Raw genomic sequence first — 113055 nt, 5'->3', positions numbered from 1 at the left:
CCCAGCGACGACAGCTCCACGATGCGCTGCATGTCCTGCAGCAGCGCGCGATCGTGGCTGATCACCAGCAACCCGTGCGGCCAGCGCTGCAGTTGCTGCTGCAGTTGCCGGCGCTGGTCGCGGTCGAGATGGTTGCTCGGCTCGTCCAGGATCAGCACGTCCGCCGCGGACAGCCAGGCGCCGAGCAGCGCCACGCGCATCGCCTCGCCGCCGCTGAGTTCGGCGGCCGGACGCTGCGGGGACAGGTGGCCGAGCCCGCACAGCTGCAGTTCGCTGCGCAGGCGCTGGGCGATGTCCCAGCGCTCGCCGAGCGCGTCGAAGTCGGCCGGATCGGTGCTGCCGGCCTCGATCCGCGCCAGCGCGTCCAGCGCCGGGCGCACGCCGGCCAGCGACGCCACCGTGGCGTCGGCGCCGCGCACGATCTGCTGCGGCAGGTAGTGCACGCGGCCGTGCCGGCGGCAGTGGCCGCCGCTCGGCGCCAGCTGGCCGGCGAGCAGGCGCGCCAACACGCTCTTGCCGACGCCGTTGCGGCCGACCAGGCCGGTGCGCCGCGCATCGAGCGCGAAATCGAGATCGGAAAACAGGATCCTGCCATCGGCCAGGACATAGGACGCGCTGTCCAGCGCGAGCAAGGGATGCGTCATGAAACCTCCAGGGATGCCGGTCACGCCCGCCGCATTCGGCAGGAACGGACAAGGCCGTCGAAGACGGCGGCATCACTGGCGCATCGGAGGAAGCCTCAAGACGTGGATCGGGACGCCGATGGTAACCCGCGTTTCGCCGCGCCCGGCAGCGGCGCGGCGGCGGCGCTCAGCCGCCGGCCAGGAACGCGTCGTGGTATTCGGCCTCGGCCACCGGCGGCAGGCGGTCGCCGAAACCGATCGCCTGGAAGTACCCGGCCGGCACCCCGGGCAGCACCAGCCCCGGTTCGGGCGCGAAGCCGAAGCGCGCGTAGAACGCGGGCTCGCCGAGCACCACGCAGCCGGCCGCACCCAGCGCCTGCAGCTGCGCCAGCGCCTCGCGCACCAGCCGCGTGCCCAGTCCCTGGCGCTGGTGGCCCGGCCCCACCGACAGCGGCCCCAGCGCGTACCAGCCGCGGCTGCCGTCGGTCAGTTGCACCGGCGACACCGCCACATGGCCGACGATGTAGCCGTCGTGTTCGACCACCAGCGACAGGGTCAAGGCACCGTCCGCGCGCAGCCGTTCGATGATCTGCTGCTCGTCATGGCGGCTGTGCGCGACGCGGAAGAACGCGACCAGGGTCAGCGCCTCGATCGCGGCGTGGTCGGCTTGCGTTTCGGCGCGAATCTTCAGCTCCATCCGACCCTCCGGTTGCCGCGGCATGCCTGGCCTGGCGCCGCGCTCACAGCGTTTCCAGCAGTTCGGCGAAGGCCCGCGCCGACGTCTCGACGTGGTCGCCCAGGCGGTGCATGTCGTCGACCAGCAGCAGCCGCGCCGCGCGCGCCTGCGCCCAGGCGATCACCTCGGCGGCGGGAATCAGTTCGTCGTGCCAGGCATGCACGATCGAGATCGGCACCGGCGCCGCGTCCAGCGCCGGCATCCAGCCCATCCGCGTCGGCGGCACCATCAGGAACAGGCCGCGCACCGGCACCTGCAGCGATACCTGCGCGGCGATGTACGCGCCCAGGCTGGAGCCGGCCAGCACCAGCGGTCCACGCTGCGCGGCGTCCTGCGCCAGCTGCAGCAGGCGCTGCAGCCGCGCCGGCACGTCGCCGAGCTGGCTGACCTCGCGGCGCGCGTCCAGGTCGGTGAAGTCCGGACGCGCGTGGCTCCAGCCCAGGCGCTGCGCGACCTCGGCCAGCGCCGCGACCTTGATCGCGTCCGGACCGCTCTCGAACCCGTGCGCGAGGATGCAGTGGCCGCGGCTCACAGCGCCACCACCGCATCGCCCAGCCGCAGCGTGCCGCCATGCAGGATCCGCGCGCACAGGCCGCCATGGCCGCGCATCGCGTTGTAGCCGCCGGGGCCCAGCGCATCCTCCATGCGCGAGCACGGATCGCACGGCGCGACGCCTTCCAGCTCGACCTCGCCGATGCGGAAGCGGCGCCCCTTCAGCGCGATCAGCGGGATGCCGGACACGACCACGTTGCGCCGCAACGTCGCCGGCGCCACCTGCGCATGGCCGGCCAGTGCGGCGATCGCCGGCAGGTGCTCGGCCTGGATCAGGGTCAGCCCGCGCGCGCCGTTGCGGCCGGCGTAGCGATCGCCGAACAGGCCGCCGTCGGCGTGCGCCAGCGCGTGCTGCACCTCGAGCATCGGCACGTCGCGCGCCGGGCGCAGGCCTATCCAGTCCACGCGTCCGGCGCGCGGCAACGTGGCGAGCAGCGTCGCCAGCGGGCTATCGGGATTCAGAGTCATCGGCGAATGCTAGCATCCGCGCATGCCGCAGACCCCGCCGTTGCCGATCCACGATGCCCCCCTGCCCTACGTCGAACGGCTGCAGGCGCGCACGCTGGACGCGATCGAGCTGGCGGTGATCCATTGCACCGAACTGCCCGACCTGGCCAGCGCGCGCGCCTACGGCGAACGCGTGCTGTATCCGTCGGGCACCGGCAACAGCGGCCACTTCTACATCGACCGCGACGGCAGCGTGCACCGCTACGTGCCGCTGGAGCGGGTGGCGCACCACGTGCGCGGCTACAACCCGCAGTCGCTGGGCATCGAACTGGTCAATCGCGGGCGCTATCCGCACTGGCTGGATTCGCGCCACCAGGCGATGCAGGAAGCCTATCCGCCGGCGCAGATCCAGGCGCTGATCGCGCTGCTGCGGCAGCTGCAGGCGCAGCTGCCGCGGCTGCGCCACATCGCCGGGCACGACGCGCTGGACCGCAGCCGCGAACCCGCCAGCGACGATCCGGCGCTGCAGGTGCAGCGCAAGCTCGATCCCGGTCCGCGCTTTCCGTGGACGCAGGTGCTGGACGCGGTGACGCTGCTGCCTTATGCGCCTTCGGCGGATGCGCATTCCGGCCACTGACACCGCTCCCTGTAGGAGCGGCTTCAGCCGCGACACACGCCATCAGCTTGCCGGTCGCGGCTGAAGCTGCTCCTATACGCTGCCGGGCATTCCTGCCACGGCGCCGCACCGCTCAGCGCGGCCCCACGTAGTTCTTCTCGCCCGCGGTCACCGCCAGCTCCAGGCGATTGCCGACCGGCGCCAGCGGGCACACCACGTGCGCGGTGAACGCGCACGGCGGGTTCTGCGCCAGGTTGAAGTCCAGCACGATGCGCTCGCCCTGCGCCGGCTCGACGAACAGATAGCGCGCGCCGCCATAGCTCTCGCGGCCGCTGGTGCGGTCGGTGAACGGAAAGAACAGGCGCTTGCCGTCGTCGTCGCGCAGCGCCTGCAGGCGATGGCGGCGGCCGCCGAGGGTGAACTCGGCGCTGCCCGCCAGCGCCAGCGGCTGCGGCGTGCCGATCGAGGTGAGCAGCACGATCGCGCGCGGCGCCGGCGCCGGATGCCAGTCGGCGACCACGCGCCAGCGCGGATCGATCGGGAAATAGTCGATGCCGCGGAAGCTGCTGCGCGCGGCCGCGTGCGGATCGCGGAAGCGCCAACCGAACAGGTTGCCGGTGCGCACCACGTAGAACTCCTGCTCGCCCAGCGCCAGCCGCGTCTCGGTGCCGTGCGCCGCGTCGGTGCCGAGGCGACCGGCGCGGAACGGCTGTCCATGCACGGTCGGAGCGGCATCCGCGGCGGCCTCGAAGAACACGCCGGCATCGGCGTCGACGCGCACGCTGCCCAGGTGCGCCGGACCGCCGGGCAGTTGCACGTCGTTGTCCGCCGCGCTGCCCACCTGGTGCACGCCGCCGCGCAACCGGCCGGAACCGGTATAGCTGAGCCAGCCGGCCGGCGCGCGCAGCCGCGCCACGCGCTGCGCGCGGCGCTGCTCCACCGCCATCCGGTAGTGCGCGCCGGACTGCGAGCGCGGCGAGGCATCGGCGCCCGCGGCACGCGGCCGCTCGCCGCAGCCCGCCAGGCTCAGCGCCGCCGTCAGCATCCACATTCCACGCCAGCGCATCGCCCTGCCCCCTCTGCTCGCCACCCCATGCCCCTTTCGCGCCACGCCGCCGCGCCCGCCGCGGCGGCTAGCCGCTGGCGCGCGGCCGCGCCGGATCGGCGATCCAGCCGCTCCACGATCCGGCATAGACCCGCGCGCCGTGCAGGCCGGCGTGTTCCAACGCCAGCAGCAGATGGCAGGCGGTCACGCCGGAGCCGCACATCAGCACCACCTCGCGCGGATTGCGCCCCTGCAGCAGCGGCTCCAGCTCGGCGCGCAATTCCTGCGGCGGACGCAGGCGCCCGTCGCGCAGGTTCTCGCCCAGCGGGCGGTTGAGCGCGCCAGGCACGTGCCCGGCGAGCGGATCGATCGGTTCGACCTCGCCGCGGAAACGCTCGCCGGCACGCGCATCCAGCAGCCAGCCCGGCGCCTCGTGCAGGCGCGCGGCGACCTCTTCGGCAGCGGCGATGCGGGTGGTATCGAAGCGTTGCGGATACGCCGGCAGCGGCGCCGGCGTGGCGACGGCATCGGTCTCCGGCAGGCCGCGCCGGCGCCATTCGGCCAGGCCGCCGTCGAGCACGGCGACGCGGCGGTGCCCGAGCAGGGTCAGCATCCACCACAGCCGCGCCGCGGCCATGCTGCCGTCGCCGGCGTCGTAGACCACCACCTGGGTCTGCGGCGCGATGCCCCACTGTCCCAGCGTCCGCGCGAATGCATCGGCCTCGGGCAGCGGATGCCGGCCCAGGCCAGCACGGCCCAGGTCGGACAGATCGGTGTTGAGATCGGCATAGACCGCACCGGGCAGATGCGACTGCGCGTAGCCCTGGCGCCCGGCCTGCGGATCGGCCAGCGCGAAGCGCGCATCCACCACCCGCAGCTGCGGATGGCCGAGTGCGGCGGCCAGGGTCGGCGCATCGACCAGCCGTTGCCAGTCGGGTGACGGTTCGCTCATGCGGCGTGCTCCAGTCGTTGGCGCAGGTTGAGCAGGATCGCCGCGGTCGCGCCCCAGATCCGCTGCCCCGGCCAGCCGTATTCCAGCACCACCCGCGGCCGGCCGCGGTAGTCGGTCTCGATGCTGCGCAGGTTGTCCGGCGCCATCAGGTAGGCCAGCGGGACTTCGAACACGTCCGCCACTTCGCCCGGATGCGGCTGCGCCACGAACCCCGGATCGATCGCCGCCACCACCGGCATCACCCGGAAGCCGCTGATGGTCACGAACGGATCCAGATAGCCCAGCGCTTCCACCTGCGCGGCGGACAGCGCGATTTCCTCGCCGCTCTCGCGGATCGCCGCGGCCACCGCGTCGGCGTCGTCGGCCTCGATGCGGCCGCCCGGGAAGCTGACCTGGCCGCCATGGTGGCGCAGGCTGTCGGTGCGCCGGGTCAGCAGCACGTGGGTGCCTTCGGCGCGCGGCAGCAGCCCGACCAGCACCGCCGCCTCGGCCAGTGCGCCGTCGGGCAGCAGATCGTGCAGTTCGTGGTGGTTCCAGCCCGGGCCGCCCGGCGGCAGCTGCAGCGGATGCAGCGCGCGCAGCAGCCGCGCGCGCTCGGCCAGGCGCTGGCCCGGCGTCGGCGACCAGCCGCGCGCCGGCAATATTTCCTGCATGTAGCGCTGGCGCTCGGCCTCGCTCATGCCGCGCCAACGCGCGATCTCGTCGCCGCTGCGCAGGCAGCCCGCGCAATAGCCCTGCGCGTCGAGGGCGCAGATGCCGATGCAGGGCGTGAGCAATGCATGGGGGACGGGATCCATCGGATTCGACACCTGATCAGCCTAGCGCGATTCGCCGGCGGCGGCACTTTCCCTGCCGCAAAAAAATTGCGCCGGCGTCGCCGCCGGCGCAATGGGTCATGCACTGTGCAGCGCGCTTACTTGACGCTGACCAGCTTGATCTCGAACTGCACCGCCACGTTCGGCGGGAACGGCGTGCGCGGGTCGGCGCCATAGGCCTTGTCCGGCGGCAGGGTCACTTCCCACTTGGAACCGGCCGGCATCTGCAGCAGCGTGTCGCGCATGGCCTGCATCTCGACTTCGCTGACCTTGATCGACGGGATCTGCTGCGCCGGACGCGCCTGCGCCGGGCGCTGGCCGAACGGGTACGGACCGGCCACTTCCAGCTGCACGGTGCTGGCCTGGGTCGGCTTGGCGCCCTTGCCGGCTTCGATCACGCGGTACTGCACGCCGCTGGGCAGCGTCTGCACGCCGGCCTTGGCCTTGTTCTGCGCGATGAACTGGTCGCTCTTGGTCTTGTTCTCGGCAGCGGCCTTCTCGTAGTCGGCCTTGGCCTGCTGGGCACGGGCCTGCTCGCGCTTCTGGAACGCTTCCACGGCCGGCTTCAGCTGGTCGGCGGCAACCGCCGGCTGCTTCTTGGCGTAGGCATCCTGCAAGCCCTTCACCACCGCATTGATATCGAGCTGCTCGCCGCGGCCGGACAGTTCGGCAAGGTTGTTGCCGTAGTCGTAACCGAAGTAATAGCTCAGCTTGCCCTTCTCGGACGAGGTGTCCTGGGCGAACGCATTGCCGCTCAGGGCTAGGGCCGCCACGGCGACCGCAATAGAACGCAACTTCATCAAACAATTCTCCAGGGTGGTGGCACAGGACGGCCTGTGCCGCCTGAGATGACGCGTTAGGATAGCCGCCGCGGCGCGTAACCGCTACCGACGACGCAACTCTGACAAACAAGCGTCGCCGGAGTTCCCTTCACTCTTTTTTTACATCTCAGGAATGGCCATGTCCGGCACGCCGGTCGTCACCGCTACCCAGGATGCGATCCGCATCGTCACCGTGAACCGCGTCGACAAGCTCAACGCGTTGAATCGGCAAACATTACAGGCACTGGACGCGGCCTTCGCCGAGGCCGAGGCCGACCCGGCAATCCGCGTGGTGGTGCTGACCGGCGCCGGCGAAAAGGCCTTCGTGGCCGGCGCCGACATCGCCGAGATGAACGAACTCACACCGGTTCAGGGCCGCGACTTCTCGCAACTGGGCCAGCGCCTGATGCGCCGCATCGAGCGCATGCCCAAGCCGGTGCTGGCGATGGTCAACGGTTTCGCGCTCGGCGGCGGGCTGGAGCTGGCCATGGCCTGCCACCTGCGCATCGCCGCCGACGGCGCCCGGCTCGGCCAGCCGGAGATCAACCTCGGGCTGATCCCCGGCTTCGGCGGCACCCAGCGCCTGGCGCGCCTGGCCGGCCGCGCCGCGGCGCTGGAGCTGTGCCTGCTCGGCACGCCGATCGACGCGGCGCGCGCGCTGCAACTGGGCCTGGTCAACCGCGTGGTGCCGGCGGCCGAACTGCGCGAGGCCACGCTGCAACTGGCGCGGCAACTGGCCGGCGCCGCGCCGCTGGCCTTGCGCGGCATCCTCGACGCGATCCAGGTCGGCGGTGAATCGGCGATCGAGCAAGGCCTCGAATACGAGACCGCGCAGTTCGGCCTGCTGTTCTCCAGCGAAGACATGCGCGAAGGCACCCGCGCGTTCCTGGAGCGGCGCCCGCCGCTGTTCCGCAATCGCTGAGCCGCGCGCACCGATGCCCGCCTCGCCCTCCCCTGCACCGCCGCTGCAACTGCTGCGCTGGGTGCTCGACGACGATCTCGACGCGGCGATCGACGGCGGCCTGATGGACTATGCCGGCGACGCCGACGACGACCGGCTGGATCCGGCGCATCCGCAGTTGCGCGCGCAGCTGCTGGCCGCGCAGCAACGCCTGCGCGAGGCCTGGGCCGCACGCGAACGCCACCGCGCGCGCAGCGCACGCCTGGCGCGCCGCGCCGCCGCGCGCGAGGCCCGGCGCGCGCCGCCCGCGACCGTCGCCGTCGCGGTCCCGTCGCTGCCGCCGGCGGCGGCGGCGATCCTGGCGCGGGCCAAGGCCAAGGCCGCCGCGCGGGGGCCGCAATGAGCGCAGCTGTCGCCACGCCACGGCGCGGCCCCACCTTGAGCAAGGCCGAGATCCACGAACTGTTCTCGCGCCTGTCCGAACTCAATCCCACGCCGACCACCGAACTGGACTACAGCACGCCGTTCGAGCTGCTGATCGCGGTGATCCTGTCGGCGCAGGCCACCGACGTCGGCGTCAACAAGGCCACGCGCCGCCTGTATCCGGTGGCGAACACCCCGGCGGCGATCCTGGCGCTGGGCGAGGACGGACTGAAGCGCTACATCTCCACCATCGGCCTGTTCAACGCGAAAGCCAAGAACGTGATCGCCACCTGCCGCATCCTGGTCGAGCAGTACGCCGGCGAGGTGCCGCGCGAGCGCGCCGCACTGGAAGCCTTGCCCGGGGTCGGCCGCAAGACCGCCAACGTGGTGCTCAACACCGCCTTCGGCGAGCCGACCATCGCCGTGGACACGCACATCTTCCGCGTCGCCAACCGCACCGGCCTGGCCCCGGGCAAGGACGTGCGCGCCGTCGAGGACGGCCTGCTCAAGCGGGTGCCGGCGCAGTTCATGCACGACGCGCACCACTGGCTGATCCTGCACGGCCGCTACGTGTGCAAGGCGCGCAAGCCGGACTGCCCGCGCTGCGTGATCCGCGACCTGTGCCGGTTCAAGGACAAGACGCCGGGCTGACCGCCATCGGATCGCAGGCCACGCCCCTGTAGGAGCGGCTTCAGCCGCGACACTATGCCGAAATCGGAAAGTCCACCGCTGCGCTCGTCGCGGTTGAAACCGCTCCTACAAAAAACGTCGGATCGCCGGCTGGGTGCACTGTGGGAGGGGCTTCAGCCCCGACAGCGTCCGAAGCCGGAACACCCGCCGCTGCGCTCGTCGCGACTGAAGTCGCTCCCACAACAGCACTCGGATGGTCGCCGGGTGCACCGTAGGAGCGGCTTCAGCCGCGACACCTTCCGAAATCGGAAACTCCGCCGCCGCGCTCGTCGCGGTTGAAACCGCTCCTACAACGCCTCCGGCCAGCCACCCGGATGGCCGCACTGCAGACAACGCGACCCGCCTAGGCCGCGCGCTGGCCCTCCACGCGCCGGTCCAGTTCCTTCCAGTCCACCACCAGCGCGCAGCCGCGCGCGGCGGCGTTGCGGCTCCAGTCGCGCAGCAGTTCCAGGCAGGCATGGTCGACGTGATGCAGCCGCGCCACGTCCAGGTGCAGTTCGGTGTTGGGCGGCAGCCGCTCCAGGGTGCGCGCCATGGTCGGCACGCGCAGGAAGGTGGCCGAGCCCTCCAGCGACAGGCGCAGCTTGCCCGCATTCGCGGCGGCGCCGCCGGCGGCGTCCTCGTGCGCATGCACGCCAACCTTCAGCCGCGACTGCTGCAGCGCCAGCCGCAGCAGCGACAGCGCGAAACCGACCAGCACGCCGGTGAGCAGGTCGGTGGCGACGATGGCGAAGGTGGTCGCCAGGTAGATCGCCGCGGTGCCGCGGCCGTAGGCGGCCAGGTCGCGCACCTGCCCCAGCTTGACCATCTTCAGCCCGGTATAGACCAGGATGCCGGCCAGGCACGCCACCGGGGTCATCCGCAGCAGCCACGGCAGCAGCAGCGCGAACACCAGCAGCCAGCCACCGTGCAGGATGGTCGAGGCGCGCGTGGCGGCGCCGGCCTGCACGTTGGCCGCGCTGCGCACGATCACCCCGGTCATCGGCAACGCGCCGAGGAAGCCGCACAGCATGTTGCCCACGCCCTGCGCGGCGAGCTCGCGGTCGTACCGGGTGCGCGGGCCTTCGTGCATGCGGTCCACCGCCGCCGCCGACAGCAAGGTCTCGGCGCTGGCGATGAAGGCGAAGGTGAAGGCCGACAGCAGCAGCGTCGCGTCGAACACGCCGAGCATCTGCGCCAGGGTCGGGGTCTGGATCGCCGAGAACAGGTTGGCCGGCACGTCGACCTTGCGCACGTCCACGCCCTGCAGTTGCACCAGCGCGGTCACCGCCACCACCGCCAGCAGCGCGCCGGGCACGAAGCGCAGCCGCTGCGGACGCAGCCGCTCCCAGGCCAGCATGATCGCGATGGTGCCGAGCCCGACCAGCAGCGCGGCGCGGCCCACGCCTTGGTCCAGCGCACGCCACAGCGTCGCCGGCAACGCGGCGAAGTTCTCCAGGCCGCGCGCCTTGGGCGCCGCGTCCATCAGCACGTGCGCCTGCGAGGCCACGATCAGGATGCCGATGCCCGAGAGCATGCCGGCGACCACCGCCGGCGAGGTCATGCGGAACCACACCCCGGCCCGGCACAGCCCGGCGATCAGCTGGATCGCGCCGGCCAGCAGGATCACCGGCCCCAGCGCGGCCACGCCGTGCTGGCGCACCAGTTCGAACACCAGCACCGCCAGGCCGGCGGCCGGGCCGCTGACCTGCAGCGGCGAACCGGCGATCAGCCCGACCACCAGGCCGCCGACGATGCCGGTGATCAGCCCGGCCGCCGGCGGCATGCCCGAGGCGATGGCGATGCCCATGCACAGCGGCAGCGCGACCAGGAACACCACCACCGAGGCCAGCAGGTCGCGGCCGAACAGGCCGTTGCGCAGATAGCCGGCAAGCGCGGAAGCGCCGGCGAAGGAGGGTTGTGTCATGGTTCGCATGCTCGTCTCCTTCAGACCGCGACGTTGCGCAGGACCGGCGCCAGCCGCGGCCGCGGGGTGGCTTCGGGAGGACGCCTGCCGTCTTCCGGCAGCAGCGGCACGAAGCGCCCGTGCTCGGCGTCGAAGGCGCGGATCTCGCCATGGGCGATGTCGTAGATCCAGCCGTGCAGGCGCAGCGCGCCGCGCGCCAGCCGCGCCGCCACCACCGGCTGGGTGCGCAGGTGGTCCAGTTGCGCCACCACGTTCTCCTCGGTCAGGCAGTGCAGCGCGTCCTCGCCGTGCCCGGCATGGCCGTGCTGCGCGGCGACCTGGCGCGCGCTGTCGGTGTGCTTGAGCCAGGCGGCCACGTTCGGCACGTCCTGCAGCGATTCGGGATTGAGCACCGCCTTCATCGCGCCGCAGTCGGTATGCCCGCAGACCACGATGTGCTTCACCTGCAGCACCGCCACCGCGTATTCGATCGCCGCGACCACGCCGCTGACGTGCTGCGAGTAAGGCGGCACCACGTTGCCGATATTGCGGTAGACGAACAATTCGCCGGGCTGCGCGGCGAACATCAGCTCCGGCATCACCCGCGAATCGGCGCAGGTGATGAACAGCGTGTGCGGGGTCTGGCCGCCGGCCAGTTGCCGGAACAGGCCGCGCTGGCGCGGATAGACCTCTTGGCGGAAGTGGCGGAAACCATCGAGCAGACTTTGCATGGGGGAAACCTCGGGACAAGGGAAAGGCATCGCCGCGGCGGATGCCGCAGAACGGGGACGAACAGCGAAGGCAGCGCCGGCACGGCGATCGCGACACGCGATCGCAGATGGGCGGCGGATGGGATCGACAGCGCGGCGGCCATGCGCCGGGCGCGGCCGGATCCAGCGGCTAGGCGCTGGGAGGTCGCAACCGCGGTTGCGGATGGGTGCCGGCGCCACGCCGCGGCGCCGGCGCCGGCCAGATCGGCGCAACGCGCGCCGACCGCCACGGCGGCGCCGGCAGCACCGGCGTGTCGTCGTACGCCGCCTGATCGGCGAGGCTGCGCGCTTCGGCCTGCGCGTCCGCCGCCTGCATGTCCGGCGCGGCCATCGCACCGGTCTCGGACACCGCCAGCGGCAGCGCCGTCGCAGCCGGGCGCGACGGCGCGAGCAGCGCCAGCAGCGCGAGCAACCACAGCGCGGCGAGCATCGGCATCCGCTTGCGGGCATGCGAGTTCATGCCGCCACGCTACCCAGCGTGTCCGGCAGCGACAAGTGGTGCAGCGCACAAAAGAGCCAATCGACGGTGCGATGGCGAGACGATGCCGCGCTTTGTGATGCTCGTCGTATGCGGCGAGCGCATGCGGCGTTTCATCTGCGCGCCATCGGAACGCAACATGGCGCGCGTCCAATGGCGCAGATGACGCGGTGGCGTGCACCGGCGTGCACGCCCGGTGTACGTTAAGTGTCACATTTACGCAATCTTCACATATTAGCCTGCGCGCATCTTCCACCGCCCAGGCAACCCATGAAACTGTCCCGCACCCTTCTCTCGGCAGCCGTGCTCGCTGCGATGTTCGCGCCTGCCGCCCACGCCGAAATCGCCATCGACGTGATCGGCGGCTCGGAAATCTCCTTCGAAGGCCTGGTCCAGGCCGACGGCAACTGGTACGACAACGACGTCCAGGACCTCAACGGCACCACCGGCAACAACGGCAAGAACGCCGAGTTCGGCATCCGCCGCGCCGAGCTGGTCGCCAAGGGCAAGGGCCCGGGCAACTTCGAGTGGGTCCTGGGCTACGACGCCAGCACCCTGCGCGAGTCGTCCAACAACGGCACCACCGTGCGCAGCACCGGCAAGTTCCTGGACACCAACATCAAGTACAAGTTCGGCGGCAACGCCAACAACTTCCTGCAGATCGGCCAGTACAAGCAGCCCAACAGCCTGGAAGAACTGTCCAGCACCAAGAACAACGACTTCATCGCCAAGGCCTCGGTCACCAGCACCTACGCGGTGGCGCGCCGCCTCGGCGGCGCGGTCGGCTTCGGCGACAACAACTGGAGCGTGGTGGGCAGCGTGTTCGGCCGCGAGCTGAGCCGCAACCTGGCGCACGGCAGCGGCTACGGCGCGCGCGGCACCTTCGCGCCGATCAACGAGTCGGGCAACATCCTGCACTTCGGCCTGAGCTACGTGAACTACGACACCGATGCCGACACGCTGCGCCTGCGCGCGCGCCCGGACGCCGACCTGGCCTCGGTGCGCCTGGTCGACAGCGGCAACCTGACCAACACCGACCGCATCGGCGTGCTCGGCGGCGAAGCGATGTGGGTCACCGGCCCGTTCAAGGCCCAGGGCGAGTACTACAACGCCAAGGTCGAGCGCTACGGCGCCAGCGACAACTACAGCAGCGACGGCTGGTACCTGAGCGGCGTGTGGAACGTCACCGGCGAGACCTGGGGCTACAAGGCCGGCGTGCCGACCACCCCGCTGCCGAACGAGCCGGCCAGCGGCATGTGGCAGCTGGGCGTGCGCTACGACAGCATCGACCTCAACGACGGCAGCCTGATCGCGCGTCCGGTCGGCGCACCGCTGGTCGACGGCGTGCTCGGCGGCAAGATGAGCACCTGGACGGTCGGCGCCAACTGGTACTGGCGCTCCAACTTCAAGCTGGCGCTGAACTACGTGATGGTGGACAGCAGCAAGTACAGCAGCACCACCCGCGGCAACGTCAGCGACAAGCCGAACATCCTCGAGGCGCGCGCGCAGTTCTACTGGTAATCGCCGCGGCCCGGTGCAGCGCGCGGCACCTGCCGCGCCTGCACCGGCGCCATGCCCCATCGCAGCGTCATGTTTCCGTCATGTACCAGCCCCGGCGCCGTCATCGAACGGTTATGTAATGACCGCATGCGGTGCCCCGCATACCACCCTTCAGGAGCTTCCTCCGTGATCCTCTCGCTCAAGTCCCGCGTCGCGGCTGCCGCCGTCGCCGCGTCGTTCGTGTTCGCCGCCAACGCCGCCGATGTCACCGGCGCGGGCGCCTCGTTCATCTATCCGGTCATGTCCAAGTGGTCGGCCGACTACAACGCCGCCACCGGCAAGAAGGTCAACTACCAGTCGATCGGTTCCGGCGGCGGTATCGCCCAGATCAAGGCGGCCACGGTCGACTTCGGTTCCTCCGATGCGCCGCTCAAGCCGGACGACCTGGCCGCGTCCGGCCTGGCCCAGTTCCCGTCGGTGATCGGCGGCGTGGTGCCGGTGGTCAACGTGCAGGGCATCGCCCCGGGCGCGCTGAAGCTGGACGGCAAGACCCTGGCCGACATCTTCCTGGGCAAGGTCAAGACCTGGAACGATCCGGCGATCGTCGCCCTGAACCCGGGCGTGAAGCTGCCCGACGCCAAGATCACCGTGGTGCACCGCTCCGACGGTTCGGGCACCAGCTTCAACTTCACCAACTACCTGTCCAAGGTCAATGCGGACTGGAAGAGCAAGGTCGGCGAAGGCACCGCGGTGCAGTGGCCGGTCGGCATCGGCGGCAAGGGCAACGAAGGCGTCGCCGCCTACGTCAAGCAGATCAAGGGCGGCATCGGCTACGTCGAGCTGTCGTATGCGCTGCAGAACAAGATGTCCTACACCGCGATGAAGAACGCCGCCGGCAAGTTCGTGCAGCCCAGCGACGAGAGCTTCGCCGCCGCTGCCGCCAGCGCCGACTGGGCCAGCGCCAAGGACTTCTACCTGGTGATGACCAACGCCCCGGGCGAGGCGTCGTGGCCGATCACCGCGACCAACTTCATCCTGGTCCACAAGCAGCCGAAGAACCCGGCCAGCGCCAAGGCCACCAAGGATTTCTTCAAGTGGGTCTACGCCAACGGCGACGCCCAGGCCAAGCAGCTGGACTACGTGCCGCTGCCGGACGCGCTGGTCAAGCAGATCGACGCGTACTGGACGGCCAACCTGAAGTATTGATCGGCGTTCTCTCTCTCCGCCGATCGCTACCCGACGCGGGCCCCTCACGGGGTCCGCGTTTTTTGTTCCTCCTCCCACCGAGACCATGCCTCTCCCTTCTCCCCCTCGGGACCATGGCCCCCTGTTCGGGGGAAGGTGCCCGAAGGGCGGATGAGGGCAGGCGTGAAGCGGTGCCTGAGAACGCGAAGCGGTGCCTGATATCGCAGGACGCAAGCACGAGCGCAGCGATTTCGCCCATCCGCGCGTGGCTTCGCCCGTACACCTCACCCCCGACCCCTCTCCCAAGGGAGAAGGGGGCGAAGCCGCTGTTTTCCTTGACCAATTTCACGCGCAGGCGGCCGCGTCATGAGGCTGTAACAAAAACATCATTTCATAGCGAGCATCCGCCGGAGCTTCCGGCCCTCTTCGCTACGGAGTGACCCCCATGAAACTGCAGCCGGCACGCTTTGCCGTCCTGTCCCTGGCCCTCGCCTTCGCCGTCACTGCCTGCCAGCCGGGCAATGGCGACAAGCCGCAGGGTGCCGCCGATGCGGCAGGTGGCGCACCCGCGGCCGCTCCGGCCGACGGCGCCAAGACCGCCGCGGAAATCTCCGGCGCCGGCGCGTCCTTCATCTATCCGCTGGTGTCCAAGTGGTCGGCCGACTACCACACCGCCACCGGCAACAAGATCAACTACCAGTCGATCGGCTCCGGCGGCGGCATCGCCCAGATCAAGGCCGGCACGGTCGATTTCGGCTCCTCCGACAAGCCGCTGGACAGCGCCGAACTGGCCGCCGCCGGCCTCGGCCAGTTCCCCTCGGCGATTGGGGGGGTGGTGCCGGTGGTCAACCTGGACGGCATGGAAGCGGGCAAGCTGAAGCTGACCGGCGCGGTGCTGGCCGACATCTTCCTCGGCAAGGTCACCACCTGGAACGACCCGGCGATCGCCGCGCTGAACCCGGGCACCACCCTGCCCACCACCAAGATCAACCTGGTGCACCGCTCCGACGGCTCGGGTACCAGCTTCAACTTCACCAACTACCTGTCCAAGGTCAGCCCGGAGTGGAAGAGCAAGGTCGGCGAAGGCACCTCGGTGCAGTGGCCGGGCGGCGTCGGCGGCAAGGGCAACGAAGGCGTGGCCTCGTACGTGCAGCAGATCAAGGGCTCGATCGGCTACGTCGAGCTGGCCTACGCGCTGCAGAACAAGATGCCGTACGCCTCGCTGCAGAACGCCGCCGGCAACTGGGTGCAGCCCAACGCCGACAGCTTCGCCGCGGCCGCCGCGTCGGCCGACTGGGCCAACGCCAAGGACTTCAACCTGGTCATCACCAACGCCGCCGGCGCGCAGGCGTGGCCGATCACCGCCACCAACTTCATGCTGATGCACAAGCAGCCCAAGGATGCCGCGCGCAGCAAGGCGACCCTGGAGTTCTTCAAGTGGGCGTTCGAGAAGGGCCAGCCGCAGGCCAACGACCTGCACTACGTGCCGCTGCCGCCGGAACTGGTGCAGCAGATCGAGGCGTACTGGGCCAAGGAGTTCAAGTAAGCGCGACGCCGCTTGCGCCCTCGCCGGCGCAAGCGGATGCGCGGACGCGCCACGCGCCGCGCATGTGAACCAGGACCGGCGCTGCGCCACGCAGCGCCGGTCGCCGCATCGGCACCACGTATTTCCGGACTTTCGGGTTCCCGCCTGCGCGGGAGCGACGCAGCCACCCACCGCGTGCGGCCCACCCCCGCCGCGGCAACGATCGGACCGCGCCACTGCGCGCTCCGGCGACAACCGAGCCCATGAACGCCACTGTCATTCCCGAAGTGATCACAGCGCCCGGCGCGCGCGACCTGCGCGACGCCCGTGCCGACCGTCTGTTCCGCTGGACGCTCACCGCCACCGTCGTGTTCGTCCTCGTCGCCCTGGCCAGCGCGGCCCTGTCGATGCTGTGGGGCGGCCGCCATGCCCTGCAGATGCAGGGCCTGAGCTTCTTCTACTCCAGCGAATGGAACCCGGTCGAGAACAAGTACGGCGCGCTGGCGCCGATCTACGGCACCCTGGTCACCGCGCTGATCGCGATGCTGATCGCGGTGCCGGTGAGCTTCGGCATCGCCTTCTTCCTCACCGAAGTGGCGCCGCGCTGGCTGCGAGGCCCGGTCGGGACCGCGATCGAACTGCTGGCCGGCATCCCGTCGATCATCTACGGCATGTGGGGCCTGTTCGTGCTGGTGCCGGTGATGACCGAGTACGTCACCCCCTGGCTCAACGACCACCTGGGCACGCTGCCGCTGATCGGCCCGATGTTCCAGGGCCCGCCGCTGGGCATCGGCCTGCTCACCGCCGGCTTCGTGCTGGCGATCATGGTGATCCCGTTCATCTCCTCGGTGATGCGCGAGGTGTTCCTGACCGTGCCGACCCGGCTGAAGGAATCGGCCTACGCGCTGGGTTCGACCAAGTGGGAGGTGAGCTGGGACATCGTGCTGCCGTACACCCGCTCGGCGGTGATCGGCGGCATCTTCCTGGGCCTGGGCCGCGCGCTGGGCGAGACCATGGCGGTGGCGTTCGTGGTCGGCAACACGGTGCGGCTGTCGCCATCGCTGCTGGAGCCGGGCACCACCATCGCCGCGCTGATCGCCAACGACTTCGGCGAGGCCACCGAAACCTACCGCTCGGCGCTGCTGCTGCTGGGCTTCGTGCTGTTCATCGTCACCTTCGTCGTGCTGGCGATCGCCCGCCTCATGCTGCAGCAACTGTCGCGCCGGGAGGGCAACTGAGATGGCCGCCGACATCGCCGATCGCCTGTACAACCGCCGCCGCGTGGTCAACGTCTTCGCGCTGCTGCTGTCCTGCCTCACCGCGCTGTTCGGGCTGGTGTTCCTGGCCTGGATCCTGTGGACCCTGGTGTCCAAGGGCATCGCCGGCATCAGCGTCGACCTGTTCACCCGCATGACCCCGCCGCCGGGCGAAGAAGGCGGCCTGGCCAACGCGTTCTTCGGCAGCGCGGTGATGTGCGGCCTGGCGCTGCTGATCGGCACCCCGCTGGGCGTGGCCGCCGGCACCTGGCTGGCCGAGTACGGCAATGCGCGCAAGACCGGCCAGGTGGTGCGCTTCGTCAACGACATCCTGCTGTCGGCGCCGTCGATCGTGCTCGGCCTGTTCGTGTACACGCTGTACGTGATGCAGACCGGCGGGCGCTTCTCGGCGATGGCCGGCGCGTTGTCGCTGGCCTTCATCGTGCTGCCGGTGGTGGTGCGCACCACCGACGAGATGCTGCGCCTGGTGCCATCGCAGATGCGCGAGGCAGCGCTGTCGCTGGGCATCCCGCAATGGAAGGTGACGATGCAGGTGCTGTACCGCAGCGCCTCGGCCGGCATCGTCACCGGCGTGCTGCTGGCGCTGGCGCGCATCAGCGGCGAGACCGCGCCGCTACTGTTCACCGCGTTCGGCAACCAGTACTGGAACAACAACATCATGCAGCCGATGGCGAGCGTGCCGGTGGTGATGAACTCCTTCGCCGGCAGCCCCTACCCGACCTGGCAGCTGCTGGCCTGGTCCGGCGCGCTGGTGCTCACCGTGTTCGTGCTGCTGGTCAGCCTCGGCGCGCGCGGGCTGCTGCGCCGCTACAAGATTTCCAACGATTGAGTCTCCTATGGAACCGGCCATGAACGATCAGCACAACGCCGCACCGATGCATCGCATCGCCATGCCCACCGGGCACACCGCGCTGGCGCCATCGCCGGTGAAGGTGGCCGCGCGCGGCCTGGACTTCTACTACGACAAGTACCACGCGCTGAAGGGCATCAACATCGAGGTGCCGGAAAAGCGCGTCACCGCGCTGATCGGTCCGTCCGGCTGCGGCAAGTCGACCCTGCTGCGCATCTTCAACCGCATCTATGCGCTGTATCCGAAGCTGGAAGCGCGCGGCGAGGTGCTGCTGGACGGCGAGAACATCCTGTCGCCGAAGTACCCGATGAACCGCCTGCGCAGCAAGGTCGGCATGGTGTTCCAGAAGCCGGTGCCGTTCCCGATGACGATCTTCGAGAACGTCGCCTACGGCATCCGCCACCACGAGAAGCTGTCCAAGGCGGACATGGCCGACCGCGTCGAGCACGCGCTGCGCCAGGGCGCGCTGTGGGACGAGGTCAAGGACAAGCTCGGGCAGAGCGCGCTGGGCCTGTCCGGCGGCCAGCAGCAGCGCCTGTGCATCGCCCGCGCGGTGGCGCTGCGCCCGGACGTGCTGCTGCTCGACGAGCCGACCTCGGCGTTGGACCCGATCTCCACCAGCCGCATCGAGCAGCTGGTCGAAGAGCTGAAGACCGACTACACCATCGTCATCGTCACCCACAACATGCAGCAGGCCGCGCGCGTGTCCGACTACACCGCCTTCATGTACCTGGGCGACCTGATCGAGCACGACCGCACCGAGATCATCTTCTCGCAGCCCAGCAAGCAGCAGACCGAAGACTACATCACCGGCCGCTTCGGCTAAGACGCTCCGATGCCAGCCCCGCGATGCCAGGATGGCCGCGGCGACACTAACGAATCCTACGGACCCACGACATGAACACCCAGCCGAACGAGCACATCGTGAAGAGCTACGACGAAGAACAGCACCGCATCGCCGCCGAGATCGTGCGCATGGGCCAGACCGCGGTGGCGCAGCTGGAAGCGGCCCTGGACGTGGTCGAGCGTCGCGACGACAACGCCGCGCTGCGCATCGTCGTCAACGACGAGGCGATCGACGCGCTCGAGCACGCGATCAGCCACGACGTGATGCGGCTGGCGCTGCGTGGGCCGATGGCGCGCGACCTGCGCGAGATCCTCGCTGGCCTGCGCATCCCGGCCGACATCGAGCGCATCGGCGACTATGCCGCGAACGTGGCCAAGCGCTCGATCGCCTTGAACATGTCGCCGCCGATGCCGCAGACGCTGGGCCTGCGCCAGCTCGGCAAGCTGGCCGCGCAGCAGGTGCGCGAAGCGCTGCTCGCCTACCAGAGCAACGACGCCGACGCCGCGCTGCGGGTCCGCCAGGGCGATGCGCTGCTGGACGCGCAGTACACCGCGCTGTTCCGCGAGCTGCTGACCTACATGATGGAAGACCCGCGCAACATCACCCCGTGCACGCACCTGCTGTTCATGGCCAAGAACCTGGAGCGGATCGGCGACCACGCCACCAACATCGCCGAGAACGTGTGGTTCCTGGTGCATGGCGACCAACCGCTGCCGCCGCGCGACAAGCGCGACGAGACCAGCACCACCTCCGGCCTCTGAGCGGCGGTTCACGCGGTCTCCACGCGACCGATACGTGGCGACACATATCGACATATGCAAAGCACTGAATCTCCTGGAAATTTTATCGCCTATTCATCGGCCGGCGACTAGCGTGTGGGCAAGCGTGGAGCCGTTCTCCACGACCACCCAGGAGATACCATGAAGCGCATCATCGGTTCGGTCCTCGCACTGACGCTGCTGGCCTCCGGCGGCGCATTCGCCGCCGGCCAGGACGACCACGATCGCGACCGCGATCAGGACCGCAAGGACCATCGCGACGACCACCGCGGCCCGCAGCAGGCGCGCCAGGACGACCGTCGCGACGACCGCCACGACAACGGCCGCCACGAAGGCCCGCGCCACTACAAGCGCGGCGAACGCCTGGCCGCCGATCATCGCGGCGACCGCGTGCCCGACTACCGCAAGCGTGGCCTGAAGGCGCCGCCGCGTGGCCACGAATGGCGCCGGGTCGACAACCAGTACGTGCTGATCGCCGTGGCCACCGGCGTCATCAGCAGCGTCATCGCCAACAGCCGCTGATCCCAGCGCCTGCCGCGAACACAGGGCCCCGCTTCGGCGGGGCCTTTTTCGTTGCGCGCAGCGCAGCGCCGCATGCGGCGAGCGCCGGCAGCGGGTACGCTTGGCGGCCTCCGCCGGCGATGCCGGCATCGCGTCCGCCTGCCTGGAGAGTCCGCATGTCCGTCCCCTCGCGTCCATCCGCCGCCCTCGCCGGCGCCGTCCTGCTCGGCGGCCTGGGCCTGTCCGCTTCCGCGCTGGCGATGACCGACCTCGCCCAGGGCTATGCGCTCGGCGCACAGGCTGCGGCGCCGCCCAGCGCGGCCGCGACCACGCCGGCGCAAGCGCAAGCCAGGCCCGAGACCAGGCCGGCGGACGCCGGCAACGCCAAGAACGCCGAGGGCAGCTGCGGCGCGCATGCGCAGGACGCCGCCAAGGCCCAGGCGGACACGTCCGCCGGCACCGCAGCGCACGACGACAAGGCGATGGCCGAAGGCAAGTGCGGCGAGGGCAAGTGCGGTGGCGGCGGCTGAATCCACGCCGCGCGCGCTGGCCGCGGCGAGCGCCGGACTGGGGCTGCGCCGCGGCCTGTTGCCGGAGTTGCTGCAGGCGCCGCCGGCGGCGTTCGATTTCCTCGAGTGCGCGCCGGACAACTGGATCGGCGTCGGCGGCCGCCTGGGCGCGATGCTGGACACGCTGGCCGCGCGCCATCCGCTGAGCTGCCATGGGCTGTCGCTGTCGCTCGGCGGCATGGCGCCCCTGGATATGCAGCTGCTGCGGCAGACCCGGCAGTTCCTGGATCGGCACGGGGTCGCGCTGTACAGCGAACACCTCAGCTACAGCGCCGACGACGGCCAGCTCTACGAGCTGCTGCCGCTGCCGTTCACCGACGAAGCGGTGCGCCATGCCGGCGCGCGCATCGCCCAGGCGCAGGATGCGCTGGGCCGGCGCATCGCGGTGGAGAACGTGTCCTACTACGCCGCGCCGGGCCAGGCGCTGAGCGAAGCGCAGTTCGTCGCCGCGGTGCTGGCCGAAGCCGACTGCGACCTGCTGCTGGACGTCAACAACGTCTGCGTCAACGCCGCCAACCATGGCTACGACGCCCTCGCCTTCCTCGCCGCGATGCCGAGCGCACGCATCGCCTCGTACCACATCGCCGGGCATCGCGACGACGACGCCAGCGCGCTGAAGATCGACACCCATGGCGCGGCCGTGGCTGGCGAGGTCTGGGATCTGCTCGACGCCGCCTACCGCCTGCACGGCGTGCGCCCGACCCTGCTGGAACGCGACAGCCAGTTCCCGCCGCTGCCCGACCTGCTGCACGAGGTGCAGCGCATCCGCGACGCACAGGCGCAGGCCGTGCCGGTCCAGGCGGCGCGGGTGGCGCATGGCTGAGTCGCTGCACGCCCAGCAGTTCGCGCTGGCCCTGCACTTGCGCGATCCGCAGCGGCACGCGCCGCCGCCGGACATCGAGCCGCGGCGGCTGGCGGTGTACCGCGCCTTGTTCTTCGACAACATCGCGCAACTGCTCGCCTCGAACTTCCCGGTGCTGCACGCCACCCTCGACGAGGCTGCATGGCAGGCGCTGCTGCGCGCCTTCTGCGCCGAGCACCGCGCACGCACGCCGCTGTTCCCGCGCGTGGGCGGCGAGTTCGTGCGTTTCCTGGAGCAGCGCGCCGCCGATGCACAGCGGCCGTGGCTGGCCGAGCTGGCGCACTACGAGGCGGTCGAACTGGAACTGCAGATCGACGACGCCGCGGTGCCGCCGCACGATCCGCACGGCGACCTGCTCGACGGCATGGTGCAGTTGTCGCCCTGGCTGCGCCTGTTGCGCTATCGCTGGCCGGTGCAGCGCATCGGCCCGGCCTGGCAGCCGCAGCAAGCGCCGGCGCAGCCGACCTGCCTGCTGGCGCGGCGCGAGGCCGACGGCCAGGTCCGCTTCGCCGAACTGGCGCCGCTGGCCTACGACCTGGTGGCGCGGTTGCGCGCCGGCGAGCACAGCGGGCGCACGCTGCTGCTGCGCCTGGCCGCCGAGCACGGCCAGGACCCGGCCGCGCTGCTGCACGAGGGTGCCGCGCTGCTCGAGCGCCTGCGCCAGCAGGGCAGCGTGCTCGGCACCCGCCTGCCCGCCTGAGCCGCGCTGCGCGATCGGCGAACACCGTGGCATTTCGTCCACCGGATCATGGGCCACTCGTGGGAGCGACTTCGGTCGCGACAGGCATTCCCGGTAAAGCCTGTCGCGACTGAAGTCGCTCCCACACCACGTCGCCGACTGTCGCTGTGCGACTGAAATGCCGCCCCGTCGATCTGCGGACATCCGTACCGCCGTTCCGCAGCGCCCGTGTCGCCGCTGTGATTCGCCTTCGCCAGGCGTGCGCAAGCGCCACCGCGCTGGTCGTTTAGCCGCGCTCTGCTACCCTTGCCGGATGAACGATCACGTCGACAGCCCCTCCCAGCCCCTCGCCGTCACCCCGATGTCGCGGCGTTTCCGCGGCTATCTGCCGGTGGTGGTGGACGTGGAGACCGGCGGTTTCGACTGGAACCGGCATGCGCTGCTGGAGATCGCCGCGGTGCCGATCGAGATGGACGATTTCGGCCAGCTGTACCCCGGCGTCACCGCCAGCGCCCACGTGGTGCCGGCGCCCGGCACCGACATCGACCCCAAGTCGCTGGAAGTCACCGGCATCATCCTCGACCACCCGTTCCGCTTCGCCAAGCCCGAGCGCGAGGCGCTGGACCACGTGTTCGCGCCGGTACGCGCGGCGGTGAAGAAGTACGGCTGCCAGCGCGCGATCCTGGTCGGCCACAACGCCCATTTCGACCTGAACTTCCTCAACGCCACCGTGGCCCGCTGCGGCCACAAGCGCAACCCGTTCCACCCCTTCAGCGTGTTCGACACCGTGACCCTGGCCGGCATCGCCTACGGCCAGACCGTGCTGGCCCGCGCGGTGCAGGCGGCCGGCTTCGACTGGAACGCCGCCGACGCGCACAGCGCGGTCTACGACACCGAACAGACCGCCCGCCTGTTCTGCAAGATCGCCAACGCCTGGCCGGCGCCGCAGATCGGCTGAGGGCCTCGCACCGACCGACGCCGCACCGTACTGTCGGCCAGAGGGCCAACACTTCATCCAAGCCGACGTCGCCTCGCGGCTCGGCTCAATTCAGGCGTCAGTTCGCGATGGGAATACTCCGGCAACTGATCATCATGACCGCGCTCCTCTTGGCAGGCAGCGCGCATGCCGACGACTTTCTGCGCCGAAACGTCCTCTATTTCCTGCAACACTCGTCCATGACTGCCCATGTGCGCATCGATGGCACCCGCAGCATCAAGGAAGTTCGCGACCTCACGACCGGGCGGATCGGATACAAAACATTCGAGGTGACGGCTACCGTCATCGAGGGATTCAAAGGCGTTGGGCCAGGCGAGATCACGTTCGCCGTCACCCAGGAGCAGCCTTCCGACCCGCCCCGCGAAGGCCAATTCATCGTCAGCTTGAATCGCGACAAAGACGACCGCCTCTTCTTTGCGGATGACAGCGTCTTGTGGGTGGTCGCTAGCCCAGACCTGCTTGCTGCAGCCCGCACGGGCGGATAACAAACAATGCATTCGAGCAGATACAAATGTGTGGTCTTTGTGCAGCAACGGCCATAACCACCAGCAGACTCAACCGGAATTGTCGATGCTCGATTTCATCGGGGAACTGGGTACGCTCGATCCATGGCTCTGGCGAGGATGGGCGTATCTCTTCTCATCTTCCTACCGTGCGAAGCGCCATGCGCGATGGGCCGCGGAAGGATCGCTCTACGCCTTGGTGGATATCGCGTTCTCGCTGGCGGTCATGGCGCTCGAGGTCTATCTGGCTTTGGCTCTTTTCACACTCGCGCTTGAGACGCTCAGCGCCCGTCCCTGACCGTTCCAGTCCTCACGCTCCCGCGGCAACGGCAATTCGGCAACGCCCGCAGAATCGCGAATGTCATGAAGCGGCCGTTGCAACATCCGGTTCCCACGGCGCATGCCGGTTCCGCCCGCGAATGCCCTGCTCCAGCCCTCACCCCACGCACACCCGATCCCGCCCGCCGCTCTTCGCCCGGTACAACGCCACGTCCGCACGCTGCAGCAGCTGGCTCGGCGTCTCCTCCCCGCTCAGCGCGACCAGGCCGGCGCTGAAGGTCACCCGCAGCGCCGGCGCGTCGGCCCACTGCAGGCGCGCGTGGAACAGGTCGCGCAGCCGCGACGCCATGCGCTCGGCCTCGGCCAGCGAGGTGTCGCCGAGCAGCACCGCGAATTCCTCGCCGCCCAGCCGCGCCGGCAGGTCGGTGGCGCGGCAGGCCTCGGCGAGCAGATGCCCGACCTCGCGCAGCACCGCGTCGCCGGTGGCGTGCGAGTAGCCGTCGTTGATCTGCTTGAAGCGGTCGATGTCGATCACCAGCAGGCACAGCGGGTTGCCGCTGCGCTGCGCGCGGCGCACGTCGCGCAGCAGCACTTCGTCGAAATGGCGGCGGTTCGGCAGCCCGGTCAGTGCATCCTCGTGGGCCTGGCGCTCGAAGGCGTCGGCCTGGTGCCGCAGTTCGGCCAGCAGCTGGTTCTTGTCGGTGTCGGCCTGCAGCAGCCGTTCGGTCTGCAGCTGCAGGGCGGCGGTGCGCTGCTTGACCAGCCGCTCCAGGCGCAGGTTGCGGCGCTGGTAGCGCCCGATCAGGTAGCGGTACAGCGCCACCATGCCGAGCAGCAGCGCCAGCGCGGCGCCGGCCTGCACGCTGCGCCGCTGCCACCACAGCGGGGCCACGCTGAACCGCCACAGCGCCTCGCGCGTGCTCCAGGCGCCGTCCGGATGCGCCGCGGCCACATGCAGGGTGTAGTCGCCCGGCGGCAGGCCGATGAACTCGACGCTGCGCTGCTGGCCGCGTTCCACCCAGTCCCTGTCCAGGCCGTCGAGCCGGGTGCGGTAGCGGATGCGCTCGGGCAGCAGGTAGCTGAGCCCGACGTAGGACACCGCGATGCGGGTGGCGCCGGGCAGGCGCGGGTGGCGCCGCCAGTCGAACGCCTGCCCGTCCAGCAGCACGTTCTCGATCGCCGCCGGCGGCGGCAGGCGTTCGCGGAAGCGCTGCAGCCGGCGCGGATCGACGGTGCTGACGCCGCCGGCGGTGACCAGCCACACGCTGCCGTCGCCGCGCACGATCGCCGACGGGCCGGAGCTGCCGTTGCCCTGGGCATTGGCCATGCCGTCGATCTCGTTGTAGCGGGCCACCTGCAATTTGCCGGCGCGGCCGTCGGCCACGGCATCGAGCGCGTCGGCGCTGGTCCGCAGCACGCCGCGGTTGCTGGTGATCCAGACGTTGCCGAGCCGGTCGCTGACCAGTTGGAACACCGTGTCCACCGGCATGCCCTGCTCCAGGCCGACCCGCGCCAGCGTGCCGCCGCGGTCGCGGTGCAGGCCGCGATCGGTGGAAATCCACACGTCGCCGCCCAGCGCCTGGAAGCCGAACACGCTGCGCGCGCCACCCAGCGGCTCCAGCGGCAGCCGTTGCACGCGGCCGTCGCGCAGCACCGAGGCGCCTTCGACCGAGCCGATCCACAGCGCGCCGTCGATGCTGGCCAGCGCGGTGATCAGGCCCTGCGGCAGGCCCGGCACGTCGGCCATGCGCGCCTGCTCGCCGTCGATGCGCACCAGCCCGCGCTGGGTACCGAGCCAGACCGTGCCGGCGCGGTCCACGCTGATCGCGCGCACGTGGCCGCTGGGCAGGCCGTCGTCCTTGCCGTAGTGGCGGCGCACGCGGCCGTCGTGCAGCCGGTACACGCCGTCGGCATAGGTGCCGACCCACAGGTCGCCGTCCGCGCCGCGCGCCAGGCTCAGCACCGACGGCGCGCTGCCGTTGGCGTTGCGCAGCCCGGTCGGCGCGATGCTGCCGTCGGCCGCCATCCGGTCCAGGCCGGCGGCGCTGCCGATCCACAGCGCGCCGTCGGGCGCTTCCAGCAACGCGCGCACGTAGTCGCCGCTGAGTCCGTCGCGGCGCGTGTAGCTGGTGAACAGGGTCTCGCGCAGGCGGAACAGGCCGCCGTTGGCGCCGATCCAGACGCTGCCCTCGGCGTCCTCGAGCAGGCTCACCACGCGCCCGTTGGGCAGCACCTCGCCCGGCGCCATGTGCTCGATGCCGTGCCGGCCGATGCGCAGCAGGCCCTGGTTCTCGGTGCCCAGCCATACGGCGCCGTCGCGATCGCGCAGCATCGCGGTGAAGTGGCCGTAGCCCGGCAGATGGTGCACCAGCACCGCGCGCTCGCCCTGCAGCCGGTACACGTTCTCGCCGGCGACCAGCCAGATCGTGCCGTCCGCGGCGCGGTACGGCCAGGCCAGGCCGGGCGGCAGCCCGAACGCCGCCGGCGCGCGCTGCAGCGTGCCTTGCGCGTCGCGGTAGAGCAGGCCGTCGAGGCTGCCGATCCAGACCCGGTCGCGGTCGTCGACGGCGATCCGCGGGAAGCTGTTGGCCAGCGGCAGGCCCGGCGGCGCCGGCTGGTAGTCGAAGCGGCCGTCCGGCCACAGGCAGCCCAGGCCGTTGCCTTCGAACAGCAGCCACAGCCGCCCGTGGCGGTCCTGGGTCATGGCATGGATCAGCGCGCGCGGCCAGCCCGGCGGTTGCAGCCAGAAGCGCCAGTTGCCGGTGCGGTCGTAGCGGCCCAGGTTGCCGCGCGAGTCGCTGAGCCACAGCGCGCCGTCGCGATCGACGTACAGCGAGCCGACGCCGTTGTCGGGCAGGCCGGGACGGGTGCTGCGGTCGATCACCGCGAAGTCCAGCCCGTTGTAGCGCACCAGCCCTTCCCAGGTGGCGAACCACAGGCGCCCGTCCGCGGTCTGCGCCAGGTCGCGCAGCGAGTTGTGCGGCAGGCCGTTGCGCGAGGTCCAGGCGTCCACGGCGTAGTCGCGCAGCGGCGGCGGACCGGCATCGGCCGGGTCGGCCGCATTGGCGGCGATCGCCGCGGCGGGAGCCGCGCCGAGCAACAGCGCGAGCAGCGCCAGCAGCAGCGGCAACCATGCAGGCGCGGCGCGGCGGACGGCCGCCGCCTGGCCCGACGCCGCTCCGCTCACCGCTTAGATCCGGGACGCGAGGCGCCAGGACGCATCAACCGCCGCTTCCGCAGACGCGGCGCCGGGCTTGCGCCGCCATGCGGCGCGCAAGGCCGCAGCAGCGAACCGGCCTGCGCGACCGGACCACGGCGCAACGCCGGGCGCAGCGCAGCCAGGCCCTGCGGATCGGTCCCGCTCGGCAGTGGACGACACGCCCCGAGGCGCAGGCGCGGTGGCCGGCCAGGATCGGCGAGACGGGGGCGGCACAGGCTCATTGCCGGAACGGAACACGGAAAGTGCGCACATGGTAGGCAAAAATCCGCCGCCGCGGGAGCACGCGCGGCGGCGCGCGCGGGATGCCGGCCGCGCTCAGCCCCGGCGCGACGGCGCCGGCCACTCCACGCATGCCTCCAGGCCGCCCCCGGGCAGGTTGCGCAGGCGCAGCGTGGCGCCGTCCTTCTCGGCCAGCGCGCGGGCGATGGTCAGGCCCAGGCCGGCGCCGCCGGTCTCGCGCGAGCGCGAGGTCTCCAGCCGCACGAACGGGGCGAACACCGTCTCCAGTTCGTCCTCGGCGATGCCCGGGCCGCGGTCGCGCACGTACACGCCGAGCGCGCCGTCGGCATGGCGCTCGGCCGCCACCCGTACCGACCCGCCGTACTTCAGCGCGTTGTCGACGAGATTGGAGAACAGCCGGTGCATCGCCAGCGGGCGCAGCGGCAGCACCGCGCCGCAGCCGCGTTCGAACACCGCGTCGGCACCGGCCTCGGCGGCATCCTCGATCACGCTCTGCAGCAGCGAATCCAGGTCCAGCGCGGCGCGCTGCTCGGCGGTCTCGGCGCTGCGCGCCAGTTCCAGGCCTTCGCGGATCAGCGCCTGCATCGCCGCCAGGTCGCCGATCAGGCGCTCGCGCAGGGCGTCGTCCTGCACGTTCTCCAGGCGCAGCCGCAACCGCGTGGACGGGGTCTGCAGATCGTGGGTGATCGCCGCGAGCATCTGCGTGCGCTCGCCCAGGTGCCGCTGCAGGCGCTGCTGCATCGCATTGAAGGCCTGCGCGGCGCGGCGTACCTCCAGCGGTCCGCGCAGCGGCAACGGCGGGCGCTGCAGGTCCTGGCCCAGGTCGGCGGCGGCATCGGCCAGCTGCTGCAGCGGCGTGCTGGCGATGCGCGCGACCACATAGGACAGCAGCGCGATCGCCAGCGCCAGCAGCGACAGGAACAGCGGGTCCACCGCCAGCGCGGTCTGCCGCGCGATCGGCTGGGTCTGCAGGCCCAGCCGCAGCGGCGTGCCGTCGTCCAGGCGCACGCCGACCAGGCGGCAGGTCGGCGGTTCCAGCGAGGCGTCCTGGCGGTCGAGGTCGCGGCGCTGCGGCGGTGGCAGGAAGTCCGGACGCTGCGGCATGCAGGCGCGCATGTCCAGGCGCGCCACCTGCGCCTGCGCCAGCGCGCCGCCGCGCGCGCCGAGCACCGCGGCGAACACCGGGTCCGGCGCCTGCGCGCGCGCCGTGGCCGGCAGGATGCGGATGCCCGGCCCGCCCAGCGACAGCAGCCGCGCGCGCAATTCCGGGCCGGCGCTCTGCAACAGCTCGACGAAGCTCTGCAGGCGGTCGGCAGCGCGCTCCATGTTCTGCCGGTCGAACTCCTGGCGGCGCTTGGCGTTGGCCAGCAGCGTGGCGAAGCTGGCCGCGCAGGCCATGCCCAGCAGCAGGATCAGGAACAGGCGCCCGGCCATCGAGGCGAAGAACCGCCGCAGCCGCTTCATTCCAGCGCCACCGCCGCGGCCAGCACATAGCCTTCGTTGCGCACGGTCTTGATCAGGCCGTCGCCGCCGCTGTCGCCCAGCTTCTGCCGCAGGCGGCTGATCTGCAGGTCGATCGCGCGGTCCTGCGCCTCGTACTGGCGGCCGCTGCTCAGCGCCACCAGCTGTTCGCGCGACAGCACCTTGTTGGCATGGCCGACGAACACCCGCAGCAGGCGGAATTCGGCGCCGGACAGCACCACCACCCTGCCGCCCGGATCGACCAGGTGGCGTTGCTCCAGGTCGAACAGCCAGCCGCCGAAGCGCGCGCGGCGGATCGCCAGCGGCTCCAGGTTGGCCGGCAGCGCCTCGGTCCGGCGCAGCACGTTGCGGATCCGCGCCAGCAGTTCGCGCGGCTCGAACGGCTTGGCCAGGTAGTCGTCGGCGCCCATCTCCAGGCCGAGCACGCGGTCGATCGGTTCGCTGCGCGCGGTCAGCATGATCACCGGCGTGCTCGACTTGGCGCGCAGGTCGCGGCACAGGGTCAGCCCGTCCTCGCGCGGCAGGTTCAGGTCGAGCACGATCAGGTCCACGTGTTCGCGCTCCAGCACCTGGCGCATCTGCGCGCCATCGCTGGCGGTGCTGACCTGATAGCCGGCGCGGCCCAGCTGTTCGGCCAGGAGGGTGCGGATGTCGACGTCGTCGTCGACCACCAGCAGGCGATGCATGGTCGGTTCTTCCTTCATGCGGCGATGATCCATCCTAGCCGATCGGCGCGCGCGCCCGCCGCGTGTCGCCGCGTATCGCCGGCGCGGCAGGAAACACTGCGATACCGGCCACGCTGAACCCGATACACGCCGATACAGACCGTGCGTTGAGGCTGGACGGGCGCGACCGCCATGCTGCTGTCGACGCCGCAGCACGCGGCCCGGCCACAGGTCCCGCCTCAGTGAAACCCGCGCTTCCCAAGACACGGCGCCGCCGCATCGTCCTGCTCGTCCTCGCGCTGGCCATCCTGGCCGCGATCGCGGCCTGGTGGCTGCAGCCGCCGCCGGCGCCGACTTTGGCCACCTCGCCAGTGGTGCGCGGCGACATCGAGCAGACCGTCGAGGCCACCGGCACGATCAAGCCCTCGCAGCTGGTCAGCGTCGGCGCGCAGGCGTCCGGCCGCATCGAGTCGCTGAAGGTCAAGCTCGGCGACAACGTCAAGGCCGGCGACCTGATCGCCGAGATCGATTCGCGCACCCAGCTCAACACGCTCAAGAGCGCGCAGGCGGCGCTGCAGAACGCACGCGCCACGCGCCAGGTGCAGGTCGCCAACCTGCGCCAGTACGAACTGGCATTCAAGCGCCAGCAGCAGATGCTGGCCGCCGAAGCCACTTCGCAGGCCGACTACGACAGCGCGCGCGCCACGCTGGAAGGCACCCGCGCGCAGATCGCCGCGCTCGAGGCCACCATCGCCGAGCAGCAGACCACGGTGGACAGCGCGCAGACCACCCTGGGCTACACCAAGATCACCGCGCCGATCGACGGCACCGTGGTCGCGGTGGTGTCCAAGCAGGGTCAGACCGTCAACGCCAACCAGAGCACGCCGACCATCGTCATGCTCGGCAACCTCGCCACCATGACCGTGTACGCGGAGATCTCCGAGGCCGACGTGGTCAAGACCAGGGAGGGCCAGCCGGTGTACTTCAGCATCCTCGGCAATCCGGACAAGCGCTACACCAGCACCCTGCGCGACATCGCCCCGGCGCCGGAATCGGTGACCAGCGAGGACAGCACCTCCAGCACGACATCGTCCACCTCCACCTCCACTTCCAGCACGGCGATCTACTACTACGGCCTGTTCGACGTGGACAATGCCAGCCGCGAACTGCGCACCTACATGACCGCGCAGGTCAGCATCGTGCTCGGCAAGGCCAGCAAGGTGCTGAGCATTCCCTCGGCCGCGCTGGGCGAGAAGCGCAGCGACGGCAGCTATGCCGTGCAGGTGGTCGGCGCCGACGGACGCCCGCAGCCGCGCACCGTGACCATCGGCCTCAACAACAACGCGCAGGCCGAAGTGAAGAGCGGGCTGCGCGAGGGCGAACAGGTGGTGGTCGGCGAGGCCACCGCCGCGACCAAGCAGGCCGCCAGCGAGAAGAACACGCAGCGCCGCGGCGGTCCCGGCGGCGGCCCGCCGCCGATGGGCATGTGAGGCAGCGGCCATGAGCGAAGCACTGCTGCAGCTGCGCGACCTGCGCCGCGAATTCCCCGCCGGCGACGACACCCTGGTCGTGCTGCGCGACGTCAACCTGGACATCGCCGCCGGCGAGATGGTGGCCATCGTCGGCCAGTCCGGTTCCGGCAAGTCCACCCTGATGAACATCCTCGGCTGCCTGGACCGGCCCAGCGCCGGCAGCTACCGCGTGGCCGGCCGCGCCACCGGCGCGATGCAGCCCGACGAGCTGGCGCAGCTGCGCCGCGAGCACTTCGGCTTCATCTTCCAGCGCTACCACCTGCTCGGCGACCTCGACGCCACCGGCAACATCGAGGTGCCCGCGGTCTACGCCGGCATGCCCGGCACGGCGCGCAGCGCGCGCGCCGCCGAGCTGCTGCGCCGGCTCGGGCTGAGCGACCGCGCCGGGCACATACCCGGCAAGCTCTCCGGCGGACAACAACAGCGCGTATCGATCGCGCGCGCACTGATGAACGGCGGCCAGGTGATCCTGGCCGACGAGCCCACCGGCGCGCTGGACACGCGCTCGGGCGAGGAAGTGATGGCGATCCTCGGCGAGCTGCACGCCGAAGGCCACACCATCATCATCGTCACCCACGACATGTCGGTGGCGCGGCACGCGCAGCGCATCATCGAGATCCGCGACGGCGCGATCATCGCCGACCGCGCCAACCCGGCGATCGACGCGCGCCGCGCCGCGCGCCGCCTGGAATCGGCCGCGGCCGGCGGCAGCCGCTGGCAGGCCATGCGCGACCGCTTCACCGAAGCGTTCCGGATGGCGCTGCTGGCGATGAACGCGCATCGCCTGCGCACCTTCCTGACCATGCTCGGGATCATCATCGGCATCGCCTCGGTGGTGTCGGTGGTGGCGCTGGGCAACGGCTCGCAGCAGCAGATCCTGTCCAACATCTCCGCGCTCGGCACCAACACCATCGAGGTGTATCCGGGCAGCGGCTTCGGCGACATGCGCTCGGGCCGGGTGCAGACGCTCAAGGCGCGCGACGCCACCGCGCTGGCGCAGCAGAGCTACGTGGACAGCGCCACGCCCAACGTCTCCAGCTCGGTCACCGCGCGCTACGGCAACCAGTCGGCCACCGCCCAGGTCAGCGGCGTCGGCGAGCAGTACTTCCGGGTCAAGGGGCTGAAGCTGGCCGAGGGCGCGTTCTTCGGCGCCGAGGCGGTGTCGGGCATCCAGCAGGTGGCGGTGATCGACCAGAACACGCGCACGCAGTTCTTCGGCAAATCGCCGCGCAGCCCGATCGGCCAGGTGATCCTGCTCGGCAACGTGCCGGTGCGCGTGGTCGGCGTGGCGCAGAAGCAGACCACCGGCTTCGGCAGCAGTTCCACGCTGAGCGTCTGGGTGCCCTATACCACCGCGATGTCGCGCATGCTCGGGCAGAGCTACGTGTCCAGCATCACCGTGCGCGTGTCCGACGCCACCCCGATGGACGCGGCCGAACAGGCGGTGACGCGGCTGCTGAAGCTGCGCCACGGCAGCGAGGATTTCTTTCTCAGCAACAGCGCCGAGATCCGCGAGACCATCGAGAAGACCACGCAGACGCTGACCCTGATGATCGGCGCGATCGCCGCCATCGCGCTGGTGGTCGGCGGCATCGGGGTGATGAACATCATGCTGGTGTCGGTGACCGAGCGCACCCGCGAGATCGGCGTGCGCATGGCGGTCGGCGCGCGGCAGAGCGACATCATGCAGCAGTTCCTGATCGAGGCGGTGCTGGTATGCCTGCTCGGCGGCCTGCTCGGGGTCGGCCTGGCGCTAGCGCTGGGCCGGGTGTTCGCCGCGGCCGGCGGCAGCTTCAGCATGATCTTCTCGACCGGCTCGATCGTCGCCGCCTTCGCCTGCTCCAGCCTGATCGGCGTGGTGTTCGGCTTCCTGCCCGCGCGCAACGCCGCGCAACTCGATCCCGTGGAGGCCTTGGCCCGCGAATGAACATGCTCTCCTCGATGCGCCCGGCGCTGTTGCCGCTGGCCCTGCTCGCCACCCTGTCCGGCTGCGTCAGCACCGGCCAGTACCGCGCTGCGCCGATCGACGTGCCGCAGCGCTACGCCGCCGGGGCCGACGCCGCGAACGCCACGCGCCAGCCGTTGCAGGTACAGGCCACCTACCCCGCCCACGACCTCGCCGCCGACGCGTGGTGGCAAGGCTTCGGCGATGAGCGCCTGGACCGGCTGGTGGCGCGTGCGCTGGCGGTCAACGCCGACCTGGCCACGGCCGGACTGCGCCTGCGCAAGGCGCGGCTGCAGGCCGGCCTGAGCGAGACCGAGCTGTGGCCCAGTGCCAGCGGCAGCGTCAGTGCCTCCGGCAGCCGCGCCACCGACCATCACGACACGGTCGCGCGCAGCCAGTCCGCCAGCGTGTCGCTGAGCTGGGAGGTCGACCTGTGGGGCAAGCTGCGCGCGCAGCGCGACGCCGATCGCTGGGAGGCCGAGGCCACCGACGAGGACCGCGAGAACACCGCGCTGGCCCTGGTCGGCGAGGTCTGCGACCAGTACTGGCAATTCGGCTACCTCAACCAGAGCATCGCCGCGGGCGAGGAAGATCTCGCGCGCCTGGCCAAGACCCTGCAGCTGGTGCAGGTGCAGTTCCAGGCCGGCGACGTGTCGCGGCTGGAGGTGCGCGAAGCCGAGCAGAACCTGGAAAGCCAGCGCACCGCGCAGAGCAAGCTGCTGCAACAGCGGGTGGAAGCGCGCACCACGCTGACCGTGCTGCTGGACGGACAGCCGTGGCCGCAGGCCGAGGAACCGCAGGATCTGAACGCCTTCGCGCGCCCGCCGCTGGCACCCGGCCTGCCGGCGGAACTGCTGGCGCGCCGCCCGGACCTGCGCGCGGCCGAACTGCGGCTGCGCAGCGCACTGGCCGACATCAAGGTCACCGCGACCAGCTATTACCCGACACTGAGCCTGACCGGCTCGGTCGACGGCAGCAGCACCACGCTGGCCAACGTGCTGAAGAACCCGGTCGCCACGCTCGGCGCCGGGCTGACCCTGCCGTTCCTCAACCTGCACCAGGCCCAGCTCAATACGCGCATCACCGGCACCAGCTACGAGATCGCCGCCAGCACGTTCCGCACCACGCTGTACACCGCCCTGGGCGACGTCGACAACGCCTTGTCGGCGCGCACCCAGTTGGAGACGCAGGTGGCGGCGGCGCAGAAATCCTTCGATGCCGCGCGCGACGTGGAGCGCATGTACGAGGTCCGCTACCGCAGCGGCGCCACCGACCTGCGCACCTGGCTGGACGCGCAACAGACCCGGCGCAGCGCGGAACTGACCCTGGCCCAGGCCAGGCGCGACCAGCTCGACAACGACGTTACCCTGTACCAGGCGCTGGGCGGCAGCGGTGCGTCGGCATCGGATGAAGGTGCAACGTCGGCAACGGCCGTGGCGGCGACGAGCGCAGCAATCGACCAGCGCTGAAGCGGAACATCGCCGCGAACGGCTCCAGGCGGCTTGGGGACCATGGGCCAGACCGAAGGTCGGCCCGCACGGGCCCGGTCGGGGCTGAAGCCCCTCCTACAGTGCACCCAGCCGGCTCGCCGCAATCCCTCCAGGAACGGCTTCGAGTGGCCTTGTGTCATCCGCCGGACGCAGCCCCGACCTTCCGCCATCATGCAGTCGGGGCTGAAGCTCCTCCTACAGTGCACCCAGCCGGCACCTCCGCCGTCCCCGCACAAACTCCTGTAGGAGCGGCTTCAGCCGCGACAGGCAGCGTGGCGGGCCTTCGGCCTTCGGATACCGAAGCCCCTCCAAAGCGCATCCGGCCAAGCACGCGGCGCCCACTGTGGGAGCGACTTCAGTCGCGACGAGCGAAGTGGGGAGTCGAACGACTTTGGTCAGGTCGGGGCTGAAGCCCCTGCTACGAATGCACCACGCCGGCGCATGCGTCGCGTGCAGCAAAACCCTCCACGACGCGACGCGCGTGGACGGCGCCTCACCCCATGCGCTGCCGCACCGCCTCGAACAGGGTCACGCCGGTCGCCACCGACACGTTGAGGCTCTCGATGTCGCCCGGCATCGGGATCTTGACCAGGCCGTCGCAGTGCTCGCGGGTCAGCCGGCGCAGGCCGTCGGATTCGCCGCCCAGCACAAGCGCCACGTTGCCGCGCAGGTCCTGCGCGTACAGCGAGGTCTCGGCCTCGCCGACCAGGCCGTAGATCCACACACCCTGCTTCTGCAGGTCGCGCAGGCAGCGCGCCAGGTTGGTCACCGCCACGATCGGGATGCGGTCGGCGGCGCCGGCCGAGGTCTTGCGCACGGTGGCGTTGACCGGCGCCGACTTGTCCTTCGGGATCACCACCGCGGTGGCGCCGGCCGCCGCGGCGCTGCGCAGGCAGGCGCCGAGGTTGTGCGGATCCTGCACGCCGTCGAGCACCAGCAGCAGCGCGCGGCCCTCGGCGGCGGCGACCAGGCCTTCCAGTTCGTTCTCGCCCCAGGTACGCGCCGCCGCATAGCGCGCGGCCACGCCCTGATGCCGCACCGAGCCGCCGACGCCGTCCAGCGCCTGGGTATTGACCCGCCGCACCTCGATGCCCTTGCGCCGCGCGTTCTCCTCGATCTCCACCAGCCGCGGATTCTTGCTGCCCGCCTCGATCAGCACTTCGCGCACGTTGTCGGCATCGTTCTCGATCGACGAGGCCACGGCGTTGACGCCGACGATCCACTGGTTCTGCTTGCTCATGAGGCGGGGACTGCGAGGAAGGAAAGCGGGAATGGTAGGCGTTGCCGGCGCCCACGTCACATCGCCTGCGGCGCATGACCGCGCCGACCGGGCATCTGCGCCCTGCGCAGCAGGGCGACAGGACCCGACGGCACAGCAGCCGCGCCGCGGCGACGGGCAGCCGGGCGCGCACGGGACTCCCGCTTGCCCGGCACGCCCGGAAGCCGCCTGCCGCGACCGCGACGACACCGCGGCACGCCCGAACCCCTACGCGGCGGCACTGCCCCGTGCCACCCATGTCTTCGGCGGAAACCGCGGCGGGCAGGCCCTGGACCGGCGTCCGCGCTCCTGCGACGGCACGCTCAGCCCGGCCAACGCTCGGTGTCGTGGTCCGGATGCTGGTGCGACACCACCTGCGCCAGGAACGGCGCCGCGTCCAGATCGGCCTCGGTGCAGATCGACGGCAACCGGTGCAGGCCATCCACGAACGGCAGCTTGCCTTCCAGCCCGTACTGGATCCGCGGCGGCAGCGCCGCCGGGTCGTCGAACGCACCGGCGGCCACCGCGATGCCGTCCGGCGCTTCGTAGGTCAGCGGCGTGCCGCAGTCGGCGCAAAAGCCGCGCCGCACCAGATTGGAGGAGTGGAAATGCTTCGGCGCGCCACGCGTCCACAGCAGTTCCGCACCGCGCGTGGACACCAACGGCGCGTAATAGGCACCGAATGCCTTCTGGCACATCCGGCAATGGCAGATCGAGGCGTCGTCGAGCCGGCCGCGCACCCGGAAGCGCACCGCACCGCACTGGCAACCGCCGCTGTACTGGTCGTGATTCATGCATGCTCCCTGGTTGCGGTCCTGGCAGCCGTTCGGCCCAGCGTGTTTTACCAGAACACCGCGATAGGGGCAGTGGGCTGCGCGCACCTTGCTCAGGACAAGTCTCCTCGCCGCAGGGCGACCTATTCTGCGCCGCCGCGATCGTGGAGCTGCGTTTCGAATGCCACCTTGCCCAAGCGGCTCTTGACCCGATACGTCCCTTCGCCGAGTTCCGCAGATTTAAACAGCTCGCGCCTGTCGATGAATCCCGGCACTTCGTGCATCCAGATCCGTTCGACCTTTGCGCTTCCTTGGCGCGCGACTTCGCAATACCAGGCTTCGCCAACGTCGGAGTTCAACAGCTTGAACACAGTGACGTTCCGCTTGCCGTCCTTACTGCGTTTTGCAAGCCTTCCGATCGGAACCAGCAGTTGCAAACCGGCATTCAAGATCGCGTCAGCGGTGGAGTCCACGAGCTTGACGAGCACGTCGTTGCCGCCACGGCTTGTGGCAGTTGCAAGCAGCGCGCCACGCAGTGCTTCCAATAGCCTGATGTCCTGGCCCGGCCGGCCCAGCGACAAAAAATGTTCGAAATCAAAGTCTTCGACAAACACATGGGTCACACCCAACACGTTATCGAACGCATCCTCTTCGCCGCGCGGGCCCAGTGACACCACGATCTTGCTGGAGCCGTTGATCTCCACCGTCGGCAGCAGCGCCATGAACATCTGCGTGATGTGATGGCTCAACCGACGAATACCCATACCCTCCGGGAGAACGGCCGCGTCGCTTTCCTGCAGGACGAGTAGATTCAGATGCATTGCTGTTCGCAACCATGAACCACATCGCGCGAACGGTGTGCCCGCCGCGCGCCGCTTGCGCGATCGCGGCGGGCGCCGAGCGGCCCGCCGCGACGCCGCGCCGTCAGTACTTCTTTTTCTTGCGCTTGGCCGGCTGCTGCTGCCCACGTTCCGGCGGCGGCGGCATGTCGGTCATCGGCTCGCCTTCCACCACCAGGCGGAAATCGATCTTGCGCTCTTCCATGCTCGCCTTCAGCACCAGGATGCGGACCCGGTCGCCGAGCCGGAACTGCATGCCGCGGCGCTCGCCGGACAGGGTCTTGCGCACCGCGTCGAACTGGTAATAGTCCTGCGGCAACTGGGTCACGTGGATCAGGCCGTTGACCTTGGACTGGTCCAGCTCCACGAACAGGCCGAAGCTGGTGACGCCGCTGACCACGCCGTCGAACTGGCCGCCGACGTGCTTCTCCATCCATGCCGCGCGGTAGCGCTCGTCGACCTCGCGCTCGGCCTCGTCGGCACGGCGCTCGCGCTCGGAGCACTGCAGCGCCAGCGCCGCCATCTCGCGCGGCGAGTACAGGTACTTGTCCGGCGCGCCGCGGGTCAGCGCGTACTTGATCGCGCGGTGCACCAGCAGGTCCGGATAGCGGCGGATCGGCGAGGTGAAGTGCGCGTACGCCTCCAGCGCCAGGCCGAAGTGGCCGGCGTTGTCCGGCGAGTACACCGCCATGCTCTGGCTGCGCAGCAGCACCGACTCCAGCAAGGCCGCGTCGGGGCGCTCGCGCACCTTCTTCAGCAGCTTGGTGTAGTCGCCCGGCACCACCTTGTTCCACGGCGGCAGGCTCAACTTGAATTCCTTCAGGAACTCCAGCAGGTCGGCGTACTTGGACTCCGGCGGCCGCTCGTGCACGCGGTACGGCGCCGGGATGCGCGCCTCCAGCAGGTGCCGCGCCGCGGCCACGTTGGCGGCGATCATGCATTCCTCGATCAGCTTGTGCGCATCGTTGCGCACCAGCATGCCGGCCTGGGTCACCTCGCCGGTGTTGTCGAGCACGAAGCGCACTTCCGAGGTCTCGAACTCGATCGCGCCGCGGCGCGCACGCGCCTTGGCCAGCACGTGGTACAGCTGGTACAGGCGCTCGATGTGCGGCAGCACCGTGGCCACGTCCTTGCGCACCTGTTCGTCCTTCTCGCCCACCGCCTGCCACACCTGCTCGTAGGTGAGCCGCGCATGCGAGTTCATCACCGCCTCGTAGAAGCGCGCGCCGGTCACCTCGCCCTGGCGGTCGATCTGCATGTCGCAGACGAAGCACATGCGGTCGACCTTGGGGTTGAGCGAGCAGATGCCGTTGGACAGCGTCTCCGGCAGCATCGGCACCACGAAGCCGGGGAAATACACCGAGGTGGCGCGGCGGATCGCTTCCACGTCCAGCGGCGTGCCCGGACGCACGTAATGCGACACGTCGGCGATCGCCACCACCAGGCGGAAGCCCTCCGCGTTCGGTTCGCAGAACACCGCGTCGTCGAAGTCCTTGGCGTCGGCGCCGTCGATGGTCACCAACGGCGTCTGCCGCAGGTCCACGCGGCCCTTGATCGCCGCCGGCTCCACCGTCAGCGGCACCGCCGCGGCTTCGTCGAGCACCGCCTGCGGGAATTCGTAGGGCAGTTCGCGGCCGTGGATCGCGGTCTCCACCACCAGCGACGGGGTCAGCTTGTCGCCGAGCACCGCGATGATCTTGCCGATCGGCGGGCGCCGCCCGTCCGGGGTCGAGGTGAGTTCGCACACCACCAGCTGGCCGTCGCGCGCCTCGCCCGCCGCATCCGGCGGGATCTGCACGTTGCGCTGGATGCGCTTGTCGTCCGGCACCACGTAGGCGATGCCGCCTTCCATGCTGAAGCGGCCGATCAGCCGGCTCAGGCCGCGCTCGAGCACGCGCGCGATGCTGCCTTCGCGGCGGCCGCGGCGGTCGATGCCGGTGACGTTGGCCAGGGCGCGGTCGCCATGCAGCACCTTGCGCATTTCGTAGGGCGGCAGGAACAGGTCGTCGCCGCCCTCGTCCGGACGCAGGAAGCCGAAGCCGTCGGGATTGGCGATCACCACGCCGGGGATCAGGTTGGTCTGCTGCACCGGCGCGTAGCCGCCGCGGCGGTTCTGCACCAGCTGCGCCTCGCGCAGCATCGCGCCCAGGCGCTTGCTCAACGCCTCCATGCGCGAGGGTTCGGTCAGGCCGAGTTGCCCGGCCAGCTCTTCCAGGGTCTGCGGGCCGTCGCAGCGGTCGAGCAGTTGCAGGATCGCCTCGCGGCTGGCGATCGGCTCGGCATAGCGCTCGGCCTCGCGGGCGGCGAACGGGTCGGCGACCGCGGCCGGCGGCTTGCGCGACGGCGCGGACTTGGGTTCGGGCGGATGCAGCGGTTGCAGCGGCGGCTTGGGGCTGCGCCGCAGGAAGCTGGGCAGGCTGGGCATCCACGACGGCAGCTTGGATTTCTTCGGCGGCGGCGGAGCCGCCGGGGTGCCGGCCTTGCTGGCGGGCGTGTCGTGGGACGCAGACTTGCCGGGCTTGCCGGACTTGGCTTTTCGATTGGTCATCCGCCCATGGTACTCGCTGGGCCGGCAACGCAGGCGAACCGGCGGCCGCGACGGGCCGCGAGCGGCCTCCAGAAACGACGAGGCCCGCGTCAGCGGGCCGGTCGTTGCGGGAGCTTGGCGCTCCCGCGTCTTGCATGTGGTGCCCAGAAGAGGACTCGAACCTCCACGAAGTTGCCCCCGCTAGCACCTGAAGCTAGTGCGTCTACCAATTCCGCCATCTGGGCGATGGAGGCCGCGAATTCTGCGGACAGCGGACCCCCTTGTCAATGCCGGCGTGCGATGCCGTGTGCAATGCACGACAAATCGCGCATTCGACGTGCCGCTGCAATGCAGGGCGACGCGCCTGCGGCATTCGCCCGCGACCGCCTCGCCTGCAACCCGCGGTCGCGGCGCCGGAGCGCGGCCGGCCACATCGCCACGGCAGCGGCATGCGCGGGCGCGGGCGCGGCGCATTCGGCGCAAATCCGCATCCCTGGTGCGGATCCGGACACGACGGCGAGCCTGCGCGGCGCCGACCGGACCTGCTTCGAACAACCGCCGTGACGCAGCCAGGAGAACGCGATTTTGTCGGTTGATCGCGCAGCGCAAAGGGCTAGCGTGCGTGCGGCAATCCGCCCCTCCCCCACGCTCAGGAGTTCCCCATGAAGTCCCTGCCCGCCTCGCTGCTCGCCGCCTCGCTGCTCGCCTTCGCCCACCCTGCCGGCGCCGCCACGCCGCTCGATTCGCTCGCCGAGATCGAACGTTCGCTGGATACCGGCGCCTCGGTCGCCGTAGCCATCGACCTGAGCCAGTGCACGCCCAGTGCCGGCGGCGCCACGCCGACCCAGACCCGCGGCGGCCTGCGCATCGGCGCATACCGGGTGATCGCCGACGGCACCCTGTCCTTCGCCGACGAGCATTTCACCGTGGGCCGCGACGGCAAGCCGATCCAGCAATTCCTGCGCTACCAGGTGCATCCGGACAGCAGCATCGACTTCAGCATGGCCGTGTTCGCCCTGCCCGGCTACCAGCAGACCGGCACCACGCTCGGCTACCGCTGCGCGATCAACCAGGGCCTGCGCTTCACCGCCAGTCCCTGAGCCGGCGCGACGCGTGCGCCGCCGTCGCGGCGCACGCGTGGCCCGAGCACGCACGCGAAAGCGCCGCTTGACAGCGGCGCGCGCAACCGACAAAATTCTCGGCCTGTATCGCCCAGGTGGCGGAATTGGTAGACGCACTAGCTTCAGGTGCTAGCGGGGGCAACTTCGTGGAGGTTCGAGTCCTCTCCTGGGCACCATCGATACAGCAGTAAAGAAAAACCCGCTTCGGCGGGATTTTTTTTGCCTGGCGTTCGGCGCATCGGCCAGCGCGACGCCGTTGCTCGCCCGCCGTTGGACATGGCGTCCGCCTGGCGGCGCTGCGAACGCGGCGCAACTCCGCACGGCATTGCCTCTCGCCGCGCCCGATACGGATACGGCGACAGCAGAGACCACCCCTGGACGCCACGGCCCACCCTTGTGTCTGGCTTTTTGTGGGAGGGACTTCAGTCCCGACGCGCGTCGCCGGCAAAAGTGCCGCGGCTAAAGTCCCCCACGACGAACGCCCTCGAAACGCCCGATGGCGCCGCCCCTCGGCGATGATCGATGCCGCCGACGAATCAGCGATGGCCCGGCGCCACGATCGGCGCCTTGCCGCCTGGCGATCCCGGCATGCGCAAGCGACTGCAGAACCGTTGCGGCGCGCCACGCCGCCAGCGCATGGCGAGCGCGCCGCGGCGCACAAGCGCGCTTGACAGCACTGGGCACTGCCAGCAGAATTCCGCGCCTGAGTTGCCCAGGTGGCGGAATTGGTAGACGCACTAGTTTCAGGTACTAGCGGGTAAAACCGTGGAGGTTCGAGTCCTCTCCTGGGCACCACGACCGACAGGTCGGCAGTCATCGAAAAAGACCCGCTTCGGCGGGTTTTTTGTTGCCTGCGCCGCACGCGGCGCCCTGCGCCAGCCCGCGGCGCGAGGGCGGCGCCCGCCTCATGGCCGATGGCATGCTCAGTTCGATGCGACAGGCTCGGACAGGCACCGCCGCATCAGCGGCGCGCCCGCCACGCGCTCAGCGATCCGGCGGCCGGAACGCGCCGATGTCCACGCGCACGCCGTCCACCCATACCGCCACCATGTACGCCCGGTAGCCCGGATTGTGGCGCTCGGCCGCGCGCGCGGCCAGATACGCATTGGCGGCATGGACCAGCACGTACAGCGCCGGCTCCAGCTGCGCCACGCGCCTGAGCTTCACTTCGTAGGTGGCCATGCCCCACCCCGTGCCGCGGCCGCGCCGCGATCGCCGGCCGCGGCGGCGGCGGCCTGGCGCCACGCCACCGCGCCGCACTGCGCCGTCGCTGCGACGGCAATGGAAAACGCGCCAAACACCATGCACTCCTCGGTCGTCCCTGTCCGGCGTGCGCGCCCTCACGTGTCGGCGCGGCCCGCACCGCCAAAGTATCGAATTCCCGAACATCTAGAGTCAAGCATGGCTGTACGACAAGGTTACGGATGCTCCATATCTTGGTAGGCCCCGTCTCCGCAAGGCCCACCGCGATGAAAAGCTTCGGCGACCGTTTGCGCGAAGCCAGGAAAGCCGCCGGGCTCACCCAGGAACAACTGGGTTTCGCGCTGGGCGTGACCAAGTCGTCGGTGTCGGCGTGGGAGAACAATCGCGAGACCCCGAGCTTCCGCCTGCTGCCGAATCTGCGCAGCGTGCTCAAGCGCTCGCTGGACGAACTGATCTGCGGCCACGGCCAGAGCGGCCCGCGCCTGCACGACATCCCGGCCGATTACGCGCTGCAGGCGCACGACACCCATGAGCAGGCGCTGCTGACCCGCTACCGCAACCTGCCGGCACGGCGCCGCGAAGCGGTGCTGGAACTGCTCAAGCCGGACAAGGGCTGAGCGCGCCGCGGCGTGCGCCGACGGGCCTCCCCTGTAGGAGCGGCTTCAGCCGCGACAGGCACCTTCGGCAAGTTCCTGTCGCGGCTGAAGCCGCTCCTACCGAAGCTTCACGGCAGCGCGCCTCAACCGCCGACGCCGATCTCGCGCAGCGCCTCGCCCCAGATCCGGTAGCCCTCCTCGCTGGGATGGGTGCTGTCGGGCATCAGCGCCTGCGGCAGGCTGCCGTCGCGCTGCAGGAAGCGCGCGCCGATGTCCAGCCAGCGCACCGCCGGATCGTGGCCGAAACGCGCGGCCAGCAGGCGGTTGGTCTGCGCGATCGGGTCGCGCAGCGGCGCATCGGCGGCGAAGCCGCGCGGCAGGATGCCCATCAGCACGATCCTGCTGCGCGGCAGCCGCTGGCGCACCTCGGCGACCACCGCGGCCACGCCGTCGGCCGCTTCCTGCGGCGTGCTCGCCCGCGCGTTTGCGGTGCCGGTGAGGTTGTTGGTGCCGATGTTGATCACCACCCAGCGCGGCGCCAGGCCGTCCACTTCGCCCTGGCGCAGCCGCCACAGCACGTTCTGGGTGCGGTCCCAGCCGAAACCCAGGTTCAGCACCCGGGTCGTGCCGAAGGTGCGCTGCCAGGCTTGCGCGCCGCTGACCCGGGTGGCCTGCGGCGGCCCGGCCCAGAAGTGGGTGATCGAATCGCCGATCATCACCACTTCCGGCTGCAGGCGGCGCGCTGCGTCCAGCGCCGCATGGTGGCGCGCATACCAGTCGTAGGAATCCTGCTCCAGCCATGGCACCGGGATCAGCGCGGTGTTGGCCGCGGTCATCGCCGCCAGCGGCAGCCGCGGCGGTTCGCCGAGCAGCCGCGCCAGGGTCGGCTCGATCGCCTCGGCCATGCGCCGCTGGCCGCGCGTGTCCGGGTGCAGCGCGGTGCCGGGCGGGCGCAGCCGCGGGTCGTAGAACAGGCTTTGGTCGAGTACGCCGTCCTTGCGGAAGATCGCGCCGACATCGAGATAGGTCACGCGCGGATTGTCGCCGTAGCGCACCGCCAGGGCGCGGTTGACCTCGGCGTCGCGCGCGATCTTGTCCGCCGCTCCCGCGCTGGGCAGCAGGCCGAGCAGCAGGATGCGCGTGGCCGGCAGGCGTTGCTCCAGGGTCGCCACCACCGCGTCGATGCCCAGCACGGTGTCGGCGGCGCTGTGCCGCTCGTGGCCGGTGTTGTTGGTGCCGATCAGCAGCATCGCGACCTTGGGCTGCAGGCCGTCAACTTCGCCATGCTGCAGGCGCCACAGCACGTGTTCGGTGGCATCGCCGCTGAAGCCGAGGTTGAGCGCGCCGCGGCTGCCGTAGAAGGTCTGCCAGGTCGGCTGGAAATCCTCGTCCGGCGGGCTGGCCTTGTCGTAGTTGTGGGTGATCGAATCGCCGATCAGCAACAGCGGCGCGTCCGGGTGCGCGCGCACCTGCGCGAGCACCTGCGCGTGGCGCTGCGCCCACCAGGCTTCGTGCAGGCGATCGGTCGGCGTGATCGCCGCCACGCTCGCATCGGCCTGCGTGCCGGCGCTGACCAGCGCGGCAAGGCACAGCAGCAGCGCCGCAGGTCGCCGGATGCGCATACCGGCGCGGCGCGACCGCGAGGAGGCCGGGCGAGACCACAAGGCGCGCAGAAAACGCTGCATGTCCGAACCTGCCGATGCGTGCAAGGGAGCGGCATTCTGGTCCGCGGCGCGCCGCGGCGGCAAGCGCGGCGCACAAACGAAACCCCGCACCGGGCGGGGTTTCGTGGTTGCCGGCAGGCCGGGCTCAGTGACCGCCCGCGGCGGCCGCACCGCCGCCGCCCGCGAACGGCGGCTTGGCCAGCCACAGGAAGAAGATGATGCCCAGGAACGTCCAGCCCAGCAGGTAGAAGATGTCGTTGAAGCCCATCTGCGAGGCCTGGTGGTTGATGGTGTTGTTGAGGAAGGCCGCGCCGGTCTGCAGGTCGCCCTGCCCCATCGCCTGCACCTGCTCCTGCATGCCCGGGGTGTAGGTGGAGATGTGCTCGGTGAGGTGCGCATGGTGCATCTGCGTGCGCTTGGCCCACAGGTAGGTGGTCAGCGAGGCGGCGAAGCTGCCGCCCAGCGTGCGCAGGAACGTGGCCAGGCCGGAACCGGCCGCGATCTCGCGCCCGTCCAGGTCCGACAGCAGGATCTGCAGCACCGGCATGAAGAACAGCGCCACGCCCACGCCCATCAGCAACTGCACCCCGGCCACGTGCGCGAAATCGACCTGCAGGTTGAAGTCCGAGCGCATGAAGCTGGTCGCCGCCATGAAGATGAAGGCGATGCTGGCGAGCATGCGCAGGTCGAAGCGCGAGGCGTACTTGCCGACGAACGGGGTCATCAGCACCGGCAGGATGCCGATCGGCGCGGTGGCCAGGCCGGCCCAGATCGCGGTGTAGCCCATGTCGCGCTGCAGCCACTGCGGGATCAGCAGCGACACGCTGAAGAACGCGGCATAGGCCACGATCAAGGCCATGGTGCCGGCGCGGAAATTGCGGTGGCGGAACAGGCGCAGGTTGACGATCGGATCCTTGTCGGTCAGTTCCCAGATCAGGAACACCGCCAGCGCCACCGCCGAGATCGCGGCCAGCACCACGATCTTGTCCGAGCTGAACCAGTCCTCGTCGTTGCCCAGGTCCAGCACCAACTGCAGGCAGCCGACGCCGATGACCAGCGTGATCAGGCCGACGTAGTCCATGCGCGGGCGCTCGGTCGGTTCCGGGCGGCCGCGCAGCTGCGAGCCGACCACGATCGCGGCGATGATGCCCAGCGGCACGTTGATCAGGAAGATCCATTCCCAGCTGTAGTTGTCGGTGATCCAGCCGCCCAGGATCGGGCCGGCGATCGGCGCGACCACGGTGATCATCGCCAGCAGCGCCAGCGCCTGCCCGCGTTTCTCGCGCGGGTAGATCGACACCAGCAGGCTCTGCGTGATCGGGTACATCGGCCCGCACACGAAGCCCTGGATCGCGCGCGACACCACCAGCATGCCCATGCTCTGCGCCAGGCCGCACAGCAGCGAGGCGATGGTGAAGGACAGCGTGGCCCACACGAACAGCTTGGTCTCGCCGAAGCGCCGGCTCAGGAAGCCGGTCAGCGGCAGCGCGATCGCGTTGCTGACCGCGAACGAGGTGATGACCCAGGTCGCCTGCTGCGAACTGGCGCCGAGGTTGCCGGCGATGGTCGGCAGCGAGACGTTGGCGATGGTGGTGTCGAGCACCTGCATGAACGAGGCCATCGCCAGGCCCACCGTGCACAACGCCACGCTGGGCGGGCGGAACGCGGCGGCCGGTGCGCCCGGAGCCCCGGGCGCGGCAGGAGTGGCAGCTTGGTTGGACATGGCCGGGCTCAGTTCGCCTTGGCGGCGTCGGGCAGGTTGGCGTGGATGATCTGCGCGATGGCCTCGTCGGCCTGGCCCAGCTGCTGCGCGTAGACGTCGGTATCCAGCAGCGTGCCGGTGGCGAACTTGGTCGGCAGCACGCCGCCGTTCTGCTGGTGCAGGTTCACGTCCACCTTCATCGACAGGCCGATGCGCAGCGGGTTCTGCGCCAGCTGCTTGGCATCGATGGCGATGCGCACCGGCACGCGCTGCACGATCTTGATCCAGTTGCCGCTGGCGTTCTGCGCCGGCAGCAGCGAGAACGCGCTACCGGTGCCCAGGCCCAGGCTCTGCACCGCGCCCTGGTAGCGCACCGCGCCGCCGTACAGGTCCGACTCCAGCTCCACCGGCTGGCCCAGGCGCATGTGCTTGAGCTGGGTTTCCTTGAAGTTGGCTTCCACCCACACCTGCTCCAGCGGCACCACCGCCATCAGCGCGGTGCCGGGTTGCACGCGCTGCCCGACCTGCACCGAACGCCGCGCGACGTAGCCGGAGACCGGCGCGACGATCGCGCTGCGGGCGTTGTTGAGGAAGGCCTGGCGCACCTGCGCGGCGGCGGCCTGCACGTCGGGCTGGTGGGCCACGCCGTTGTCGTCGATCAGCGCGCGGTTGCGCTCCACGGTCTCGCGCGAACCGCTGACCGCGGCCTCGGCGGCGGCCAGCTGGTCGCGCGCATGCGCCAGTTCCTCGGCGGAGATCGCGCCGGTGGCGACCAGGCTGGCGCGGCGGGCGACGTCGGCGCGGGCGCGCTGCAGGGTCACCTGCTGCGACGACAGGTCGGCCTGCGCGCCTTCCACGCTGCGGAACAGGCCGCGCACCTGGCGCACGGTCCGCGCCAGATTGGCCTCGGCCTGCTGCAGCGCGACCTGGGTGTCGGCCGGGTCCAGCTTGACCAGCAGCTGGCCGCGCTCCACGCGCATGCCGTCGTCGGCGCCGATGCTGACCACGGTGCCGGCCACCATCGGCGTGATCTGCACCAGGTTGCCCTGCACGTAGGCGTCGTCGGTGTCCTCGTGCCAGCGGCCGGAGACGAAGTACCAGATCGCCAGCGCGATCAGCACCAGCACCACCACCACGGCCAGGCCGCGCAGCAGCTTGCCGCGCCGGCTGGGGGCGGAAGCGGAGGAATCGGGAGTCGTTGTCTGATTCATTGCGGCGGTCTCAGGAATGCGTGGAAGCGGAAGAGGTCAACGGCGCGTCGGCCGCGGGGGTGGCTTCGTAGCCGCCGCCCAGCGCCTGGTTCAGGCGCACCGAGACCAGGATCTGGTTGGACTGCAGCGAGGCCAGCCGCTGCTGCGCCTCGAGCAACTGCTGCTGCACGCTCAGCACGTCCAGGTAGTTGCCGATGCCGGCGCGGTAGCGCTGCTGCGCCAGGTCGAAGGCGGCCTGCGCGGTGCCCACCGCCTGCGCCTGCTGCTGCGCCTGCTGCGCCAGCGAACGCGCCGCGCTGACCTGGTCGGCCACCTCGCGCAGCGCCGCCACCAGCGCCTGGTTGTAGCTGGCCACGGCCAGGTCGTACTGCGCGTCGCGCTCGGCCAGCTGGCTGCGCAGGCGGCCGCTGTCGAACAGCGGCAGGCTCAGGCTCGGCGCGAACACGCCGAGCAGCGCGTCGCTCTTGAACAGGTCGCCGAGGTCGGTGGCGGCGACGCCGCCGAGCGCGAGCAGGTTGATGCTCGGATAGAACTGCGCCTTGGCCGCGCCGATGCTCTGCGACGACGCCTCGACCCGCCAGCGCGCGGCGACCACGTCGGGACGGCGCCCCAGCAGGTCGCTGGGCAGCACCGACGGCAACTGCACCGCCACCGGGTCGAGCGGGCGCGGGCGCTCGATCTGCAGGCCGCGGTCCGGGCCGCGGCCGAGCAAGGCCGCCAGCGCGGTGCGCGCCTCGTCGATCTGCTGCTGCGCCGCCTGTTGCTGCTGGCGCGCCGCCGGCACCCGCGCCTCGGCCTGGCGCAGCTGCAGGTTGCTGTCGATGCCGGCGTCGCGGCGCTGCCGCACCAGCTTCAGGCTGTTGTCCGAGCGCGCCAGCTCTTCGCCGGCCAGGTCGTACAGGCGCCAGGCGTAGCCGAGCTGCGCGTAGGCGCGGGCGACCGCGGCCGACAGGTCCAGGCGCGCGGCCTGCGCATCGACCTGCGCCGCATGCGCCTGGTCCACCGCCGCTTCCCAGGCGGCGCGCTTGCCGCCCCACAGGTCGAAGCCGTAGCTGAAGTCCAGCAGCGCCTGCTCGTTGTGGATGTACTTGCCGCCGATCTCGTCGCCGGCCAGGCCCTTGGGCAGCTGCAGCCCGGTATAGCCGGCAGACAGCGACAGCTTGGCGCCGCGGTCGGCGTTGGCCGCGCCGGCCTGCGCCTGCGCCAGGCGCAAGCGCGCATCGGCCGCCTCCAGGTCCGGGGTGCCCTGCAGCGCCTCGGCGATCAGCGCGTCGAGCTGCGGGTCGCCCAGCGCCTTCCACCAGTCCTGCTGCGGCCAGGCGGCCGGCGCCAGCTGGTCGGCGGCCAGGGTCTTGCCGGCCTGCAGCTGCTGGTCGGCGTCGAGCCGGCGGCCCTGCGGTTCCAGGCCGCGGCTGCTGGCGCAGGCGGCCAGCGCCAGGGTGAGTGCCGCGGCCGCGAACGGGCGCAGGCGATGGGACGAAGCGGAGAGATTCATAAGCGGATTCACGGCGAATTGAGGGAGTCGCGGACGCGGGTCAACAGCGAAGTGAGGTGCTCGCGCTCCTCGGCGGAAAGGTCGCGCAGCGCGCTGGCGATGGCCTCGTCGCCGCGTTGCTTGAGCTGCTGCCACAGCGCGCGGCCTTCGTCGGTCAGCACGATCTGCAGCGCGCGGCGGTCCTGCGCATGCGCTTCACGGCGCACCCAGCCCAGGTCCTGGAACTTGTCCAGCAGGCGGGTGACCGCGCTGGGGTTCTGGTCGATCGCCTGGGCCAACTCGTTGGCGGTGCACGGCGACATCGACGCCAGCGCCTTCATCCCGATGTAGTGGCTGAAGCCCAGGCCGAGCTGCAGTTCGGTCATGGAATCGTCCAGGCGGCGCATCAGCCCGTCGCGCACCTGCCGCAGCAGCAGGCCGAACGACGGCGGACCAGGGAAGGAGGGAGCGCAGTTCATGGGCGCCAATTATTTTCATTTGGAAATATATGTCAAGAAAATATCGCGGAAATAATTAAATGCTGCGTTGCAACAGCGGAACGCTGGCGCGCCGCCACTCTAGCGCCGCGGCGGCCTGGCCCAGTATTACAATCAGGACAATGGATATCGAAAACCGGCCATCTTCTCCGCCCCTGCCTTCGGCACGCCACGGCGAGCCGCTGGATCTGCTCGATCCGCGCGTGGAGGCCTGGTTCGAACGCGCCGACGGCCCGCCGCTGCAGGCGTTCCGGGCGCAGACGCCGCTGGCGCTGCGCCACGAGGTGGACTGGCACCGCCATGTCCGCGGCCAGATGATGTGCGTGGAGCAAGGCCTGCTGAGCGCCCGCACCGAGCACGGCCACTGGTCGCTGCCGCCCGGCTGCGCCGGCTGGATGCCGCCGCAGGCCATGCACACGGTGCAGATCTCCGGGCCGCTGCGCGGCTACATCCTGCTGGTCGGCCCGGCCGCCTGCGCCGAACTGCCCGACCGCCCGTGCGTGATCGGCATGAACGGCCTGTTGCGCGAACTGCTGCTGCGGGTGGCGGCATGGGGCGTGCCCGATGCGCTGGACGCGGACCAGCAGCGGATCTGCGCGGTGCTGCTGGACGAACTGCGCCAGGCGCCGCTGGAACGCCTGCATCTGCCGATGCCCAGCGACCGGCGCCTGCTGCGCATCGCCGCGCAGTTGCTGGCCGCGCCTGCCGATGGCCGCTCGCTGTCGCAGTGGGCGCAGTGGGCCGGGCTGTCGCCGCGCAGCCTGAGCCGGCACTTCCGCGAGGAAACCGGGCTCAGCTTCGCCGGCTGGCGGCAGCAGGCGCGGCTGGCCGAGGCGCTGCGCCAGCTCAGCGACGGCAGCAGCGTCGCCGATGCCGCGCACCGGCTCGGCTACAGCAGCCCCAGCGCCTTCGTCACCGCCTTCCGCGGCCATTTCGGCCATCCTCCGGCACGCTACCTGGCCAGTACCGGCCGCGCCGTCGCCACGCGCGGCTTGGCATCGCCGGCCGCATCCGGATAATCGACCGGCTGACCTGCGGCGCCCGCCGCCGCGTTCCCCTATAGGTATTTCCTGCGCATGACCGATCTCGCCCGCCCCGCCTTCCATGGTTTCGAACAGCTGCCGCTGCGCGAATACGCCGAACGCGCCTACCTCGACTACTCCATGTACGTGGTGCTGGACCGCGCCCTGCCGTTCCTCGGCGACGGCCTGAAACCGGTGCAGCGGCGCATCATCTACGCGATGAGCGAGCTGGGCCTGAACGCCACCGCCAAGCCGAAGAAGTCCGCGCGCACCGTCGGCGACGTGATCGGCAAGTACCACCCGCACGGCGACAGCGCCTGCTACGAAGCGCTGGTGCTGATGGCGCAGCCGTTCTCGTACCGCTACCCGCTGATCGAGGGCCAGGGCAACTTCGGCTCCACCGACGATCCGAAGTCGTTCGCGGCGATGCGCTACACCGAATCCAAGCTGACCCCGATCGCCGAAGTGCTGCTCGGCGAACTCGGCCAGGGCACGGTGGACTGGTCGCCGAACTTCGACGGCACCATGGACGAGCCGACCTGGATGCCGGCGCGGCTGCCGCACCTGCTGCTCAACGGCACCACCGGCATCGCCGTGGGCATGGCCACCGACGTGCCGCCGCACAACCTCAACGAGATCGTCAGCGCGCTGATCCGCCTGCTCGACGACCCCGACGCCAGCGTCGCCGACCTGTGCGAACACGTGCGCGGCCCGGACTACCCGACCACCGCCGAGATCATCACCCCGGCCGCCGACCTGCGCGCGATCTACGAGACCGGGCACGGCAGCGTGCGCGCGCGCGCCACGTTCCAGAAGGAACACGCCAACATCGTGGTCACCGCGCTGCCCTACCAGGTGTCGCCGTCGAAGGTGATCGAGCAGATCGCGCAGCAGATGCGCGCCAAGAAGCTGCCGTGGCTGGAAGACATCCGCGACGAGTCCGACCACGCCAACCCGGTGCGGGTGGTGCTGGTGCCGCGCTCCAACCGGGTCGACGCCGAGCAGCTGATGGGCCACCTGTTCGCCACCACCGACCTGGAGCGCAGCTACCGGGTCAACCTCAACGTGATCGGCCTGGACGGCCGCCCGCAGGTCAAGAACCTCAAGACCCTGCTGGAGGAGTGGCTGCGCTTCCGCAGCGACACCGTGGTGCGCCGGCTCAACCATCGCCTGGAGAAGGTCGAGCGGCGCCTGCACCTGTTGGAAGGCCTGCTGGTCGCGTTCCTCAACCTGGACGAAGTGATCCGCATCATCCGCAGCGAGGACGAGCCCAAGCCGGCGCTGATCGCGCGCTTCGCGCTCAGCGAGGAACAGGCCGACTACATCCTGGAGACCCGCCTGCGCCAGCTGGCGCGGCTGGAGGAGATGAAGATCCGCGGCGAGCAGGACGCGCTGGCCAAGGAGCGCGAACAGCTGCAGGCGGTGCTGGCCAGCAAGACCAAGCTGAAGAAGATGATCAAGGACGAGCTGGTCGCCGACGCCAAGAAGTTCGGCGACGCGCGGCGCTCGCCGCTGGTGCAGCGCGGCGCAGCGCAGGCGATCGACGAGACCGAGCTGGTGCCGAGCGAGCCGATGACCATCGTGATGTCGGAGAAGGGATGGATCCGCGCGGCCAAGGGCCACGACGTGGACCCTGCCGGCCTGTCCTACCGCGACGGCGACAGCCTGCTGGCCGCGGTGCGCGGGCGCAGCACGCAGCAGGTGGCGTTCCTGGATTCGGAAGGCCGCGCCTACTCCACCCTGGCGCATTCGCTGCCGTCGGCGCGCGGCAACGGCGAGCCGCTGACCGGGCGCTTCTCCCCGGCCTCCGGCGCGTCGTTCCAGGCCATGGCCAGCGGCGAGAACGACAGCCGGCTGGTGCTGGCGTCCTCGCACGGCTACGGCTTCGTCACCCGCTTCGAGAACCTGACCAGCCGCAACAAGGCCGGCAAGGCGATGCTCAACCTGACCCCGAACGCCAAGGTGCTGACGCCGGCCGCGGTCAGCAACGCCGAGACCGACCGCATCGTCGCGGTGACCAGCGCCGGCCACCTGCTGGCGTTCCCGGTCGCCGACCTGCCCGAGCTGGACAAGGGCAAGGGCAACAAGATCATCGACATCCCCAAGGCCAAGCTCGGCACCGAGCGGGTGGTGGCGATCGCCGCGGTCGCGCCGGGCAACACGCTGCTGGTGAAGAGCGGCCAGCGCACCATGTCGCTGTCGTTCAAGGACCTGGACGCCTACCTGGGCGTGCGCGCCAGCCGCGGCGGGCTGCTGCCGCGCGGGTGGCAGAAGGTGGATGGCCTGGCGGTGGAGTGACGCGGCCGGGATTGGGGATTGGGGATTGGGGATTGGGGATTCGCAACAGCGAGCAGCAAATCGGCCCTTTCGGGCCGATTTTTTTTGCCTGGCGCTACATCAGCGGTGAACGGTGGGCTCTTGCGAATCCCCAATCCCCAATCCCCAATCCCAGCCTACTCCCCGCCACGCAACTGCTCGACATGGCTGGCGATCATCGCCGCCACGGTGTCGGCCACCGCGCGCGCGCTCAGGCGCACGTCGAACAGCAGCTCCACCGTCGAATAGATCAGGTCGACCACGATCCGGCTGACCAGCCTGAGCTGGCGCGGATCGGCGCCCGGGAAGGCCTCGGCCAGGAACCGCACCTGGCCCTTGGTCACCTGCGCATGCGACTCCAGCCGCACCTGCTGCAGCGCCGGCACCGCGCGCAGCGCGCGCAGGATCCATACGCCGCCCTCGGTGGCCTTGGTCACCCGATAGGTGTCCAGCACCAGGCCGGTGAGCGCGCGCTGCAGGTCCTGTCTGGAACCGCTCATCGCCTGCAGCGTGATCCACTTGGGAATGAGCTGGTTCTGCCGCTCCATCAGGCGCTGGCCCAGTTCCGACAGCAGCGCGTACTTGTTGGGGAAATAACGGTACAGCGCCGGCGGGGTCAGCCCGGCGCGCGCGCACACCAGGTTGGTGGACAAGCGCTCCACACCGACGTCGCCGAGCAACTGCGCGGTCACCGCAAGGATCTGCTCGTAGGTTTCGGTGGCGCGATGCTGCGCCGGCACCTTGTTCCCGGTCAGGCGCGGGCGCGGCGGCGTGGTGCGGGATTTTGCAGGAGGCATGTGGTCGCGTAGGTCATAGGGAACGGAGCGTGACGGATCGGCGAAGCGCGCGCGGTGCCCTGCGTGCGTGCCGGCCGTGGCGGGCACGCGCGTGGATGCGGCGCTCGCGCCACCACCGAGGCGGAACAGCGTATCGATCCGCGCGCCAGGCCGGCGCTGCCGCCGCCCTCGCGCCATCGCCTCATCTTACCCGCTGGCATCCGCACGCTGCCGGGTCGCGCCTTCACTTGCGTGCCAGCCAGCCGCTCAAACCGGCCGCCAAGCGCCGCTGCAACGGCGTATAGGGCGGGAAGAACGCCTTCGCGGTCAGCAGGCGGCCGCCGTGCAGCAGCGCCCGTTCGTGCGAAAACGTCCTGAAACCATGCACGCCATGCGCGGCGCCGAAACCGGAGCCGCCGATCCCGCCGAACGGCAGGCCGGTATGCACGAACTGCTGCAGGCAATGGTTGACCACCGCGCTGCCGGAACTGGTGCGGCTCAACACCTGTTCGGTCAGTGCACGGTCGCGGCTCCACAGGTACAGCGCCAGCGGCTTCGGGGACGCGTCGAGCTGGGCGATCAGGTCGTCGATATGCCCGAATTCGTAGACCGGCAACACCGGGCCGAAGATCTCCTCCTGGGCGATGCGCGCATGCGCCGGCACCTGCGCCAGCAGCGTGGGCGCCACGAAGCGCCGCGCCAGATCGTAGTCGCCGCCGGCCAGCACCTGCGCGCCGCCGGCGCGCGCCTCGTCGATCAGCCCGGCCAGGCGCGCGGCATGGCGGTCGTGGATCATGCGCGCCAGGTCCGGGCTGGCGGCGACCGCCTGCGCGCTGTCGCCATAGCGCTGCGCCAGCAGTTCGCGGCAATGGCGCAACAGGGGCTCGCGCACGTCGCGATGCACGAACAGGCTGTCCGGGGCGATGCAGGTCTGGCCGGCATTGACCAGCTTGGCCCACACGATCACCTCGGCGGCGCGGCGCAGGTCCGCGCTGCGATCGACGATGACCGGCGACTTGCCGCCCAGTTCCAGCGTCACCGGCATCAGCTGGCGCGCGGCGGCGGCCATCACCTGCCGCCCCACCGCCGCCGAGCCGGTGAAGAACACATGGTCGAACGGGCATTCCAGCAGCGCCTGCGCGGTCGCCGCCGCGCCCTGCACCAGCGCCACCTCGCTGCGCGCGAACGCCTCCTCGAGCAACGCCTGCAGCACCGCATTGACGTGCGGGGTGAACTCGGACGGCTTGACGATGACAGTGTTGCCGGCCGCCAGCGCCGACACCAGCGGCCCCAGCACGGTGGCCACCGGATAGTTCCACGGGCCGACGATCAGACAGCGGCCCTTGGGCTGGAATGCGATGCGCGCGCGCATGCCCAGCGTCAGCAGGGTCGAGGCGACCTTGCGCGGCCGCATCCAGCGCGGCAGCTGCGCGATCGCGGTGGCGATCTCGTCCACCACCGGCAGCAGCTCGGTCAGTTCCACTTCCAGCGCGGGCTTGCCGAAGTCGGCCGCGAACGCGGCATACAGCGCCTGCCGTTGCGCCAGCAGCGCGCCGCGCAGCACGCGCAGCCGGGCGATGCGCTCGGCGGCCGTGGAGGTACGCCAGGCCAGCGCGGTCGGCTGCTGCGCCGCGAACAGCGCCGCGATCGCGGCCGGCGCCGCGTCGTGGAGCGGCGCGTCAGCCTGCACGCTGCAACTCGCGGCGCTGGATCCAATCGGTCAGCGCTCTGGGCAGCAACTGCGCCAGGCGCACCAGCGCGCTGGTCGAGGCGGGAAAGCGGTAGTCGCCGCGCCGCTGGCGGATCGCGCGCAGCATGTGCTCCACCGCGGCGTCCTCGCTGATCTGCAGCGGTGCCGGCATGCCGTCGCCGGCCGTGGCGGCGGTGGCCACGAAGCCGGGGTAGAGGCTGACGAAGCGGATGCCGTGGCCGCCGAACTCGATGCGGCAGGTATCGAACAGCAGCCGCAGCGCGCCCTTGGCGGCGGAGTACGGCCCTTGCAGCGGCACGCCCAGAAAACCGGCCAGCGAATTCGTATGCACCACCACCCCGCCCTGCTGCGCCGCCATCTGCCGCAGCACCGGGAACAGGTAGTGCACCACCGTGTCGTAGTTGCTGCGCATGTACGCGGTGACCTCGCGCGCCTGCATCCGCCGCAAGTGCAGCGCCGGCGCGCCGCCGACGTTGAGCACCGCCAAGTCGATGCGGCCGAAGCGGGCGATGCAGGCGTCGACCACCGCCTGCGCCGCATCCGCGTCCTCGGCATCGGCGGCCAGCGCCAGGCAGCGGCCGCCCGCGGCCTCGATCTGCTGCGCCAAGGCCTGCAGGCGCTCGGCACGGCGCGCGGTCAGCACCAGCAACGCGCCCTCCTCGGCCAGCCGCAACGCCAGCGCGCGGCCCATGCCCGAGGACGCCCCCGCGATCAGCACCACCTTGCCGGCATGCGATTCCGCCGGCATCGGCGCCGAGCGCCGCTGGCTGCGCCAGGCCCACACCGCCAGCAGCGTGGCGGCCAGCGCGAAACCCAGGCTGACCAGCGGCACCGGCGCCGGATCGTCGCCGCGCAACAGCAAGGAGGCCAGCAGCGGGCCGCAGGCCGAGCCGATCAGTTGCGCCGCCGGCACCAGCACCGCCACCCGGCCCTGGCCGTCGGCGCGGAACGCCAGGCCGACATGGAACGGCATCAGGAACATCCACACGAAACCGAACACCAGGTAGCTCAAGGCGAACGCCTGCGGGTTGCCCAGCGACAGCCGATGGATCACCACCGCCACCGCCGCCAGCAACAGGCCGCCGACCACCAGCGTCGCCGCGGTGCCGAGCCGGCGCACCCACCAGATCGCCGCCAGCCCGCCTGCCACCTGCAGGGCCAGCGACAGCGAGGTCTGCGTCTGCACCGCGTGCGCATCCAGGCCGGCGCGCAGGCCAAGCGGCTCCAGGTACGCCCACAGCGCGCCGATCGCCGCCATCTGCAGGAACGCCACCGCCAGCGGCAACAGCGTGGCCGCCGACCAGCGCAGTTTCGCCGTCGCCGTCGCCGTTGCCGCCGATTCCGATTCCAATGCCGGGTGCGCAGGCGCGGACAGCCAGCGCGACAGCGGCACCACCAGCAGGGCGAGCGCGGCCATGGCCGCGAAGCCGCCCTTCCACCCCGCGCGCGGCAGCACCAGCAGCGACAGCGCGGCCGCCAGCACGATCTGGCTCAGCGTCTGCATCACCATGAACACCGCGGTGGTCCGGTCCGGCTTGGCCGCGCGCACGATGCTCACCGTCGCCACCCACACCAGCATGCCTTCGGCCAGCCCCGCGGCGGCGCGCAGCGCGACGAAGGCGCCGTCGCCGACCGCGCGCACCGTGGCCAGGTTGAGCAGCGCGGCGGCGAGCGCGGCGCACACCGCGGCGCGGCGCTGCCACGCCACCGGCAACAGCGCATCGCCCAGCGCCACGCCCAGGCCCAGTGCGACGATCTCGCCCATCGCCACCATGCCCACGCCCGGCAGCGTGATCAGGTGCCGCTCGACCAGGTCGCCGAGCACGATCGGCTGCACGCCGAGGATCAGCAGCGCGATCGAACCGATCAGCAGCGCGGCGGCAAGCGGCGGCGCAGGCGGCGAGGACGGCGTGGCAAGCGATGCGGCATCGACGGTGTTCACGGGCAACCTCTCAGTAGGCGGTGCTTTCGCTCGGCAGTTCGCCGCGTTGGAAGGCCGCGGCGGCACGCGCCTGGTCCTTGCGCAGGCGCCCGTTGGCGATGCGCCGCACCCACCATGGCAACTGGCGGGTGCGGCCGCCAGTGGCGGCGGCGAGGACGTAGGCCTTGGCGCATTTCTCGAACAACTCGATGTTCAGCGCCAGCCGCCGCGCGCTGGTGCCCAGGCACAGCGGCTGCCCGGCGAGCAGCAGCGCATTGCCCGCCCCCGACAGCGCCGAGGCCAGCGCCGCCGGGGTCGCCACCGGCGCCGGCATCGGCCCGATGTGCCGCGCTTGCTCGTCGAACACCTGCGGCAGGCTGCCGCCGAACCCGGCCAGGCAGCGCCCGAACGCCCCGGCCGACCAGGCGATCGCACCGACATCGCCGCGCCGCGCGTAGATCCGGGCGTGCACGCGCGCGGCCGGCGGCAGCGCGTCGGCGTCGCGCCAGTCCAGCAGGACCGGCACCGGCGCCTGCGCCTCGCCGAGCCACATCAGCGACGTGCCCGGGCAGCGCAGCGACAGCGCCGCCGCGTCCGCGCCGAGCAGCTCCTTCGCCAGCAACCGATCGCGGGTCTGCAGCCAGGTGGATTCGAGCATGTCCGTCGCGCTCATGGCGTCATACCAGCTTGAACACGTCTTCGAAGCGGTTCAACGCCTCGTCCACCACCGCGTCGGTATCGGCCAGGCTGGTGTAGATGCGGCTGCCGGCCAGGGTGATCAGGCCGTGCGCCGAGTACGCCGCGCCCATCTCCTCCATCATGTGCTTGCGCTCCTTGGCCTGCTTGCGCACGCGCCACAGCTTGTACAGGTTGCCGGTGTCCAGCAGCAGCACGCCGGAGGTCTGCAGGTGCACGATCGAGCCCATGTTGTAGACCACGTAGGGCAGGCCGAGCCGCTGGATGATCGCGTCCAGGCCCTGCCGCAGGCGATCGCCGGCGCGGCCGGCGTGGCCGGCGGCATCGCTGCGCTGCGCCTCGAGCAAGGCGTAGTAGCCGGCCACGCACGACAGCGGATTGGCCGACAGCGTGCCGCCGACGAAGGCGCGCCGCGCGCTGGTGCCGATGCCGCCGACCAGGCTCATCATCACCTCGCGGCGGCCGCCGATCGCGCCGGCCATCGGATAGCCGCCGGCCAGGCACTTGCCGAGCACGGTGATGTCCGGCTTGACCCCGAAATAGCCCTGCGCGCCGCCGGGGCCGAGGCGGAAGCCGGTGACCACTTCGTCGAAGATCAGCAGCGCGCCGAACTCGTCGCACAGCGTGCGCACCTGCTGGTTGTAGTCGCGGTGCACCGGGCGGGTGCCGCTTTCCGGCCCCAGCGGTTCCAGCAGCACCGCGGCGGTGCCGCCGCGCAGCCGGTTGAGCTGCAAGGTGCGGCGCAGCGCATCCAGGTCGTTGGGATGGCATTCCTGGGTATGCGCGGTGGCGCCGCGCGGAATGCCGATCGCCTCCATGCGCCCGGTGCCGGGCAGGCGCATGCCGTACACCAGCTGGTCGCTCCAGCCGTGGTAGGCGCCGCCGATCTTGACGATCCATTTCTTGCGGGTGTGGGTGCGCGCCAGGCGCACCGCGCCCATCACCGCCTCGGTGCCCGAACCGAGCAGGCGCAGCATTTCCACCGCCGGCATGCTGGCGCAGACCAGCTCGGCCAGCTTGACCTCGTACTCGTGCAGCAGGCCGGTCACCGGACCGCAATGCTCCAGCACCTCGGCGACCTTGGTGCGCAGCTGCGGCGGGTTGGAGCCGAGCAGTGTGGGTCCGCCGGCCTGCAGGAAATCGATGTAGCGGTTGCCGTCGACATCGGTCAGGTGCGCGCCTTCGGCGCTGCGCATCGCCAGCGGGAACGGATGGTTGAACGCCAGGTTGTGCTGCACGCCGCCCGGGATCACCCGCTGCGCGGCCTCGCCCAGGCGCTTGGACCCCTGGCACTTCTCGTCGAAGTAGCGCATCACCTTGGCCATGCCGGCAGGCCGGATCGGCCGCATCGGCTGGTTGACCAGGGCATGGAAGCGCTGGTACAGCTGGCCCACGTCGGGCCATTGCGAAATTGCGGAAGTCGAGCTCATTGTCGGGGCCATGGTCGGTGTTCGGATCGGAAAGGGAAGCGAGGTGGCGGCGCGCTCAGCGCGACACCGGTTCGGGCGCCACGCCCATCGCCGCGAGCACGGCGCGCAGCGATTCGCCGGCGGCGGGCTCGTGCAGCGCGCGGTGCTGGATCCGGCGCAGCAGGTGCTGGCGCGCGACCCGCTCCAGCGCATCGACCGCGCCGACCGCCGCCTCCAGGCTGGCGCCGCAGCACAGCACGCCGTGGTTGCGCATCAGATAGGCATTGGTCGCAGGCTGCAGCGTGCGCGCCAGCATCCGCGCCAGCAGCCCGGTGCCGGAGGGCATGTAGCCGACGATCGGAATGCGCCTGCCGATCAGCGCGCGCAGCGCCGGCAGATCGACCTGCAGCGGCTCGCCGAGCAGGGTGCAGGCACTGGCGACCGGTTGGTGGGTGTGGATGCTGCAGGCCACGTCCGCGCGCCGCCGCAGCACCTGCGCATGCAGGCCGGTTTCCACCGACGGTGCGCTGTCGCCGTGCAGCTTGTGCAGGTCCGACAGGCGCACGACGCAGATGTCGGCGGCGCTCATGGTCAGGTAGTCGGTGGCCGACGGGGTCACCGCGAAACAGGCATCGTCGATGCGCAGCGCGACGTTGCCGCCGGTGCCGGCCAGGTAGCCGCGCCGCGACAGCTCCACGCACAGCGTGGCGACGCGCTGGCGTTGTTCATGGGCAAACATGCTGGGTGGCCTCCGCGACGCTGGGCTGCGGCACGCTCTCGTGCTCGGGATTCAGACGCCGGTAGATCGGCGCCAGGCTGCGATGCAATTGCTTGAACACCGCGTAGCGGTCGTCGTACAGCGCGCGCGTGGCGGTGGCCGGCTCGTACACGCGGCGCGCGCGCTGCAGGCTCGGCAGGTCGTCGAAGCGCAGGCGCCCCAGGCCCACCGCGGCGATGAAGCTGGCGCCGATCGCGTTGGCCTGGATCGGGTTGTGCAACTGCCGGATCGGCTGGCCGCTGACGTCGGCGATGATCTGGCACCACAGGTCCGACTGCGCGCCGCCGCCGACCGCGGCGATGGTGCCCGGATTGCAGCCGAGCAGGCGCGCGAACGGTTCCATCATCCAGCGCGTATTGAGCGCCACGCCTTCCATGAAGGCGCGGATGATGTCCTCGCGGGTGTGCATCAGCGACAGGTTGACCAGGCCCGCACGCAGGCTCGGATCCTCGACCGGCGCGCGCTCGCCGAACAGCCACGGCATGTAGATCAGGCCGTTGGCGCCAGCCGGCACCCGCGCCGCGATCGTGTTCAGCACCTCGTACACGTCCGGCCGCTCCTCGTCGCTGAGCAGCTCGTCGGGATGGAACAGGATGCGGTCGCGCAGGAACGACAGGTTGGCGCCGGCGGTGGTCTGCAGCGCGGTGACCAGGTAGCGGCCGCCGACCGCGCAGGGCACCGCGGCGATCTTGCTGAACACGTCGGTCTTCATGCTCGGCACGTGCGCGCCCAGCCACGACGAGGTGCCCAGGTACAGGTGCGAGGCGTAGTCCTTGACCGCCGCGGCCACCGCCACCGCCGAGTTGTCGATCGCCCCGGCGATCACCTGGGTGTTCGGCGACAACCCCAGCCGCTCGGCGATCTGCGGCAGCAACGGCCCCAGCACTTCGGTCGAGGGCACCAGATCGGGCAGTTTGTCGCGTTCGATGCCGACCATGCGCAGCAGGCCGGCGTCGTAGCGGATCCGCGCCGGGTCGCGGTTGTCGGTGACCCAGGTGGTCAGCATCGAATCGGGCGTGGCGCAGAAGCGGCCGGTCAGACGCAGGTTCAGGTAGTCCAGCACGTTGAGGAACTTGTGCGTGCGTTGGTAGCGCTCGGGTTGGTGGTCGCGCAGGTAGGCGATGTGGCCGGCGCAATCCTTGCCGCTGCGCGCCGGCGCGCCGCCGCTCAGGCGCAGCCAGCGCAGCAGTTTGGCCGGGCCGTAGCCGCGCACGCTGAGCCAGCGGCCGCGCAGGCGCTGCGCGATGGCGGCCTGGCCGCGCATGTCCAGCCACAGCATGGCGTTGCCCAGCGCGGCGCCGTCGCGATCGACGCAGACCGTGCCCTCGCCCTGGGTCGAACAGCACACCGCGACGATGCGCCGGCGCAACGCGGCGTCGCCCTGCCCGACCACCGCCGCGGCGGTGGCCAGGAACGCATTCCACCAATCGCGCGGATCCTGCTCCGCGCAGACGCCGTGCACATGCAGCGGCACCGGTTCGAAGGCCCAGGCCACCACCGTGCCGTCCACCGCGACCAGCGCGCACTTGCAGCCGGAGGTGCCCAGATCCACCGCCAGCACCAACGGCAGGTGCCCGGCCTCGCCGACGTCGTGCGATTGGCTGCGCATGGTCAGAACGTGTAGCCGATCGAGGCGACGAAGGTGTCGCGATCGGTTTTCCTGATCCGGTCGCCATCCTGGACCCAGTACAGTTCGTGCGCATTGACCCGCGTGCTCACCCAATCCAGGTTCCAGTCGAATCCCCAGCGCTTGTGGGTGATCCCGACCTGATAGTCGGCGAAGCTGCCTTCGCTGAAGTTGGCCAGCTTCTGGTAGCCGGCATGCAGGCGCACGCTGGTCGAGGGCAGCAGCGACGGCAGCAGCGGAATCTGGTAGTTGAGGTCGCCGAGCAGCGTGCCGCGCGAATCGTGCTCGCCGCGGGCGTAGCAGCGCAGCGCCACGCCCGGGTCGGCGGCGAACTGCAGGATCTGCGCGCACACGCCGCCGGTATCGGCGCCGCGGTAGGTCTTGGACAACACGTACAGCACACGGCCTTCGACTGCGCCGTAGCCCAGTTCCAGCACCGCGAAATCGCTGTCGTAGTCGGTGGTGCGGAAGTCCGCCGGGGTGCCGGTTTCCGGATCGAAGCTGTGCGGCGCGGTGAAGCGCGCGCCCGGGAAGCGCTCGGTGGCCAGGCCGACGCCGGCATGCCAGGCATCGGGATCGCCGAAGCGGTAGCCGGCGGCGGCGGTGATGCCCAGGCCGTCGCCGTCGAGGAACTGCTTCTTGCTGACCCCGGCGATCTCCACCAGCGCCACGAAGCCGCTGGCATGCACGAACTGGGTGCTCCACTTCAGCGACGGCCGCAGCAGCGAGTCGGACACGCCGCGCGTGCGCTGCTCGCTCATCAGCTTGATCTGGTTCTCGAACTGGTAGCTGGCGATGCCGTCGGCGCCGGCCTGCTGCGCGTAGGCGGACGTGCATGCGGCACAGGACAGCGACAGCGCGCCCGCGAGGGCCGCCATGGAGCGGACTGCATTCATCTGAGTTTCCCCTGGTTCGGTGGCGATGGGTGGGGGACGACGGGCCAGTGCGCGGCTGCGACCGAAGCGGTCGCGCAGCCGCGTGCGGCCGTTTACTTGGCGGCGCAGACCGGCGTGGCCGGCAACGCCTGGGCGCGGGTGAAGCGCTCGTTCTCGCCGAGCACTTCCACGCCGATGAAGGCGCGCATGTTCAAGGCATTGCCCTTGGCCCGCAGCGTCGCCTGGTAGCGCTTGCCGCTGCGCGGGTCGAACGCCCAGCCGTCGCGCCATACGCCGTCTTCGTAGCGGTCCAGCCGCGCCACCTGGACCCCGCAGGTGTCTTTCGCGGTGCCGGCATCCTTGTCCCACACGATCCGTCCGCACAACGATGCGGCCGCCTCCGCGCACGGCGCGAATTCGACCACCGCATCCCTGGCCGCGGTGAACCACAGGCCTTGCGCCGGCGCCGGCTCGGCGACGGCCAGCGGCGCCAGCAACACCGCGATGCAACCGAACAGGAAACGACAACGCTTCGACGGATGACGCATTTGCATGGACTGCCCCCTGGCGCTGGTCGCGCAAACAGTAGTTAAAACTACCGTATAGCGATCACTACTGTTTTGCAAGCGTATGACCCGCGAATTTCACGGCGCGGTCGAAACCGCTGCAAAAGCAAGACGTTACGCAGCCAGCTGACGCCCGCATCGGCTCGAAAACGGCCACAATTGACGCGCCGCAACAGCCTCCGGGCCGACGAACTCGGATCTTCGGGGTAGCCGCAGCCAGCGGCCGATCGCGTGCGCGTGCGGAGCGTTGCGCATGGCAATGGCGCGCCGCGTGCGTTGCGCGATGTCGGAGGAAGAGCGCGGGCTCTGCGCGCGCGGCGCGCGGTACGGGCCTGTCGGCGATGCGAGCAGGCGGTTCTTCGGATTGCGCGTGTCGCCACGCCGCGGCCGGCGTGGCAACCGGCGTCGATGCCTGCGGCAGCGTCTGCGTCCGTGCGCGTGGTCAAGCCGGAACAAACACGGCCTGCCTCTGCGCGATCCTGCGGCAAGACAGGCCGCCATCCGAGCGACGCCGCACTCTATCGGCGAGGTTCGGCCTGGCGCGTCACAACGCCGCGTCGGCCGGCCTCGCGCGCCGCCGCAGTGCCTGTCGCGCGGGGTTGCGCGCAGGCGGGATGCGGCGCCAGGGAATCAGGCGTCCTTGCCGGACACGCTGCCGTCGCCGATCTTCGAGGTCTGGTACAGCGCCATGCCCAGGCGCTTGATCAGGCCCAGTTGCTGCTCCAGCCACCAGGCGTGGTCTTCCTCGGTGTCCTTGAGCTGCGCCAGCAGCACGTCGCGGCTGACGTAGTCGCCATGCTGTTCGCACAGCTTCATGCCCGCGGCCAGGTTGGCGCGCACTTCGTATTCGACCTTCAGGTCCTTCTGCAGCATCTCTTCGACCGTGCGCCCGGGCTCGAACGCGTGCGGACGCATGTCCGGGTCGCCTTCCAGGAACAGGATGCGCCGCAGCAGCGCGTCGGCGTGTTCGGTCTCCTCTTCCATCTCGTGGTTGATGCGCGCGTACAGCACCTGCAGGCCCTGGTCCTCGTAGCGCCGCGAGTGGATGAAGTACTGGTCGCGGGCGGCGAGTTCGCCGCGCAGCAACTCGATGAGGCATTGCACAACTTCAGGATGTCCCTTCATGGGGCAGGCTCCGGATCAGCTAAGGCCGCCATAGTGCCCGAGCCGCGCGCGCGACGTTCCAATCGGAATCATTAGCATCCCGCTGCCAGCGGCCGCACGACCTGGCGCGAGGACATGCGCGGGCACACCCACCCGAAACTGACGCTGGCCCAACCGCGCGCGGGCGGCGGCCGCGATTGCGCAGGAACGACACGCAGTCGCGTCTAGAATCCGGGATCGGTCGGCGGAGATGCTTGGATGCGCAGCAGGTGGAAACGGGGAATGGCATGGCTGGCGCTGCTGGTGCTCGGCCTGGCGTTGCTGGCATGGCTGCTGCTGCGCGGCAGCCTGGCCACGCTCGACGGCCAGACCGACCTGGACGGGCTGGCGGCGCCGGTGCGGATCCAGCGCGATGCCCTGGGCACGGTCACCATCGACGCCGGCAGCGAGGCCGATGCGATGCGCGCGCTCGGTTACGTGCATGCGCAGGAGCGCTACTTCCAGATGGACCTGATGCGCCGCGCCGCCGCCGGCGAACTGTCCGCCCTGGTCGGCAACGCCACGCTCGGGGTGGACAAGCAGCGCCGCATGCACCGCCTGCGCGCGCGCGCCGCCGCGCAACTGGCCGGCTTCGGCGGCAGCCATGCCGCGGCGCTGCAGGCCTATAGCGCCGGCGTCAATCGCGGCCTGCACGCGCTGCGGGTGCGGCCGTGGCCCTACCTGCTGCTGTTCAAGGCTCCGCGCGACTGGCAGCCGGTGGACTCGGTGCTGGCCGGCGACGCGATGTATTTCGACCTGCAAGGCCGCCAGGCCGAGCGCGAACTGTCGCTGTACCGCCTGCAGCAGCACTTGCCGGCGCCGCTGTTCGCGCTGCTGCGCCACGACGGCAGCAGCTGGGACGCGCCCCTGGACGCCCCGGCGCGCGGCGACGCCCCCCTGCCCGACGCCAGCCAGGTCGATCTGCGCACCCTGCCCGGTGCCGCGGCCGACGGCGGCAGCGCGGAGCATGCCGCGCCCGGCAGCAACAACTGGGCCATCGCCGGCCGCCGCAGCGCCGACGGCCGCGCCATCGTCGCCAACGACATGCACCTGCAACTGGGTGCGCCCAGCCTGTGGTTCCGGGTGCGGCTGCGCTACGCCGACGCACAGGCGCCGGGCGGGCGCGTGGACGTCACCGGGTTTTCGCTGCCGGGCCTGCCGGCGGTGATCGTCGGCAGCAACGGCCACGTCGCCTGGGGCTTCACCAACAGCTACGCCGACACCAGCGACTGGTACCGGTTGACGCCGTGCGCGGCCCAGCCGCAGCCCGGCTGCACCGCGGTCGTCCATCACCACGAACGGATCGAGGTGGCCGGCGGCCTGGATGTCGCGCTGGACGTGGAAGACACCGCCTACGGCCCGATCCTGCAGCACGAGCCGGACGGCACCGCGCTGGCGCAACGCTGGGTGGCGCAGCTGCCCGGCGCGCTGAACCTGGGCCTGGCCGACCTGGCCCGCGCCGATTCGCTGGACAGCGCCTTCGCCAGCGCGCAACACATCGCCACCCCGGCGCAGAACCTGGTGCTGGCCGACAGCGCCGGGCGCATCGGCTGGCGCGTGCTCGGCGCGCTGCCGCTGCGCGGACCGGGCTGCCCCAGCGCGGCCCTGGTCCACGACGTCAGCGCGGGCGTGCCGCCGGCGCAGCGCTGCGCGCCCTGGCCGGTCTCCACCGCGCATTCGCCGCAGCGCATCGACCCCGCCGACGGCCAGCTGTGGACCGCCAACGCGCGCGTGGTCGGCGGCGAGGAGCTGGCCGTGCTGGGCGATGGCGGCTATGCGCTGGGCGCGCGCGCGCAGCAGATCCGCGACGACCTGCGCCTGCATCCGCAGCTGGACGAGCGCCAGTTGCTGGCGATCCAGCTCGACGACCGCGCCCTGCTGCTGCAGCGCTGGTGGACGCTGCTGCAGCAACGCGACGGCGGCGGCGCCACGCCTGCGCTGCACGCCTTGGCGCAGGCCAGCAAGCACTGGGAAGGCCGCGCCAGCACCGATTCGGTGAGTTACCGGCTGGTGCGCGCCTGGCGCCTGGCGCTGCTGACCCGCATCCGCGACGGCCTGATCGCGCCCGCCCGTGCGCAACTGGGCGCCGACTACGCCATGCCGCCGCTGCCGCAACTGGAGGCGGTGGCCTGGCCGATGCTGCAGCAGCAGCCGCCGCACCTGCTGCCGCGTCGCTACGGTAGCTGGCAGGCCTTGCTGGAGGACGCCGCAGCCGAAGTGCGCGACCAGGACGGCAAGAACCCGCCATTGCCGCAGCGCCATTGGGGCGCGCAGAACACCGCCGCGATCTGCCATCCGCTGGCGCGATCGCTGCCCGGGTTCCTGCGCGGCTGGCTGTGCATGCCGGCCGAGGGCTTGCCCGGCGACAACGACATGCCGCGGGTGCAGCGCCCGGACTTCGGCGCCTCCGAGCGCATGGTGGTCGCGCCCGGCCACGAGGCCGACGGCATCGCGCACATGCCCGGCGGCCAGAGCGAGCATCCGCTGTCGCCGTTCTGGGGCGCCGGCCACGACGACTGGGTGCAAGGCCGCGCATCGCCGTTCCTGCCCGGCCCTGCCCGTTACACGCTGACGTTACGGCCGCCTGCGCGACAATGAACGCTGGTCGCGCCAGCCGCACAGCGCGCTGCCCGGCCTGCCGGCGGCGCCAGCGCATGGCGCCTGCGGCTCGGCCGCGACGATCCTCCCTCCCCCCAAGCGGAGCCTGTACCCGATGAATTCCCGCCCCCTGCTCGCCCTGTTGTTGCCGCTCGCCGCCTGCCTGTCCAGCGGCTGCGCCACGGCAGCCGCGCCCGCGTCCGCCGCCACCGACTGCAGCGTGCGCGCCGAACCGGGCGACGACCTGCAAGCCGCGGTCGATCGCGTGCCCAACGACGGCAAGCCGGCCACGGTGTGCCTGACCGCCGGCGACTTCCACGTGACCAAGCTGCTGTCGATCCAGCGCGACGGCCTGCGCCTGCGCGGCCAGGGCGACGCCACCGTGCTGCGCATGCAGGACGGCGTGCAGCAGCCGGTCATCGTGGTCGGCGACTACCAGAACGAGCGCCCGCAGCGGCCGATCCGCGACGTGACCGTCGAGCAGTTGCAGATCGTCGGCGGCAGCGCCGAGAAGGAATTCATGCCCGAGCGCCCGTACCTGAGCAACAGCCTGGTGGTGGTGCGTTCCGGCCAGAACATCCGCCTGTCCGGGCTGCGCGTGAGCAAGTGCCGCAGCGCCTGCCTGCTCAGCGAGTACGACAGCCGCGACCTGCTGATCGAGCGCAACGACGTGTCCGGCGCGATCTGGGACGGGGTCTCGTTCAACCGCACCGCCAAGGTCAGGCTGATCGACAACTACATCCACGACAACGTCGCCGCCGGCATCACCACCGAGCACCTGGAAGACAGCGAGATCCGCAACAACCGCCTGGAGCGCAACGGCAGCCAGGGCGTGTACCTGGCCGATGCGCGGCGCAACCTGTTCGCCGGCAACCAGTTCACCGGCAACAAGGGCGCCGGCATCTACCTGGCCTGCTCGATCCGCCAGCGCACCCCGGAGATCCTGTGCTGGGACAACAGCATGAGCCAGGACAACACGTTCGAGAACAATACCTTCAAGGACAATCCCTACACCTACACGATCGGCGTGGACCGCGCCGCCAACTGCAGCGGACCGGACTTCCGCCAGAACCTGTGGCGCAAGAACAACCAGGCCGATGCGTCCGGTGTGGACATCCAGCCGGAGCGCTACGGGCGCTGCATGCGCTTCGAGTAGGCCGGACCCGGGACTCGGGACCGGGGACACGAAGAACGGAAGTCGGTAGCGCTTCGGATCGCCGCATCGCGCTTTCCCGGGTCCCGGGTCCCGAGTCCCGGGTCCCGAGTCCCGGATCCCTCAAGCACATCCCGGCCATGCCGATAATCATGGATCGATCCTGGGCAATCGAGGCACCGCATTGTGGGCATCGCCCACGCCAAGACCCGACAGCCGCCGGTCTTGAAGGGCAGAGATGACGTACCAGACCCATATCCGCCAGGTGCTGGCGCCTTCCATCATGGCGGTGCAGTGGCTGACCATCGCCGTCTGGCTGGCGACCCTGCTGCTCAATCCGCACCTGCCGCGGCCGCTGGACCACGCCTATGCGCTGGCCTTCGCCACCCTGCTCGGCACGGCGGCGAGTTCGGCGCTGGCCCGGCGGTTCTGGCAGTGGCGCTTGAGCGGTGCGCTGTACGTGCTGGCGCTGGCCGCGGCCTACCGGCTCGAGCTGCACGGCATGGGGCGGCACGGCGACTTCTGGCTGCTCCCGGTGTCGGTCACGCTGTGCCTGGGCGTCAACCTGCTGTTCCTGTTCTCGCGCGACTACCTGCTGGTGCTGGCCTGCACCTGGTCGATCATGCTGGTGGCGCATCCCGCGCCGGTCCCGGCCAGGTCCGACCTGCCGCTGCTCGCGCTGCTGGTCGTGGCGGTGTCGCTGATCGGCTTCGCGCTCAATCGCATGTTCGTGCGCAGCATGCGCACCACGTTTGCGCTGCAGGAGGACTACCGGCGCATCTCCGAGACCGACGCGCTGACCGGGCTGGCCAACCGGCGCGCGTTGACCGAGCAGCTGCACGCCCTGGCCGCCGCACGCGGCGAGCGCGCGCTGCATTTCGCGATGCTGGACATCGACGACTTCAAGCAGGTCAACGACACCTACGGCCACGATGTCGGCGATGCGGTGCTGCTGGCGCTGGCCGCGGAACTGGCGCGGCTGGGTGACGGCTGCCGGGTCGGCCGGCTTGGCGGCGAGGAGTTCGGCATCCTGTTCGAACGCATGAGCGATGCGCAGGTCGGCGAGTTGCTGCATCGGTTGCTGGAGCGCGTCTGCACGCTGCGGGTGAACGATGTGGCGTTCGCGTTCAGCGCCGGGGTCGCGCGGCTGCACCCCGGCGGCACGGTGTCCGACCTGCTCAAGCGCGCGGACCGGGCGCTGTACGCGGCCAAGCGCGAAGGCAAGGGCCGCATCCGCCTCGAAACCGGCGCCGGCCCGGCGCCCGCGGACCGTGCCGGCGAACACGGCGGCCCGCTGCCGCAGCCGTCGGAGTGAGCCGCGGCCGCTGCGCAGGCGGATGCACGATCGCCGCAATCGCCGCCACCAGGCACTGCCGCTGCCGCGTAGCGCCGGCGCGTCGCCGGCGCTACGCGCGGGTTCACGCCCCCAGCGCCTGCGCGTGCACCCCGGCCACCGCGCGCCCGGATGGGTCGGCGGCGTTGGCGAAGCTCGCATCCCAGGCGATCGCCGCCGGCGAGGAACAGGCGATCGACTTGCCGCCGGGCACGGTCTCGGCCGCCGCCGGCGTGGGGAACGCGCGCTCGAACAGCGTGCGGTAGTAATAGGCTTCCTTGGTCTGCGGCGGGTTCACCGGGAAGCGCTTGTCGGCCGCGGCCAGTTCGCGGTCGCTGACCTGCGCCTCGGCATGCGCCTTCAGCCCGTCGATCCAGCCGTAGCCCACGCCGTCGCTGAACTGCTCCTTCTGCCGCCACAGGATCGACTCGGGCAGATAGCCTTCGAAGGCCGCGCGCAGCACGCCCTTCTCCATGCGCGTGGCGCCGCCGCTGGTCTTGTCGATCATCTTGTGCTGCGCGTCCATGCGCATCGCCACGTCCAGGAACTCCACGTCCAGGAACGGCACGCGCGGCTCCACGCCCCAGGCCATCATCGACTTGTTGGCGCGCAGGCAGTCGTAGTTGTAGAGCGCGTCGAGCTTGCGGATCAGCTCCTCGTGGAACTCGCGCGCGTTCGGCGCCTTGTGGAAGTACAGGTAGCCGCCGAAGATCTCGTCGCTGCCCTCGCCGGACAGCACCATCTTCACCCCCATCGCCTTGATCCGCCGCGCCAGCAGGAACATCGGCGTGGAGGCGCGGATGGTGGTGACGTCGTAGGTCTCGATGTGCCGGATCACTTCCGGCAATGCGTCCAGGCCTTCCTCGAAGGTGTATTCGAAGCCGTGGTGCACGGTGCCCAGCGACTCGGCGGCGATCGCCGCGGCGGCCAGGTCGGGCGAGCCCTTCAGGCCGATCGCGAACGAATGCAGGCGCGGCCACCAGGCCTCGGCCTCGTCGTTGTCCTCGATGCGCTTGCGCGCGAAACGCGCCGCCACCGCCGCGACCAGCGAGGAATCCAGCCCGCCGGACAGCAGCACGCCGTACGGCACGTCGGTCATCAGCTGGCGGTGCACGGCGCGCTCGAAGGCCTCGCGCAGTTCCTGCTTGCTCACTTCCACGCCCTGCACCGCGGCGTAGTCGCGCCACGGCTTGCGGTAGTACTGCACGAGTTCGCCGCTGGCGCTGTCGTAGTAGTGGCCGGGCGGGAACTGGGCGACGTCGGCGCAGCTGTCGGCCAGCGACTTCATCTCCGAGGCCACGCGCAGCCGGCCTTGCTGGTCCTGGCCCCAGTACAGCGGGCACACGCCCATCGGATCGCGCGCGATCAGCACGCGCCCGGCCGCCCTGTCCCACAGCGCGAAGGCGAAGATGCCGTTGAGCCGGTTGAGCAGCGCCGCCGGCGCGTCCTCGCGGTACAGCGCGTTGATCACCTCGCAGTCCGAGCCGGTCTGGAACGCGTAGGGCTGCGCCAGCTGCTTCTTCAGTTCGCGGTGGTTGTAGATCTCGCCGTTCACCGCCAGCGCCAGTTGCCCGTCTTCGGACAGCAGCGGCTGCGAGCCGCCGGCCGGATCGACGATGGCCAGCCGCTCATGCACCAGGATCGCGCCGTCGTCGACATACACGCCGCTCCAGTCCGGACCGCGATGGCGCTGCCGCTGCGAGCAGTCCAGCGCCTGCCGGCGCAGCGCCTGCAGGTCGTCGCCGGGTTGCAGGCCGAAGATGCCGAAGATCGAACACATGGAAAAGCTCCTGGATGGTTTGTGGGGGTCTGGAGCGGTTGCCGGCCGGCACCGCGATGCAGCGAAAAATCTCACACATAAAAAAACCCGCATCGGCCGATGCGGGTTTTCTGGATACTGGGCGTGGTGTTTCGGTAGCGCCTAGTCGCAGACCCGCATCGGCCGCGCACGATTATTCGCCAGCGCATTATTGCGGCCGTTGGCGTGGATCGGGCGGAGGGCGGACAGCGAGGTCATGCGGCGAACGTAACCCGGCCGGCGCAGCGACGCAACTGTTACGACAGCAACCGTTCGATCAGGCGCAGGTACAGCGCCGGCAGCGCCTCCAGGTCGGCGACGCGCACATGCTCGTCCACCTGGTGGATGCTGGCATTGACCGGGCCGACCTCGATGCACTGCGCGCCCAGCGGCGCGATGAAGCGCGCGTCGGAGGTGCCGCCGCCGGTGCTCTCCTCCGGCGCCGCGCCGGCGAACGCGCCCAGCACCTCGCGCGCGACGCTGCGCAGGCGCCCTTCCGGGGTGTAGAACGGCTCGCCGCTGCGGTGCCAGCGCAGCGTGTAGTCCAGGCCGTGGCAGTCGAGCAGCGCGGCGATCTCCGCTTCCAGCCGCGGCGCGTCCCAGTGCGGGTTGTAGCGCAGGTTGAAGGCCACCTGCAGCTCGCCGGGGATCACGTTGTTGGCGCCGGTGCCGGCATGCAGGTTGGAGATCTGCAGGCTGGTCGGCGGGAAGCTCTCGTAGCCGTCGTCCCAGTGCCGCGCGGCCAGCTCGGCCAGCGCCGGCGCGGCCAGGTGGATCGGATTGCGCGCCTTGTGCGGATAGGCCACGTGGCCCTGCACGCCCTGCACCGCCAGCGTGGCCGACAGGCTGCCGCGGCGGCCGACGCGCAGCAGGTCGCCGAGCCGCTCGGTGGAGGACGGTTCGCCGGTGATGCACCAGTCGATGCGCTCGCCGCGCGCGCGGAAGGTCTCGGCGACCTTGCGCACGCCGTCCAGCGCGTCGCCCTCCTCGTCGGAGGTCAGCAGCAGCGCCAGCGTGCCGGGATGGTCAGGATGCGCGGCGACGAACTGCTCGGCGGCGACCACGAACGCGGCCACCCCGCTCTTCATGTCGGCGGCGCCACGCCCGTACAGCACGCCGTCGCGGATCTGCGGCACGAACGGATCGCTGGCCCAGGCCTCGCGCGGCCCCGGCGGCACCACGTCGGTATGGCCGAGCAGCGCCAGCACCGGCGCGCCGCCGCCGTGCGTGGCCCACAGGTTGTCGACCTGGCCGAAGCGCAGCCGCTCGATGGCGAAGCCGGCACGTGCCAGCCGCTGCGCGATCAGGTCCTGGCAGCCGGCGTCGTCGGGCGTGACCGAGGGGCGGGCGATCAGGTCGCAGGTGAGGTCAACGACGTCGGTCATGGCGGGGAATCACTGTAGGGGCGGCTTCAGCCGCGACAGGAACGGAGGATGCCAGGCATGCCGGCAACTGCGCTCGATCCGGGTTTCGATGAAATCCGAGGCGGTACGGTCGCGGCTGAAGCCGCTCCCACAGGGAGCGAACAGCGGCGCCACTGGCTCAGCCCACGCCGAAGCGCTGCTTGAAGCCGTTGTCCGAGAAGCCCTGGCTGAACTGGCCGTCGTCGGTGAGCACCACCGGCCGGCGGATCAGTTGCGGATATTCGCGCAGCAGCAGTTTCCATTCGGCCTCCGAACCGGGCGTCTTCTTGTTGTCCGGCAGCTGCCGCCAGGTGGTCGAGGACTTGTTGACCAGCGCGTCGAAGCCGCCAGCCTTGCCGGCCCACGCCAGCACGGTCTCCGGATCGGGCTTGTGCTCGCGGTAGTCGACGAAGGTGTAGGCCACGCCGAAGCGGTCCAGCCATTTCGTCGCCTTCTTGCAGGTGTCGCAGTTCTTCAGTCCGTACAACGTCGTCATCGAAAATGTCCCATCAAGCGGTAAGCCCCTCTCCCGTCGGCGACCGGAGGAAGTCCCCATGGGAGAGAGGGATTGGGGTGAGGGTACGGGCGTAGCATCGCGGCGGTAGGGTGCACATGACTTTGCACGTCGCGACTCACCTGGCGATGCGCTTCTGTCACAGCGCGCAGCTCCGTACGTACCCTCATCCGGCGCTGCGCGCCACCTTCCCCCGGAGGGGGAAGGAAAATCAAAAGGAAAATCAATCGGCCAGGCCGCGCAACAGGTCGTTGACGCTGGTCTTGCTGCGGGTCTTGGCGTCGACCTGCTTGACGATCACCGCGCAGTACAGCGAGTGCGAGCCATCCTTGGACGGCAGCTGGCCGGAGACCACCACGCTGTACGGCGGCACGTAGCCGTAGGACACCTCGCCGGTGGCGCGGTTGTAGATGCGCGTGCTCTGGCCGATGAACACACCCATGCCGATCACGCTGTGGTGGCCGACGACCACGCCTTCCACCACTTCCGAACGCGCGCCGACGAAGCAGTGGTCCTCGATGATGGTCGGCCCGGCCTGCAGCGGCTCGAGCACGCCGCCGATGCCGGCGCCGCCGGACAGGTGACAATGCTTGCCGATCTGCGCGCACGAGCCCACCGTGGCCCAGGTATCGACCATGGTGCCCTCGCCCACGTGCGCGCCGATGTTGGTGAAGCTCGGCATCAGCACCACGTCCTTGCCGAAGTAGCTGCCGCGGCGCGCGATCGCGCCCGGCACCACGCGCACGCCGGCCTTGCGGAACTCGGCCTCGTGGTAGCCGGCGAAGCGCGACTCCACCTTGTCCCAGAACGGCGCCGGCTGCGCCTCGACCACGGCCATCTCGTTGACCCGAAAGTACAGCAGCACCGCCTTCTTCAGCCACTCGTTGACCTTCCAGCCGCCGTGTCCGTCGGGCTCGGCGACGCGGAACTCGCCGGTTTCCAGGCCGTCGATGACGCGGTTGACCACCGGCCGGGTCGAGCCTTCGATCTCGTCCAGGGTCAATGCGGCGCGGCGTTCGAAGGCGCTGTCGATGGTGAACTTCAGCTCGTCGGCGCTGGGGCCGGCGGCCGGCTTGGCGCGCACCGGCCTGGCCGCCGGCTTCGGCGCGGCGGCGGGCTTGGCGGCGGCGGCGACGGTCTTGACCGCGGCCTTCTTCGCGGGGGCCTTCCTGGCGGCGGGCTTGGGGGCAGCGGGCTTCTTGCCGGCGGAAGGCTTCTTGGTGGCCATTAGCGTGATTCTCCAGGCGGGGTATCGGGGTCCAGGCAGGCCTGCAGTGCGGCGTGCAGCGCCTGGCGGGAGGATTCGGGCAACGGCAGGTTGTGCTCGTCGGTGATCTGGAACAGATCCTCGGCGCGCTCGCCGAAGGTGGCGATGCGCGCGTCGTGCACGCGCAGCTGCTGGCGGCGCAGCACCTGCGCCACGTTCGACAGCAGGCCGGGCCGGTCCGGCGCGACCAGGCTCAGGCGGGTGCGGCGGCCGTCCACGCTCTCGCGGAATTCGATGCGCGGCGCGAAGCGGAAATGCCGCAGTTGCCGCGGCACCACGCGCCGCGCCGGGCGCAGCCGGGTCAGGTCGCCGCTCAGCGCCTCGCGCAACGCCGCTTCCAGCTGCGCGGTGTCGCCGCTGGCGAAGGCATCGGCCGGCATCACCTCGAAGGTATCGAAGATCGCCCCGTGCGGCGCATCGAGCACGCGGGCGCGGTGGATGCCGTAGCCGAGCCGGTCCAGGGTCATCACGATGGCGGCGAACAGGCCGTCGCGGTCCGGCGAATACACGAACACTTCCAGCGCGGCGTCGTCGGGCGTGACCGGGCGCACCTTGACCAGGGTGCCGCCCAGCTCCACTTCCATCAGCGAACTCGCCTGCCAGGCCAGCTGCTCGGGGCGGAAACGCAGGAAGCTCTCGTCCGGCATGCCGGCGAACTGGCGGTCGATGACCGCGTCGTCGTGGCCCTGGATGTGCATCAGCGCGCGGGTGGCCTCGCGCGCCTCCTGCACGCGCTCGGCGACCGGCCGCGGATGCTCCAGGCCTTCGCGCAGCGCGCGCCGCGCGGCGAAGTACAGGTCGGCCAGCAGGCGGTCCTTCCACGCATTCCACAGCTTGGGGCTGGTGCCGGCGATGTCGGCGCAGGTCAGCAGGTACAGATAGTCCAGGCGCTCGCGGTCGCCGACCAGGGTGGCGAAGCGGTGGATCACTTCGGCATCGGAAATGTCCTGCTTCTGCGCGGTCACCGACATGCGCAGGTGCTGCTCGACCAGCCACACCACCAGCTCGGTATCGGCGGCGCTGAGCCCGTGGATGGCGCAGAACGCGCGCGCATCGACCGCGCCGAGTTCGGAATGGTCGCCGCCGCGGCCCTTGGCGATGTCGTGGAACAGCCCGGCCAGCAGCAGCAGCTCCGGCTTGCGCAGCCGCGGCCACACCTCGTGCGCGATCGAGAAGCGGTCGTCGGCGCGCGCGCTGGCGAACACCGCGATGTTCTTCAGCACCATCAGCGTGTGCTGGTCCACCGTGTACACATGGAACAGGTCGAACTGCATGCGCCCGGACACCTGCGCGAACGCCGGGATCCATTGCCCGAGCACGCCCAGCCGCGCCATCCGGGTCAGCGTCTGCACCGCGCGCGGACCGCGCAGCAGGGCCAGGAAGCGCTCGCGCGCCAGCGCGCCGGCGCTGTCGTAGGCGGGCAGCTGCGGCAGCGCCTCGGCCAGCGCGCGCGCGGTCAGCGAGTGCAGGCCGCGCACCTCGCCGTGCGCGGCCCAGATCGCGAACAGCGCGAACACCTGCACCGGATCGGCCTGCGGCCAGCCCTCGGCATCGGCGGCCAGGTAGCCGCGGCGCAGCGAGAAGCCGGCGCCCAGCGGCTGCGGCTGCGCTTCGCCGTCGAACTGCTCCTCGAAACGCTGCAGCAGCCGGTCGCTGAGCCGGCGCACGATCGCGGCGCTGCGGTAGAAGCGCTGCATCATCTTCTCCACGCCCAGGCTCTCGGGGTCGTCGGAGAAGCCCAGCCGCTGCGCCAGGGTCTTCTGGTAGTCGAAGCGCAGGCGCTCCTCCGGGCGGTTGGCGACCAGGTGCAGGCCGTAGCGCAGCCGCGCCAGTTCGCGGCGTTCGCGGCGCAACGCCGCGGCCTCGTCGCCGCCGACGTGGCCGAGCCCGACCAGCGCTTCCAGGTCGCGCACGCCGAACGCGCGCAGCGCCATCCAGCCCAGCGTATGCAGGTCGCGCAGGCCGCCCGGGCCGTCCTTGATGTCCGGTTCCAGGTTGTCGGCGGTATCGCCGAAGCGCTGGTGGCGGGTCTGCAGTTCCTCGCGCTTGGCCAGGAAGAAATCGCGCGGCGGCCACACCTGCTGCGGCGCGATCGCCGCGGCCAGCGACGCCCGCGCCGCGGCGTCGGCCAGCAGCGGGCGCGCCTCGATCAGCGCGGTCAGCACGGTCTGGTCGGCGCAGGCGGCGGTGCACTGCGCGGCCGAGCGCACCGCGTGGCTGACCGGCACGCCGGCGTGCCAGAGCAGCGCGAACAAACGCGCCAGCGCCTGCTCGTGGGCACGCTGCTGCTCGGCCTCGCCGAGCACCAGCAGGTCGATGTCCGAATGCGGGAACAGCTCGCCACGGCCGTAGCCGCCGACCGCGTACAGCGCCAGCCCGGCGTCGCGCGGCAGGCAGCGGCTCCAGGCATGCCGGATCAGTTGGTCCAGCGCGCGCGCGCGCAGCGCCAGCAGGCGGTCGATGTCGTCGCCCTGGTCGAAGCGCTTGCACAGCCGCGCGTCGGCCTGGAGCAGCAATTGCCGGGCCGCGGCGGCCCACTGCGCATCGTCGACGGCCGCGTCGTCGGGCATGCCGGCATCGGCACCGGCCTGCAGCAGGCTCACGGCTCGCCGAGGCCGCCGGGCGACAGGGTCAGCACTTCCACGCCGTCCTCGGTGACCGCGATCATGTGCTCCCACTGCGCCGACAGCTTGCGGTCCTTGGTCACCACGGTCCAACCGTCGGGCAGCACGCGGGTGAAGCGCGAGCCTTCGTTGATCATCGGCTCGATGGTGAAGGTCATGCCCTGCTTCAGCACCAGGCCCTCGCCGGGACGGCCGTAGTGCAGCACCTGCGGTTCGTCGTGGTAGACCTTGCCGATGCCGTGGCCGCAGTACTCGCGCACCACGCTGAACCGCTGGCCCTCGGCGTACTGCTGGATCGCGTGGCCGACGTCGCCGAGCGTGGCGCCGGGGCGCACCGCGCGGATGCCGCGCCACATCGCCTCGTAGGTCGCCTCGACCAGGCGCCGCGCCATCACCGACGGGGTGCCGACGTAGTACATGCGGCTGGTGTCGCCATGCCAGCCGTCCTTGATCACGGTGACGTCGATATTGACGATGTCGCCGTCCTTCAGCACCTTGCTGTCGCTGGGGATGCCGTGGCAGATCACGTTGTTCACCGAGCTGCACACCGTCTTCGGGTAGCCGCGGTAGCCGACGTTGGCCGGCACCGCCTGCTGCACCTTGATGATGTGGTCGTGGCAGATGCGGTCGAGCTCGGCGGTGGTGACACCGGGCTTCACATGCGGCCCGATAATGTCGAGCACCTCGGCGGCCAGACGGCCGGCGATGCGCATCTTCTCGATGTCCTGGGGAGTTTTCAGATTGACGGTCATACCCGCCATTATCGCTCATTCGGGGCTTTCCTGAACGCGCCCGTGGATACCGCCGGTTTTTCGGCACCGGGCCGCCACCCTACCGCCTTCACAAAATTCAACCGGCGAAACCGGGGTTGTCATCAAGTCCAAAAACTAGATGCGCATCCAGAAATATGTGCGCTGGCCCACACTTTGCATTGGCTCGGGCACCGACGGACTCCGTCATTCCGAAGAGCCTCACCCCATGCAAGCTTTCCACCGTGCACTCGCCATCCTCGCGCTGCTCGCCGCCGGAACCGGCGTGGCCTACGCCCAGACCGATTCGCGCACCTTCAACGTCAAGATCCAGATCACCAGCGTCTGCGACATCCAGACCGCCCCCACCGACGTCGATTTCGGCAGCGTCAACTCGACCCAGACCTCGATCAACAGCACCGGTACCTTGAACGTGCGCTGCACCTCGGGCACCCCGTACAACATCGCGCTCAACGCCGGCAGCGGCTCCGGCGCGACGGTGACCTCGCGCACCATGGGCAGCGCCGATGCGGGCAATACCGCACGCGTGCCGTACGCCCTGTACCGCAACTCGGCGCGTACCCAGAACTGGGGCTCGACCATCGGCAGCGACACCCAGGCCGGCACCGGCAATGGTGCGGTGCAACCACTGGTCGTCTACGGCCAGGTCGCAAGCACCAATTACCCTGCCGGTTCGTACAGCGACGTCGTCACCGCCACCGTCACCTGGTAACCGGAGCGCCCCATGTCCCTGCACCGATCCTTCGCTTCGCGCCTGTCGATCGCCGCGGCCCTGTGGCTGGCGGCGAGCCTGGCGGCCCATGCCGCCAGCCTGCAGGTCGCGCCGACCTCGGTGCAGCTGACCGCGGAAGAGGCGGCGCAGGGCCTGTGGCTGAGCAACAGCGGCGACACGCCGCTGCAGGCGCAGGTGCGGGTATTCCGCTGGCGCCAGCGCGACGGCGAGGACCTGCTCGAAGCCAGCGACAGGATCGCGATCAGCCCGCCGATGCTGCAACTGGCGCCGCACTCGCGACAACTGGTGCGCATCATCCGCCTGGACGATGCGCCCAGCACCACCGAGGACACCTACCGGGTGCTGGTCGACGAACTGCCGTCTGCGGATGCCGCCGCCGGCAGCGCGGCCGGCCTGCAGTTCGTGCTGCGCTACTCGGTGCCCATCTTCGTCAAGCCGGCGGTCGCCGCGGCCCCCGCGCTGCAGGCCAGGCTGATCCGCGACGCCGCCGCGCCGGCCCTGGAGGTCGTGAACCAGGGCAGCGAGCACGCGCAACTGGTGGACCTGCATTTCGTCGCCAGCGACGGCACCCGTGCCGCGATCGCCGACGGCCTGGCCGGCTACGTCCTGCCGGGCCAACGCAAGCGCTGGCCGCTCCCTCCTGCGCTGGCGCGTGCCGATGGCACGTTCAAGGCCACGATCAACGGTGAGCCCCTTGCTCAGTCGCTTGCGTTGGAAGCACAGGCTCCTTGAACTGCTGCTGGCGCTGTCGGCGAGCGCAACGCCACTGGCCGCCGCGCAGCCTGTCGAACCGCGGTCCGCGCAGGAAACGCTGTACCTGGAGGTCACCCTGAACGAGACCCGCAAGCCAGGCCTGTTCCGCTTCCAGCATGACGGCACGCGCATGCTCGCCGATGCCGCCACGCTGCGCCAACTGGGCCTGCGCATCGACGCCGGCGACGCCGCCACGGCGATCGCCCTGGAAACCCTGGACGGGGTGCGCTACCGCTACGACGCCAGCCTGCAGCAACTGGCGATCGATGCGCCGGTGGCGCTGCTCGACGTGCCGCTGACCCGCATCGACGCGCAGGGCGGCGGCCCGGCGCTGCCGGCGACCAGTTCGCCCGGCGCGCTGCTGGACTACGACCTGTACGCCAGCCACCAGGGCAGCGCCAGCAACCTCACCGCGACCGGCGAATTGCGCGCCTTCGGCCTGGGCAGCGGCCTGCTCGGCAGCGCCATGTTCCGCCAGTCCTTCGTCACCCGCCTGTACCGCGAACCTCGGCGCGACTGGCGCAGCCAGGCGATCCGCCTGGACACGCAATGGCAGTGGTCGCTGCCCGACCGCATGACCAGCGTGGTGCTCGGCGACACCCTGAGCAGCAGCACCAGCTGGAGCCGCGCGCTGCGCCTGGGCGGGGTGCGGGTGGGCCGCGATTTCGGCCTGCAGCCATACCGGGTGACCACGCCGCTGCCGGAATTCCTCGGCGAAGTGACCGTGCCGTCGAGCGTGGACCTGTACGTCAACGGCATCCGCCAGTACGGCTCGGAGTTGCCGGCCGGGCCGTTCCAGCTGTCGGCGGCGCCCGGCGTGGACGGCGCCGGCAACGCGCAGCTGGTGATCACCGACGCCTACGGCCGCAGCCGTTCGGTCGAGTTCCCGTTCTACGCCACCCAGGACCTGCTGGCCGATGGCCTGGACGACTGGTCGCTGGCGCTGGGCCGGGTCCGCGAGGGCTACGGCAGCGACACCTTCGACTATGCCGGCGACACCGTCGGCAGCGCCAGCTGGCGCCGCGGGGTCAGCGCCCGCTTCACCGCCGAGGCGCACGCCGAGGCCGGTGCCGGCGTGCGCAACGCCGGCGCCGGCGGGGTGTGGCTGCTGCCGCGCGCCGGGGTGGTCGGCGCGTCGCTGGCGCACAGCCAGGGCAATGGCCTCAGCGGCCGCCAGTACGCGCTCAGCTACCGCTGGAACAACGGCCGCTTCAACGTCTCGATGGACACCCAGCGCGCGCAGCGCGGCTATCGCGACGTGGCCTCGCAGTACGGCGCGCCGCCGCCGCGGATCAGCGAACGCGCGCTGGCCGGGGTCAGCTGGGACCAGGTCGGCAACCTGTCGATGAGCTATGTGCGGCTGTCCTATCCCGACAGCGGCGACCTGCGCTATGCCAGCCTGTTCTGGACCCGGGCGCTGCCGTGGCAATCCTCGCTGAACCTGAGCGTCAACCAGAACCTGGACCAGGCCAGCGACCGCAGCATGTACCTGGGCTGGTCGATCGCGCTCGACGGCGCGCGCCAGGCCAGCGTCGCGCTGCAGCGGGTCGGCGAGCGCCTCAGCGTCGCCGCCGACCTCAGCCGCTCGGCTCCCGCCGACGGCGGCAGCGGCTGGCGGGTGCAGGCGCGCAGCGGCCAGGACAGCGCCGGCGGCCTGGCCGAGGCCACCTGGCGGCGCGACAACGCGCGCTACGCCGCCGGGCTGGCCAGCTACGGCGGCCAGGGCTACGGCTATGCCGAAGCCTCCGGCGGCCTGGCCTGGATCGGCGGCGGCTGGTTCCCCGGCCGCGATCTCGACCAGGCCTTCGCCCTGGTCTCCACCGGCGGCGTGGCCGACGTGCCGGTGCTGCTGGAGAACCGCCCGATCGGCAGCACCGACGCGCGCGGCTTCCTGCTGATCACCCCGCTGATGGGCTGGCAGCACAACCAGGTGTCGATCGATCCGATGCGGCTGCCGCCGCAGATGCGGCCGGAACGGGTCGACCAGATCGTGGTGCCGCGCGACCGCACCGGCGTGGTGGTGGAGTTCCCGATCCGCACCAGCGACGGCGTGCTGGTGCAATTGCACGACGCCCAGGACGCGCCGCTGCCGGTCGGCAGCCGGGTACGCGGCCCGGGCATCGACGCGGTGGTCGGCTACGACGGCGAGGCCTACCTGGAAGGCCTGAAGATCGGCGGCAACGCGCTGCAGGTGGACACGGCCGCCGGCAGCTGCACGGTCCGCATCGAGCACACCCCGCAGCGGCGCCCGGCGCGCCTGGGGCCGCTGCGCTGCAGCGCCGGGCCGGCGCCATGAGCGGCGCCGCGTGGCGCTGCGGCGTCCTGCTGGCGCTGGCCGCGGCGCTGGCGCCGCTGCGCGCCGATGCCACCACCACCTGCACGGCGGTGACCACCGCGCTGGACTTCGGCAACGTCTCCAACAGCGCGGCCACCGACAGCACCGCGCAGATCACCGTCACCTGCCAGACCGGCGCGCTCAGCATCCTCGGCACCATCTACGTGCGCATGTGCCTGAACATCGGCGAGGGCGCGCAGGGCGGCGGCCTGGGCATCGCGCCACGGCGCATGCTCAATCCGCTCAGCGACAGTCTCGGCTTCCAGCTGTACCGCGACAGCGCCCGCAGCCTGATCTGGGGCAGCGCGCTGAACGCCTCCACGCCATTGCAGGTGGACCTGACCTATTCCTCGCTGCTGACCGGCGGCAGCGGCAGCGCCAGCTACACCATCTATGGGCGCGTCCCGCTGCAGAGCGGCATCGCCACCGGGCTGTACCAGAACAGCTTCAGCGGGGTCTACACCAACCTGCAGTACCGCTACGACGAACCGCTGATCGGCACCCCGGCGAGCATGCCCGCCTCCTGCACCACCGGCGGCACCGGCGGCGCCACCGCGGCGCAGTTCCCGTTCGTCAGTTCGGCCAACGTGGCCCCGGTCTGCACCATCGCCAGCATCGCCGACCTGGACTTCGGCAGCCACTCCGGCCTGGTCGATACCGCGCTGAACTACACCACCGCGCTGAGCATGAACTGCCGCCGGCGCACCGCCTGGCAGGTCAGCCTGGACAACGGCCAGTACGCCAGCGGCAACATCCGGCGCATGCGCAACGCCGCCGGCCAGTACCTGCGCTACGAGCTGTACCGCGACGCGGCGCGCAGCCAGCGCTGGGGCAGCACCCTCAACAGCGACACCCAGACCGGCACCGGCACCGGCAGCACCCAGTCGCTGACCCTGTACGGCCAGGTCCCGGCCGCGCAGACTCCGCCCCCGGGCAGCTACAGCGACGTGGTCAAGGTGACGGTGACCTACTGAGGGCTAAACGCGGGCGCGGACGCGGTAAAGTTGCCGCACGGCACGCCGTTATCTGTCGCATCCTCCTGGGAATACCAACATGACCGCCAGACCGTTCATGCAATCGCTGCTGCTCGCGAGCATTTGTGCCGTCTGCGCGGACGCGGCGGCGCAGAACATCGCCGCCAACGAAAGCACGGCGTTCCGGGTCGGCATCCGCCTGCAGCGCAGCTGCGAGATCAGCACCGCCGAGCGCAACCAGCCCGGCGCCGTCGCCGCGCAGGTGGCCTGCACCCGCCCCTTGCCCTACCAGGTCAGCATCGACGGTGCCGCCGCGCCCAGCGCGTCCGGCGCGCTGGCGCTGAGCCTGAGCCTGGCCGACGGGCTGCCGCGCCGGGATGCGCGTTACGCCACGGTCGCGTTCTAGATGGGCGGGCGCCGTCGCGCACGGATCGCCGGCCTGCTGCTGGCGCTGCTGCCGGGCATGGCCGCGGCCGCCGGCGTGCGCATCAGCCCGACCATCGTGCAGATCGCACCCGGCGCGCAGACCGCCGAGATCTGGCTGAACAACACCCAGGACCGGCCCTGGCAGGCGCAGGCCCAGCTGTTTCGTTGGCGTCAGACCGAGGGAATGGACCGGCTGCTGGAAACCGACGAGGTCCAGCTCAGCCCGCGCCTGATCGACATCCCCGCGCAGGGGCGGCAACTGCTGCGGGTGGTGCGCACCGGGCCGGCCGCGACCGAGCGCGAGCTCGCCTACCGCCTGGTGCTGGAGGAACGCCCGGCCGCGGACAGCGGACCCGCCGACCCGCGCCTGCTGCTGCGCTACTCCACCCCGGTGTTCCTGTCCGCACCCGGCGCCGCGCCGGCCGCCACGCTCAGCGTCAGCCTGGTCGCCGGCGCCTACGGCCAGGAACTGCAGGTGCGCAATCGCGGCACCGCGCACGCGCGGCTGAGCGACCTGAGCTTCGTCGGCGCCGACGGCCGCCAGCAGACCCTGTTCCACAACCTGGCCGGCTACGTGCTGGCCGGGGAACAGAAGCGCTGGCCGCTGCCGGCCGAGCTCGGCAACGCGCGCGGCGGCCATTTCGCCGCCCGCCTCGACGGCAACCCCGACCTGCAGGCGCTGCCGGCCGAATGACCCGGCGCGCCTGGATTTGCACCGCCGGCCGCGGCCAGCTATAGTTCCGCTGCTTTGTTGCGCCCGCCCGGGCCAGCGAACCGTCCACGCCGGACGCACCGGCGAATCCACACCTGCTGCCATCGCCCGTGCCGGGGTGCTCCGCGAGGAGTTCGGTCACGGAGGCCGCAGGGAGGCCCAACCCCGGAACCGTCGTGCACGCCCCGCAAGGGCCTGCATGTCCATGCGCGGACTTCACCCAAACCGCCTGCGCACGGCCGGTTCCCCATCAGGAGTCACTGCAATGCCCCAAGTCACCATGCGTCAGATGCTGGAAGCCGGCGTCCACTTCGGCCACCAGACCCGCTACTGGAACCCCAAGATGGCGCCGTACATCTTCGGCGCGCGCGGCAAGATCCACATCATCAACCTCGAGAAGACGGTTCCGCTGTTCAACGACGCGATGAACTTCATCTCCAGCGTCGCGCAGAAGCGCGGCACCATCCTGTTCCTGGGCACCAAGCGCAGCGCACGCGACTCGGTGAAGGAAGAAGCCGAGCGTTGCGGCCAGCCGTTCATGACCCAGCGCTGGCTGGGCGGCACGCTGACCAATTTCCGCACCGTCAAGCAGTCGGTGGCGCGCCTGAAGGAGCTGGAATCGGCCGAAACCGACGGCACCTTCGACAAGCTGGTCAAGCACGAAGTGCTGACCCTGCGCCGCGAGCGCGACAAGCTGCAGGCCTCGCTGGGCGGCATCAAGGAAATGAACCGCCTGCCCGACGCGCTGTTCGTCATCGACATCGGCCATGAAGACATCGCCATCAAGGAAGCCAAGAAGCTCGGCATCCCGGTGATCGCGGTGGTCGACACCAACTACAACCCGGAACTGGTGGACTACGCCATCCCGGGCAACGACGACGCCATCCGTGCCGTGCAGCTGTACGCGCGCGCCGCCGCCGACGCCGTGCTGGAAGGCAAGGCCGCCGCGCCGAACGCCGCCAGCGTGCGCGAGGAAGAGTTCAGCGAAGCCGGCGACGACAAGGGCCGCGGCCCGCGCAAGAACGGCAAGAAGGCCGAAGAAGCCGCTCCCGCCGCCGAGTAACCGGCGCGCCATGCGATTGCGCGAGCATGCGCAGTCGCCGCCCGGCGCGCGCCGCGCGCCCGGGTCAGCGGGCGCCGCAAGCGCCCGTTTCCCAGAATACCGGCCGGCCGCAAGCCGGCCCTTTCCCACCTTTTGTGAGGTCACCCCGTGGAAATCACTGCTTCCCTGGTCAAGGAACTGCGCGAGCGCACCGGCGCCGGCATGATGGAATGCAAGAAGGCGCTCACCGAGAACGCCGGCCATATCGACAACGCCGCCGAGTGGCTGCGCAAGTCGGGCCTGGCCAAGGCCGACAAGAAGGCCGACCGCGTCGCCGCCGAAGGCCGCATCGCGATGGCCCAGGACGGCGGCAAGGCCGTGCTGGTCGAGATCAACTCGGAGACCGACTTCGTCGCCAAGGACAACAACTTCCTGGCCTTCACCGAAGCCGTGGCCCAGGCCGCGCTGCATTCGGACGCCGCCGACGCCGAAGCGCTGAAGAGCGCCAAGCTGGCCGGCGGCGAGACCGTCGAGGAAGCCCGCGCCGCGGTCATCGCCAAGGTTGGCGAGAACGTGCAGGTGCGCCGCCTGGCGCGCATCGACAGCGCCAACAACGTCGCCGCCTACGTGCACGGCGGCCGCATCGGCGTGCTGGTCGAGGTCAAGGGCGGCGACATCGAGCTGGCCCGCGGCATCGCCATGCACATCGCGGCGATGAACCCGCCGCACGTGAAGGCCGCCGACGTCCCGGCCGAGTTCGTCGCCAAGGAAAAGGAGATCGAGCTGGCCAAGATGTCGGAAAAGGACAAGGCCAAGCCGGCCGACATCCTGGAGAAGATCATCAGCGGCAAGATCGCCAAGATCGTCAACGAGGTCACCCTGTACGGCCAGCCCTACGTGCTGAACACCGACCAGACGGTGGAGCAGGCGGCCAAGGCCGCCGGCGCCGACGTGGTCGGTTTCCAGCGCCTGGCCGTGGGCGAAGGCATCGAGAAGGTGGTGGAAGACTACGCCGCCGAAGTGATGAAGCAGGCCGGCCTGGCCTGAATCCGGCCCCGCCCGGAGAAAAAAAGCCGCGCCTTGTCGCGGCTTTTTTTTCGCCGGTGGTACGCTCTGCGGGCAGGGACGCATCGCTGTCCCGATCACACTTCACGCGGAACCGCATGCGCCCTGAACTCGAAGCCATCCTGGCTCACTCCCGCAACCTGCCCTCGCCGCCCGGGATTGCGCTGCGCATCATCGAGCTTGCCCAGGATCCGGACGTGGATCTGGCCACCACCGCCGACACCATCGCGATGGACATGGCGCTGAGCGCGCGCATGCTGCGCATCGCCAATTCGCCGCTGTACGCCAGCCGGCGCCGCATCGACAACCTCGGCCAGGCGCTGACCATGCTCGGGCTCAACGCCGCGCTGAGCCTGGCGCTGGGCTTCTCGATGGTGCAGAGCCTGCGCGACGGCAGCGCCTCCAGCGACCTGCAGGAACGGATCTGGCGGCGCAGCGTGCTGTCGGCGCTGGCCAGCCGCCTGCTCGGCCAGGCCATGGGCCTGCGCAAGCAGGAGGAACTGATGCTGGCCGGGCTGCTGCAGGACATGGGCGCGCTGGCCCTGCTGCACATCTGCCACGACGACTACGCGCCGCTGCTGCGCGAAGCCGGCGGCAGCGGCGAGGCGGCGCTGGCCGCCCTGGAGCGCGAGCGGCTGGGCTGCGACCACGCCGAGGTCGGCGCCTGGCTGGCGCAGAAGTGGAAGCTGCCCGGCTATCTGCAGCGCAGCATCGGCCAAAGCGCCGGCGTCGAACCGGCGCCGGACACCTTCGGCCGCTGCGTGCTGCTGTCCGGCAGCCTCGCCGACATCTGGCTGAGCGACGATACCGATGCCGCGCGCGGCCTGGCGATGGAGCGCGCGTACCGCGAACTGCAGCTGGACAGCCGCCGCTTCGACGAGGTGATCGCCGGCATGGCCGAAGCCCTGCCGGAAATCGGCCCGATCTTCGACGTGCGCATAGCGCAGCCGGAGCGGATCGACGCGATCATCAGCCATGCGCGCGAGCTGATGGTGCTGCGCAACCTGCGCGAGATCCAGGAAGCCACCCACGCGCGCCACCAGGCCGACGAATCGGAGCACCGCGCGCGCCGCCTCGCCGAGCAGGCCAGCCGCGACGCGCTGACCGGGGTCTACAACCGGCACCAGCTGGAGGTGCTGCTCAACCAGCAGTTCGACCTGGCCAGCCGCCACGACTGGCCGCTGTCGGTCGCCTTCATCGACCTGGACGACTTCAAGAAGATCAACGACGCCCACGGCCACCTGATCGGCGACCAGGTGCTGCGCGCGTTCGCGCAGGCCCTGCAGCCGTTGCTGCGCAGCAGCGACACGGTGGCGCGCTTCGGCGGCGAGGAATTCCTGGTGTTGCTGCCCAACACCAGCGAGGAAGCCGCGCTGAGCGTGATCCGGCGCATCCTCGCCGAGATCGCGCAGCGGCCGATGGTGGAACTGAAGAGCGGGCCGCTGCACATCAGCTTCTCCGCCGGCGTCGCCACCCAGGGCGGGCGCGAGCGCTTCGCCACCGCGCAGGAGCTGCTGCAGGCCGCCGACGACATGCTCTACAGCTCCAAGCACGGCGGCCGCAACCGCGTCACCGCGCGCTCGTTCCGCGACACCCTGGCCTGAGCGAAGCAGGCCCGCGGCAGATTCCCTGCCGCGCTTCGGCTAGAATCACGTGGTTTGCCCGTCCCCCCAACGAGGTCACCATGTCCCAGCTCGCCTATCGCCGCATCCTTCTGAAACTTTCCGGCGAAGCGCTGATGGGGGATGGGGATTACGGCATCGACCCCAAGGTCATCAACCGCCTCGCCCATGAAGTGATCGAGGCGCAGCAGGCCGGCGCGGAAGTGGCGCTGGTGATCGGCGGCGGCAACATCTTCCGCGGCGCCGGCCTGGCCGCCGGCGGCATGGACCGGGTCACCGGCGACCACATGGGCATGCTCGCCACCGTCATCAACGCGCTGGCGATGCAGGACGCGCTGGAAAAGCTCGGCGCCAAGGTGCGGGTGATGAGCGCGATCAAGATCAACGACGTGTGCGAGGACTTCATCCGCCGCCGCGCGATCCGCCATCTGGAGAAGGGCCGCATCGCGATCTTCGCCGCCGGCACCGGCAATCCGTTCTTCACCACCGACTCCGGCGCGGCGCTGCGCGCGATCGAGATCGGCGCCGACCTGCTGCTGAAGGCGACCAAGGTCGACGGCGTGTACGACAAGGACCCGAAGAAGCACGCCGACGCGGTGCGCTTCGACAGCCTGACCTACGACGAAGTGATCGCGCGCAACCTGGAAGTGATGGACACCGCCGCGTTCGCGCTGGCCCGCGACAGCGACCTGCCGCTGCGCATCTTCAACATGGGCCAGCCCGGCGAACTGCTGAAGATCCTGCACGGCGCGGAGATCGGCACGCTGGTGAAGGGCCGCAGCTGATAACGGCCGGGATTGGGGATTGGGGATTGGGGATTCGCAAACGCGACAGCCGCTAGCATGCGCCGTTGCGAGGCGCTCGCGGCAGACAACCTGCTGCAGTGCGCAACGCGTTTGCGAATCCCCAATCCCCAATCTCCAATCCCGGCACCACGCTGTTCCCGGCTATAATCGTCCGATTCAGATTCAGCACGGACACCGGCGATGCTCAACGAAATCAAACAAGACGCACAGACCCGCATGGCCAAGAGCATCGATGCGCTGCGCCATACGCTCATCAAGGTGCGTACCGGCCGCGCCTCGACCGCCCTGGTCGAGCACCTGAAGGTCAATTACTACGGCTCGGAAATGCCGCTGAGCCAGGTCGCCAGCGTCGCCGTGGCCGATGCCCGCTCGCTGACCATCAGCCCGTGGGAAAAGCAGATGGTCAGCGCGGTGGAGAAGGCGATCCTGGCCTCGGACCTGGGCCTGACCCCGAACACCGCCGGCACCACCATCCGCCTCAACCTGCCGGCGCTGACCGAAGAGCGCCGCCGCGAGCTGTCCAAGGTCGTGCACAGCGAAGGCGAGGACAGCAAGGTCGCGATCCGCAACATCCGCCGCGACGCCAACCAGCAGATCAAGGATCTGCTGAAGGACAAGAAGGTCACCGAGGACGAGGCCCGCGCCAGCGAGGACGACATCCAGAAGCTGACCGACAAGGCGATCAAGGACGTCGACGACGTGGTCAAGGGCAAGGAACAGGAACTGATGGCGGTCTGAGCCTGCGCCGTTCGGCCATGTCTTCCGACCCCCACTCCATGTCCCTGCCCCGCCACATCGCCATCATCATGGATGGCAACGGCCGCTGGGCGCAGCGCCGCCGCCGGCCGCGCGTGATCGGCCACCGCGCCGGCGCGCGCGCGGTCAACCGCACCATCGACTTCTGCCTGGAGCGCGGCATTCCCGCGCTGACCCTGTTCGCCTTTTCCAGCGAGAACTGGGGCCGCCCGCAGGACGAAGTGGACGCGCTGATGAAGCTGTTCCTGCACGCGCTGGACCGCGAGGTCGAGGAACTGCAGCGACGCGGCGTGCGCGTGCGCTTCATCGGCGACCGCTCGCGCTTCGCGCCGTCGCTGCGCGAGCGCATGGCCCAGGCCGAAGCCGGCACCCAGCACAACCAGGCCCTGCACCTGTCGATCGCGGCCAGCTACGGCGGCCGCCAGGACATCGCCCAGGCCGCGCGGGCGCTGGCCGAAGAGGTCGCGGCCGGGCGCCTGCGCCCGGAGCAGATCGACGAGGAGCTGCTGTCGGCGCGCATGGCGCTGGCCGACCTGCCGCCGCCGGACCTGTTCATCCGCACCGGCGGCGACGTGCGCATCAGCAATTTCCTGCTGTGGCAGCTGGCCTACACCGAACTGTGGTTCACCGAGACCCTCTGGCCCGAGTTCGGCGCCGAGGTGCTGCAACAAGCCCTGGACGACTACGCCGGCCGCGAGCGGCGTTTCGGCCTGACCAGCGCGCAAGTCGCCCCGGCGACGGAGAACACATCCGCATGACCCGCACCCGTGTCATCGCCGCGCTGATCATGGCCCCGCTGGCCATTTGCGCCATCCTGCTGCTGCCGACCCAATGGCTGGCGGCGCTGGCCGCGCTGATCTTCCTGATCGGCCTGTGGGAATGGCTGAAGCTGGCCGAGGTCGACGACACCTTGCCGCGCACCATCCTGCTGGTGCTGAACCTGCTGCTGATGGTGCTGCTGGTGTGGGCCTCGGCCGGCTCGCTGGTGCTGTTCCAGCTGACCACCCTGGTCGGCGTCGGCTGGTGGTGCGTGGCGCTGCTGTGGCTGCGCTTCTTCCAGTTCGGCTCCGACCACGCCACCTACGCGCGGGTGTTCAAGCTGGCCGCCGGCACCCTGGCGATCGTCCCGGCCTGGGCCGCACTGGGCCTGATCCATGCCGGCGAGCCGAACGGGCACCGCTGGCTGCTGACCGCGCTGGTCACGGTGTGGGCCGCCGATTCGGGCGCGTATTTCGCCGGGCGCCAGTTCGGCAAGCACAAGCTGGCGCCGCGGATCAGCCCCAACAAGACCGTGGAAGGCCTGCTCGGCGGGCTGCTGGCCGGCCTGGTCTGCGCCGCCGGCTTCGGCTGGCTGGCCGGGGTGACCCTGCCGCAGCTGCCCGGCCTGCTGATCGTGGCCGCGGTCAGCGTGCTGGCCTCGGTGGTCGGCGACCTGTTCGAGAGCCTGCTCAAGCGCCACGTCGGCGCCAAGGACTCGGGCAACGTGATCCCCGGCCACGGCGGCGTGCTGGACCGCGTCGACGGCGTGCTGGCGGCGCTGCCGATCTTCGCGCTGGGTAAAGAGATCTTCGGATTCTAGGGCCTATGAACGCGATCGGGATAGGCCACGCCGCGCCTGGGCGCGCACAGGGCAAGGAAGAACGAGGGAACTCATGTCGACAAGCGACCGAGTGATGACGCGGTCCTGTGCGCGCCCAAGCGCGGCCCTTCGGGTTGCCGTGTGCGGCACCCAGGCGGCCGTGCGCGGCAACGTGGCCGATCCCAATCGCGTTCGCAGGCCCTGACATGGCCGATGCCGTCCGCTCCATCGCCGTGCTCGGCGCCACCGGCTCGATCGGCGCCTCCGCGCTGGACGTGATCGCGCGCCACCCGCAGCGGCTGCGCGCCAGCGTGCTGGCCGCCGGCGGCAACGTCGCCGGGCTGCTGGCGCTGTGCGCCGCGCACCGGCCGGCGCACGCGGTGATCGCCGACCCGGCGCTGTATGCGGCGCTGCGCGACGGCCTGCGCGCGGCCGGGCTGCGCACCGAGGCGCATGCCGGCGCCGCCGCGCTGGAGCAACTGGTGGCCAGCGACGCCTGCGACAGCGTGGTCGCGGCCATCGTCGGCGCCGCCGGCCTGGCCTCGACCCTGGCCGCGGCCCGCGCCGGCAAGCGCCTGCTGCTGGCCAACAAGGAATCGCTGGTGCTGGCCGGCGAGCTGGTCACCGCCGCGGCCGCCGCGGCCGGCGCCGAGATCATCCCGATCGACAGCGAGCACAACGCGATCTTCCAGTGCCTGCGCTCGCGCCAGGCCGGCGCCGAAGTGCGGCGGGTGCTGCTGACCGCCTCCGGCGGCCCGTTCCGCGGCTGGGACCGCAGCCGCCTGCAGGCGGTGACCCCGGCGCAGGCGGTGGCGCACCCGAAGTGGTCGATGGGCCCGAAGATCTCGGTGGACTCGGCGACCTTGATGAACAAGGGCCTGGAGGTGATCGAGGCGCACCACCTGTTCGCGCTGCCGCCTTCGCGCATCGAGGTGCTGGTGCACCCGCAGAGCCTGGTGCACTCGTTGGTGGAGTTCATCGACGGTTCCACCTTGGCGCAGATGGGTTTGCCGGACATGCGCACCACCCTGGCGGTGGGCCTGGGCTGGCCGCAGCGGATCGAATCCGGGGTCGCCGGGCTGGACCTGCTGGCCCACGGCCGCCTGGAGTTCGAACCGGCGGACCTGGACGCCTTCCCCTGCCTGGGCCTGGCCTGGCGCGCGATGCAGGCCGGCGGCAGCGCCCCGGCGATCCTGAACGCAGCCAACGAAGTGGCTGTTTCAGCCTTTCTTCAGGGCCGTATCGGTTTCCTATCAATTCCTGCGCTGGTCGAGAACGCCCTGACCGTGCTGCCTGCGGGCGCGGCCGACTCCCTGGACGCGCTGCTGGCGGCGGACGCGCAATCGCGCAAGATCACCGAACTCGCCATTGCCCGCCAGCCTGCCCATGTCTGACACGTACACCCCTATGAGCCACGCGCATGGGTGATTTCATCGGGTCCGTCTGGTGGATGATCGTCAGCCTGGGCGTGCTGGTGACCTTCCACGAGTTCGGCCACTTCTGGGTCGCCCGCCGCTGCGGGGTCAAGGTGCTGCGCTTCTCAGTGGGCTTCGGCAAGCCGCTGTGGTCGCGCCACGACCGCCACGGCACCGAATTCGCGATCGCCGCGATCCCGCTGGGCGGCTACGTGAAGATGCTCGACGAGCGCGAGGGCGACGTGGCCCCGGCCGAGCGCGGCCAGGCCTTCAACAACAAGAGCGTGTGGCAGCGCATCGCCATCGTCGCCGCCGGCCCGATCGCCAACCTGGTGCTGTGCGTGGCGCTGCTGTGGGCGATGTTCGTGATCGGCAGGCAGGATTACGCGGCGGTGGTCGGCCGCGCCGACGGGCTGGCGCTGCAGGCCGGGCTGCAGCCGGGCGAGCGCATCGTGCGCATCGGCGAGCGCGAGGTCTCCAGCTGGAGCGATGCCAGCATGCAGCTGACCGTGGCGGCGATGGACCGCGCCGACGTGCGCATCCAGACCGAGGACGTGCAGGACGGCGCCACCCGCGTGCATACGCTGCGCCTGTCGCAGCTGCCGGCCGGCTTCGACGAGCAGCAGGTGCCGCGCCTGGCCGGCCTCGCCTGGCGCTTCACCCTGCAGCCGGCGATCGTCTCCGCGGTGACGCCGGGCTCGGCCGCCGACGGCGTGCTGCGCCCCGGCGACCGCATCCTGGCGGTGGACGGCGCACCGGTCGCCAGCGCCGACCAGGTCGCCCCCCAGGTCAAGGCCCTGGCCAGGAACGGCGGCAGCGGCCTGGTCGAGGTCGAGCGCAACGGCGAGCGGCTGGCGCTGGACGTGCGCCTCACTCCCAGCAAGGATCCGCGGGTGCAGGGCCTGGCGCTGGGGATCGCCACATCGTCCAACACGCCCCCGGCATTCGACGCCAAGCTGCAGTACGGCCCGCTGGCGGCGATCCCGATGGCGTTCCGCGAGACCGGCAAGCTGGCCGGGGATACGCTGGGGCTGATCCGGCGCATGCTGACCGGCCAGGCCTCGATCAAGAACGTGTCCGGGCCGATCACCATCGCCAAGGTGGCCAACGGCTCGGCCAAGCAGGGCCCGGACTGGTTCCTGTATTTCCTGGCGCTGCTGTCGCTGAGCCTGGCGATCATGAACCTGCTGCCGATTCCAATCTTGGACGGCGGGCACTTGCTGTATTACCTTATTGAGTTGGTCAAGGGCAGCCCGCTGAGCGAGCGTGCCATGGCCGCGGGGCAGGTCGTCGGTCTGACGATGCTGGCCGGGCTGATGGGGTTGGCGTTCTACAACGACATCTTCGGCCAGGTCTTGCGATGAACCCGATGCTGATCCACCCGACCCCGCTGTCGTCGTCTTACGCCGGCGCCCATGCAACAACGATATCGACCTCTACCGGACGTGACATGACGCGATTTCCCACTCGCCGCCTGCTAGCCCTCGCCCTCGCCGCCAGCCTCAGCCTGCCGGTCCTGGCCCAGGCGACGGAGCCCTTCACCGCCAGCGACATCCGCGTCGATGGGCTGCAACGCATCTCCTCCGGTACCGTCTTCACCTACCTGCCGGTGGAACGCGGCGACACGGTCGACGACGCCAAGGTCGGCGAGGCGATCCGCGCGCTGTACCGCACCGGCTTCTTCGAGGACGTGCAGGTCGATCGCCAGGGCAACATCCTGGTGGTCACGGTCAAGGAGCGCCCGGCGATCAACAAGCTGACCGTCACCGGCAACAAGGACATCAAGAGCGAAGAGCTGCTCAAGGGCCTGTCCGACATCGGCCTGACCGAGGGCGGCACCTTCGACCGGCTGAGCCTGGACCGGGTGACCCAGGAACTGACCCGCCAGTACAACAACCGCGGCAAGTACAACGTCGAGATCACCCCGACGGTGAGCCCGCTGGACCGCAACCGGGTCGACGTGGCGATCGCGATCAAGGAAGGCAAGGCCGCCAAGATCCAGCACGTGAACCTGATCGGCACCGAGAAGTTCGCCACCGAGGACATCCTGGAGAACTGGGAGTCGCGCGAGCACAACTGGCTGTCGTGGTACCGCCGCGACGACCAGTACTCCAAGGAAAAGCTGTCCGGCGACCTGGAGAAGCTCAACTCCTGGTACCTGGACCGCGGCTACGTCGATTTCAGCGTCGATTCCACCCAGGTGGCGATCAGCCCCGACAAGCGCGACATGTACCTGACCGCCGGCATCACCGAAGGCGAGCAGTACAAGATCTCCGACATCAAGGTCACCGGCGACACCGTGCTGCCGCAGGAAGAGGTCGAGAAGCTGGTGATCCCGAAGCCGGGCGACACCTTCTCGCGCGCGCTGCTGGAGTTCAGCTCCGACGCGATCACCAACACCCTCAGCAACATCGGCTACGCCTTCGCCAAGGTCAACCCGATCCCGACCACCGACCGCGAGAAGCGCACCGTCGCGATCAACCTGCAGGTGGTGCCGGGCCCGCGCGTGGCGGTCCGCCGCATCGTGTTCAAGGGCAACACCCGCACCTCCGACGAGGTGCTGCGCCGCGAGATGCGCCAGTTCGAGAACAGCTGGTACTCGCAGGCCGCGATCGACCGTTCCAAGGTGCGCCTGCAGCGCCTGGGCTACTTCGAGTCGGTGGACGTGGAAACGCCGCCGGTGCCGGGCAGCAACGACAAGGTCGACGTGGTCTACAGCGTCAAGGAAACCACCTCCGGCAGCTTCACCTTCGGCCTGGGCTATTCGCAGACCTACGGCGTGACCACCTCGATCCAGCTGTCGCAGAACAACTTCCTGGGCGGCGGCAACCGCGTCTCGGTGGACGCCTCGCGCAGCAGCTACCAGGAGCGCTACGCGTTCTCCTACACCAACCCGTTCTTCACCGACGACGGCGTGTCGCTGGGCTACAACGTGTCGTGGCGCAAGCTGGACTACTCCGACTTCGGCACCGCGCAGTACAACAGCAAGAACGGCGCGGCGCAGGTGATCTTCGGCGTGCCGATCACCGAGAACGACACCGTCTCGGTGATGTTCGGCATCGACAGCAACCAGATCACCACCTACGCCGGCTACACCCCGCAGGCGATCATCGACTACATCGACGCGATGGGGCAGCGCACCTTCCACGCCTGGCGCAGCGAGCTGGGCTGGGCGCGCGACACCCGCAACGACTACTTCATGCCGACCCGCGGCATGTACCAGCGCGTGGGCCTGGAAGCCACCCTGCCCGGCTCCACCGTCGAGTACTGGAAGCTGAACTACCAGATCTCCAAGTACTGGCCGATCATCCCGTCGATCGTGCTCAACACCCGCGCCGAGTTCGGCTACGGCGACAGCTACGGCAGCGACGTCACCCGCACCATCACCAACGCCGACGGCACCACGCGCACGGTCACCGCCTCGGGCCTGCCGTTCTACGAGAACTTCTACGCCGGCGGCACCAACTCGGTGCGCGGTTTCGAGGACAACACCCTCGGCCCGCGTTCGGAAGCCACCGCCTCGTACAGCCGCGGACAGCCGCTGGGCGGCTCGTTCAAGACCGTGGGTTCGGCCGAACTGTATTTCCCGAAGCTGTTCGACAGCCCGTCGGCGCGCGTCTCCGCGTTCGTCGACGTGGGCAACGTGTTCAACGGCGTGGACAACTACAAGACCAACGAACTGCGCGCCTCCACCGGCGTGGCGCTGTTGTGGCGCGCGCCGGTCGGCCCGATCTCGATCAGCTACGCGATCCCGTTGAAGAAGGAAGACAACGACGAGATCGAGCGCCTGCAGTTCACGTTTGGTGGGCAGTTCTAAAGAACTGCCCACCCGCCGCCAGGGAGCGCGTCATCGCGTTCGCGCTGACGCCCCACGATTCGCTGCGCGAACCGCGGGCCCCGGCTCGTCTTCTCCCAAATCCCCGCGCCTGTCGGCGCGCCCCCTTTACTAAAGGGGGCTTTTGTCAGAATTGGATGACCGCGATCTGACCGAAGCAGAGGGTTTTCTGCTTGGTTGATCGTGGCATGGCCCTCAAGCGGGGGCTTTTCTGGCGTTGGTTGATGGCGGCCTTGAGCATTGGCCGATCCTGGCCTGTGCGGCCTGCGCGCAGGGGCAGCATGACCGTGCCGGTGGCACACGGTAGAATCCCGGCGTGAATACTCCTTCCTATACCGCACACGACATCGCCGAGCGCTTCGGCCTGCAGTTGCATGGCGACGGTGGCGTCGCCGTGCATGGCGTGGCCACGCTGGCACATGCCGGCGCCGGCCAGCTCAGTTTCCTGGCCAATCCGCGCTATCGCGCGCAGCTGGCCGACAGCGCCGCGGCCGTCGTGGTGCTGCGCGCCGACGACGCCGAGGCGGCGCCCGGTACCGCGCTGATCGCGCGCGATCCCTACGTCGCCTTCGCCAAGATCGCCGCGCTGTTCGACGTGGCGCCGGCGCGCCCGCCCGGCATCCATCCCAGCGCCAGCATCGACCCCAGCGCGCAGATCGCCGCCAGCGCGCACATCGGCGCCTTCGTCAGCATCGGCGCGCGCAGCGTGGTCGGCGACGGCTGCGTGATCGGCCCGGGCAGCGTGATCGGCGACGACTGCCAGGTCGGCGACGGCTGCGAACTGATCGCCCGCGTCACCTTGGTCACCCGCGTGCGGCTGGGCAAGCGCGTGCGCATCCACCCCGGCGCGGTGCTCGGCGCCGACGGCTTCGGCCTGGCGATGGACGCCGGCCACTGGATCAAGGTGCCGCAGCTCGGCGGCGTGAGCATCGGCGACGATTGCGAGATCGGCGCCAACGCCTGCGTCGACCGCGGCGCGCTGGAAGACACCACGCTCGAAGAGGACGTGCGCCTGGACAACCTGGTGCAGATCGCGCACAACGTGCACATCGGCGCGCACAGCGCGATCGCCGGCTGCACCGGCATCGCCGGCAGCGCCAGGATCGGCCGCTACTGCATGCTCGGCGGCGCGGTCGGCGTGGTCGGCCACCTGGAAATCTGCGACAAGGTGGTGATCACCGGCAAGTCGGTGGTGCGCAATTCCATCCATGAGCCGGGCGAGTATTCGTCCGGCACCCCGTTGACCGACAACCGCACGTGGCGCAAGAACGCCGCGCGCTTCAAGCAGCTCGATGCCCTGGCACGTCGCATCCTGTCTGTAAGCAAGGAGAAGCAATGAGCCACGAACAGACACTGCCGGACATCAACCAGATCCAGGCGTTGATCCCGCACCGCTATCCTTTCCTGCTGGTGGACAGGGTGATTTCGCTCGACTTCGAGAACCGCAAGATCGTGGCGCACAAGAACGTCAGCATCAACGAGCCGTTCTTCCAGGGCCATTTCCCCGGCCAGCCGATCATGCCCGGCGTGCTGATCATCGAAGCGCTGGCCCAGGCCGGCGGCGTGCTGACCCAGCTCGCGCTGGGCCGCGACGCGCAGTCCAAGCTGTTCTACATGGTCAAGGTCGACAAGGCCCGCTTCAGCAGCCAGGTCGTGCCCGGCGACGTGCTGGAGCTGCACGTGGAAATCAAGCGCGTGATCCGCAACATGGCCGTGTACTACGGCGAAGCCAAGGTGGACGGCAAGGTCGTCGCCTGCGCCGAGGTGCTGTGCGCCGGCACCCGCGAATGACCCAGGCAGGAGACCTGCAATGAGCGATAACGTCCCTCTCATCCATCCCACCGCGGTGATCGACCCGTCGGCGACGCTGGCTGCGGATGTGCGCGTCGGCGCCTTCACCCTGATCGGCGCCGAGGTCGAGATCGGCGAAGGCAGCGTGATCGGCGCGCATTGCAGCATCGTCGGCCCGACCCGCATCGGCCGCGGCAACCACCTGGTCGGCCACGTCGCGCTCGGCGGCGATCCGCAGGACAAGAAGTTCGCCGGCGAGCGCACCGAACTGGTGATCGGCGACCGCAACGTGATCCGCGAGTTCGTCACCGTCAGCCGCGGCACCGGCAACGGCGGCGGCATCACCCGGGTCGGCAACGACAACTGGTTCCTGGCCTACACCCACGTCGCCCACGACTGCGTGGTCGGCGACCATTGCGTGTTCTCCAACAACACCACCCTGGCCGGGCACGTCGAAGTCGGCGACCACGTGATCATCAGCGGCTTCGCCGGCGCGCACCAGTTCTGCCGCATCGGCGACCACGCCTTCCTCGGCATGGGTGCGCTGATCAACGGCGACGTGCCGCCGTTCACCATGGTCGGCGGCAACTCGCTTGGCCGCCCGCGCGGCATCAACAGCGAAGGCCTCAAGCGCCGCGGCTTCGACACCGAGCGCGTGGCCGCGATCAAGCGCGCCTACCGCGCGCTGTACGTGGCCGGCCTGCCGCTGGCCGAGGCCAAGCAGCAACTGGCGGTGCTGGCCGAAAGCAGCGAGGACGTGCGCGCGATGCTGGAATTCATCGAAGCCAGCGAGCGGCCGTTGTTGCGATGAGTGCCGGGAGTCGGGAGTCGGGATTCGGGATTGGCAACGGCGGCACTGCAGTCGCCGGTAGCGCCGCTTCCGCTGTAGCGAATCCCCAATCCCCAATCCCCAATCCCGGCGCAGCCAAGCTACGCATCGCCCTGGTCGCCGGCGAGGCCTCCGGCGACCAGCTCGGCGCCGGACTGATCGAGGCGCTGCGCGCGCGCCATCCGGATGCCGAATTCGCCGGCATCGGCGGCGATGCGATGCGCAACGCCGGTTGCCAGACCTGGTTCGATGCCAGCGAACTGGCGGTGATGGGGCTGATGGAAGTGCTGCGGCATCTGCCGCGGCTGCTGACACTGCGCCGCACGCTGCGCCAGCGCCTGCTGGACTGGCGCCCGGACGTGTTCGTCGGCATCGACGCGCCCGACTTCAATCTCGGCGTGGAGCGCTGGCTCAAGCAGCGCGGCATCCGCACCGTGCACTACGTGAGCCCCTCGGTCTGGGCCTGGCGCGAACGGCGCGCCGCCAAGATCGGCGCCAGCGCCGACCGGGTGCTGTGCCTGTTCCCGATGGAGCCGCCGATCTACGCCAGGCATGGCGTGGATGCGCGCTTCGTCGGCCACCCGATGGCCGACGCGATCGCGCTGCACGGCGATCGCGAGGCGGCGCGCGCCGAACTCGGCCTGCCGGCCGCCGCGACCGTGCTGGCGGTGCTGCCGGGCAGCCGCCTGGGCGAGATCGGCCGGCTCGGCGACACCTTCTTCGCCGCCGCCTGGCAGGTGCTGCAGCAGATGCCGGGCGCGCACGTGGTGGTGCCGGCGGCCAACCCCGCGTGCAAGGCGCTGCTCGCCGAGCAGCTGTCGCGCTCGGCGTTGCCGGTGGTGTATTCGCACCTGCTCGACGGCCAGGCCCGCAGCGCGCTGCTCGCCGCCGACGTGGTGCTGCTCGCCTCCGGCACCGCCACGCTGGAGGCGATGCTGGTGAAGCGGCCGATGGTGGTCGGCTACAAGGTCGCGCCGCTGACCTACCGCATCGTCAAGGCGCTGGGCCTGCTGAAGGTCGACCGCTACGCGCTGCCCAACATCCTCGCCGGCCGCGACCTGGCGCCGGAACTGATGCAGGACGCCTGCACCCCCGACGCGCTCGCCGCCGCACTGCTGCACTGGCTGCGCGATCCGCAGGCGGTCGCCGCACTGCAACCCGAATACGCGCGCCTGCACCAGCTGCTGCGCCAGGACGCCTCGGCGCGCGCGGCCGATGCGGTACTCGAGTTGCTGGAAGGCCGGGATTCGGGAGTGGGGATTCGGGATTCGGGAAAAGCAACGGCATGAAGCGCTCCGATCCTCCATCGCCGCAGCGGGAACTGCTCTGCGAATCCCCAATCCCGAATGCCGAATCCCGGCTGCTCTACGCCGGCGTCGACGAAGCCGGACGCGGCCCGCTGGCCGGGCCGGTCGCGGTGGCCGCGGTGGTGTTCGATCCGGCGCGTACCCGCATCAACGGCCTGGACGATTCCAAGCAGCTGACCGCCGCGCGCCGCGAGACGCTGTACGCGCGCATCGTCGAGCGCGCGCTGGCCTGGCAGGTGGTGCTGATCGAGGCCGAGGAGATCGACCGGCTGAACATCTACCAGGCCACCATGCTGGGCATGCGCCGCGCGGTCGAGGGCGTGGCGCACGTGGCCGGCTTCGCCCGCATCGACGGCAACCGCGTGCCCAAGGGCCTGCCCTGCGCCGCCGAGGCGCTGGTCGGCGGCGACGGCCTGGACCGCTCGATCATGGCCGCCTCAATCGTGGCCAAGGTCACCCGCGACCGCATCATGCAGCGCCTGCACGAACAGCATCCGCACTACGGCTTCGACCTGCACAAGGGCTACGCCACCCCGGCGCACCTGGCCGCCCTGGCCGCGCACGGCCCGTGCCCGCAGCATCGGCGCAGCTTCGCGCCGGTGCGGCGGGCGCTCGGAACGGCCCAGGCGCCAAGCGCCTCGGAGCTGCCGTGCCGCGCGGACGCGGACCTGCTGGCGGCGGAGCCGCAGCCGGCCTGAGCGCCGCTTCCGCCGCCACGACGAAGACGGCGGCGCGCGGCGCCCCGACCGCCGCGTACGGCCCGATCCATGGCCCGAAAAACAATCGCGCAGCAGCGATCCGCGCATCTGGCAATCGCGCCGCCCGCACTCCGAAGATAATCGAATGAATATCGCGCAGCGCGCTCCGGCGATGTCGAAAGAATATGAAATTACAGAATTGAATCAATCTCGGCCGCACCTGCGCATCCGATCGCGCGCAAAGCGGCGACCCGAACCGGGTCGCCGCGGCTTGCTCAGTACTTGAAATAGTCGGAGAGCACGTCGGACCAGGTGTCCAGATAGCACTGCACGGACTCGCCGCCGCTCAGCTGCTGGCACGGCGCGAAGCGGTCGCCGACGTCGCTCAGGCTCTGCGCCGACGCGCTGGACACGGCGCCGAACAGCATCAGCGCGCCCATCACCGGAATCAACTTCTTCATCGGGTTTCTCCTCATCAAGCCGTGGGGGTTCACGGCGAGCGAGACGCTATCACTCCGAATCCGGATGCATCGCCGAGCCCGGCAAGTTAATCGTCCGAGATAATAATTGCTCAGAATGGATTCATCTCGGGCGCGCGGACACGGCACGCCCGGCATCGCGCTAAGGCCTTGAAATCCGGGCGCATCCGCGCGCCCTACGGCGCAGTACTGATAACAGTACCAAGGTGTACTGTTTAGATGGGTCGAGTCAGCATTTGTTCAGTAAATTCACCCGCCTGAGCATGCCTCGCCGCGAGTTTGCGCGGGATTCGCATCGGCGACGCTTTCCGCAAGCCGGCGCCGGCGACGCCGATCCAGGCGCGCGCGCATCGGGCAGCGGAACGCCATGGCTGAACGCTGCGTCCCGCCCGGCTCGGCCGGACCGGGCCGCGAGCGCGGCGCCGGCCCTGTCAAGCCTTGCCCGGCCCCGCCCCCGCCGCTAACCTGCCTGGGCATCATTCTGGTTCCGCATGTCCACTTCCCGCTTCGCCCATCTGCACGTCCACACCGAGTTCTCGCTGGCGGATTCGACCATCCGCGTGCCCGAGAAACCGGATCAGGCCGACCCGAAGAAAGCCAAACAGGCCAACCTGCTCAGCCGCGCGGTCGAACTGGAGTTGCCCGCGCTCGCGGTCACCGACCTGAACAACCTGTTCGCGCTGGTCAAGTTCTACAAGGCCGCCGAAGGCGTGGGCATCAAGCCGATCGCCGGCGCCGACCTGCTGATCGCCGACAGCGCCGGGGAGACGCCGTGGCGGCTCACCGTGCTGTGCCGCAACCGCGACGGCTACCTGAGCCTGTCGCGGCTGCTGACCCGCGCCTGGCTGGAGGGCCACCGCAACGAAGGCGGCGTGGCGATCCGCCCGGAGTGGCTGCAGAGCGGCAGCGACAACCTGTTCGCGCTGGCCGGGCGCGACAGCCTGGCCGGGCGCCTGGCCAGCGAAGGCCGCCACGACCTGGCCGAGCAGCAGCTGGCCGACTGGCAGCGCATCTTCGGCGACGGCCTGCACCTGGAACTGACCCGCACCGGCCGCGACGGCGAGGAGGCGTTCAACCAGTTCGCGCTGCACGCCGCCGGCACGCGCGGGCTGCCGGTGGTGGCCAGCAACGACGTGCGCTTCCTGTACGCCAGCGACTTCGCCGCGCACGAGGCGCGGGTGTGCATTTCCTCCGGCCGCGTGCTCGACGATCCCAAGCGCCCGCGCGACTACAGCGACCAGCAGTACCTGAAGTCGTCGGAGGAAATGGCCGCGCTGTTCGCCGACATTCCCGACGCCATCGACAACACGCTGGCGCTGGCGCAGCGCTGCAACATCGAGATGCAGCTGGGCACCTACTTCCTGCCCGCCTACCCGGTGCCGGACAACGAGACGCTGGACAGCTGGATCCGCAGCCAGTCGCGCGACGGCCTGGCCGCGCGCCTGGAGAAGAACCCGCTGGCGCCGGGCAAGACCCGCCAGGACTACGTCGACCGGCTCGAGTTCGAGCTGGACACCATCATCAAGATGGGCTTCCCCGGCTACTTCCTGATCGTGGCCGACTTCATCCAGTGGGGCAAGAACCAGGGCATCCCGATCGGCCCGGGCCGCGGCTCCGGCGCCGGCTCGCTGGTGGCGTGGGCGCTGCAGATCACCGACCTGGACCCGCTGCCGTACAACCTGCTGTTCGAGCGCTTCCTCAATCCCGAACGCGTGTCGATGCCCGACTTCGACATCGACTTCTGCATGGACCGCCGCGACGAGGTGATCGACTACGTGGCGCGCAAGTACGGGCGCGACCGGGTCAGCCAGATCATCACCTACGGCACCATGGCGGCCAAGGCGGTGGTGCGCGACTGCGGGCGCGTGCTCGGCTTCCCGTACGGCCTGGTCGACGGCGTGGCCAAGCTGATCCCCAACATCCTCGGCATCACGCTGAAGGACGCGATGGGCGAAGGCAAGGACAGCGAGATGGCCTCGCCGGAGCTGATCCAGCGCTACCAGAGCGAGGACGACGTCCGCGACCTGATGGACCTGGCGCGGCAGCTGGAGGACCTGACCCGCAACGCCGGCAAGCATGCCGGCGGCGTGGTGATCGCGCCGACGCCGCTGTCCGACTTCTGCCCGTTGTTCGCCGAACACGACGTCGACAACCTGGGCAAGAACCCGGTCACCCAGTTCGACAAGGACGACGTCGAGCAGGTCGGCCTGGTCAAGTTCGACTTCCTCGGCCTGCGCACGCTGACCATCATCGACTGGGCGGTAAAGGCGATCAACGTGCGCCATGCGCGCGCCGGCATCCCGCCGGTGGACATCACCGCGATCCCGCTCGACGACGCGCCGACCTACAAGGGCATCTTCGCCTCGGGCAACACCGGCGCGGTGTTCCAGTTCGAATCCTCGGGCATGCGCCGGCTGCTCAAGGACGCCAAGCCCGACCGCTTCGAGGACCTGATCGCGCTGGTGTCGCTGTACCGCCCCGGCCCGATGGACCTGATCCCGGACTTCAACGCGCGCAAGCACGGCCAGCAGGAGATCATCTACCCCGATCCGCGCACCGAAGCGATCCTGAAGGACACCTACGGCATCATGGTGTACCAGGAGCAGGTGATGCAGATGGCGCAGATCGTCGGCGCCTACTCGCTGGGCGGCGCCGACCTGCTGCGCCGCGCGATGGGCAAGAAGGTGCCGGCGGAGATGGCCAAGCACCGCGAGATCTTCCGCGAGGGCGCGGCCAAGGGCGGCGTCGGCGAGGCCAAGGCCGACGAAATCTTCGACCTGATGGAGAAGTTCGCCGGCTACGGCTTCAACAAGTCGCACGCCGCCGCCTACGCGCTGGTCAGCTACCAGACCGCGTGGCTGAAGCGGCACTACCCGGCCGAGTTCATGGCCGCGACGCTGTCCTCGGACATGGACAACACCGACAAGGTGGTCGGTTTCCTCGACGAGGTGCGCAACCTCGGCCTGACCGTGCTGCCGCCGCGGCTCAACGCCTCGGCCTACATGTTCGCCGCGGCCACCCCGGACACCATCCAGTACGGCCTGGGCGCGATCAAGGGCGTGGGCCGCGGCGCCTGCGAGGCGATCGTGGCCGAGCGCGAGCGCGGCGGCGAATACACGTCGCTGCTGGATTTCTGCACGCGCGTGGAATCGGCCAAGCTCAACAAGCGCACCCTGGAAGCGCTGATCAACGCCGGCGCGATGGACGGGCTGGGCAGCAACCGCGCCACGCTGATGCTGCAGCTGCCGGAGGTGATGAAGGCCACCGAGCAGATGGCGCGCGAGCGCGCCTCCGGGCAGAACTCGCTGTTCGGCGGCGCAGACACCAGCGCGCCGGCACTGCACCTGGAACTGTCGGAAAGCAAGGAATGGCCGCTGGGCCAGCTGCTCACCGGCGAGCGCGAGACGCTGGGCTTCTACCTCAGCGGCCATCCGTTCGACCCGTACCGCGAGGAAGTGCGGGAGCTGGTCGGCTGCGACCTGAGCGCGCTGGAGAAGATCTGCGCGCAATCCGGCGGCGGGCGCGGCGGCGGCGGCGACGGCGAGAAACGCGCCTGGCGCCCGGAAACCAGCGCGATCCTCGCCGGCCAGGTGGTCGGCGTGCGCCGCAAGGGCGACAGCCAGGTGTTCGTGCAGCTCGAGGACGGCCGCGGCCGGGTCGAGTGCAGCGCGTTCACCGACGCCATCGCCGAGTTCGGCCACCTGCTCACCCGCGACCGCATCCTGATCGTCAAGGGCGGCGTGCGCGAGGACGAATTCAACGGCGGCTATGCGATGCGCATCCGCCAGTGCTGGGACTACGAACAGATCTGCACCCACCACGCGCAGCGCCTGTCGCTGCGCCTGGACCTGCGCCAGCGCAGCACCTGGCCGCGCATCGACGCACTGCTGGCGCGCCACCGCCCCGGCAAGACCCCCCTGCGCCTGGACCTGCTGCTGCAGTCCGAACAAGGCGCGGTGGCCGGCATGCTCGACCTCAACGGCAGCCACGCGGTACGCGTGGACCCGCAGCTGCTGGACACCCTGCGCGCCGATCCGGGCGTGCGCGCGGTGAAGGTGAAGTACAGCCCGCCGTGGGCTTGAGCGGCCGGGATTGGGGATTCGGGATTCGGGATTCGAAAAAGCCGGGCAACCCCTGCTGCTGCGGACAGCGCGGCTCCCGCTCCTACGAATCCCCAATCCCGAATCCCCAATCCCGGCCCCCAAACCGCACGGCCCCGTACGGGTGACCGGCGTCGCTTCGGCTAAACTCCCCTCCTTACGTTCACGACGGCGTCCAATGAATCCGAACTACCTCGACTTCGAGCAACCCATCGCCGATCTGGAAGCCAAGATCCAGGAACTGCGCAATGCCAGCACCGGCCCGGCGGTCAACGTCGACACCGAGGTGCGCGCGCTGCAGGACAAGCTGCGGGTGCGCACCGCGCAGATCTTCCGCGACCTGTCGTCGTGGCAGATCTCGCAGCTGGCGCGGCACCCGCAGCGCCCGTACACGCTGGACTACATCGACGTGTTCTGCGACGAGTTCCAGGAGCTGGCCGGCGACCGCGCCTTCGCCGACGACAAGGCCATCGTCGGCGGCCTCGGCCGCATCGACGGGCGCCCGGTGGTCATCATCGGCCACCAGAAGGGTCGCGACACCAAGAGCAAGGTCGCGCGCAACTTCGGCATGCCGCGCCCGGAGGGCTACCGCAAGGCGCTGCGGCTGATGAAGCTGGCCGAGCGCTTCAAGCTGCCGCTGCTGACCTTCATCGACACTCCCGGCGCCTATCCCGGCATCGGCGCCGAAGAGCGCGGCCAGAGCGAGGCGATCGCGCGCAACCTGCTGGAGATGGCCGAACTGAAGGTGCCGGTGATCTGCACCGTGATCGGCGAAGGCGGCTCCGGCGGCGCGCTGGCGATCGGCGTCGGCGACCGCACCCTGATGCTGGAATACGGCACCTACTCGGTGATCTCGCCGGAAGGCTGCGCCTCGATCCTGTGGAAGGACGCGGCCAAGGCCAAGGACGCGGCCGAACAGCTGGGCCTGACCGCCAAGCGCCTGTCCGCGCTGGGCCTGGTCGACAAGGTCGTGCGCGAGCCGATCGGCGGCGCGCACCGCAATCCCACGCAGATGGCCAGGCGCCTGAAGGCGGTGCTGCTCAACGAACTGGACGCACTGGAACAGCTGCCGATCGAGCAACTGCTGCAGAAGCGCTACGAGCGCTTGCGCGGCTACGGGGCGTACGAAGCGGCCTGATCGCAACGACACGGAAGCGTTGTCCATGAACCCCATCGTCCTGCTGTCGCTGGCCCTGCAGCTGGCCTGCTGCGTGCACGTGGTGCGCAGCGGCCGCCCGCTGTACTGGATCTTCATCCTGCTGATCTTTTCGTATCTGGGGATCCTGATCTACGTGATCGCCGAGGTGCTGCCGGAATGGCGCAACGATCCGCGCGCGCGCCGCCACCTGCGCAAGGTCGGCGCCACGCTCGACCCGAACCGCGACAAGCGCACCGCCGGCAACCGCCTGGAACTGGCCGACACCGTGGACAACCGCCGGCAACTGGCCGAGGTGCACCTGGGCAATGGCGAATACGTGCAGGCCGCCGAGGTGTTCGAGAGCGGCCTGCGCGGCATCCATCGCGACGACCCGGGGCTGCTGCTGGGACTGGCCAAGGCGCAGTTCGGCCTGGACCAGCCGGCCGCGGTGAAAGCCACCCTGGACCGGCTGATCGCCGCCAACCCGCAGTTCCGCTCGCACGACGGCCACCTGCTCTACGCGCGCGCCACCGAGGCGCTGGGCGAGACCGACGCGGCGCTGGAGGAATACGCCGCGCTCGCCGACGACTACCCCGGCGAAGAAGCGCGCGTGCGCTATGCGCAACTGTTGCAGCGCGCCGGACAACCGCAGCGCGCCCGCGAACTGTTCAACGAAGTGCTGAAGCGCTCCAGCCTGGCCCCGCGCTACTACCAGCGCGACCAGCGCCAGTGGATCGACCTGGCCCGCAGCGAACTAAAGCAACTGGACAACCGCAATGCCTAACGGCCCGGAAAGAATCGGCACCAGGATTTTCGAATCCCCAATCCCGAATCCCCAATCCCCGCTCAAAACGGCTTCGCCAGCACCAACCAGATCACCACCAGCAACGCCAGCACCGGCAGTTCGTTGAACAGGCGCAGCGCGCGCGAGGACGGCAGCGCGCGCGCCTGCGCCACGCCCTTGAGCCAGCGCCCGCTGAAGATGTAGTACGCCAGCATCAGCGCCACCAGCCCCAGCTTGGCGTGCAGCCAGCCGCTGTGGCCGGGCGCGACCATGGTCGGGAAGTCGGGCAGCACCTTGTAGCCCAGCCACAGGGTCAGCCCCAGCAGCAGCGCCAGGCCGAACATCATGTGGCCGAAGCGGTACAGGCGCCGCCCCATCAGCGCCAGCCGCGCCTGCACCTCCGGCTGCCCCGCGCTCTCGGCGATGTTGACCAGGATCCGCGGCAGGTAGAACACCGCCGCCATCCATGCGACCACGAACAGCAGGTGCAGGGACTTGATCCACAGATAGAGTTGCATGCTGGCTCCGGGTCGCTGGCGTAGGATGTCACGCCATTTTCGCCGATTCGCCTCGCGCCCGCACGGATCACCAAGCCCGCATGGACAAACAGTACGACGCCGACTATTTCCAACGCTGGTACCGCCGCGACGGCATCGGCGATGCCGCGCGCCTGGCGCGCAAGGTCGCGCTCGCCGTCGCCCAGGCCGAGTACTACCTGGAACGGCCGGTGCGCAGCGTGCTCGACATCGGCTGCGGCGAAGGCGCCTGGCGCGCGCCGCTGCTGAAGCTGCGGCCGAAACTCAGCTACCTGGGCTTCGACAGCAGCGACTACGCGGTGGCGCGCTACGGCCGCCATCGCAACCTGCGCCCGGCGTGCTTCGGCGATTTCGCCTGGCTGCGGCCGTGCGCGCCGGTGGACCTGCTGGTCTGTTCGGACGTGCTGCACTACGTGCCCAGCCGCGAACTGCGCCAGGGCCTGCCGGGCCTGGCCGAGCTGTGCGGCGGGGTCGCGTTCCTGGAGACCTTCGCCGCCGAGGACGAATTCGACGGCGACCACGCCGGCTTCCAGCCGCGTGCGGCGCGCTGGTACCGGCGCCAGTTTGGTGCGCTGGGGCTGCGCCCGGTCGGCAGTCATTGCTGGCTGTCGCCAGCGCTGGCGGGGGATGCGGCGGCGCTGGAAACGATTGGTCTGGTGCCCCATTAAGGTGCAACCACCCCGGATAGGATATGCTGCACGGCAGCATACGCTCAGGATGGAAACACCGGCATGCTCTACCAGTGGCACGAACTGACCCGCAACCTGCTCGCTCCCTGGGTCCACCAGGCCGCGGCCAACGCCAAGATCTTCTCCGACGCCAATAGCCTGTGGGCCACGCTGCCCGGCGCCGAGCGCCTGGCCGCCAGCAACGAACTGCTGCACCGGCTCGGCAAGGACTACGAGAAGCCGGCCTGGGCGCTGGACCATGTCGAGGTCGACGGCCACCCGCTGCCGATCGTCGAGCAGGAAGTGCTGCGCAAGCCGTTCTGCCGCCTGCTGCGCTTCAAGCGCTTCAGCGACGACGCCAAGGTCGTGGCCGGTCTCAAGCAGCAGCCGGCCGTGCTGGTGGTGGCGCCGCTGTCCGGCCACCACGCCACCCTGCTGCGCGATACCGTGCGTACCCTGCTGCGCGACCACAAGGTCTACGTCACCGACTGGATCGACGCGCGCATGGTGCCGCAGAGCGACGGCGACTTCGGCCTGGACGACTACGTCAACTACGTGCAGGACTTCATCCGCCACATCGGCGCCGACAAGCTGCACGTGATCAGCGTGTGCCAGCCGACCGTGCCGGTGCTGGCCGCGGTGTCGCTGATGGCCGGGCGCGGCGAGACCACGCCGCGCTCGCTGGTGATGATGGGCGGGCCGATCGACGCGCGCCGCAGCCCCACCCAGGTCAACAACCTGGCCACGCGCAACCCGCTGTCCTGGTTCGAGCACAACGTCATCCACACCGTGCCGCAGACGTATCCTGGCCATGGCCGCGCGGTGTATCCGGGCTTCCTGCAGCACACCGGGTTCCTGGCGATGAACCCCAGCCGGCACTTCATGTCGCACTGGGATTTCTACGCCAACCTGGTCAAGGGCGACCTGCAGGACGCCGAGGCGCACCGCCGTTTCTACGACGAATACAACGCGGTGCTGGACATGCCGGCGACCTACTACCTGGATACGATCCGGGTGGTGTTCCAGGAATTCCTGCTGCCGCGCGGCGAATGGGTGATCGGCGGCGAGCGCGTGGATCCGGCGGCGATCCGCGACACCGCGCTGCTCAGCATCGAAGGCGAGCTGGACGACATCTCCGGGCTGGGCCAGACCGCGGCCGCGCAGGACCTGTGCACCGGCATCGCCGCGCACCGCCGCCAGCACCTGGAAGTGGAAGGCGCCGGCCACTACGGCATCTTCAGCGGCCGCCGCTGGCGCGACATCGTCTATCCGCAGGTGCGCGCGTTCATCGCCGCCAACGCCGCCGCCACCGCGCAGGCGCCGGGCGGCAACGTCACCCCGCTCAAGCGCCGCGGCAGCCGCAAGGCTGGCTGACGCGCCTGCGCCCGCGGCCGCCGGCCGCGGGCGACACCGTCACTGCGCCGCGCTGTGCACCAGCAGGTGCTTGGCCAGCATGCCGTGCAGCTTGCCGATACCACGCGCCAGGTGCAGCGTGGCGAACAGCAGCACGATGCCCAGCGCGCTCACCAGCGGCAGCAGCCACAGGCCGGGATCGGCGAAGCTGACGTCGCCGAACGCAAGCCCCACGTGGATGTCGTCCGGAAACAGCAGGCCCAGCGGCGCCGCGGTCAGCCCCAGGCCCGTGGCCAGCAGGGTGACGAAGACGGTGAAGTAGCAGACCCCCAGCGGCAGCATCAGCACGAAGTACAGCATCGTGGTCCAGGTGCGCGCGTCGGTGAACATCTGCCCGATGCGCCGCAGCCACGGCTGTTCGCGCGGACTGTACAGCGGCCGCCGCGGCATGCGCTCGCCCAGCAAGACCTCGACGATGCGCCCTTCCAGCAGCGACAGCAGCCGCACCGAACCGAAGAACAGCACCAGCAACGGCACGCCGATGATCAGCACCAGCATGCCCAGCGAGACGCTGACCCCGGTCACCACCCAGGTGAAGTAGAAGATGCCGGTGACCAGCGCCAGCAGCATGTAGAACAGGGCGCCGTAGGCGCGCGGATCGGCGGCCACGCCGAAGAAGCGGCCGAGCAGCGACTTGCGCTTCGGCGGCGCCGGCGGCTTCAACGCGCGGTTCACCGTGACCTCGGTGTCGCGGTAGATCGCCGCCACCTCTTCCGGCGCGCCGTAGCTGCCGGCGACTTCGGCGATGACCTCGGCCTCGCTCTTGCCGGCCTGCTCGGCCAGCTCGGCGCGCAGGTACTCCTCCGCGTCGTACAGCGCATCCTGGACCAGCGCCGGATCGGCGCCGGCCAGCGCCGCGCGCAGCTGCGCCAGGTAGTCGGGAATGGTGGCCGGCAACGGCCGCGCCGAGAGTTGTTCGCTGCTCATTCTGAAATCCCCTTCAGGACGGAATCGACGGAATCGCGGGTGGCGCGCCAGGCCGCGGCCCATTGCTGCAAGGTGGCGCGGCCGGGGTCGGTGATGCGGTAGTAGCGCCGTGGCGGCCCGGCCACCGACGGCTCGACGTGGCTGGACAGCAGCCCGGCCGCCTCCAGGTTGCGCAGCACCGGATACAGCGCGCTCTGCTTGCCGCTGAGCACGCCCTCGCCGACTTTTTCCAGGCGCTTGGCGATCAGGTAGCCGTACAGGGGCTCGCCGGCCTCGGCCAGCACCGCCAGCAGCGCGAGCGACACGGTGCCCGCGCTCAGCTCCTTCTGGAACTTCTTCAGCTGCGCATCCGGCTCGACCATGGCTGGCTCCCACTAGGTTGTAATGCACACTAGTGCTTAGTTAGGTATAGCGAATGTGCCGCTAGTCATGCCACCCAACGAAAGCCTGACGCATCGGCAACATCGGCCTGGCTATCCTCCACGCCGCTCGCGCCGGCAGGCGCTCTCCAGGAGGAATGCATGAGCTCGACGACGCCCGACGCCGCCGCCAAGGCCAACGACCCCACCTTCGCCAGTGCTGCCAGCAGCGGCAGCGCCGGTCCGTTGAAATGGAACCCGGCCGACGGCAGCGCCAGCGTGGAGCACACGCAGTCCCACTCGCTGGGACGCAGCGGGCCGTTCGAGCACCAGCTCATCTCCACCCGGAGCGTGGGCGCCAGCCGGCGCAACGCCGACGGCAAAACCGAGTTCGGCCTGGAGATGGAATTCCGCCAGGGCCACCAGCTCGATGCCGCCATCGGCGGCCGCAATGCCGCGAGCCTCGGCAGCACGACCCAGCTCGGCGAGCGCGCGCGCTACAACGTCACCCTGCCCGGCGACGCGTCGGCCGAGGCCGCGCGCGCCGTCGATCCGTTCGATCCACTCAGCATCCCGGTCGGCGGCAGCGTCAGGCTCGACGGCCAGGCCTTCGTCCGCACCTCGCTGGAGACCTCGTTCCGCAGCTTCGCCGGCAGCAGCGAACAGACCGACGCGGCGGGCATGAGCTACACGGCGCAGCGCCTGGACCCCGACCACGTGCGGGTGGCGACAGGACCGACCGCGGCGATCGAACGCCTGGACATGATCGGGCTGAAGACGCCCGTGGCGCAGGCCATGCTCGGCCGCCAGGACGCGCTTGGCCAGGCCGGCATGCACACCGTGACCTTCGACCTGCGCGACCCGCAGGCGCAGGCCGCCTACCGCGACTTCCTCGGCAACGGCCAGTTGCCGGCGCAGGCGGCACCCGGGGTCAGCGACGTGCAGCGGATCGACACCCTCAGCACCAGCTCGCAGACCCGCGCCAAACTCGGCCTGGGGCCGCTGAGCCTGGACCTGGCCGGGCAGCGCAACAGCGGCGAGACCGTACGTGCCACGCAGGCCGACGGCAGCAGCACCGTCACCAGCAAGCTGCAGTACGCCGACAACGTGCCGCTCACCCTGACCCGCCAGTTCGATGCCACCGGCAGCGAACACGTCGAGGCGCGCCGCTACCAGCTCGGCTTCGGCAAGGTCGACGCCAATCAGGCGCAACTGCTCAACGCCGCGCTGTCCGGCAAGGCCACCGCGGACGGCCCCATCGTCGCCGGCCAGGACGTGACCCTGAACTTCTCCGAGGCGCAGATGGGCGCACTGCGCCAGCAGTACGCGCAGGCGGCGCGGGCGCGCCCGTCCGAGCGCGACCAGGCCGACGCCTATGCCGCTGCCAGCAACCAGGACTTCGCGATCGGGCTTGCGCGCAATCTCGGCAATTCGCCGTACGGCCTGAGCGAACGCCTGTTCACCGTCGCCGCCGACGCCGGTGGCGAACTGAGCGGCGCACTGACCCGCATCGACGCCGGCATCGACGGGGCAACCCCCGGCCCGGTCGCCGCCACGCCGGCCACGCCTGCGGGCGCCCCGTCCGATCCGCGCGACCCGGCCCATCCCGACCATGCGCTGCAGTGCGCGATCGACGCCAGGCTCAAGCCGGCCGATCCGCAACTGGCGACCCAGTTGCTGCTGTCCGCCAAGCGCGAAGGCCTGACCCAGGTCGACCATGTGCTGCGCAACGACGCCGGCCGCGTGTTCGCCGTGCAGGGCGACCCGATGTCCGCCGACAAGCGCACCGCCTACGTGGACGCGCAGGTCGCCTCGGCCATCCCCCTGCAGGACAGCGTGCGCCAGCTCGATGCCTTGCGCACGACTCCGCAGCCCGCCGCGGCCGCGGCGCAGGACGAACAGCAGGACCTGCAGCAGCGCGCGCCGTCGCGCTGAGCATGGCGCGCCACGGCGGCGGCATTGGCAGCCGCCGGCGACTGGGTAAGAATCGGCTACCGTCCTCCAGGCTGCCGCCATGCCCTTGCGCCCCACCCTGCTCGCCCTCGCGCTGTCGCTGTCCGCCGCCGCCGCACTGGCGGCGCCGCCGACGGCCACGCCGTATCGCAGCCCGCAGCAGATCCTGGACGC

The 113055-nt window shown here is 70.3% G+C and carries 100 protein-coding genes, 3 tRNA genes and 2 pseudogenes (2 of these 105 cut by a window edge); 59 read left to right on the top strand and 46 right to left on the bottom strand.

The genetic code is table 11. The features are described 5' to 3' along the window. The 4 genes from AB3X10_RS08730 to AB3X10_RS08715 all read right to left on the bottom strand — a co-directional run. Nucleotides 1-644, bottom strand: the 5' end (the start) of a protein-coding gene (locus AB3X10_RS08730) for an ATP-binding cassette domain-containing protein (RefSeq protein ID WP_369980790.1). The gene continues 970 nt to the left of window position 1, outside the view; only the first 644 of its 1614 coding nucleotides appear in the window; its start codon is at nt 642-644; its stop codon lies off the left edge, out of view. Between the two features lie 166 nt (nt 645-810). Next, nucleotides 811-1320: a GNAT family N-acetyltransferase gene (locus AB3X10_RS08725; RefSeq protein ID WP_369980788.1), complete on the bottom strand. Its 510-nt coding sequence runs from the start codon at nt 1318-1320 to the stop codon at nt 811-813. 43 nt (nt 1321-1363) lie between these two features. Next, nucleotides 1364-1891 carry a hypothetical protein gene (locus tag AB3X10_RS08720; protein ID WP_369980786.1) on the bottom strand — a complete coding sequence of 176 codons (528 nt, stop codon included), beginning with the start codon at nt 1889-1891 and terminating at the stop codon, nt 1364-1366. Continuing rightward, the gene (locus AB3X10_RS08715) at nt 1888-2379 is read right to left on the bottom strand and encodes an MOSC domain-containing protein (RefSeq protein ID WP_369980784.1); all 492 of its coding nucleotides are present in this window, start codon (nt 2377-2379) and stop codon (nt 1888-1890) included. The genes AB3X10_RS08720 and AB3X10_RS08715 overlap by 4 nt, the downstream gene beginning before the upstream one ends. Nucleotides 2380-2401: 22 nt before the next feature. Between AB3X10_RS08715 and AB3X10_RS08710 the strand changes: the two genes are divergently transcribed. After that, nucleotides 2402-2995: an N-acetylmuramoyl-L-alanine amidase gene (locus AB3X10_RS08710; RefSeq protein WP_369980782.1), complete on the top strand. Its 594-nt coding sequence runs from the start codon at nt 2402-2404 to the stop codon at nt 2993-2995. A 112-nt stretch (nt 2996-3107) separates the two neighbouring features. On the opposite strand, the gene AB3X10_RS08705 is transcribed toward AB3X10_RS08710, so the two are convergent. From AB3X10_RS08705 to AB3X10_RS08690, 4 genes are all read right to left on the bottom strand, one after another. Beyond that, on the bottom strand, nt 3108-4025 hold the full coding sequence (locus AB3X10_RS08705; protein WP_369980781.1) for a DUF1684 domain-containing protein: 918 nt from the start codon (nt 4023-4025) through the stop codon (nt 3108-3110). Between the two features lie 82 nt (nt 4026-4107). After that, entirely contained in the window at nt 4108-4971 is an 864-nt protein-coding gene (locus AB3X10_RS08700) for a sulfurtransferase (RefSeq protein ID WP_369980780.1), read from the bottom strand. Continuing rightward, nucleotides 4968-5768 carry an NUDIX hydrolase gene (locus AB3X10_RS08695; protein ID WP_369980778.1) on the bottom strand — a complete coding sequence of 267 codons (801 nt, stop codon included), beginning with the start codon at nt 5766-5768 and terminating at the stop codon, nt 4968-4970. The genes AB3X10_RS08700 and AB3X10_RS08695 overlap by 4 nt, the downstream gene beginning before the upstream one ends. Nucleotides 5769-5884: 116 nt before the next feature. Then, nucleotides 5885-6586 carry an FKBP-type peptidyl-prolyl cis-trans isomerase N-terminal domain-containing protein gene (locus AB3X10_RS08690; RefSeq protein WP_228321593.1) on the bottom strand — a complete coding sequence of 234 codons (702 nt, stop codon included), beginning with the start codon at nt 6584-6586 and terminating at the stop codon, nt 5885-5887. A 160-nt stretch (nt 6587-6746) separates the two neighbouring features. Between AB3X10_RS08690 and AB3X10_RS08685 the strand changes: the two genes are divergently transcribed. Genes AB3X10_RS08685 through nth form a run of 3 tightly spaced genes read left to right on the top strand, consistent with a single transcriptional unit; the run spans nt 6747 to nt 8582 of the window. Then, the gene (locus AB3X10_RS08685; protein WP_369980776.1) at nt 6747-7529 is read left to right on the top strand and encodes an enoyl-CoA hydratase/isomerase family protein; all 783 of its coding nucleotides are present in this window, start codon (nt 6747-6749) and stop codon (nt 7527-7529) included. Nucleotides 7530-7542: 13 nt separating this feature from the next. Next, a complete protein-coding gene (locus AB3X10_RS08680; RefSeq protein ID WP_369980775.1) occupies nt 7543-7911 on the top strand; it encodes a hypothetical protein in 369 nt (122 codons plus the stop codon). After that, complete coding sequence (nth, locus tag AB3X10_RS08675; protein WP_369980774.1) at nt 7908-8582, top strand: endonuclease III; 675 nt, start codon at nt 7908-7910, stop codon at nt 8580-8582. Before AB3X10_RS08680 ends, nth begins: the two co-directional genes overlap by 4 nt. Before the next feature lie 382 nt (nt 8583-8964). On the opposite strand, the gene AB3X10_RS08670 is transcribed toward nth, so the two are convergent. The 3 genes from AB3X10_RS08670 to AB3X10_RS08660 form a co-directional block, all read right to left on the bottom strand. Further along, nucleotides 8965-10536 (bottom strand): SulP family inorganic anion transporter, encoded by a 1572-nt coding sequence (locus AB3X10_RS08670; protein WP_369980773.1) that lies wholly within the window; start codon nt 10534-10536, stop codon nt 8965-8967. An 11-nt stretch (nt 10537-10547) separates the two neighbouring features. Then, nucleotides 10548-11237 carry a carbonic anhydrase gene (locus AB3X10_RS08665; protein ID WP_369980771.1) on the bottom strand — a complete coding sequence of 230 codons (690 nt, stop codon included), beginning with the start codon at nt 11235-11237 and terminating at the stop codon, nt 10548-10550. Between the two features lie 169 nt (nt 11238-11406). Continuing rightward, on the bottom strand, nt 11407-11736 hold the full coding sequence (locus tag AB3X10_RS08660; protein ID WP_369980769.1) for a hypothetical protein: 330 nt from the start codon (nt 11734-11736) through the stop codon (nt 11407-11409). Between the two features lie 288 nt (nt 11737-12024). Between AB3X10_RS08660 and AB3X10_RS08655 the strand changes: the two genes are divergently transcribed. The 14 genes from AB3X10_RS08655 to AB3X10_RS08590 all read left to right on the top strand — a co-directional run bounded on the left by AB3X10_RS08655 (nt 12025) and on the right by AB3X10_RS08590 (nt 24126). Next, nucleotides 12025-13275, top strand: a complete 1251-nt coding sequence (locus AB3X10_RS08655) for an OprO/OprP family phosphate-selective porin (RefSeq protein WP_369980767.1) — start codon at nt 12025-12027, stop codon at nt 13273-13275. A 165-nt stretch (nt 13276-13440) separates the two neighbouring features. Next, nucleotides 13441-14460, top strand: coding sequence for a phosphate ABC transporter substrate-binding protein PstS (gene pstS / locus AB3X10_RS08650; protein WP_369980765.1), 1020 nt, complete (start codon nt 13441-13443; stop codon nt 14458-14460). A gap of 424 nt (nt 14461-14884) precedes the next feature. Continuing rightward, complete coding sequence (gene pstS, locus AB3X10_RS08645) at nt 14885-15985, top strand: phosphate ABC transporter substrate-binding protein PstS (protein ID WP_369980763.1); 1101 nt, start codon at nt 14885-14887, stop codon at nt 15983-15985. A gap of 242 nt (nt 15986-16227) precedes the next feature. Then, nucleotides 16228-17202, top strand: coding sequence for a phosphate ABC transporter permease subunit PstC (gene pstC / locus AB3X10_RS08640; RefSeq protein ID WP_369980762.1), 975 nt, complete (start codon nt 16228-16230; stop codon nt 17200-17202). Nucleotide 17203: 1 nt separating this feature from the next. Then, on the top strand, nt 17204-18070 hold the full coding sequence (gene pstA, locus AB3X10_RS08635; protein WP_369980760.1) for a phosphate ABC transporter permease PstA: 867 nt from the start codon (nt 17204-17206) through the stop codon (nt 18068-18070). Nucleotides 18071-18089: 19 nt separating this feature from the next. Continuing rightward, entirely contained in the window at nt 18090-18917 is an 828-nt protein-coding gene (gene pstB / locus AB3X10_RS08630) for a phosphate ABC transporter ATP-binding protein PstB (protein ID WP_369980759.1), read from the top strand. Between the two features lie 71 nt (nt 18918-18988). Next, nucleotides 18989-19699: a phosphate signaling complex protein PhoU gene (gene phoU / locus AB3X10_RS08625; RefSeq protein ID WP_369980757.1), complete on the top strand. Its 711-nt coding sequence runs from the start codon at nt 18989-18991 to the stop codon at nt 19697-19699. Between the two features lie 159 nt (nt 19700-19858). Beyond that, nucleotides 19859-20239 (top strand): RcnB family protein, encoded by a 381-nt coding sequence (locus AB3X10_RS08620; RefSeq protein WP_369980755.1) that lies wholly within the window; start codon nt 19859-19861, stop codon nt 20237-20239. A gap of 155 nt (nt 20240-20394) precedes the next feature. Then, the gene (locus AB3X10_RS08615; protein ID WP_369980753.1) at nt 20395-20748 is read left to right on the top strand and encodes a hypothetical protein; all 354 of its coding nucleotides are present in this window, start codon (nt 20395-20397) and stop codon (nt 20746-20748) included. Beyond that, nucleotides 20735-21610, top strand: a complete 876-nt coding sequence (locus tag AB3X10_RS08610) for a DUF692 domain-containing protein (protein ID WP_369980751.1) — start codon at nt 20735-20737, stop codon at nt 21608-21610. Before AB3X10_RS08615 ends, AB3X10_RS08610 begins: the two co-directional genes overlap by 14 nt. After that, nucleotides 21603-22349: a DNA-binding domain-containing protein gene (locus AB3X10_RS08605; protein ID WP_369980750.1), complete on the top strand. Its 747-nt coding sequence runs from the start codon at nt 21603-21605 to the stop codon at nt 22347-22349. The genes AB3X10_RS08610 and AB3X10_RS08605 overlap by 8 nt, the downstream gene beginning before the upstream one ends. Nucleotides 22350-22641: 292 nt before the next feature. After that, nucleotides 22642-23286 (top strand): ribonuclease T, encoded by a 645-nt coding sequence (gene rnt, locus AB3X10_RS08600; protein ID WP_369980749.1) that lies wholly within the window; start codon nt 22642-22644, stop codon nt 23284-23286. Nucleotides 23287-23420: 134 nt separating this feature from the next. After that, nucleotides 23421-23810 carry a hypothetical protein gene (locus AB3X10_RS08595; protein ID WP_369980747.1) on the top strand — a complete coding sequence of 130 codons (390 nt, stop codon included), beginning with the start codon at nt 23421-23423 and terminating at the stop codon, nt 23808-23810. An 85-nt stretch (nt 23811-23895) separates the two neighbouring features. Next, the gene (locus AB3X10_RS08590; RefSeq protein ID WP_369980745.1) at nt 23896-24126 is read left to right on the top strand and encodes a hypothetical protein; all 231 of its coding nucleotides are present in this window, start codon (nt 23896-23898) and stop codon (nt 24124-24126) included. Between the two features lie 138 nt (nt 24127-24264). On the opposite strand, the gene AB3X10_RS08585 is transcribed toward AB3X10_RS08590, so the two are convergent. The 3 genes from AB3X10_RS08585 to AB3X10_RS08575 all read right to left on the bottom strand — a co-directional run bounded on the left by AB3X10_RS08585 (nt 24265) and on the right by AB3X10_RS08575 (nt 29753). Next, on the bottom strand, nt 24265-27228 hold the full coding sequence (locus tag AB3X10_RS08585; RefSeq protein WP_369981734.1) for a diguanylate cyclase: 2964 nt from the start codon (nt 27226-27228) through the stop codon (nt 24265-24267). A 414-nt stretch (nt 27229-27642) separates the two neighbouring features. Next, entirely contained in the window at nt 27643-29031 is a 1389-nt protein-coding gene (locus AB3X10_RS08580) for an ATP-binding protein (RefSeq protein ID WP_369980744.1), read from the bottom strand. After that, entirely contained in the window at nt 29028-29753 is a 726-nt protein-coding gene (locus AB3X10_RS08575; protein ID WP_369980742.1) for a response regulator, read from the bottom strand. Before AB3X10_RS08575 ends, AB3X10_RS08580 begins: the two co-directional genes overlap by 4 nt. 203 nt (nt 29754-29956) lie before the next feature. Between AB3X10_RS08575 and AB3X10_RS08570 the strand changes: the two genes are divergently transcribed. From AB3X10_RS08570 to AB3X10_RS08560, 3 genes are read left to right on the top strand one after another with little or no spacing between them, the layout of a single operon-like run. Continuing rightward, complete coding sequence (locus tag AB3X10_RS08570) at nt 29957-31204, top strand: efflux RND transporter periplasmic adaptor subunit (protein WP_369980741.1); 1248 nt, start codon at nt 29957-29959, stop codon at nt 31202-31204. A 10-nt stretch (nt 31205-31214) separates the two neighbouring features. Continuing rightward, nucleotides 31215-33173, top strand: coding sequence for a MacB family efflux pump subunit (locus AB3X10_RS08565; protein WP_369980739.1), 1959 nt, complete (start codon nt 31215-31217; stop codon nt 33171-33173). Then, complete coding sequence (locus AB3X10_RS08560; protein ID WP_369980737.1) at nt 33170-34660, top strand: TolC family protein; 1491 nt, start codon at nt 33170-33172, stop codon at nt 34658-34660. Before AB3X10_RS08565 ends, AB3X10_RS08560 begins: the two co-directional genes overlap by 4 nt. A gap of 514 nt (nt 34661-35174) precedes the next feature. Here the strand turns inward: AB3X10_RS08560 and rlmB are convergent. From rlmB to AB3X10_RS08535, 5 genes are all read right to left on the bottom strand, one after another. Then, the gene (gene rlmB, locus AB3X10_RS08555) at nt 35175-35921 is read right to left on the bottom strand and encodes a 23S rRNA (guanosine(2251)-2'-O)-methyltransferase RlmB (protein WP_003467227.1); all 747 of its coding nucleotides are present in this window, start codon (nt 35919-35921) and stop codon (nt 35175-35177) included. A 341-nt stretch (nt 35922-36262) separates the two neighbouring features. Continuing rightward, entirely contained in the window at nt 36263-36733 is a 471-nt protein-coding gene (locus AB3X10_RS08550) for a GFA family protein (protein ID WP_369980734.1), read from the bottom strand. A gap of 122 nt (nt 36734-36855) precedes the next feature. Then, on the bottom strand, nt 36856-37533 hold the full coding sequence (locus AB3X10_RS08545) for a hypothetical protein (RefSeq protein WP_369980732.1): 678 nt from the start codon (nt 37531-37533) through the stop codon (nt 36856-36858). Between the two features lie 103 nt (nt 37534-37636). After that, nucleotides 37637-39976 carry a ribonuclease R gene (gene rnr / locus AB3X10_RS08540; RefSeq protein ID WP_369981732.1) on the bottom strand — a complete coding sequence of 780 codons (2340 nt, stop codon included), beginning with the start codon at nt 39974-39976 and terminating at the stop codon, nt 37637-37639. A 260-nt stretch (nt 39977-40236) separates the two neighbouring features. Further along, a tRNA-Leu gene (locus AB3X10_RS08535) sits at nt 40237-40323 on the bottom strand. 67 nt (nt 40324-40390) lie between these two features. On the opposite strand from AB3X10_RS08535, the gene AB3X10_RS08530 reads away from it, so the two are divergent. The 4 genes from AB3X10_RS08530 to AB3X10_RS08515 all read left to right on the top strand — a co-directional run bounded on the left by AB3X10_RS08530 (nt 40391) and on the right by AB3X10_RS08515 (nt 41994). Then, the gene (locus AB3X10_RS08530; RefSeq protein WP_369980730.1) at nt 40391-40642 is read left to right on the top strand and encodes a hypothetical protein; all 252 of its coding nucleotides are present in this window, start codon (nt 40391-40393) and stop codon (nt 40640-40642) included. A 98-nt stretch (nt 40643-40740) separates the two neighbouring features. Then, a complete protein-coding gene (locus tag AB3X10_RS08525; RefSeq protein ID WP_369980728.1) occupies nt 40741-41178 on the top strand; it encodes a VirK family protein in 438 nt (145 codons plus the stop codon). A 110-nt stretch (nt 41179-41288) separates the two neighbouring features. Then, nucleotides 41289-41375 (top strand) — tRNA-Leu (locus tag AB3X10_RS08520). Nucleotides 41376-41909: 534 nt separating this feature from the next. After that, nucleotides 41910-41994, top strand: a tRNA-Leu gene (locus AB3X10_RS08515). A 189-nt stretch (nt 41995-42183) separates the two neighbouring features. Here AB3X10_RS08515 and AB3X10_RS08510 read toward each other — a convergent pair. Beyond that, nucleotides 42184-42381, bottom strand: a complete 198-nt coding sequence (locus tag AB3X10_RS08510; protein WP_003467215.1) for a hypothetical protein — start codon at nt 42379-42381, stop codon at nt 42184-42186. Nucleotides 42382-42668: 287 nt separating this feature from the next. On the opposite strand from AB3X10_RS08510, the gene AB3X10_RS08505 reads away from it, so the two are divergent. Continuing rightward, on the top strand, nt 42669-43019 hold the full coding sequence (locus AB3X10_RS08505; RefSeq protein ID WP_369980726.1) for a helix-turn-helix domain-containing protein: 351 nt from the start codon (nt 42669-42671) through the stop codon (nt 43017-43019). Between the two features lie 122 nt (nt 43020-43141). On the opposite strand, the gene AB3X10_RS08500 is transcribed toward AB3X10_RS08505, so the two are convergent. The 5 genes from AB3X10_RS08500 to AB3X10_RS08480 all read right to left on the bottom strand — a co-directional run bounded on the left by AB3X10_RS08500 (nt 43142) and on the right by AB3X10_RS08480 (nt 49528). Continuing rightward, entirely contained in the window at nt 43142-44683 is a 1542-nt protein-coding gene (locus tag AB3X10_RS08500) for a GDSL-type esterase/lipase family protein (protein WP_369980724.1), read from the bottom strand. A gap of 124 nt (nt 44684-44807) precedes the next feature. After that, nucleotides 44808-46385 (bottom strand): DHA2 family efflux MFS transporter permease subunit, encoded by a 1578-nt coding sequence (locus AB3X10_RS08495; RefSeq protein ID WP_369980722.1) that lies wholly within the window; start codon nt 46383-46385, stop codon nt 44808-44810. Nucleotides 46386-46393: 8 nt separating this feature from the next. Then, complete coding sequence (locus AB3X10_RS08490) at nt 46394-47575, bottom strand: efflux RND transporter periplasmic adaptor subunit (protein ID WP_369980720.1); 1182 nt, start codon at nt 47573-47575, stop codon at nt 46394-46396. Nucleotides 47576-47585: 10 nt separating this feature from the next. After that, nucleotides 47586-49070: an efflux transporter outer membrane subunit gene (locus AB3X10_RS08485; RefSeq protein WP_369980718.1), complete on the bottom strand. Its 1485-nt coding sequence runs from the start codon at nt 49068-49070 to the stop codon at nt 47586-47588. Between the two features lie 8 nt (nt 49071-49078). Next, nucleotides 49079-49528 (bottom strand): MarR family winged helix-turn-helix transcriptional regulator, encoded by a 450-nt coding sequence (locus AB3X10_RS08480; protein WP_369980716.1) that lies wholly within the window; start codon nt 49526-49528, stop codon nt 49079-49081. 140 nt (nt 49529-49668) lie between these two features. On the opposite strand from AB3X10_RS08480, the gene AB3X10_RS08475 reads away from it, so the two are divergent. Continuing rightward, complete coding sequence (locus tag AB3X10_RS08475) at nt 49669-50565, top strand: AraC family transcriptional regulator (protein ID WP_369980714.1); 897 nt, start codon at nt 49669-49671, stop codon at nt 50563-50565. A gap of 57 nt (nt 50566-50622) precedes the next feature. Continuing rightward, entirely contained in the window at nt 50623-52866 is a 2244-nt protein-coding gene (gene parC / locus AB3X10_RS08470; RefSeq protein ID WP_369980712.1) for a DNA topoisomerase IV subunit A, read from the top strand. A 155-nt stretch (nt 52867-53021) separates the two neighbouring features. Here parC and AB3X10_RS08465 read toward each other — a convergent pair whose 3' ends face one another. From AB3X10_RS08465 to bfr, 11 genes and pseudogenes are all read right to left on the bottom strand, one after another. After that, nucleotides 53022-53681, bottom strand: coding sequence for a TetR/AcrR family transcriptional regulator (locus AB3X10_RS08465; RefSeq protein ID WP_369980710.1), 660 nt, complete (start codon nt 53679-53681; stop codon nt 53022-53024). 223 nt (nt 53682-53904) lie between these two features. After that, the gene (locus AB3X10_RS08460) at nt 53905-55350 is read right to left on the bottom strand and encodes an aldehyde dehydrogenase family protein (protein WP_369980708.1); all 1446 of its coding nucleotides are present in this window, start codon (nt 55348-55350) and stop codon (nt 53905-53907) included. After that, entirely contained in the window at nt 55340-56062 is a 723-nt protein-coding gene (locus AB3X10_RS08455) for an SDR family NAD(P)-dependent oxidoreductase (protein ID WP_369981730.1), read from the bottom strand. Before AB3X10_RS08455 ends, AB3X10_RS08460 begins: the two co-directional genes overlap by 11 nt. A gap of 48 nt (nt 56063-56110) precedes the next feature. Continuing rightward, a pseudogene (locus tag AB3X10_RS08450) lies at nt 56111-57244 on the bottom strand (MFS transporter); the annotation flags it as partial. Nucleotides 57245-57323: 79 nt separating this feature from the next. Then, nucleotides 57324-57965 carry a hypothetical protein gene (locus AB3X10_RS08445; RefSeq protein WP_369980706.1) on the bottom strand — a complete coding sequence of 214 codons (642 nt, stop codon included), beginning with the start codon at nt 57963-57965 and terminating at the stop codon, nt 57324-57326. A gap of 4 nt (nt 57966-57969) precedes the next feature. Next, nucleotides 57970-59418, bottom strand: coding sequence for an aspartate aminotransferase family protein (locus AB3X10_RS08440; protein ID WP_369980704.1), 1449 nt, complete (start codon nt 59416-59418; stop codon nt 57970-57972). A gap of 55 nt (nt 59419-59473) precedes the next feature. Beyond that, entirely contained in the window at nt 59474-60136 is a 663-nt protein-coding gene (locus AB3X10_RS08435) for a class II aldolase/adducin family protein (protein ID WP_369980700.1), read from the bottom strand. After that, complete coding sequence (locus AB3X10_RS08430) at nt 60123-61784, bottom strand: xylulokinase (protein WP_369980698.1); 1662 nt, start codon at nt 61782-61784, stop codon at nt 60123-60125. The genes AB3X10_RS08435 and AB3X10_RS08430 overlap by 14 nt, the downstream gene beginning before the upstream one ends. 2 nt (nt 61785-61786) lie before the next feature. Beyond that, the gene (locus AB3X10_RS08425) at nt 61787-62680 is read right to left on the bottom strand and encodes a TorF family putative porin (RefSeq protein ID WP_369980696.1); all 894 of its coding nucleotides are present in this window, start codon (nt 62678-62680) and stop codon (nt 61787-61789) included. Nucleotides 62681-62790: 110 nt separating this feature from the next. Continuing rightward, nucleotides 62791-63231, bottom strand: a complete 441-nt coding sequence (locus AB3X10_RS08420; RefSeq protein ID WP_369980695.1) for a DUF2147 domain-containing protein — start codon at nt 63229-63231, stop codon at nt 62791-62793. A gap of 642 nt (nt 63232-63873) precedes the next feature. Continuing rightward, nucleotides 63874-64368 carry a bacterioferritin gene (gene bfr, locus AB3X10_RS08415; protein WP_369980694.1) on the bottom strand — a complete coding sequence of 165 codons (495 nt, stop codon included), beginning with the start codon at nt 64366-64368 and terminating at the stop codon, nt 63874-63876. Between the two features lie 237 nt (nt 64369-64605). Here bfr and AB3X10_RS08410 point away from each other — a divergent pair, with 237 nt between their 5' ends. The 3 genes from AB3X10_RS08410 (at nt 64606) to AB3X10_RS08400 (ending at nt 69452) form a co-directional block, all read left to right on the top strand. Beyond that, nucleotides 64606-66984, top strand: a complete 2379-nt coding sequence (locus tag AB3X10_RS08410; RefSeq protein WP_369980692.1) for a penicillin acylase family protein — start codon at nt 64606-64608, stop codon at nt 66982-66984. 115 nt (nt 66985-67099) lie between these two features. Continuing rightward, nucleotides 67100-68140 carry a right-handed parallel beta-helix repeat-containing protein gene (locus AB3X10_RS08405; RefSeq protein WP_369980690.1) on the top strand — a complete coding sequence of 347 codons (1041 nt, stop codon included), beginning with the start codon at nt 67100-67102 and terminating at the stop codon, nt 68138-68140. Between the two features lie 235 nt (nt 68141-68375). After that, the gene (locus AB3X10_RS08400) at nt 68376-69452 is read left to right on the top strand and encodes a sensor domain-containing diguanylate cyclase (RefSeq protein WP_369980689.1); all 1077 of its coding nucleotides are present in this window, start codon (nt 68376-68378) and stop codon (nt 69450-69452) included. 103 nt (nt 69453-69555) lie between these two features. On the opposite strand, the gene asnB is transcribed toward AB3X10_RS08400, so the two are convergent. From asnB to map, 6 genes and pseudogenes are all read right to left on the bottom strand, one after another. Further along, on the bottom strand, nt 69556-71250 hold the full coding sequence (gene asnB / locus AB3X10_RS08395) for an asparagine synthase B (RefSeq protein WP_369980688.1): 1695 nt from the start codon (nt 71248-71250) through the stop codon (nt 69556-69558). 275 nt (nt 71251-71525) lie between these two features. Continuing rightward, complete coding sequence (gene dapE, locus AB3X10_RS08390; RefSeq protein ID WP_369980687.1) at nt 71526-72653, bottom strand: succinyl-diaminopimelate desuccinylase; 1128 nt, start codon at nt 72651-72653, stop codon at nt 71526-71528. A gap of 157 nt (nt 72654-72810) precedes the next feature. Continuing rightward, nucleotides 72811-73167 carry an arsenate reductase gene (locus AB3X10_RS08385; RefSeq protein WP_369980685.1) on the bottom strand — a complete coding sequence of 119 codons (357 nt, stop codon included), beginning with the start codon at nt 73165-73167 and terminating at the stop codon, nt 72811-72813. A gap of 241 nt (nt 73168-73408) precedes the next feature. Further along, nucleotides 73409-74377 (bottom strand): annotated as a pseudogene (gene dapD, locus AB3X10_RS08380) (2,3,4,5-tetrahydropyridine-2,6-dicarboxylate N-succinyltransferase); the annotation flags it as partial. 35 nt (nt 74378-74412) lie between these two features. Beyond that, nucleotides 74413-77022 (bottom strand): [protein-PII] uridylyltransferase, encoded by a 2610-nt coding sequence (locus AB3X10_RS08375; RefSeq protein ID WP_369981728.1) that lies wholly within the window; start codon nt 77020-77022, stop codon nt 74413-74415. A 29-nt stretch (nt 77023-77051) separates the two neighbouring features. Then, the gene (gene map / locus AB3X10_RS08370; protein WP_369980683.1) at nt 77052-77828 is read right to left on the bottom strand and encodes a type I methionyl aminopeptidase; all 777 of its coding nucleotides are present in this window, start codon (nt 77826-77828) and stop codon (nt 77052-77054) included. A 226-nt stretch (nt 77829-78054) separates the two neighbouring features. On the opposite strand from map, the gene AB3X10_RS08365 reads away from it, so the two are divergent. The 21 genes from AB3X10_RS08365 (at nt 78055) to AB3X10_RS08265 (ending at nt 100524) form a co-directional block, all read left to right on the top strand. Continuing rightward, nucleotides 78055-78558 (top strand): spore coat U domain-containing protein, encoded by a 504-nt coding sequence (locus AB3X10_RS08365; protein WP_369980681.1) that lies wholly within the window; start codon nt 78055-78057, stop codon nt 78556-78558. Nucleotides 78559-78570: 12 nt separating this feature from the next. Next, complete coding sequence (locus tag AB3X10_RS08360; RefSeq protein ID WP_369980679.1) at nt 78571-79311, top strand: molecular chaperone; 741 nt, start codon at nt 78571-78573, stop codon at nt 79309-79311. Next, entirely contained in the window at nt 79274-81628 is a 2355-nt protein-coding gene (locus AB3X10_RS08355; protein ID WP_369980677.1) for a fimbria/pilus outer membrane usher protein, read from the top strand. Before AB3X10_RS08360 ends, AB3X10_RS08355 begins: the two co-directional genes overlap by 38 nt. Continuing rightward, nucleotides 81625-82641 carry a spore coat U domain-containing protein gene (locus AB3X10_RS08350; protein WP_369980675.1) on the top strand — a complete coding sequence of 339 codons (1017 nt, stop codon included), beginning with the start codon at nt 81625-81627 and terminating at the stop codon, nt 82639-82641. Before AB3X10_RS08355 ends, AB3X10_RS08350 begins: the two co-directional genes overlap by 4 nt. A gap of 79 nt (nt 82642-82720) precedes the next feature. Next, complete coding sequence (locus AB3X10_RS08345) at nt 82721-83047, top strand: hypothetical protein (RefSeq protein ID WP_369980673.1); 327 nt, start codon at nt 82721-82723, stop codon at nt 83045-83047. Next, complete coding sequence (locus tag AB3X10_RS08340; RefSeq protein WP_369980671.1) at nt 83048-83761, top strand: molecular chaperone; 714 nt, start codon at nt 83048-83050, stop codon at nt 83759-83761. A 283-nt stretch (nt 83762-84044) separates the two neighbouring features. Next, on the top strand, nt 84045-84842 hold the full coding sequence (gene rpsB, locus AB3X10_RS08335) for a 30S ribosomal protein S2 (RefSeq protein ID WP_369980669.1): 798 nt from the start codon (nt 84045-84047) through the stop codon (nt 84840-84842). Nucleotides 84843-84989: 147 nt separating this feature from the next. Next, nucleotides 84990-85868 carry a translation elongation factor Ts gene (tsf, locus tag AB3X10_RS08330; RefSeq protein WP_369980667.1) on the top strand — a complete coding sequence of 293 codons (879 nt, stop codon included), beginning with the start codon at nt 84990-84992 and terminating at the stop codon, nt 85866-85868. 116 nt (nt 85869-85984) lie between these two features. Beyond that, nucleotides 85985-87490 carry an HDOD domain-containing protein gene (locus tag AB3X10_RS08325; protein ID WP_369980666.1) on the top strand — a complete coding sequence of 502 codons (1506 nt, stop codon included), beginning with the start codon at nt 85985-85987 and terminating at the stop codon, nt 87488-87490. 80 nt (nt 87491-87570) lie between these two features. After that, the gene (gene pyrH, locus AB3X10_RS08320; protein ID WP_104558608.1) at nt 87571-88293 is read left to right on the top strand and encodes a UMP kinase; all 723 of its coding nucleotides are present in this window, start codon (nt 87571-87573) and stop codon (nt 88291-88293) included. A 201-nt stretch (nt 88294-88494) separates the two neighbouring features. After that, entirely contained in the window at nt 88495-89052 is a 558-nt protein-coding gene (gene frr / locus AB3X10_RS08315) for a ribosome recycling factor (protein WP_145707608.1), read from the top strand. Nucleotides 89053-89090: 38 nt separating this feature from the next. After that, on the top strand, nt 89091-89828 hold the full coding sequence (uppS, locus tag AB3X10_RS08310) for a polyprenyl diphosphate synthase (RefSeq protein ID WP_369980663.1): 738 nt from the start codon (nt 89091-89093) through the stop codon (nt 89826-89828). Next, nucleotides 89825-90649 (top strand): phosphatidate cytidylyltransferase, encoded by an 825-nt coding sequence (locus tag AB3X10_RS08305; protein WP_369980661.1) that lies wholly within the window; start codon nt 89825-89827, stop codon nt 90647-90649. The genes uppS and AB3X10_RS08305 overlap by 4 nt, the downstream gene beginning before the upstream one ends. Before the next feature lie 206 nt (nt 90650-90855). Beyond that, on the top strand, nt 90856-92043 hold the full coding sequence (dxr, locus tag AB3X10_RS08300) for a 1-deoxy-D-xylulose-5-phosphate reductoisomerase (protein WP_369980659.1): 1188 nt from the start codon (nt 90856-90858) through the stop codon (nt 92041-92043). A 26-nt stretch (nt 92044-92069) separates the two neighbouring features. Continuing rightward, on the top strand, nt 92070-93428 hold the full coding sequence (gene rseP, locus AB3X10_RS08295) for an RIP metalloprotease RseP (protein ID WP_369980656.1): 1359 nt from the start codon (nt 92070-92072) through the stop codon (nt 93426-93428). A gap of 86 nt (nt 93429-93514) precedes the next feature. After that, nucleotides 93515-95881: an outer membrane protein assembly factor BamA gene (bamA, locus tag AB3X10_RS08290; RefSeq protein WP_369980654.1), complete on the top strand. Its 2367-nt coding sequence runs from the start codon at nt 93515-93517 to the stop codon at nt 95879-95881. A 334-nt stretch (nt 95882-96215) separates the two neighbouring features. After that, nucleotides 96216-97238: a UDP-3-O-(3-hydroxymyristoyl)glucosamine N-acyltransferase gene (lpxD, locus tag AB3X10_RS08285; protein ID WP_369980653.1), complete on the top strand. Its 1023-nt coding sequence runs from the start codon at nt 96216-96218 to the stop codon at nt 97236-97238. Next, nucleotides 97235-97690 (top strand): 3-hydroxyacyl-ACP dehydratase FabZ, encoded by a 456-nt coding sequence (gene fabZ / locus AB3X10_RS08280; protein WP_369980652.1) that lies wholly within the window; start codon nt 97235-97237, stop codon nt 97688-97690. The genes lpxD and fabZ overlap by 4 nt, the downstream gene beginning before the upstream one ends. Before the next feature lie 19 nt (nt 97691-97709). Next, on the top strand, nt 97710-98501 hold the full coding sequence (gene lpxA, locus AB3X10_RS08275) for an acyl-ACP--UDP-N-acetylglucosamine O-acyltransferase (RefSeq protein WP_369980650.1): 792 nt from the start codon (nt 97710-97712) through the stop codon (nt 98499-98501). Then, nucleotides 98498-99808: a lipid-A-disaccharide synthase gene (gene lpxB, locus AB3X10_RS08270; protein WP_369980648.1), complete on the top strand. Its 1311-nt coding sequence runs from the start codon at nt 98498-98500 to the stop codon at nt 99806-99808. Before lpxA ends, lpxB begins: the two co-directional genes overlap by 4 nt. Next, on the top strand, nt 99805-100524 hold the full coding sequence (locus tag AB3X10_RS08265; RefSeq protein ID WP_369980646.1) for a ribonuclease HII: 720 nt from the start codon (nt 99805-99807) through the stop codon (nt 100522-100524). Before lpxB ends, AB3X10_RS08265 begins: the two co-directional genes overlap by 4 nt. 275 nt (nt 100525-100799) lie before the next feature. Here the strand turns inward: AB3X10_RS08265 and AB3X10_RS08260 are convergent, their stop codons facing one another. Further along, entirely contained in the window at nt 100800-100985 is a 186-nt protein-coding gene (locus AB3X10_RS08260; RefSeq protein WP_369980644.1) for a hypothetical protein, read from the bottom strand. A 509-nt stretch (nt 100986-101494) separates the two neighbouring features. Between AB3X10_RS08260 and dnaE the strand changes: the two genes are divergently transcribed. The 3 genes from dnaE (at nt 101495) to AB3X10_RS08245 (ending at nt 107025) form a co-directional block, all read left to right on the top strand. Further along, nucleotides 101495-105085, top strand: coding sequence for a DNA polymerase III subunit alpha (gene dnaE, locus AB3X10_RS08255; RefSeq protein WP_369980642.1), 3591 nt, complete (start codon nt 101495-101497; stop codon nt 105083-105085). A gap of 196 nt (nt 105086-105281) precedes the next feature. Further along, nucleotides 105282-106241: an acetyl-CoA carboxylase carboxyltransferase subunit alpha gene (locus AB3X10_RS08250; RefSeq protein ID WP_369980640.1), complete on the top strand. Its 960-nt coding sequence runs from the start codon at nt 105282-105284 to the stop codon at nt 106239-106241. A gap of 25 nt (nt 106242-106266) precedes the next feature. Continuing rightward, nucleotides 106267-107025: a tetratricopeptide repeat protein gene (locus tag AB3X10_RS08245; protein WP_369980638.1), complete on the top strand. Its 759-nt coding sequence runs from the start codon at nt 106267-106269 to the stop codon at nt 107023-107025. A gap of 62 nt (nt 107026-107087) precedes the next feature. Here AB3X10_RS08245 and AB3X10_RS08240 read toward each other — a convergent pair whose 3' ends face one another. Continuing rightward, the gene (locus AB3X10_RS08240) at nt 107088-107543 is read right to left on the bottom strand and encodes a CopD family protein (RefSeq protein WP_369980636.1); all 456 of its coding nucleotides are present in this window, start codon (nt 107541-107543) and stop codon (nt 107088-107090) included. Between the two features lie 80 nt (nt 107544-107623). On the opposite strand from AB3X10_RS08240, the gene AB3X10_RS08235 reads away from it, so the two are divergent. Both AB3X10_RS08235 and AB3X10_RS08230 read left to right on the top strand, forming a co-directional pair. Then, nucleotides 107624-108229, top strand: a complete 606-nt coding sequence (locus tag AB3X10_RS08235; protein WP_369980634.1) for a methyltransferase domain-containing protein — start codon at nt 107624-107626, stop codon at nt 108227-108229. 63 nt (nt 108230-108292) lie between these two features. Beyond that, nucleotides 108293-109603, top strand: coding sequence for a polyhydroxyalkanoate depolymerase (locus tag AB3X10_RS08230; RefSeq protein WP_369980632.1), 1311 nt, complete (start codon nt 108293-108295; stop codon nt 109601-109603). 39 nt (nt 109604-109642) lie between these two features. On the opposite strand, the gene AB3X10_RS08225 is transcribed toward AB3X10_RS08230, so the two are convergent. After that, nucleotides 109643-110569: a sensor domain-containing protein gene (locus AB3X10_RS08225; protein ID WP_369980630.1), complete on the bottom strand. Its 927-nt coding sequence runs from the start codon at nt 110567-110569 to the stop codon at nt 109643-109645. Next, a complete protein-coding gene (locus tag AB3X10_RS08220) occupies nt 110566-110931 on the bottom strand; it encodes a PadR family transcriptional regulator (protein ID WP_369980628.1) in 366 nt (121 codons plus the stop codon). The genes AB3X10_RS08225 and AB3X10_RS08220 overlap by 4 nt, the downstream gene beginning before the upstream one ends. A 159-nt stretch (nt 110932-111090) precedes the next feature. Here AB3X10_RS08220 and AB3X10_RS08215 point away from each other — a divergent pair, with 159 nt between their 5' ends. Beyond that, nucleotides 111091-112863: an XVIPCD domain-containing protein gene (locus AB3X10_RS08215; RefSeq protein ID WP_369980626.1), complete on the top strand. Its 1773-nt coding sequence runs from the start codon at nt 111091-111093 to the stop codon at nt 112861-112863. A 79-nt stretch (nt 112864-112942) separates the two neighbouring features. Further along, nucleotides 112943-113055: the 5' portion of a peptidylprolyl isomerase gene (locus AB3X10_RS08210; RefSeq protein ID WP_369980624.1), read on the top strand. 805 nt of this gene lie beyond the right edge of the window; only the first 113 of its 918 coding nucleotides appear in the window; the start codon lies at nt 112943-112945; its stop codon lies beyond the right edge, outside the window.

The sequence above is a fragment of the Xanthomonas sp. DAR 80977 genome (assembly GCF_041240605.1).
GTDB classification, from domain to species: domain Bacteria; phylum Pseudomonadota; class Gammaproteobacteria; order Xanthomonadales; family Xanthomonadaceae; genus Xanthomonas_A; species Xanthomonas_A bundabergensis.
This window is presented reverse-complemented; position numbering and strand designations above follow the sequence as displayed.

Bases quoted from the DNA above. Each gene is read 5' to 3' on its own strand.
- AB3X10_RS08725 (WP_369980788.1), bottom strand. From the start codon at position 1,320: ATGGAGCTGAAGATTCGCGCCGAAACGCAAGCCGACCACGCCGCGATC.
- AB3X10_RS08715 (WP_369980784.1), bottom strand. From the start codon at position 2,379: ATGACTCTGAATCCCGATAGCCCGCTGGCGACGCTGCTCGCCACGTTG.
- AB3X10_RS08710 (WP_369980782.1), top strand. From the start codon at position 2,402: ATGCCGCAGACCCCGCCGTTGCCGATCCACGATGCCCCCCTGCCCTAC.
- AB3X10_RS08705 (WP_369980781.1), bottom strand. From the start codon at position 4,025: ATGTGGATGCTGACGGCGGCGCTGAGCCTGGCGGGCTGCGGCGAGCGG.
- AB3X10_RS08700 (WP_369980780.1), bottom strand. From the start codon at position 4,971: ATGAGCGAACCGTCACCCGACTGGCAACGGCTGGTCGATGCGCCGACC.
- AB3X10_RS08695 (WP_369980778.1), bottom strand. From the start codon at position 5,768: ATGGATCCCGTCCCCCATGCATTGCTCACGCCCTGCATCGGCATCTGC.
- AB3X10_RS08690 (WP_228321593.1), bottom strand. From the start codon at position 6,586: ATGAAGTTGCGTTCTATTGCGGTCGCCGTGGCGGCCCTAGCCCTGAGC.
- AB3X10_RS08685 (WP_369980776.1), top strand. From the start codon at position 6,747: ATGTCCGGCACGCCGGTCGTCACCGCTACCCAGGATGCGATCCGCATC.
- AB3X10_RS08680 (WP_369980775.1), top strand. From the start codon at position 7,543: ATGCCCGCCTCGCCCTCCCCTGCACCGCCGCTGCAACTGCTGCGCTGG.
- nth (WP_369980774.1), top strand. From the start codon at position 7,908: ATGAGCGCAGCTGTCGCCACGCCACGGCGCGGCCCCACCTTGAGCAAG.
- AB3X10_RS08670 (WP_369980773.1), bottom strand. From the start codon at position 10,536: ATGCGAACCATGACACAACCCTCCTTCGCCGGCGCTTCCGCGCTTGCC.
- AB3X10_RS08665 (WP_369980771.1), bottom strand. From the start codon at position 11,237: ATGCAAAGTCTGCTCGATGGTTTCCGCCACTTCCGCCAAGAGGTCTAT.
- AB3X10_RS08660 (WP_369980769.1), bottom strand. From the start codon at position 11,736: ATGAACTCGCATGCCCGCAAGCGGATGCCGATGCTCGCCGCGCTGTGG.
- AB3X10_RS08655 (WP_369980767.1), top strand. From the start codon at position 12,025: ATGAAACTGTCCCGCACCCTTCTCTCGGCAGCCGTGCTCGCTGCGATG.
- pstS (WP_369980763.1), top strand. From the start codon at position 14,885: ATGAAACTGCAGCCGGCACGCTTTGCCGTCCTGTCCCTGGCCCTCGCC.
- pstC (WP_369980762.1), top strand. From the start codon at position 16,228: ATGAACGCCACTGTCATTCCCGAAGTGATCACAGCGCCCGGCGCGCGC.
- pstA (WP_369980760.1), top strand. From the start codon at position 17,204: ATGGCCGCCGACATCGCCGATCGCCTGTACAACCGCCGCCGCGTGGTC.
- pstB (WP_369980759.1), top strand. From the start codon at position 18,090: ATGAACGATCAGCACAACGCCGCACCGATGCATCGCATCGCCATGCCC.
- phoU (WP_369980757.1), top strand. From the start codon at position 18,989: ATGAACACCCAGCCGAACGAGCACATCGTGAAGAGCTACGACGAAGAA.
- AB3X10_RS08620 (WP_369980755.1), top strand. From the start codon at position 19,859: ATGAAGCGCATCATCGGTTCGGTCCTCGCACTGACGCTGCTGGCCTCC.
- AB3X10_RS08615 (WP_369980753.1), top strand. From the start codon at position 20,395: ATGTCCGTCCCCTCGCGTCCATCCGCCGCCCTCGCCGGCGCCGTCCTG.
- AB3X10_RS08605 (WP_369980750.1), top strand. From the start codon at position 21,603: ATGGCTGAGTCGCTGCACGCCCAGCAGTTCGCGCTGGCCCTGCACTTG.
- rnt (WP_369980749.1), top strand. From the start codon at position 22,642: ATGAACGATCACGTCGACAGCCCCTCCCAGCCCCTCGCCGTCACCCCG.
- AB3X10_RS08595 (WP_369980747.1), top strand. From the start codon at position 23,421: ATGACCGCGCTCCTCTTGGCAGGCAGCGCGCATGCCGACGACTTTCTG.
- AB3X10_RS08590 (WP_369980745.1), top strand. From the start codon at position 23,896: ATGCTCGATTTCATCGGGGAACTGGGTACGCTCGATCCATGGCTCTGG.
- AB3X10_RS08580 (WP_369980744.1), bottom strand. From the start codon at position 29,031: ATGAAGCGGCTGCGGCGGTTCTTCGCCTCGATGGCCGGGCGCCTGTTC.
- AB3X10_RS08575 (WP_369980742.1), bottom strand. From the start codon at position 29,753: ATGAAGGAAGAACCGACCATGCATCGCCTGCTGGTGGTCGACGACGAC.
- AB3X10_RS08565 (WP_369980739.1), top strand. From the start codon at position 31,215: ATGAGCGAAGCACTGCTGCAGCTGCGCGACCTGCGCCGCGAATTCCCC.
- AB3X10_RS08560 (WP_369980737.1), top strand. From the start codon at position 33,170: ATGAACATGCTCTCCTCGATGCGCCCGGCGCTGTTGCCGCTGGCCCTG.
- rlmB (WP_003467227.1), bottom strand. From the start codon at position 35,921: ATGAGCAAGCAGAACCAGTGGATCGTCGGCGTCAACGCCGTGGCCTCG.
- AB3X10_RS08550 (WP_369980734.1), bottom strand. From the start codon at position 36,733: ATGAATCACGACCAGTACAGCGGCGGTTGCCAGTGCGGTGCGGTGCGC.
- AB3X10_RS08545 (WP_369980732.1), bottom strand. From the start codon at position 37,533: ATGCATCTGAATCTACTCGTCCTGCAGGAAAGCGACGCGGCCGTTCTC.
- rnr (WP_369981732.1), bottom strand. From the start codon at position 39,976: ATGCCCAGCCTGCCCAGCTTCCTGCGGCGCAGCCCCAAGCCGCCGCTG.
- AB3X10_RS08530 (WP_369980730.1), top strand. From the start codon at position 40,391: ATGCACGACAAATCGCGCATTCGACGTGCCGCTGCAATGCAGGGCGAC.
- AB3X10_RS08525 (WP_369980728.1), top strand. From the start codon at position 40,741: ATGAAGTCCCTGCCCGCCTCGCTGCTCGCCGCCTCGCTGCTCGCCTTC.
- AB3X10_RS08510 (WP_003467215.1), bottom strand. From the start codon at position 42,381: ATGGCCACCTACGAAGTGAAGCTCAGGCGCGTGGCGCAGCTGGAGCCG.
- AB3X10_RS08505 (WP_369980726.1), top strand. From the start codon at position 42,669: ATGAAAAGCTTCGGCGACCGTTTGCGCGAAGCCAGGAAAGCCGCCGGG.
- AB3X10_RS08500 (WP_369980724.1), bottom strand. From the start codon at position 44,683: ATGCAGCGTTTTCTGCGCGCCTTGTGGTCTCGCCCGGCCTCCTCGCGG.
- AB3X10_RS08495 (WP_369980722.1), bottom strand. From the start codon at position 46,385: ATGTCCAACCAAGCTGCCACTCCTGCCGCGCCCGGGGCTCCGGGCGCA.
- AB3X10_RS08490 (WP_369980720.1), bottom strand. From the start codon at position 47,575: ATGAATCAGACAACGACTCCCGATTCCTCCGCTTCCGCCCCCAGCCGG.
- AB3X10_RS08485 (WP_369980718.1), bottom strand. From the start codon at position 49,070: ATGAATCTCTCCGCTTCGTCCCATCGCCTGCGCCCGTTCGCGGCCGCG.
- AB3X10_RS08480 (WP_369980716.1), bottom strand. From the start codon at position 49,528: ATGAACTGCGCTCCCTCCTTCCCTGGTCCGCCGTCGTTCGGCCTGCTG.
- AB3X10_RS08475 (WP_369980714.1), top strand. From the start codon at position 49,669: ATGGATATCGAAAACCGGCCATCTTCTCCGCCCCTGCCTTCGGCACGC.
- parC (WP_369980712.1), top strand. From the start codon at position 50,623: ATGACCGATCTCGCCCGCCCCGCCTTCCATGGTTTCGAACAGCTGCCG.
- AB3X10_RS08465 (WP_369980710.1), bottom strand. From the start codon at position 53,681: ATGCCTCCTGCAAAATCCCGCACCACGCCGCCGCGCCCGCGCCTGACC.
- AB3X10_RS08455 (WP_369981730.1), bottom strand. From the start codon at position 56,062: ATGGGCCGCGCGCTGGCGTTGCGGCTGGCCGAGGAGGGCGCGTTGCTG.
- AB3X10_RS08445 (WP_369980706.1), bottom strand. From the start codon at position 57,965: ATGAGCGCGACGGACATGCTCGAATCCACCTGGCTGCAGACCCGCGAT.
- AB3X10_RS08440 (WP_369980704.1), bottom strand. From the start codon at position 59,418: ATGAGCTCGACTTCCGCAATTTCGCAATGGCCCGACGTGGGCCAGCTG.
- AB3X10_RS08435 (WP_369980700.1), bottom strand. From the start codon at position 60,136: ATGTTTGCCCATGAACAACGCCAGCGCGTCGCCACGCTGTGCGTGGAG.
- AB3X10_RS08430 (WP_369980698.1), bottom strand. From the start codon at position 61,784: ATGCGCAGCCAATCGCACGACGTCGGCGAGGCCGGGCACCTGCCGTTG.
- AB3X10_RS08425 (WP_369980696.1), bottom strand. From the start codon at position 62,680: ATGGCGGCCCTCGCGGGCGCGCTGTCGCTGTCCTGTGCCGCATGCACG.
- AB3X10_RS08420 (WP_369980695.1), bottom strand. From the start codon at position 63,231: ATGCAAATGCGTCATCCGTCGAAGCGTTGTCGTTTCCTGTTCGGTTGC.
- bfr (WP_369980694.1), bottom strand. From the start codon at position 64,368: ATGAAGGGACATCCTGAAGTTGTGCAATGCCTCATCGAGTTGCTGCGC.
- AB3X10_RS08410 (WP_369980692.1), top strand. From the start codon at position 64,606: ATGCGCAGCAGGTGGAAACGGGGAATGGCATGGCTGGCGCTGCTGGTG.
- AB3X10_RS08405 (WP_369980690.1), top strand. From the start codon at position 67,100: ATGAATTCCCGCCCCCTGCTCGCCCTGTTGTTGCCGCTCGCCGCCTGC.
- AB3X10_RS08400 (WP_369980689.1), top strand. From the start codon at position 68,376: ATGACGTACCAGACCCATATCCGCCAGGTGCTGGCGCCTTCCATCATG.
- asnB (WP_369980688.1), bottom strand. From the start codon at position 71,250: ATGTGTTCGATCTTCGGCATCTTCGGCCTGCAACCCGGCGACGACCTG.
- dapE (WP_369980687.1), bottom strand. From the start codon at position 72,653: ATGACCGACGTCGTTGACCTCACCTGCGACCTGATCGCCCGCCCCTCG.
- AB3X10_RS08385 (WP_369980685.1), bottom strand. From the start codon at position 73,167: ATGACGACGTTGTACGGACTGAAGAACTGCGACACCTGCAAGAAGGCG.
- AB3X10_RS08375 (WP_369981728.1), bottom strand. From the start codon at position 77,022: ATGCCCGACGACGCGGCCGTCGACGATGCGCAGTGGGCCGCCGCGGCC.
- map (WP_369980683.1), bottom strand. From the start codon at position 77,828: ATGACCGTCAATCTGAAAACTCCCCAGGACATCGAGAAGATGCGCATC.
- AB3X10_RS08365 (WP_369980681.1), top strand. From the start codon at position 78,055: ATGCAAGCTTTCCACCGTGCACTCGCCATCCTCGCGCTGCTCGCCGCC.
- AB3X10_RS08360 (WP_369980679.1), top strand. From the start codon at position 78,571: ATGTCCCTGCACCGATCCTTCGCTTCGCGCCTGTCGATCGCCGCGGCC.
- AB3X10_RS08350 (WP_369980675.1), top strand. From the start codon at position 81,625: ATGAGCGGCGCCGCGTGGCGCTGCGGCGTCCTGCTGGCGCTGGCCGCG.
- AB3X10_RS08345 (WP_369980673.1), top strand. From the start codon at position 82,721: ATGACCGCCAGACCGTTCATGCAATCGCTGCTGCTCGCGAGCATTTGT.
- AB3X10_RS08340 (WP_369980671.1), top strand. From the start codon at position 83,048: ATGGGCGGGCGCCGTCGCGCACGGATCGCCGGCCTGCTGCTGGCGCTG.
- rpsB (WP_369980669.1), top strand. From the start codon at position 84,045: ATGCCCCAAGTCACCATGCGTCAGATGCTGGAAGCCGGCGTCCACTTC.
- AB3X10_RS08325 (WP_369980666.1), top strand. From the start codon at position 85,985: ATGCGCCCTGAACTCGAAGCCATCCTGGCTCACTCCCGCAACCTGCCC.
- pyrH (WP_104558608.1), top strand. From the start codon at position 87,571: ATGTCCCAGCTCGCCTATCGCCGCATCCTTCTGAAACTTTCCGGCGAA.
- frr (WP_145707608.1), top strand. From the start codon at position 88,495: ATGCTCAACGAAATCAAACAAGACGCACAGACCCGCATGGCCAAGAGC.
- uppS (WP_369980663.1), top strand. From the start codon at position 89,091: ATGTCCCTGCCCCGCCACATCGCCATCATCATGGATGGCAACGGCCGC.
- AB3X10_RS08305 (WP_369980661.1), top strand. From the start codon at position 89,825: ATGACCCGCACCCGTGTCATCGCCGCGCTGATCATGGCCCCGCTGGCC.
- dxr (WP_369980659.1), top strand. From the start codon at position 90,856: ATGGCCGATGCCGTCCGCTCCATCGCCGTGCTCGGCGCCACCGGCTCG.
- rseP (WP_369980656.1), top strand. From the start codon at position 92,070: ATGGGTGATTTCATCGGGTCCGTCTGGTGGATGATCGTCAGCCTGGGC.
- bamA (WP_369980654.1), top strand. From the start codon at position 93,515: ATGACGCGATTTCCCACTCGCCGCCTGCTAGCCCTCGCCCTCGCCGCC.
- fabZ (WP_369980652.1), top strand. From the start codon at position 97,235: ATGAGCCACGAACAGACACTGCCGGACATCAACCAGATCCAGGCGTTG.
- lpxA (WP_369980650.1), top strand. From the start codon at position 97,710: ATGAGCGATAACGTCCCTCTCATCCATCCCACCGCGGTGATCGACCCG.
- lpxB (WP_369980648.1), top strand. From the start codon at position 98,498: ATGAGTGCCGGGAGTCGGGAGTCGGGATTCGGGATTGGCAACGGCGGC.
- AB3X10_RS08265 (WP_369980646.1), top strand. From the start codon at position 99,805: ATGAAGCGCTCCGATCCTCCATCGCCGCAGCGGGAACTGCTCTGCGAA.
- AB3X10_RS08260 (WP_369980644.1), bottom strand. From the start codon at position 100,985: ATGAAGAAGTTGATTCCGGTGATGGGCGCGCTGATGCTGTTCGGCGCC.
- dnaE (WP_369980642.1), top strand. From the start codon at position 101,495: ATGTCCACTTCCCGCTTCGCCCATCTGCACGTCCACACCGAGTTCTCG.
- AB3X10_RS08250 (WP_369980640.1), top strand. From the start codon at position 105,282: ATGAATCCGAACTACCTCGACTTCGAGCAACCCATCGCCGATCTGGAA.
- AB3X10_RS08245 (WP_369980638.1), top strand. From the start codon at position 106,267: ATGAACCCCATCGTCCTGCTGTCGCTGGCCCTGCAGCTGGCCTGCTGC.
- AB3X10_RS08240 (WP_369980636.1), bottom strand. From the start codon at position 107,543: ATGCAACTCTATCTGTGGATCAAGTCCCTGCACCTGCTGTTCGTGGTC.
- AB3X10_RS08235 (WP_369980634.1), top strand. From the start codon at position 107,624: ATGGACAAACAGTACGACGCCGACTATTTCCAACGCTGGTACCGCCGC.
- AB3X10_RS08230 (WP_369980632.1), top strand. From the start codon at position 108,293: ATGCTCTACCAGTGGCACGAACTGACCCGCAACCTGCTCGCTCCCTGG.
- AB3X10_RS08225 (WP_369980630.1), bottom strand. From the start codon at position 110,569: ATGAGCAGCGAACAACTCTCGGCGCGGCCGTTGCCGGCCACCATTCCC.
- AB3X10_RS08220 (WP_369980628.1), bottom strand. From the start codon at position 110,931: ATGGTCGAGCCGGATGCGCAGCTGAAGAAGTTCCAGAAGGAGCTGAGC.
- AB3X10_RS08215 (WP_369980626.1), top strand. From the start codon at position 111,091: ATGAGCTCGACGACGCCCGACGCCGCCGCCAAGGCCAACGACCCCACC.